The 112,943-nt window shown below is 70.8% G+C and carries 106 protein-coding genes (2 of these 106 running past the window's edge); 42 read left to right on the top strand and 64 right to left on the bottom strand.

The window, feature by feature from the left end; all coding sequences use genetic code 11:
- Positions 1–769, top strand: partial view of a mannitol dehydrogenase family protein gene (locus INP57_RS14100; RefSeq protein ID WP_200070643.1) — the 3' portion only. 701 nt of this gene lie to the left of the window's left edge; only the last 769 of its 1,470 coding nucleotides appear in the window; its start codon lies beyond the left edge, outside the window; its stop codon occupies positions 767–769.
- Entirely contained in the window at positions 766–1,683 is a 918-nt protein-coding gene (locus INP57_RS14095; protein WP_200070642.1) for a sugar kinase, read from the top strand. The genes INP57_RS14100 and INP57_RS14095 overlap by 4 nt, the downstream gene beginning before the upstream one ends.
- Before the next feature lie 108 nt (positions 1,684–1,791).
- Here the strand turns inward: INP57_RS14095 and INP57_RS14090 are convergent, their stop codons facing one another.
- From INP57_RS14090 to INP57_RS14080, 3 genes are all read right to left on the bottom strand, one after another.
- Entirely contained in the window at positions 1,792–1,968 is a 177-nt protein-coding gene (locus tag INP57_RS14090) for a DUF397 domain-containing protein (protein WP_233627523.1), read from the bottom strand.
- Between the two features lie 41 nt (positions 1,969–2,009).
- Entirely contained in the window at positions 2,010–2,864 is an 855-nt protein-coding gene (locus tag INP57_RS14085) for a helix-turn-helix domain-containing protein (RefSeq protein WP_200070640.1), read from the bottom strand.
- A gap of 164 nt (positions 2,865–3,028) precedes the next feature.
- A complete protein-coding gene (locus tag INP57_RS14080) occupies positions 3,029–3,364 on the bottom strand; it encodes a hypothetical protein (protein WP_200070639.1) in 336 nt (111 codons plus the stop codon).
- Between the two features lie 403 nt (positions 3,365–3,767).
- On the opposite strand from INP57_RS14080, the gene INP57_RS14075 reads away from it, so the two are divergent.
- Positions 3,768–4,031 carry an alpha-amylase inhibitor gene (locus INP57_RS14075; RefSeq protein WP_200070638.1) on the top strand — a complete coding sequence of 88 codons (264 nt, stop codon included), beginning with the start codon at positions 3,768–3,770 and terminating at the stop codon, positions 4,029–4,031.
- Positions 4,032–4,165: 134 nt separating this feature from the next.
- On the opposite strand, the gene INP57_RS14070 is transcribed toward INP57_RS14075, so the two are convergent.
- Genes INP57_RS14070 through INP57_RS14030 form a run of 9 tightly spaced genes read right to left on the bottom strand, consistent with a single transcriptional unit; the run spans position 4,166 to position 11,568 of the window.
- Positions 4,166–4,957, bottom strand: a complete 792-nt coding sequence (locus tag INP57_RS14070; RefSeq protein ID WP_200070637.1) for an IclR family transcriptional regulator — start codon at positions 4,955–4,957, stop codon at positions 4,166–4,168.
- A 42-nt stretch (positions 4,958–4,999) separates the two neighbouring features.
- Positions 5,000–5,383, bottom strand: coding sequence for a 4-carboxymuconolactone decarboxylase (pcaC, locus tag INP57_RS14065; RefSeq protein ID WP_200070636.1), 384 nt, complete (start codon positions 5,381–5,383; stop codon positions 5,000–5,002).
- Positions 5,380–6,141 carry a 3-oxoadipate enol-lactonase gene (gene pcaD / locus INP57_RS14060; RefSeq protein WP_233627522.1) on the bottom strand — a complete coding sequence of 254 codons (762 nt, stop codon included), beginning with the start codon at positions 6,139–6,141 and terminating at the stop codon, positions 5,380–5,382. The genes pcaC and pcaD overlap by 4 nt, the downstream gene beginning before the upstream one ends.
- Entirely contained in the window at positions 6,141–7,505 is a 1,365-nt protein-coding gene (gene pcaB / locus INP57_RS14055; protein WP_233627521.1) for a 3-carboxy-cis,cis-muconate cycloisomerase, read from the bottom strand. The genes pcaD and pcaB overlap by 1 nt, the downstream gene beginning before the upstream one ends.
- Complete coding sequence (gene pcaG / locus INP57_RS14050) at positions 7,477–8,055, bottom strand: protocatechuate 3,4-dioxygenase subunit alpha (protein WP_200070633.1); 579 nt, start codon at positions 8,053–8,055, stop codon at positions 7,477–7,479. Before pcaG ends, pcaB begins: the two co-directional genes overlap by 29 nt.
- Complete coding sequence (gene pcaH / locus INP57_RS14045) at positions 8,055–8,789, bottom strand: protocatechuate 3,4-dioxygenase subunit beta (RefSeq protein WP_200070632.1); 735 nt, start codon at positions 8,787–8,789, stop codon at positions 8,055–8,057. The genes pcaG and pcaH overlap by 1 nt, the downstream gene beginning before the upstream one ends.
- A 9-nt stretch (positions 8,790–8,798) precedes the next feature.
- Positions 8,799–9,980, bottom strand: a complete 1,182-nt coding sequence (locus tag INP57_RS14040; protein WP_200070631.1) for a thiolase family protein — start codon at positions 9,978–9,980, stop codon at positions 8,799–8,801.
- An 8-nt stretch (positions 9,981–9,988) separates the two neighbouring features.
- Complete coding sequence (locus INP57_RS14035) at positions 9,989–10,747, bottom strand: CoA-transferase subunit beta (protein ID WP_200070630.1); 759 nt, start codon at positions 10,745–10,747, stop codon at positions 9,989–9,991.
- Positions 10,744–11,568 carry a CoA transferase subunit A gene (locus INP57_RS14030; RefSeq protein WP_200070629.1) on the bottom strand — a complete coding sequence of 275 codons (825 nt, stop codon included), beginning with the start codon at positions 11,566–11,568 and terminating at the stop codon, positions 10,744–10,746. Before INP57_RS14030 ends, INP57_RS14035 begins: the two co-directional genes overlap by 4 nt.
- Positions 11,569–11,741: 173 nt before the next feature.
- Between INP57_RS14030 and INP57_RS14025 the strand changes: the two genes are divergently transcribed.
- Positions 11,742–12,917 carry a glycosyltransferase gene (locus tag INP57_RS14025; protein WP_200070628.1) on the top strand — a complete coding sequence of 392 codons (1,176 nt, stop codon included), beginning with the start codon at positions 11,742–11,744 and terminating at the stop codon, positions 12,915–12,917.
- A gap of 133 nt (positions 12,918–13,050) precedes the next feature.
- On the opposite strand, the gene INP57_RS14020 is transcribed toward INP57_RS14025, so the two are convergent.
- Positions 13,051–13,536 carry an NUDIX hydrolase gene (locus INP57_RS14020; RefSeq protein WP_200070627.1) on the bottom strand — a complete coding sequence of 162 codons (486 nt, stop codon included), beginning with the start codon at positions 13,534–13,536 and terminating at the stop codon, positions 13,051–13,053.
- 610 nt (positions 13,537–14,146) lie between these two features.
- Here INP57_RS14020 and sfnG point away from each other — a divergent pair.
- Positions 14,147–15,274 (top strand): dimethylsulfone monooxygenase SfnG, encoded by a 1,128-nt coding sequence (gene sfnG / locus INP57_RS14015; protein WP_200070626.1) that lies wholly within the window; start codon positions 14,147–14,149, stop codon positions 15,272–15,274.
- A 94-nt stretch (positions 15,275–15,368) separates the two neighbouring features.
- Positions 15,369–16,595: an acyl-CoA dehydrogenase family protein gene (locus tag INP57_RS14010; RefSeq protein ID WP_200070625.1), complete on the top strand. Its 1,227-nt coding sequence runs from the start codon at positions 15,369–15,371 to the stop codon at positions 16,593–16,595.
- A gap of 138 nt (positions 16,596–16,733) precedes the next feature.
- On the opposite strand, the gene INP57_RS14005 is transcribed toward INP57_RS14010, so the two are convergent.
- Positions 16,734–16,871, bottom strand: a complete 138-nt coding sequence (locus tag INP57_RS14005) for a hypothetical protein (protein WP_200070821.1) — start codon at positions 16,869–16,871, stop codon at positions 16,734–16,736.
- Positions 16,872–17,275: 404 nt separating this feature from the next.
- Here INP57_RS14005 and INP57_RS14000 point away from each other — a divergent pair, with 404 nt between their 5' ends.
- Both INP57_RS14000 and INP57_RS13995 read left to right on the top strand, forming a co-directional pair.
- Entirely contained in the window at positions 17,276–17,974 is a 699-nt protein-coding gene (locus INP57_RS14000; protein ID WP_200070624.1) for a response regulator, read from the top strand.
- 108 nt (positions 17,975–18,082) lie between these two features.
- The gene (locus tag INP57_RS13995; protein WP_200070623.1) at positions 18,083–18,379 is read left to right on the top strand and encodes a hypothetical protein; all 297 of its coding nucleotides are present in this window, start codon (positions 18,083–18,085) and stop codon (positions 18,377–18,379) included.
- A gap of 271 nt (positions 18,380–18,650) precedes the next feature.
- Here the strand turns inward: INP57_RS13995 and INP57_RS13990 are convergent, their stop codons facing one another.
- Both INP57_RS13990 and INP57_RS13985 read right to left on the bottom strand, forming a co-directional pair.
- Positions 18,651–20,408 carry a sensor histidine kinase gene (locus INP57_RS13990; protein WP_233627520.1) on the bottom strand — a complete coding sequence of 586 codons (1,758 nt, stop codon included), beginning with the start codon at positions 20,406–20,408 and terminating at the stop codon, positions 18,651–18,653.
- Between the two features lie 173 nt (positions 20,409–20,581).
- Positions 20,582–21,109, bottom strand: a complete 528-nt coding sequence (locus INP57_RS13985) for a MarR family winged helix-turn-helix transcriptional regulator (RefSeq protein WP_307850070.1) — start codon at positions 21,107–21,109, stop codon at positions 20,582–20,584.
- A 324-nt stretch (positions 21,110–21,433) separates the two neighbouring features.
- Between INP57_RS13985 and INP57_RS13980 the strand changes: the two genes are divergently transcribed.
- From INP57_RS13980 to INP57_RS13965, 4 genes are read left to right on the top strand one after another with little or no spacing between them, the layout of a single operon-like run.
- Positions 21,434–22,021, top strand: coding sequence for a non-oxidative hydroxyarylic acid decarboxylases subunit B (locus INP57_RS13980; protein ID WP_200070622.1), 588 nt, complete (start codon positions 21,434–21,436; stop codon positions 22,019–22,021).
- 59 nt (positions 22,022–22,080) lie between these two features.
- Entirely contained in the window at positions 22,081–23,496 is a 1,416-nt protein-coding gene (locus INP57_RS13975; RefSeq protein ID WP_200070621.1) for a non-oxidative hydroxyarylic acid decarboxylases subunit C, read from the top strand.
- A 17-nt stretch (positions 23,497–23,513) separates the two neighbouring features.
- Complete coding sequence (locus INP57_RS13970) at positions 23,514–23,741, top strand: non-oxidative hydroxyarylic acid decarboxylases subunit D (protein WP_200070620.1); 228 nt, start codon at positions 23,514–23,516, stop codon at positions 23,739–23,741.
- Positions 23,741–23,992 carry a hypothetical protein gene (locus tag INP57_RS13965; protein ID WP_233627519.1) on the top strand — a complete coding sequence of 84 codons (252 nt, stop codon included), beginning with the start codon at positions 23,741–23,743 and terminating at the stop codon, positions 23,990–23,992. Before INP57_RS13970 ends, INP57_RS13965 begins: the two co-directional genes overlap by 1 nt.
- Positions 23,993–24,029: 37 nt before the next feature.
- Here the strand turns inward: INP57_RS13965 and INP57_RS13960 are convergent, their stop codons facing one another.
- Positions 24,030–25,520 carry an MFS transporter gene (locus INP57_RS13960; RefSeq protein ID WP_200070619.1) on the bottom strand — a complete coding sequence of 497 codons (1,491 nt, stop codon included), beginning with the start codon at positions 25,518–25,520 and terminating at the stop codon, positions 24,030–24,032.
- 162 nt (positions 25,521–25,682) lie between these two features.
- Between INP57_RS13960 and INP57_RS13955 the strand changes: the two genes are divergently transcribed.
- The 9 genes from INP57_RS13955 to INP57_RS13915 all read left to right on the top strand — a co-directional run bounded on the left by INP57_RS13955 (position 25,683) and on the right by INP57_RS13915 (position 37,694).
- Entirely contained in the window at positions 25,683–28,652 is a 2,970-nt protein-coding gene (locus INP57_RS13955; protein WP_200070618.1) for an alpha-L-rhamnosidase, read from the top strand.
- 166 nt (positions 28,653–28,818) lie between these two features.
- Entirely contained in the window at positions 28,819–30,312 is a 1,494-nt protein-coding gene (gene cysC, locus INP57_RS13950) for an adenylyl-sulfate kinase (RefSeq protein WP_307850069.1), read from the top strand.
- Positions 30,297–31,337, top strand: a complete 1,041-nt coding sequence (locus tag INP57_RS13945) for a sulfite exporter TauE/SafE family protein (protein ID WP_307850068.1) — start codon at positions 30,297–30,299, stop codon at positions 31,335–31,337. The genes cysC and INP57_RS13945 overlap by 16 nt, the downstream gene beginning before the upstream one ends.
- Positions 31,249–31,980 carry a 3'(2'),5'-bisphosphate nucleotidase CysQ gene (locus INP57_RS13940; protein ID WP_233627586.1) on the top strand — a complete coding sequence of 244 codons (732 nt, stop codon included), beginning with the start codon at positions 31,249–31,251 and terminating at the stop codon, positions 31,978–31,980. The genes INP57_RS13945 and INP57_RS13940 overlap by 89 nt, the downstream gene beginning before the upstream one ends.
- Entirely contained in the window at positions 31,980–32,885 is a 906-nt protein-coding gene (cysD, locus tag INP57_RS13935) for a sulfate adenylyltransferase subunit CysD (RefSeq protein ID WP_200070615.1), read from the top strand. The genes INP57_RS13940 and cysD overlap by 1 nt, the downstream gene beginning before the upstream one ends.
- Positions 32,885–34,216, top strand: a complete 1,332-nt coding sequence (locus INP57_RS13930) for a sulfate adenylyltransferase subunit 1 (RefSeq protein ID WP_200070614.1) — start codon at positions 32,885–32,887, stop codon at positions 34,214–34,216. The genes cysD and INP57_RS13930 overlap by 1 nt, the downstream gene beginning before the upstream one ends.
- Positions 34,217–34,259: 43 nt before the next feature.
- The gene (locus tag INP57_RS13925) at positions 34,260–34,919 is read left to right on the top strand and encodes a sulfotransferase family protein (RefSeq protein WP_200070613.1); all 660 of its coding nucleotides are present in this window, start codon (positions 34,260–34,262) and stop codon (positions 34,917–34,919) included.
- Between the two features lie 13 nt (positions 34,920–34,932).
- Positions 34,933–36,441 (top strand): arylsulfotransferase family protein, encoded by a 1,509-nt coding sequence (locus tag INP57_RS13920; RefSeq protein ID WP_233627518.1) that lies wholly within the window; start codon positions 34,933–34,935, stop codon positions 36,439–36,441.
- A 164-nt stretch (positions 36,442–36,605) separates the two neighbouring features.
- Positions 36,606–37,694: a threonine synthase gene (locus tag INP57_RS13915; protein WP_200070612.1), complete on the top strand. Its 1,089-nt coding sequence runs from the start codon at positions 36,606–36,608 to the stop codon at positions 37,692–37,694.
- A 13-nt stretch (positions 37,695–37,707) separates the two neighbouring features.
- On the opposite strand, the gene INP57_RS13910 is transcribed toward INP57_RS13915, so the two are convergent.
- From INP57_RS13910 to INP57_RS13900, 3 genes are all read right to left on the bottom strand, one after another.
- A complete protein-coding gene (locus tag INP57_RS13910) occupies positions 37,708–38,700 on the bottom strand; it encodes an NAD-dependent epimerase/dehydratase family protein (RefSeq protein ID WP_200070611.1) in 993 nt (330 codons plus the stop codon).
- 72 nt (positions 38,701–38,772) lie between these two features.
- Positions 38,773–39,327: a GNAT family N-acetyltransferase gene (locus INP57_RS13905; protein WP_200070610.1), complete on the bottom strand. Its 555-nt coding sequence runs from the start codon at positions 39,325–39,327 to the stop codon at positions 38,773–38,775.
- Positions 39,324–40,703, bottom strand: a complete 1,380-nt coding sequence (locus tag INP57_RS13900) for an ATP-grasp domain-containing protein (RefSeq protein ID WP_200070609.1) — start codon at positions 40,701–40,703, stop codon at positions 39,324–39,326. The genes INP57_RS13905 and INP57_RS13900 overlap by 4 nt, the downstream gene beginning before the upstream one ends.
- Positions 40,704–40,932: 229 nt before the next feature.
- Here INP57_RS13900 and INP57_RS13895 point away from each other — a divergent pair, with 229 nt between their 5' ends.
- Positions 40,933–41,736: an ANTAR domain-containing protein gene (locus tag INP57_RS13895; protein ID WP_200070608.1), complete on the top strand. Its 804-nt coding sequence runs from the start codon at positions 40,933–40,935 to the stop codon at positions 41,734–41,736.
- Positions 41,737–41,768: 32 nt separating this feature from the next.
- On the opposite strand, the gene INP57_RS13890 is transcribed toward INP57_RS13895, so the two are convergent.
- Positions 41,769–42,197, bottom strand: a complete 429-nt coding sequence (locus INP57_RS13890) for a universal stress protein (protein WP_200070607.1) — start codon at positions 42,195–42,197, stop codon at positions 41,769–41,771.
- Between the two features lie 264 nt (positions 42,198–42,461).
- Here INP57_RS13890 and INP57_RS13885 point away from each other — a divergent pair, with 264 nt between their 5' ends.
- The 3 genes from INP57_RS13885 (at position 42,462) to INP57_RS13875 (ending at position 45,544) form a co-directional block, all read left to right on the top strand.
- Positions 42,462–43,631, top strand: coding sequence for a S8 family serine peptidase (locus INP57_RS13885; protein ID WP_200070606.1), 1,170 nt, complete (start codon positions 42,462–42,464; stop codon positions 43,629–43,631).
- Positions 43,632–43,828: 197 nt separating this feature from the next.
- Entirely contained in the window at positions 43,829–44,266 is a 438-nt protein-coding gene (locus INP57_RS29555) for a hypothetical protein (protein WP_233627517.1), read from the top strand.
- 273 nt (positions 44,267–44,539) lie between these two features.
- Positions 44,540–45,544 carry a Rieske (2Fe-2S) protein gene (locus tag INP57_RS13875; protein ID WP_200070605.1) on the top strand — a complete coding sequence of 335 codons (1,005 nt, stop codon included), beginning with the start codon at positions 44,540–44,542 and terminating at the stop codon, positions 45,542–45,544.
- A gap of 165 nt (positions 45,545–45,709) precedes the next feature.
- Here the strand turns inward: INP57_RS13875 and INP57_RS13870 are convergent, their stop codons facing one another.
- The 7 genes from INP57_RS13870 to INP57_RS13840 all read right to left on the bottom strand — a co-directional run bounded on the left by INP57_RS13870 (position 45,710) and on the right by INP57_RS13840 (position 53,322).
- The gene (locus tag INP57_RS13870) at positions 45,710–47,221 is read right to left on the bottom strand and encodes an FAD-dependent oxidoreductase (RefSeq protein ID WP_200070604.1); all 1,512 of its coding nucleotides are present in this window, start codon (positions 47,219–47,221) and stop codon (positions 45,710–45,712) included.
- Positions 47,214–47,942: a class I SAM-dependent methyltransferase gene (locus tag INP57_RS13865; RefSeq protein WP_200070603.1), complete on the bottom strand. Its 729-nt coding sequence runs from the start codon at positions 47,940–47,942 to the stop codon at positions 47,214–47,216. The genes INP57_RS13870 and INP57_RS13865 overlap by 8 nt, the downstream gene beginning before the upstream one ends.
- Positions 47,939–48,949, bottom strand: coding sequence for a phytoene/squalene synthase family protein (locus INP57_RS13860; RefSeq protein WP_200070602.1), 1,011 nt, complete (start codon positions 48,947–48,949; stop codon positions 47,939–47,941). The genes INP57_RS13865 and INP57_RS13860 overlap by 4 nt, the downstream gene beginning before the upstream one ends.
- A gap of 105 nt (positions 48,950–49,054) precedes the next feature.
- Positions 49,055–49,720 carry a fasciclin domain-containing protein gene (locus tag INP57_RS13855; protein WP_200070601.1) on the bottom strand — a complete coding sequence of 222 codons (666 nt, stop codon included), beginning with the start codon at positions 49,718–49,720 and terminating at the stop codon, positions 49,055–49,057.
- 209 nt (positions 49,721–49,929) lie between these two features.
- Complete coding sequence (locus INP57_RS13850) at positions 49,930–50,973, bottom strand: NAD-dependent epimerase/dehydratase family protein (protein WP_200070797.1); 1,044 nt, start codon at positions 50,971–50,973, stop codon at positions 49,930–49,932.
- A gap of 33 nt (positions 50,974–51,006) precedes the next feature.
- Entirely contained in the window at positions 51,007–52,626 is a 1,620-nt protein-coding gene (locus INP57_RS13845; RefSeq protein WP_200070600.1) for a molybdopterin-dependent oxidoreductase, read from the bottom strand.
- Between the two features lie 63 nt (positions 52,627–52,689).
- Entirely contained in the window at positions 52,690–53,322 is a 633-nt protein-coding gene (locus INP57_RS13840) for a hypothetical protein (protein WP_200070599.1), read from the bottom strand.
- Positions 53,323–53,661: 339 nt separating this feature from the next.
- Here INP57_RS13840 and INP57_RS13835 point away from each other — a divergent pair, with 339 nt between their 5' ends.
- Positions 53,662–54,126, top strand: a complete 465-nt coding sequence (locus INP57_RS13835; RefSeq protein ID WP_200070598.1) for a PPOX class F420-dependent oxidoreductase — start codon at positions 53,662–53,664, stop codon at positions 54,124–54,126.
- A gap of 748 nt (positions 54,127–54,874) precedes the next feature.
- Here INP57_RS13835 and INP57_RS13830 read toward each other — a convergent pair.
- From INP57_RS13830 to INP57_RS13810, 6 genes are all read right to left on the bottom strand, one after another.
- Positions 54,875–55,762, bottom strand: coding sequence for a hypothetical protein (locus INP57_RS13830; protein WP_200070597.1), 888 nt, complete (start codon positions 55,760–55,762; stop codon positions 54,875–54,877).
- Between the two features lie 317 nt (positions 55,763–56,079).
- On the bottom strand, positions 56,080–56,211 hold the full coding sequence (locus INP57_RS30025) for a hypothetical protein (protein WP_255520854.1): 132 nt from the start codon (positions 56,209–56,211) through the stop codon (positions 56,080–56,082).
- A gap of 348 nt (positions 56,212–56,559) precedes the next feature.
- Complete coding sequence (locus INP57_RS13825; RefSeq protein WP_200070596.1) at positions 56,560–59,112, bottom strand: ATP-dependent Clp protease ATP-binding subunit; 2,553 nt, start codon at positions 59,110–59,112, stop codon at positions 56,560–56,562.
- A gap of 116 nt (positions 59,113–59,228) precedes the next feature.
- Complete coding sequence (gene ligD / locus INP57_RS13820) at positions 59,229–60,137, bottom strand: non-homologous end-joining DNA ligase (RefSeq protein ID WP_200070595.1); 909 nt, start codon at positions 60,135–60,137, stop codon at positions 59,229–59,231.
- Between the two features lie 16 nt (positions 60,138–60,153).
- Positions 60,154–61,155 carry a non-homologous end joining protein Ku gene (ku, locus tag INP57_RS13815; RefSeq protein ID WP_200070594.1) on the bottom strand — a complete coding sequence of 334 codons (1,002 nt, stop codon included), beginning with the start codon at positions 61,153–61,155 and terminating at the stop codon, positions 60,154–60,156.
- Positions 61,156–61,341: 186 nt separating this feature from the next.
- Positions 61,342–62,145 (bottom strand): MEDS domain-containing protein, encoded by an 804-nt coding sequence (locus tag INP57_RS13810; protein WP_200070593.1) that lies wholly within the window; start codon positions 62,143–62,145, stop codon positions 61,342–61,344.
- A 71-nt stretch (positions 62,146–62,216) separates the two neighbouring features.
- On the opposite strand from INP57_RS13810, the gene INP57_RS13805 reads away from it, so the two are divergent.
- Entirely contained in the window at positions 62,217–62,963 is a 747-nt protein-coding gene (locus INP57_RS13805) for a GAF and ANTAR domain-containing protein (protein WP_200070592.1), read from the top strand.
- A 149-nt stretch (positions 62,964–63,112) separates the two neighbouring features.
- On the opposite strand, the gene selB is transcribed toward INP57_RS13805, so the two are convergent.
- From selB to INP57_RS13745, 12 genes are all read right to left on the bottom strand, one after another.
- Positions 63,113–64,882, bottom strand: coding sequence for a selenocysteine-specific translation elongation factor (selB, locus tag INP57_RS13800; protein ID WP_200070591.1), 1,770 nt, complete (start codon positions 64,880–64,882; stop codon positions 63,113–63,115).
- Positions 64,879–66,168 carry an L-seryl-tRNA(Sec) selenium transferase gene (gene selA, locus INP57_RS13795; RefSeq protein ID WP_200070590.1) on the bottom strand — a complete coding sequence of 430 codons (1,290 nt, stop codon included), beginning with the start codon at positions 66,166–66,168 and terminating at the stop codon, positions 64,879–64,881. The genes selB and selA overlap by 4 nt, the downstream gene beginning before the upstream one ends.
- An 83-nt stretch (positions 66,169–66,251) precedes the next feature.
- Complete coding sequence (locus INP57_RS13790; protein ID WP_200070589.1) at positions 66,252–66,911, bottom strand: hypothetical protein; 660 nt, start codon at positions 66,909–66,911, stop codon at positions 66,252–66,254.
- Positions 66,908–67,756, bottom strand: coding sequence for an ATP-binding cassette domain-containing protein (locus tag INP57_RS13785; protein WP_307850064.1), 849 nt, complete (start codon positions 67,754–67,756; stop codon positions 66,908–66,910). Before INP57_RS13785 ends, INP57_RS13790 begins: the two co-directional genes overlap by 4 nt.
- Positions 67,757–67,954: 198 nt before the next feature.
- The gene (locus tag INP57_RS13780) at positions 67,955–68,836 is read right to left on the bottom strand and encodes an SDR family NAD(P)-dependent oxidoreductase (protein ID WP_233627516.1); all 882 of its coding nucleotides are present in this window, start codon (positions 68,834–68,836) and stop codon (positions 67,955–67,957) included.
- A gap of 4 nt (positions 68,837–68,840) precedes the next feature.
- Positions 68,841–70,190, bottom strand: a complete 1,350-nt coding sequence (locus INP57_RS13775; RefSeq protein ID WP_233627515.1) for a cytochrome P450 — start codon at positions 70,188–70,190, stop codon at positions 68,841–68,843.
- Between the two features lie 85 nt (positions 70,191–70,275).
- Positions 70,276–71,223: a fumarylacetoacetate hydrolase family protein gene (locus INP57_RS13770; protein WP_200070587.1), complete on the bottom strand. Its 948-nt coding sequence runs from the start codon at positions 71,221–71,223 to the stop codon at positions 70,276–70,278.
- Between the two features lie 15 nt (positions 71,224–71,238).
- Positions 71,239–72,228 (bottom strand): amidohydrolase family protein, encoded by a 990-nt coding sequence (locus INP57_RS13765; protein WP_307850063.1) that lies wholly within the window; start codon positions 72,226–72,228, stop codon positions 71,239–71,241.
- Positions 72,225–73,355, bottom strand: coding sequence for an FAD-dependent monooxygenase (locus INP57_RS13760; RefSeq protein ID WP_200070586.1), 1,131 nt, complete (start codon positions 73,353–73,355; stop codon positions 72,225–72,227). The genes INP57_RS13765 and INP57_RS13760 overlap by 4 nt, the downstream gene beginning before the upstream one ends.
- 39 nt (positions 73,356–73,394) lie before the next feature.
- On the bottom strand, positions 73,395–74,348 hold the full coding sequence (locus tag INP57_RS13755) for a cyclase family protein (protein ID WP_200070585.1): 954 nt from the start codon (positions 74,346–74,348) through the stop codon (positions 73,395–73,397).
- Positions 74,345–75,334 carry a fumarylacetoacetate hydrolase family protein gene (locus INP57_RS13750; RefSeq protein WP_233627514.1) on the bottom strand — a complete coding sequence of 330 codons (990 nt, stop codon included), beginning with the start codon at positions 75,332–75,334 and terminating at the stop codon, positions 74,345–74,347. The genes INP57_RS13755 and INP57_RS13750 overlap by 4 nt, the downstream gene beginning before the upstream one ends.
- A gap of 5 nt (positions 75,335–75,339) precedes the next feature.
- Positions 75,340–76,323, bottom strand: a complete 984-nt coding sequence (locus tag INP57_RS13745) for a VOC family protein (RefSeq protein WP_200070583.1) — start codon at positions 76,321–76,323, stop codon at positions 75,340–75,342.
- A gap of 190 nt (positions 76,324–76,513) precedes the next feature.
- Here INP57_RS13745 and INP57_RS13740 point away from each other — a divergent pair, with 190 nt between their 5' ends.
- The 3 genes from INP57_RS13740 to INP57_RS13730 all read left to right on the top strand — a co-directional run bounded on the left by INP57_RS13740 (position 76,514) and on the right by INP57_RS13730 (position 79,689).
- Positions 76,514–77,443: a LysR family transcriptional regulator gene (locus INP57_RS13740; RefSeq protein WP_200070582.1), complete on the top strand. Its 930-nt coding sequence runs from the start codon at positions 76,514–76,516 to the stop codon at positions 77,441–77,443.
- A 132-nt stretch (positions 77,444–77,575) separates the two neighbouring features.
- On the top strand, positions 77,576–78,901 hold the full coding sequence (locus INP57_RS13735) for an MFS transporter (RefSeq protein ID WP_200070581.1): 1,326 nt from the start codon (positions 77,576–77,578) through the stop codon (positions 78,899–78,901).
- 38 nt (positions 78,902–78,939) lie between these two features.
- Positions 78,940–79,689 carry a sulfite exporter TauE/SafE family protein gene (locus INP57_RS13730; protein ID WP_200070580.1) on the top strand — a complete coding sequence of 250 codons (750 nt, stop codon included), beginning with the start codon at positions 78,940–78,942 and terminating at the stop codon, positions 79,687–79,689.
- A 39-nt stretch (positions 79,690–79,728) separates the two neighbouring features.
- Here INP57_RS13730 and INP57_RS13725 read toward each other — a convergent pair whose 3' ends face one another.
- Positions 79,729–80,832, bottom strand: a complete 1,104-nt coding sequence (locus INP57_RS13725; protein WP_200070579.1) for an LLM class flavin-dependent oxidoreductase — start codon at positions 80,830–80,832, stop codon at positions 79,729–79,731.
- A 561-nt stretch (positions 80,833–81,393) separates the two neighbouring features.
- On the opposite strand from INP57_RS13725, the gene INP57_RS13720 reads away from it, so the two are divergent.
- On the top strand, positions 81,394–82,641 hold the full coding sequence (locus INP57_RS13720) for a benzoate/H(+) symporter BenE family transporter (RefSeq protein WP_307850062.1): 1,248 nt from the start codon (positions 81,394–81,396) through the stop codon (positions 82,639–82,641).
- Positions 82,642–82,955: 314 nt separating this feature from the next.
- On the opposite strand, the gene INP57_RS13715 is transcribed toward INP57_RS13720, so the two are convergent.
- Together INP57_RS13715 and INP57_RS13710 are read right to left on the bottom strand one after the other, a co-directional pair.
- Positions 82,956–84,704 carry a glycoside hydrolase family 15 protein gene (locus tag INP57_RS13715; RefSeq protein ID WP_200070577.1) on the bottom strand — a complete coding sequence of 583 codons (1,749 nt, stop codon included), beginning with the start codon at positions 84,702–84,704 and terminating at the stop codon, positions 82,956–82,958.
- Positions 84,701–85,705, bottom strand: a complete 1,005-nt coding sequence (locus tag INP57_RS13710; RefSeq protein ID WP_200070576.1) for an SDR family oxidoreductase — start codon at positions 85,703–85,705, stop codon at positions 84,701–84,703. The genes INP57_RS13715 and INP57_RS13710 overlap by 4 nt, the downstream gene beginning before the upstream one ends.
- Positions 85,706–85,851: 146 nt before the next feature.
- Between INP57_RS13710 and INP57_RS13705 the strand changes: the two genes are divergently transcribed.
- On the top strand, positions 85,852–86,973 hold the full coding sequence (locus INP57_RS13705; protein WP_307850061.1) for an enolase C-terminal domain-like protein: 1,122 nt from the start codon (positions 85,852–85,854) through the stop codon (positions 86,971–86,973).
- A 183-nt stretch (positions 86,974–87,156) separates the two neighbouring features.
- On the top strand, positions 87,157–87,297 hold the full coding sequence (locus INP57_RS13700; RefSeq protein WP_200070574.1) for a hypothetical protein: 141 nt from the start codon (positions 87,157–87,159) through the stop codon (positions 87,295–87,297).
- A 41-nt stretch (positions 87,298–87,338) separates the two neighbouring features.
- Here INP57_RS13700 and INP57_RS13695 read toward each other — a convergent pair whose 3' ends face one another.
- A complete protein-coding gene (locus tag INP57_RS13695) occupies positions 87,339–88,268 on the bottom strand; it encodes a hypothetical protein (RefSeq protein WP_200070573.1) in 930 nt (309 codons plus the stop codon).
- 304 nt (positions 88,269–88,572) lie between these two features.
- Complete coding sequence (locus tag INP57_RS13690) at positions 88,573–89,823, bottom strand: CoA transferase (RefSeq protein ID WP_200070572.1); 1,251 nt, start codon at positions 89,821–89,823, stop codon at positions 88,573–88,575.
- 293 nt (positions 89,824–90,116) lie between these two features.
- Here INP57_RS13690 and INP57_RS13685 point away from each other — a divergent pair, with 293 nt between their 5' ends.
- The 5 genes from INP57_RS13685 to INP57_RS13665 all read left to right on the top strand — a co-directional run bounded on the left by INP57_RS13685 (position 90,117) and on the right by INP57_RS13665 (position 95,320).
- Complete coding sequence (locus INP57_RS13685) at positions 90,117–91,001, top strand: MaoC/PaaZ C-terminal domain-containing protein (protein ID WP_200070571.1); 885 nt, start codon at positions 90,117–90,119, stop codon at positions 90,999–91,001.
- Positions 90,998–91,801, top strand: coding sequence for an alpha/beta fold hydrolase (locus INP57_RS13680; protein WP_233627513.1), 804 nt, complete (start codon positions 90,998–91,000; stop codon positions 91,799–91,801). The genes INP57_RS13685 and INP57_RS13680 overlap by 4 nt, the downstream gene beginning before the upstream one ends.
- Positions 91,798–93,462: an AMP-binding protein gene (locus INP57_RS13675; protein ID WP_200070570.1), complete on the top strand. Its 1,665-nt coding sequence runs from the start codon at positions 91,798–91,800 to the stop codon at positions 93,460–93,462. The genes INP57_RS13680 and INP57_RS13675 overlap by 4 nt, the downstream gene beginning before the upstream one ends.
- Positions 93,455–94,675 carry an acetyl-CoA C-acetyltransferase gene (locus tag INP57_RS13670; protein WP_200070569.1) on the top strand — a complete coding sequence of 407 codons (1,221 nt, stop codon included), beginning with the start codon at positions 93,455–93,457 and terminating at the stop codon, positions 94,673–94,675. The genes INP57_RS13675 and INP57_RS13670 overlap by 8 nt, the downstream gene beginning before the upstream one ends.
- Before the next feature lie 228 nt (positions 94,676–94,903).
- On the top strand, positions 94,904–95,320 hold the full coding sequence (locus INP57_RS13665) for a hypothetical protein (RefSeq protein ID WP_200070568.1): 417 nt from the start codon (positions 94,904–94,906) through the stop codon (positions 95,318–95,320).
- 93 nt (positions 95,321–95,413) lie between these two features.
- Here INP57_RS13665 and INP57_RS13660 read toward each other — a convergent pair whose 3' ends face one another.
- The 7 genes from INP57_RS13660 to INP57_RS13630 form a co-directional block, all read right to left on the bottom strand.
- Positions 95,414–95,686, bottom strand: coding sequence for a hypothetical protein (locus tag INP57_RS13660; RefSeq protein ID WP_200070567.1), 273 nt, complete (start codon positions 95,684–95,686; stop codon positions 95,414–95,416).
- A gap of 162 nt (positions 95,687–95,848) precedes the next feature.
- Positions 95,849–96,037, bottom strand: coding sequence for a DUF397 domain-containing protein (locus INP57_RS13655; RefSeq protein ID WP_295147347.1), 189 nt, complete (start codon positions 96,035–96,037; stop codon positions 95,849–95,851).
- Between the two features lie 11 nt (positions 96,038–96,048).
- A complete protein-coding gene (locus INP57_RS13650; RefSeq protein ID WP_200070566.1) occupies positions 96,049–96,888 on the bottom strand; it encodes a helix-turn-helix domain-containing protein in 840 nt (279 codons plus the stop codon).
- An 877-nt stretch (positions 96,889–97,765) separates the two neighbouring features.
- Positions 97,766–99,106 carry an NtaA/DmoA family FMN-dependent monooxygenase gene (locus INP57_RS13645; RefSeq protein ID WP_200070565.1) on the bottom strand — a complete coding sequence of 447 codons (1,341 nt, stop codon included), beginning with the start codon at positions 99,104–99,106 and terminating at the stop codon, positions 97,766–97,768.
- Positions 99,106–100,308: an LLM class flavin-dependent oxidoreductase gene (locus INP57_RS13640; protein WP_200070564.1), complete on the bottom strand. Its 1,203-nt coding sequence runs from the start codon at positions 100,306–100,308 to the stop codon at positions 99,106–99,108. The genes INP57_RS13645 and INP57_RS13640 overlap by 1 nt, the downstream gene beginning before the upstream one ends.
- A gap of 241 nt (positions 100,309–100,549) precedes the next feature.
- Positions 100,550–101,044, bottom strand: coding sequence for an MSMEG_6728 family protein (locus tag INP57_RS13635; RefSeq protein ID WP_200070563.1), 495 nt, complete (start codon positions 101,042–101,044; stop codon positions 100,550–100,552).
- A gap of 9 nt (positions 101,045–101,053) precedes the next feature.
- Positions 101,054–102,241, bottom strand: a complete 1,188-nt coding sequence (locus INP57_RS13630; RefSeq protein WP_233627512.1) for a L,D-transpeptidase — start codon at positions 102,239–102,241, stop codon at positions 101,054–101,056.
- A gap of 307 nt (positions 102,242–102,548) precedes the next feature.
- Here INP57_RS13630 and INP57_RS13625 point away from each other — a divergent pair, with 307 nt between their 5' ends.
- The gene (locus tag INP57_RS13625; protein WP_200070562.1) at positions 102,549–103,241 is read left to right on the top strand and encodes a spermine/spermidine synthase domain-containing protein; all 693 of its coding nucleotides are present in this window, start codon (positions 102,549–102,551) and stop codon (positions 103,239–103,241) included.
- 194 nt (positions 103,242–103,435) lie between these two features.
- Here INP57_RS13625 and INP57_RS13620 read toward each other — a convergent pair whose 3' ends face one another.
- Positions 103,436–104,188, bottom strand: a complete 753-nt coding sequence (locus tag INP57_RS13620; RefSeq protein ID WP_200070561.1) for an HAD family acid phosphatase — start codon at positions 104,186–104,188, stop codon at positions 103,436–103,438.
- 136 nt (positions 104,189–104,324) lie between these two features.
- Between INP57_RS13620 and INP57_RS13615 the strand changes: the two genes are divergently transcribed.
- Positions 104,325–104,954 (top strand): Rv1733c family protein, encoded by a 630-nt coding sequence (locus INP57_RS13615; RefSeq protein ID WP_200070560.1) that lies wholly within the window; start codon positions 104,325–104,327, stop codon positions 104,952–104,954.
- 60 nt (positions 104,955–105,014) lie between these two features.
- Here the strand turns inward: INP57_RS13615 and INP57_RS30335 are convergent, their stop codons facing one another.
- Positions 105,015–105,269, bottom strand: a complete 255-nt coding sequence (locus INP57_RS30335) for a DUF3040 domain-containing protein (RefSeq protein WP_200070559.1) — start codon at positions 105,267–105,269, stop codon at positions 105,015–105,017.
- A 217-nt stretch (positions 105,270–105,486) separates the two neighbouring features.
- Here INP57_RS30335 and INP57_RS13605 point away from each other — a divergent pair, with 217 nt between their 5' ends.
- Positions 105,487–106,935 (top strand): bifunctional aminoglycoside phosphotransferase/ATP-binding protein, encoded by a 1,449-nt coding sequence (locus INP57_RS13605; protein WP_200070558.1) that lies wholly within the window; start codon positions 105,487–105,489, stop codon positions 106,933–106,935.
- A gap of 22 nt (positions 106,936–106,957) precedes the next feature.
- Here INP57_RS13605 and INP57_RS13600 read toward each other — a convergent pair whose 3' ends face one another.
- From INP57_RS13600 to INP57_RS13590, 3 genes are all read right to left on the bottom strand, one after another.
- The gene (locus tag INP57_RS13600; protein WP_200070557.1) at positions 106,958–107,779 is read right to left on the bottom strand and encodes a universal stress protein; all 822 of its coding nucleotides are present in this window, start codon (positions 107,777–107,779) and stop codon (positions 106,958–106,960) included.
- Between the two features lie 53 nt (positions 107,780–107,832).
- The gene (locus tag INP57_RS13595; protein ID WP_295142731.1) at positions 107,833–109,302 is read right to left on the bottom strand and encodes a sulfatase family protein; all 1,470 of its coding nucleotides are present in this window, start codon (positions 109,300–109,302) and stop codon (positions 107,833–107,835) included.
- A gap of 95 nt (positions 109,303–109,397) precedes the next feature.
- Entirely contained in the window at positions 109,398–110,609 is a 1,212-nt protein-coding gene (locus INP57_RS13590) for an ROK family transcriptional regulator (protein ID WP_200070556.1), read from the bottom strand.
- A 145-nt stretch (positions 110,610–110,754) separates the two neighbouring features.
- Here INP57_RS13590 and INP57_RS13585 point away from each other — a divergent pair, with 145 nt between their 5' ends.
- On the top strand, positions 110,755–112,128 hold the full coding sequence (locus INP57_RS13585; protein ID WP_200070555.1) for a sugar porter family MFS transporter: 1,374 nt from the start codon (positions 110,755–110,757) through the stop codon (positions 112,126–112,128).
- Positions 112,129–112,179: 51 nt separating this feature from the next.
- Here INP57_RS13585 and INP57_RS13580 read toward each other — a convergent pair whose 3' ends face one another.
- Positions 112,180–112,943: the 3' portion of a helix-turn-helix transcriptional regulator gene (locus INP57_RS13580; protein ID WP_200070554.1), read on the bottom strand. The gene runs 46 nt beyond the window's last position; 764 of the gene's 810 nt are visible here — the last part of the coding sequence; its start codon lies off the right edge, out of view — the gene reads right to left on this strand; it ends in the stop codon at positions 112,180–112,182.

Here is a 112,943-nt window from a genome sequence, read left to right as displayed (position 1 = left end):
GGCGCGGGTCGCCGCGGAACTGGGCGTGCGCGATCGGGCCGCGGTGGCGGCCGAACCGTACTCGCAATGGGTCAGCACCGACGAATTCCCGGGCGGGCGCCCGGATTGGGCGCGCTCCGGCGTCGTGTTCACCGCCGACACGGCTCCGTACGAGCAAGCCAAACTGCGGGTGCTCAACGGCAGCCACTCCGCGCTGGCCTACCTCGGCGGGCTCGCCGGGTACGAAACCATCGCCGAAGCCGTGCAGGACGAGGCGCTGGAGGGATTCGTGCGCAGCCTGCTCACCGAAGAGGTGCTGCCCACGGTGGACGCCCCGGAGATCGACCTGCACGCCTACGCCGACACCGTGCTGCGCCGATTCGCCAATCCCGCGCTGAAGCACCGAACCGCGCAGGTCGCCTCCGACGGCTCGCAAAAGCTCCCGGTCCGCCTGCTCGGCGCGATCCGGCAGAACATGGCCGCCGGTCGATCTCCACTGCGAACGGCGCTGGTGGTGGCAGCTTGGCTGCGCTATACCGCGCTGAGCGTGGACGATCGTGGTGCGGAGCTGGCGGTCTCCGACCCGCTGGCCGACCGGGTACGTGCCGCGGATGAGGCTGAGCTGTTGGCTCGCGCCGATCGGCTGTTGTCCGAACTCGACGCCGAGTTGGCAGCCGATTCCCGTTTCACCGCACTGCTGCGGGAGAATCTGCGCGGGCTCGGCGCCGCGGGGGCGCGTGCCTGGGCCGCTGAACAAGGAGTCGTGCGAGCAGGGGAGGGCCGGGCGTGATCCGGGTGCTGGCGATCGGGGAGTGCATGATCGAACTCACGCACCGGGATGCGGACACGCTGGCCGTGGGCTGCGCAGGAGACACGTTCAACACCGCGGCGTACCTGGCGCGTCTGACCACTCCGGACCAAGTGCAGGTGGATTACCTCACGCTGCTCGGCGACGACCACTACAGCGAGCGGATCCTGACCGCGATGCGCAGCGAAGGCATCGGCACCGAGCGGATCCGGCAGCTTCCCGGCGAACAGCCCGGGCTGTACCTGGTGCGCACCGACGAACACGGCGAGCGCAGCTTCACCTATTACCGATCCCTTTCAGCGGCCCGGAAGCTGTTCGAGACCGATGTGGACGGTGTGGACTTCGCCGACTACGACGTCGTGCACCTGTCCGCGATCACCCTGCAGATCCTCAGTCCGTCCGCCCGCGAACGTCTGCGGGAGGCGCTGGCGAAGTTCCGCACCTCCGGTGGCCGCGTCTCCTTCGACAGCAACTACCGCCCAGCGGGCTGGCCGGACGCCGCGGAAGCTGCCGAGCAGGTCCGCGAGCTGTGGCGGCTCACCTCGATCGCGTTGCCCACGTTCTCCGACGAGCAAGCCCTTTTCGCCGACCCGGACGCTGCCGCCACAGTGGACCGGCTGCGCGGTCTGGGCGTCGAGGACGCCGTGGTCAAGGACGGCGCCAACGGCTGCGTCCTGCTCGACGGCGACTGGACCCTTCGCCTGCCCGCCGAGCACGTCCCGAAGGTCGTCGACTCCACCGCCGCAGGCGACGCCTTCAACGCCGCCTACCTGGCAGCCCGCCTCACCGGCACCGCCCCGCCCGATTCCGCCCAGCACGCCCAGAAAATCGCCGCCACGGTCATCCGCCACCCGGGCGCCATCGTCGCCGACGAGGTACTGCCGAAGCGGGCGTGAGACTGTCCGTTGCGCGCCCGCCGCAACGCGGGCGGAGTGAACGTCCCGCTCGCCGACCCTTACCGGCCCAGCGGTCCGCTCACTCCGTCTGATCGTCGGCCGTGCGGGTCAGTGGTCGAAGCGGCCGTCGCGGATGCCGTGCAGGAATGTTGACCAGATCGTCGGGCTCATCAGCAGGACGGCGCCCTGCGGGTTCTTCGAGTCGCGTGCGGCGACAGCGCGGTCGGCCGAGGCGACCTCGACGCAGTGACGTACCTCGGAGCTGTAGCTGCTCTTGCGCCACATGAGTGCAGGTGACGTCGCGTCTCGTGATGCGTCGTGGTGGATCATGGCTGCCTTTCCAATCCGTTGGAAACACGCTTGATCAGGTTAGCCGACTCTTCCGGGGAAAGCGCTACCTTGCGCAGCATTTGGAGAGCTTCCCGCGCGTCCGCAAGGCATCGCGGGTCTTCCACGTACGAGGCGGAGCTGCGGCTCTCACTGAGCAGAAGGTCTTCGTGCTCCGGAAACTCGAAGTAGAGCAGTGGACCGGTTAGCCCAGCGTGTGCGCCCGCCTTCGTGGGGACCACGCGCAGGGTTATGTTGCTCCGATCCGCCAAGGCGCTCATCCGCTGATACTGGTGATACATCACCTCGGCGCTGCCGATATGCCGGTCCAGGACTGCTTGCTCGATGAGGAACTCGTACCGGCGGTCGGAATGCAGCAGCAACTGTCGTTCCACGCGTTGTGTTTGCAGTGCGTCAATATCGATCGCCGGTGAAGCCGGGGCCAATGCTGCGGTGATCGCCTCCACATAGTCGGGCGTTTGCAGCAACCCGGGGACGAGCATCGTCTCGTAGCTGCGCAGGACGACGGCTTCGCTTTCGAACGATTTCAAGTCATCCCAGACCCGCGAGGTCGGGACACTCCGGCTGGTCCACCAATTGGTCTCCGAACCGTCCCGAACGATGCTGAGAACTTCCTGCCGTTCCCGTGCCGGTATCCGGTAGAGGCCGAGGAGTGCGGCCACGTCGTCGGCCTTCAAGGCTCGGTGGCCGGATTCCATCCGGCTGACCTTGCTCATCGAGATGCCCAGTGCGCGCGAGACGTCCTTCTCGGTGAAGCCGCTGCGTTGCCGTAGCTCGCGCAGCCTGCTGCTGGCCCGCCTGGTGTGCACCGGAACCCCGTTGCGCGTTCCCATGTTGCCCCCTTCACTGATCTTCGCGGGCCAAGCTTCGCGGGTTGCCAACTGGGCAAACCACCGAGATCACCCGAAGGAAGCATCGGAGATTGTGGGAAGAAGCAGTGCTATCGCCGCGATTGCGCTGGTTTCAGCGTGTGGGCGAGGTCAGCGCGGCGCAGACATCACTGGTGCTGCGGTGCCAGTTGTGCAGTTCGGTGATGGTCGGGGACAGCTCGTAGTCGCGGTGGTGCGCGACTCCTGCTCAGCGAGTACCACAGGTCGGCGGCGGTGTGCGCCGTAGCCGCGTCGGTGAACTTCGGCAGCGCCAGCAGTTGCGCGGCGAGGATCGCCGCTCCGGACGGGATCGTGACCGCACCGAGGTCGATGTCCGCGGTGGCGTAGCGCAGCGGCATGTTCGCGAACGGCGTATTCCAGCACAGGTGTCCTGGCGAACGCCCGCCGAGGCGGACATCGAAGAGGTGCTCGACGACATCGTCATCGGTGTTGTCACGGGGCACCCGGATCGCGATGGCGTCAGATCCTTGTTCGAGCCGTGGTGCTGGATCACGAGCGGACGATCGCCCCCGGCCCGCTTCGCGATCGCGCGGACGGTCGCCTCTTCGAGCCCGTGCTCGTGTTGGTGGCCGACCGTCTTGTGTCCACAACGGACGAAAAGTCAATGACCGTTCTCGCAGGTGAGGTGCAGGTGGTCAATGTCCGGACGGGTGCAGTTGTCCCCGGACAATCCCCGGACATAGATCAAGGGCGGGAACCGTCGCCCGATCGCTATGTTCGTTCCTGCCGACCCGCTCCGGGCGGCTCTGGGGTTCCGGACCAACGGGGTCCGGACGAACATGTGGGGTGAAGATGCGACGCACTGCCGTCATCGGTCTCTTGACCGCGACGATTCTTTCAGGTGGGTTGACGCAAGGGGTGGCCAATGCGGCGCCCGCGCAGCCGGAAGCGAAGGGCCTGGCGCCGAGCTGCTTCCACACCAGCGCCAGCGGTGGGAACGCCACGGTGACGATCTACTACAACAACACCTGCTCGTCGCAGCAGCGCGTCAAGTTCGTGATCCAGCGCGCGGTGGACAGCAACTGCATCACCGTCAAGGCGGGCTACAAGGGCTCCTACAAGTCCGGCGCCGGCACGGCGCCCGAGCTCGACAAGGTGGAGTCCTGCTGATCCGCGCAATCGGATAGGCCGCGGCGCTTGGCAGGACGACATGCCCGCGAATAGCCGGATCGGCGCAAGCTGGTGCGGAGTGAACGGACCGGTCGCCCGATTCTCGGGACGGCGGTCCGTTCACTCCAGCACGGTCACGGCGTGCTCGCCGCCGAGCCCGGTGCCACGCGCAGGTCGGCTTCGATGTTCGCGGTGGTTTCCAGCAGCGGTGGCAGCAGGTTCTCCCGGGCTTCGGCTCCGGTGGTGCGGCTGGCGTGCGAGGAGATGTTCGCCGCTGCGATCACCCGGCCCGCGCGGTTGCGGACGGGGGCGGCGATGGACCGCAGGCCGGCTTCCAATTCCTGGTCCACCAGCGCGAAACCCCGTTCGCGGATGCGCGCGAGTTCCTGGCGCAGCTCGTCCGGGCTGCTCAGGGTGTGCGGGCCGAGCGGGTCCAGGCGCACCCGCGACAGGAACGGATCCAGCTCGTCAGCAGGCAGGTTCGCCAGCAGCACCCGGCCCATCGACGTCGCGTAGGCGGGGAACCGGGTGCCGATGTTGATCGAGACGGTCATGATCCGGCTGGTCGGCACGCGGGCGATGTAGACGATGTCGTCGCCGTCGAGCACCGACACCGAAGCCGACTCGTGCACCTGCGAGACGAGCCGCTCCAGGTGCGGCTGCGCGATCTCCGGCAGCGAAACGCTGGACAGGTAGGCGAAACCCAGCTCCAGCACCCGCGGGGTCAGCGTGAACACCCGCCCGTCGCTCCAGACGTAGCCGAGCTGCGCCAAGGTGTGCAGGAACCGCCGCGCCGCCGCCCGGGACAGGTCGGTGGCCCGGGCGACCTCGCTCAGCGTCATCTCCGGGCGGGACTCGTCGAAGGCGCGGATCACCGCCAGCCCCCGCGCCAAGGACTGCACGTACCCGCCGGTTTCCGATTCCATCGTTCTCCTCGCTCGCCCGGCCAGGTCGCCGGAGACCCCAATTCACTCGCCCTCGGCGTCCAGCACGTCCTTGGCCAGCGCGAACGCGCGGTTCGCCCGCGGCACGCCCGCGTAGATCGCGACGTGCATGAGCACCTCGCGGATCTCTTCCGGGGCTACGCCGTTGCGCCGGGCGGCGCGCACGTGCATCGCGAACTCCTCCTCGCAGCCGGTGGCGGCGAGGATGGCCAGGGTCAGGCAGCTGCGGGTCCGGCGGTCCACGCCGTCCCCGGTCCACACCTCGCCCCATGCGTAGCGCGTGATGAAGTCCTGGAATCCCTCGGTGAACTCGGACTTCTTCGCCTCCGCGCGGTCCACGTGGGAGTCGCCGAGCACCGCGCGGCGCACTTCCATGCCCTCGGCGTGGCGCTGTGCGTCCTCGCTCATCGGATGCTCCGCGTGAAGTGGTGCAGCAGCAGGCGGTTGACCGGCTCCGGCCGTTCGGCGTTGGCGAGGTGCGAGGCGGCCGAGAGGATTTCCACCTGCGCGCCGGGAATCTCGGCGCCGATGAGTTCGGCGTGCGGCGGGGGAGTGGCCGGATCGTCGCGCCCGGCGATCACCAGCGTCGGCGCGGTGATCTCGCCGAGCTTCGGCAGCAGGTCCATCTCCGCGATGGCCTCCGCGCATCCCGCGTAGCCCTCGTCGCTGCATTCGGTGACCATGTTGCCGAACTTCTCCGCGATCTCCGGCTTCGCCGCCGTCGCAGGGGTGAACCAGCGGCTCACCGAACCGTCCACAAGGGACTTGGTTCCGTGCTCGCGGGCCTGCGCAGCGCGTTCGCGCCACGCCGAGGCCGGGGTCAGCGATGCCGAAGTGCACAGCAGCGCCAGCCGCCCGATCCGGTCCGGGTGTCGTTCGGCCAGCCACATGCCGGTCATGCCGCCCAGCGACACCCCGGCGAAGTGCGCGCGCTCGATCCCGAGCGAATCCAGCAGTTCCAGCACGTCCCCGCCGAGGTCGGCCAGCCCGTACGGGCCGGGCGGAGCCGAGCTGCGGCCGTGGCCGCGCTGGTCGTAGCGCAACACGCGGAACCGCTCGGCCAGTGCGGGCTCCTGGTCGTCCCACAGGGACAGATCGGTGCCCAGCGAGTTCGACAGCACGACCACCTCGGCCCCTTCGGGCCCGGTGAGTTCGTAATGCGGCATCACGGCGAATTCCCTCCCGCCTCGTGCAGCGCCAGCGCACGATCGATGAACGCGCCCGCCGAACCCAGGTTGTCGCCGGGCTCGGTGGCGCGGATGATCTCCTGTTCGGACAGTACTTCGCGAACCCGCTCGTCGGCGATCAATTCCGCGCGCAGCGAAGTGCCCCGCTCGACGACCCGCTCGCACAACTCCTTGACGAGTTGCTGTGCCGCACCGCGGCCCATTGAGCCGAGCAGTGCCGAGGAAGCGGCCGCGGCCAGCACCAGACCGCCGGTGAGGTCCACATTGGACGCCATGCCCTCCGGGTGCACGCGGAGATTCGCCAGCAGCCGGTCGGTTCCCGCCGCCGCGGCCGCGACCAGGCGCAGCAGTTCGCTCAACGGCTCCCATTCGGACTGCCACGCACCGGCGGCGCGTTCGTGCGCCTGCGGCATCGCCGCCAGCAAGCTGCTCACCAGGCCGGGAACACGGTGCGCGGCGGCGCTGATCAGCACCGATCCCGCCGGGTTCTGCTTGTGCGGCATCGCGGAGGAGCCGCCGGAGCTGCCTTCGGTGAGCTCGCCGATTTCGGTCTGCGCGTGCAGTTCGACGTCCAGCGCGATCTTGCCGAGGCCGCCCGCGACGGTGCCGAGCGCGCCCGCGAGTTCGGCGATCCGGGTGCGGTCGGTGTGCCATGGCAGCACCGGCTCGGCCAGTTCCAGCTCCGCGGCGAGGTGGCCCAAGACCTCGACGCCGCGACCGCCCAGCGAGTCCAGCGTCCCGGCCGGACCACCGAGCTGCACCGCGAGCCGCGTGGTGAACACCCGCTCTAGCTGCTCGGTGGATTCGGACAGCGCGGTCAGCCACGCGGCGCAGCGACGCCCGAACGTCGTCGGCAACGCCTGCTGCAACAGCGAGCGCCCGATCATCACCGTGCCGCGGTGTTCGCCGGCCAACCGCGCGCAATGCCCGGCAGCGCTGCGCAAATCCGCGAGCACCCCGCGCAACGTGCGGCGTGCCACCAGCATCGCGGCGGTGTCCAGCACGTCCTGGCTGGTCGCACCATTGTGGACATACGGGCGCGCGTCCGCCGGGACCAGCTCGCCGAGGTCCGCCACCAGCCCGATCACCGGTGTTGCCGAGGAAACCGCGCGCTGCGCCAGCGATTCGAGGTCGAACTCCTCGGCGCGGCAGTGCCGGGCGATCTGCGCGGCCGCGGATTCCGGAACGAGCCCGGCGCGGGCTTGCGCGCGCGCCAGCGCGGCCTCGAAGTCCAGCATGGCCTGCACCCAAGCGCCGCGGCCGGTGCCCGCCGCGGCATCGGGGGTGCTGAACATCGGCGCGAACAAGCCGGGCTCAGAGGTCGAAGAAAACGGTCTCGTCATCGCCCTGCAGCCTGATGTCGAACCGCACGCTGCGCTCGTCGGCGACCGCGATCAGGGTGCCGCGCCGCTCGGCGTCCACTGCGGACAGCACCGGATCGGTGGCGTTGGCAGCCTGCTCATCGGGGAAGTAGATCCGGGTGACCACGCGGTTGAGCATTCCGCGCGCCAGCACCGTGACGTCCAGGTGCGGCGCCTCGGTGCGACCGTCCGGAGTGGGCAGCGGACCCGGTTTGACGGTGCGGAACCAGAACCCGCCCTGCGGATCGGTGCCGCAGCGCCCGAAATTCTCGAACGAGGCCGACCCGCCGCGCGGATCGTTGGGGTGCGAGAACCGGCCCTGCTCGTCGGCGCCCCAGAGCTCGATCACCGCGTCCGGCACCGGCGTGCCGTCGCCGTCGAGCACCGTGCCGCGCACGACGATCGATCCGGGCGTGCCCGCGGGCACGATCGCCGGGCCGTCGTCCCACATCATTCCGCCCGGCAGCGCGAAGAACGGCCCGACCGTCTGCGACGGCGTGGTGCCCAGTTCGTCCACTGTGGAGTCCGTCATCAGTCGTCGTCCTCCTCCTCGAACACGGTCGCTTCCGAGCCGCGCAGCACGATGTCGAACTTGTAGCTCAGCGCCCACTCCGGCACCGTCGTGTCCAGGTCGAAGGTGCTGATCATCCGCTCGCGGGCGGCCGGGTCGCGCACCGAGTTGAAGATCGGGTCCTGGTAGAACAGCGGATCCCCCGGGAAGTACATCTGGGTGATCAGCCGCTGCGTGAACGCCTGCCCGAACAATGAGAAGTGCAGGTGCGCGGGCCGCCACGCGTTGTCGTGGTTGCGCCACGGATACGCCCCGGGCTTGATGGTGACGAACCGGTAGCAGCCGTCCGCGTCGGTCATCGCGCGCCCGACACCGGTGAAGTTCGGGTCCAGCGGCGCGGGATGGCGGTCCCCGGCGTGGCGGTAGCGACCGGCCGCGTTCGCCTGCCACAGCTCCAGCAGCGTCTCCGGAACCGGTTTGCCGTCCGAGTCCAGCACCCGGCCGCTGACGATGATCCGCTCGCCCAGCGGTTCGCCCTCGTGCTGCACCGTCAGGTCGTGGTCGGTCTCGCCGACCCGGTCGTGCCCGAGCAGCGGGCCGGTGACCTCGGTGAGGTACTGCGGCAGCAGCTGCAACGGCCGCTTCGGGTGCCGCAGCGCCGAAGACCCGTATTCCGGGGTGTCCAGCGGCGGGTGCGAGTCGCCGTCCGGGCGGTACTTCGGCACCAGCAGGCCGGAGCTGTGTTGTGCGGTCATCGTCGACTCCTACGCTTCGAGTACCACTGCCAGGCCCTGCCCGACGCCGATGCAGATCGCCGCCAGGCCCCAGCCGCCGCCGTTGCGCCGCAGCTGATGCGCCAGGCTGCCGAGGATCCGCGCCCCGGACGCGCCCAGCGGGTGCCCGATCGCGATCGCCCCGCCCTGCACGTTGACGATCTCCGGATCCAGCTCCGGCCACTCTGCCAGGCAGGCCAGCGATTGCGCGGCGAAAGCCTCGTTGAGTTCCACCGCGGCCAGGTCGCTCCAGCCGATGCCGGCGCGGCGCAGCGCGGTGTTGGCCGCCTCGACCGGGCCGATGCCGAACACGTCCGGATCCACCCCTGCGACGCCGCGGGCGGCGATCCGCGCGAGCGGCTGCGCGCCGAGGTCACCTGCCACCGACTCGGAGCCGATCAGCAGCGCCGACGCGCCGTCGTTGAGCGGGGAGGAGTTGCCCGCGGTGACCGTGCCGTCCGCGCGGAACGCGGGCTTGAGACCGGCCAGCTTCTCGGTGGAGCTGTCCGGGCGGATGCCCTCGTCGCGGGTCAGCTCGGTGCCGGGCACGGCCGCCACCTCGTCGTCGAACAGACCCGCCTCCCAGGCCGCGGCCGCGCGCCGGTGGCTGCGCACCGCGAAGGCGTCCTGCTCGGCGCGGCTGATCTTGTAGCGGTCCGCCAGCAGCTCGGCGGAGGCACCGAGCGCGATGGTCCAGCGCTCGGGCATCTCCGGGTTGACCATCCGCCAGCCGAGCGTGGTGGAGTGCAGCGTCTCGTGGCCGTTCGGATAAACCTTCTCCGGCTTCTGCAACACCCACGGCGCCCGGCTCATCGACTCCACGCCACCGGCGATCACCAGGTCGTTGTCCCCGGTCTGCACCGCGCGGCTCGCGCCGATCGCGGCCTCCAGCCCGGAGCCGCACAGCCGGTTCACCGTCGATCCGGCCACGCTGGTGGGCAGCCCGGCCAGCAGTGCCGCCATCCGCGCGACGTTGCGGTTGTCCTCTCCGGCGCCGTTGGCGTCGCCGAACGCGACGTCCTCGATCCGTGCCGGGTCCAGCCCGGAAGTGCGCTCGACCAGCGTGCGCACCACGTGCGCGGCCAGGTCGTCCGGGCGCACCGCGGCCAGGCCCTTTCCGTAGCGGCCGATGGGGGTGCGCACCGCGTCGAGGACGTAAGCCCCGTTGCTCATGGAAGCTCTCAGTCCTTCCCGATCGTTGCTTTGAGTTCCCGCAGCACGCTGAGCTCCGTTTCGGTCGGCGGGTCCTGCACGCCCGGCTCGTCGACGACCTTGAGGTCCCAGCCGGTGGCTTCCTTGACCTGCCCGACCTCGACGCCGGGGCTCAGCGTGGTCAGGGTGAGCTCGCAGGTGTCCGGATCGGGCTGCATGACGCCCAGATCGGTGATCACCTTCACCGGGCCGCGGCCCTGCAACCCGAGCTTCTCCCGATCGCCCTTGCCGCGGCCGAACCCGACGGAGCTGACGAAGTCGACCTGCTCGACGAAGCTGCGGGTGCTCTGGCGCATCACGATGAGCACTTCCCGGCAGTTCGCCGCGATCTCCGGGGCACCGCCCGCGCCGGGCAGCCGCACCTTCGGACTCGCGTAGTCCCCGCCGATCACGGTGGAGTTGATGTTGCCGAACTTGTCCACCTGCGCGCCGCCGAGGAAGCCGAAGTCGATCCGGCCCGGCTGCAACCAGTAGTTGAAGATCTCCGGCACGCTGACCACCGAGTCCGCGGTGTCGGCGAGGATGCCGTCGCCGATCGACAGCGGCAGCTGGTCCGGCTTGGTCCCGAGCGTGCCGGACTCGTAGACCAGCACCAGGTCCGGGGCGTGCGTGCGGCGGGCGAGGTTGGCTGCGGTGCTGGGCAGGCCGATGCCCACGAAGCAGGCGGCGCCGTTGTGCAGCGTGCGCGCGGCGGCGACGCTCATCATCTCGTCGGCGGTGAACGTCATCGCGCGCTCCTCTCGGCGGTGGTCCGCACGTTCGCCTCGATCCAGGTCTCGAATTCCTCGCGGCTGCGGGAGATCGCGTCCCAGTTCTGGTAGTAGCCGTTGTCGCGCTCGTAGAAGCCCTGCGCGTAGGAGGGGCGCGCTCCGCCGGGCGCTTCGGCGACCGCGGTCACCGCCCACTTCGGCAGCACCACGCCGCCGGGGCGCGGGGTGAGCTCGTCGACGATCTCCTCGACGGTCACCAGGGAACGCTTCGAGGCGAGCACGGTCTCCTTCTGCACCCCGGTGATGCCCCACATCTGCACGTTGCCCGCCCGGTCGGCCTGCTGGGCGTGCACGATGCCGACGTCCGGGTTCAGCGCGGGCACCGCGGCCAGCGTCTCGCCGGTGAACGGGCACCGGATGGTCTTGATGTTCTCGGTCTGCTCGACCAGGTCGGTGCCGGTGTAGCCGCGCAGCACCGCGAACGGCAGCCCGGAGGCGCCCGCGGCGTAGCGGTTGGCCATGCCCGCGTGGCTGTGCTCCTCGATCTCCAGCGGTACCGGCCAGGAGTTCTGCACGGCATCGCGGAACCGGTGCAGCGAGCCGACACCGGGGTTGCCGCCCCAGGAGAACACCAGCTTGCGCGCGCACCCGGCGCCGATCAGCTGGTCGTAGACGATGTCCGGCGTCATCCGCACCAGCGTGAGGTCCTCGCGGCCCTGCCGGATGATCTCCTGCCCGGCCGCGACGGGGATGAGATGGGTGAAGCCCTCCATGGCGACCTCGTCGCCGTCGGCGACCAGCTCCGCGATGGCTTCGGACAGCGCCAGGATGCGTGCCACCCCGATCAGCTCCGATCGTGCGCATAGTGAACAGATGTGCTTAATACGAACATAGCGAGCGGCTGGATGGCCGGTCAAGAGATCCCGTTCGCCCACAAACGAACTGCATTGATTCCGAACCCTTCGCCGGAAACCGCGCGTGTGCGCGAGCGCGGGCGGCTAAGTTGAGCGGAATGCGCGTCCTGTTCACCGCGCTCGCCGCGTACGGGCATGTTCATCCGCTGCTGCCGCTGGCCGTCGCCGCCCGCGAGCAAGGCCACGAGGTCGCTTTCGCGACCGGCCGGGTCATGCACGATCCGCTGCGCGCCGCGGGTTTCGAACCGATCGACGCCGGAGCGTCGATCAGCGAAGCGGGTGCGGAGGCCGCCAGGGACCTGTTCGGCACCGAACTCGGCGAGCTGTCGCCGGAGCAGTTGCCCGCGGTCGGGGCCGCGGCGTTCGGCACGGTGCTGCCGTGGCGCTTCCTCGCAGACCTGGAACCGGTGCTCGCCCGGTTCGAGCCCGACCTGGTGGTGTTCGAGGCCGCCACCGGCGGAGCGGAACTCGCCGCCCGGCGCGCCGGGGTGCCCGCCGTCGCGCACGGCGTCGGCCCTGCGGTCGACAAGGGATTCGAGGAGCACCGCGAGCAGCTGGCGGCGGTCGCCGCCGAGGTGGGTCTTCCCGTCGGGAAAGCGGCCCCTTACCTCGACATCTATCCGCCATCGCTGCAGGACCCCGCGTTCCGGTCCCGGCCGGAGCGGATCGAAATGCGTCCTCGGGCGTTCGCCGAAGCAGGCGAGCTGCCCGAGCCGGTGCTGCGCCGGAACAGGGAGTTGGGCCGGAACAGGCAGCTGGGCCGGAACAGGCAGCTCGTGTACCTGACGTTCGGCACCGGGTTCGGCACCGCCGAGACGTTGCGCCGGGGGATCGACGCGCTGGCGCCGTTGGAAGCCGACGTGCTGGTCGCGGCCGGTCCGGCGGTGGACGTCGCGCAACTCGGGGATGTGCCGGGCAACGTGCTGGTCGAGCGATGGGTCCCGCAAGCGCGCCTAATGCCGCACATCGACCTGCTGGTGCACCACGGCGGCAGCGGCACGACGCTCGGCGCGTTGAGCACCGGTGTGCCGCAGCTCGTGCTGCCGCGCGGTGCCGACCAGTTCGTCAACGCCGCCGCGGTGCACGACTCGGGCGCCGGTGCGCGGCTGCTGCCCGACGAGGCCGATGCGTCCGCGATCGGGGCCGCGGCTCGCGGCCTGCTGGCGGACGACCGCACGCGGCAGGTCGCGGGCAGGATCTCGGCCGAGATCGCCGCGATGCCCGCACCGGAGGAACTCGCCGGGCGACTGCCGGAGCTGGCGCGGCTGTCGTGAGCGTCCTGGCGGGGAGCCTTTCCGGTCGATGAAGCCGGATCGGGGAGCGGCCTTCCGCGGCTGTGGCTACGCCGGTGGCCGGTCCCGCGCGGCAGTTCGAGCGGAACCGCTCCGCAGACGCTTCCGCAAGGCCCTAGAGATATCCGCTGGCGGGCAGGCCGTCCTGCGGCAGGCCCAGCACGGCGACCGCCGCGTTCGCCGCGGCCACGGCCTGCTGGTGCCCGGTTTCGCCCCAGTTGAGCAGGTCACCGGCTTTCGCCGGGTGCACCAGCAGCCGCAGGTAGGTCCGCCCGTTGTCCGGGTCCGGCTCCGGGGCGTGCACCCCGCTGATCCGCGCGGCCATGCGCACCTGCGCGTACGGGGAGACGCCGTCGTCCACGCACTGGTAGCCGAGGTAGTGCGGCTCGGTGATGTCCAGCGTGACCTCCTCGAAGGTCTCCCTGCGCAGCACCTCGACGTAGCCGCACTCGCCCGGTTCGGGTCGTCCGCCGGGCAGCGAGTGCTTGCCGCCGTCGACCCGGATGAGCACGCGGCCGTCGGGGGCGAACAGGAATCCGTAGACCTGCCGGACCGGCAGCTCGGCAGGCACGGCGCGGGTGTGCCAGGAGAACTTCGCCATCGCAAGATCCCTTCGTCGAGCCCCGGCGGCCGGGCCGCTGTCGAACCGATCAGGTTACCGCCGGTGCGCCCGGAAATCCCGCAGCAACGCGGCCGCGCGCGGGGCCCGGTGGGCGGCTCCAGCACCCGGCGGGCCGCACTGGGCCGATTGGTCCTTTGTGGATGGTCCGGGTGTCCGCAGCGTGGAACGCCGTTCGGCGCTGTTGACAGTCCTTCGGCGGCCCTGGTCGGATGAGCCCGTGTTCGCCGCGCAGCTGACGAAACGCCGCCACGTGGACCTCGTCCGCGTCGGCGCGCAGGGTTGTCGATTCTGATCTCCAGCGCCGCCGCTCGCGAACTTCCGGCCGTTTTCCGCGTCCTGTAGCAGGCAGGTCCGATTCCCCAGGCAGGCCGGTTGCCAGGCAGACCCGGTTCCCGGGTCGGTTCAGTTCCCAGACCGGCCCGGTTCCAGGTCGGCTCAGTTCCCAGGCAGGCGCAGTTCCGCTGTACCCGGCGACGGCCGCGCAGCGCGTCAATCGCGCGGCGGCCCGCCGGTCGATCCCTTTCTCGCACCGCGTTGCAGCGCGTCCGCGCGCCGCCGCCCGAGCACGACCGCACAACGGGAGACGACCGTGTCCGAAGACAAGCCCGCCGAACCGCTGAAGTTCGCCTACTGGGTGCCCAACGTCAGCGGCGGCCTGGTCACCAGCACCATCGAACAGCGCACCGAGTTCAGCTACGACTACAACAAGCGGCTCGCGGTGCTCGCCGAGCGCAGCGGGTTCGAGTACGCGCTCAGCCAGGTCCGCTACGCCTCCAGCTACAGCGCCGCCGAGCAGCACGATCCGGCGGCGTTCAGCCTCGGCCTGCTCACCGAGACCGAGCGGCTGAAGCTGATCGTGGCCGCGCACCCCGGGCTGTGGCACCCGGCGATCCTGGCGAAGTTCGGGATCACCGCAGACATCATCTCGCAGGGCCGGTTCGCGGTGAACATCGTCAGCGGCTGGTTCAAGGGCGAGTTCACCGGCCTCGGCGAGCCGTGGCTGGAGCACGACGAGCGCTACCGGCGCACCGAGGAGTTCATCCGCGTGCTGCGCGGATTGTGGACGCAGCCGAACTTCGAGCTGGCAGGCGACTTCTACCGGATCCGCGACTTCAGCCTGCGCCCGCAGCCGTACCAGGTGCCCGGGCGGCCGCACCCGGAGATCTTCCAGGGCGGCAACTCCACCGCCGCACGGCGGCTGGCCGGGCGCGTGTCGGACTGGTACTTCAGCAACGGCAAGGACTTCGACGGTTTCTCCGAGCAGGTCGCCGACGTCCGCGAGCACGCGGCGGCGAACCGGCACACCGTCCGATTCGGACTCAACGGCTTCCTGATCGCCCGCGAGACCGAGTCCGAGGCCAAGGCCGTGCTGCGGGAGATCGTGGACAAGGCGGACACCGAGGCCGTGGAGGGCTTCCGCAAGTCCGTGCAGCAGGCCGGTAACTCCACATCGGACGGAAAGGGCATGTGGGCGGACTCCGAGTTCGCCGATCTGGTGCAGTACAACGACGGTTTCCGCACCGGGCTGATCGGCACCCCGGAGCAGATCGCGCACCGGATCATCGAGTACAAGAAGCGCGGCGCGAACCTGATCCTGCTGGGTTTCCTGCACTACCTCGAAGACGTCGAGCACTTCGGCCAGCACGTGCTGCCCATCGTCCGCGAGCTGGAAGCCGAACTGGACCGCAAGGGCGATCCCGTCGGCGCCGCTGTCTGAGCCCTCGAACTCTTCGCACGCAGGTGGTCGCGCACCGGGCCAGCCGCAACGGCCGGTGCGCGGACACCTCCTGACCTGACTTGGAGACAACAGAATGAGCGTTACCGACGACACCGCGACGCGCTGGCAGCAGCGCCCGAGCACCGCGCAGGGCTGGATCGAGCGGGCGCAAGACGTCGCCGCGCTGTTGGCCACCGACGCGGTCGCCCGCGACCGGGCGGGCGAGACCCCGCACGCCGAGGTCCGGCTGCTCAAGGACGCCGGGCTGGTGACCCTGCTCGGCCCCGCCGAGCACGGCGGGGGCGGGCAGACCTGGTCCACCGCGTACAAGGTCACCCGCGAGGTCGCCAAGGGCGACGGATCCATCGGCCAGCTGCTCGGCTACCACTACCTGTGGGCCTGGGCCGTGCGGCTGGTCGGCACCGACGAGCAGATCGAGCAGGTCGAGCGGCTCTACACCGGCGAGGTCCTGTTCTTCGGCGGGGCGGTCAACCCCCGCGACGCCGACGTGGTGATCACCGACGACGGCGCGGAAATCGTGTTCAACGGCCGCAAGTCGTTCTCCACCGGCGGCAAGGTCTCCGACCTGACCGTCCTGGAAGGCGTGCTGGCGGGCACCGACAAGCACATCTTCGCGATCGTGCCCTCCGACCAGGACCGCATCGTGTTCGGCGACGACTGGGACAACCTGGGCCAGCGGCTCACCGAGTCCGGCAGCGTCGAGATCCGCGACGTGCGGGTGCCGTGGGAATCGGCGGCGGGCTACGTGGACAAGGAATTCCGGCCGCTGGTCTACAACACGCTGAACACGCCCACCATCCAGCTGGTGTTCGCGAACTTCTACCTGGGCATCGCGCAGGGCGCGCTGGACGTGGCGAGTTCTTACACCCGGGAGAAGACCCGCGCCTGGCCCTACGGCGGGGACAACAAGGAAAGCGCCACCGAGGAGTTCTACGTCCTCGACGCCTACGGCGACCTGCAGGCCAAGCTGTGGGCGGCGGAGGCGCTGATCGACCGGGCGGGCGGCGAGCTGGAGCAACTGCTGCACGCCGAGCGCGAGTCGGTGACCGCGCAGCAGCGCGGCTCGGCGGCCGTGCTGATCGCGGCGGCGAAGCAGCGGATCGTGGACACCGGCCTGGAGATCGCGACCAAGATCTACGAGGTCACCGGTGCGCGGGCCACCTCGAACAAGGCGGGCCTGGACATCTTCTGGCGCAATCTGCGCACGCACACGCTGCACGACCCGGTGGCCTACAAGCGGGTCGAAGTCGGCCGCTACGCGTTGCTCGGCGAAATCCCGGAACCCACCTGGTACACCTGAGCCCGATGCCGTGGCACCAGCGCCCGTCCGGCGATCCAGCCGGGCGGGCGCTCTCGCGCGGGCGCTGCCGTCGGGCGAGTCGATGCGGGAAAGATCCTGCGATAGCCCGTGCCGATGCGACCGGTCGCTCGATCGGCCTCAGCCGAACCACTTGGCGAAGAACCACGCCACCCGGCTGACCCGGCGCACCTTCGGCTCGAAACCGGCGATGCCGTTGACCTCCCAGTGCTGCCCGCACTCCGGGCACTGGTACGGCCCGAGCCGGGTGGTGTCCACCTCGCACGGGTGGCCCCTGCGTCCTCGCTGCATTCCGCCCCTTCCGCAGCTCGCGTCCGCGCCCCGTGTTCGAAGCCGCACGACCGATCACACCACGCCCGGCGACGCGGCGGAACCGATCACCTCGCCCGTCATCCGGCCGGGTGGGTGGGGACCTTTGGCCGTGTGACGCCGCGTATCCGATTTCTACCTTTGACTGCGAGGGGATCCGGCCGCGGTGGGCGGCCGGGCGAATAGATGGGACGAACCGTGATGCGGCGGAACATCGAAACCGGAGTGCGGATCAGCTGAGCGGCCGCGCGCGCATCCGGCTGTTGCTGTGGGCCGGGGGAGCTGCGCTTAGCCTGGGGAAGGCGAGATCTGGCGCGTCGCCCGCGGTCCGCGGGTGGAAGCGGGGCTGCGAGATGGACACAGGTGACGGCGTCCGGGAAGAGGGCGCACCGGACGGCGCCGCGCGCGGCACCCGGATCGCACTCGTGGACGATCACGAGGTGGTGCGCCGGGGCATCGCCGATCTGCTGGAGGACGAAACCGACTTCGAGATCGTCGCCGATGTCGGCTCGGTGCGCGAAGCCCTCGTGCGGTTGCCGCGGGCGAATCCGGACGTCGCCGTGCTGGACGTGCGGCTGCCGGACGGCAACGGCATCGAGCTGTGCCGCGAACTGCTGACGATCCTGCCCGGCGTGCGGTGCCTGGTGCTGACCTCCTTCTCCGACGACGAGGCGCTGCTGGACGCGATCATGGCGGGTGCCTCCGGCTACGTGCTCAAGCAGGTGCTCGGCTCCGACCTGCGCTCGGCCATCCGGCAGGTCGCCGCGGGCCGGTCGCTGCTGGACTCGCGCACCACCGCGGCCGTGCTGGAGCGGCAGCGGCGCAAGCAGGCCCAGGAGGACCCGCTGCACCGGCTGACCGAGCAGGAACGCGCGGTGCTGGAGCTGATCGGCGTCGGCATGACCAATCGGCAGATCGCCGAGCGGATGTTCCTCGCCGAGAAGACGGTGAAGAACTACGTCTCCCAGCTGCTGGCCAAGCTCGGGATGCAACGCCGCACCCAGGCAGCGGTGCTGGCCACCGAACTGCGCCAGGGCCACCACGACAAGTGATCAGGCGCCTCGAACGAGTTCGCATGCGTGCTTCGGCATGTGTTCGGCTGCCGGTGTTCCTAGGCTGAACGGGTCAAACCGGACCCCGTTAAGCGCTGAAGGAGATCGATGACCACCGCGCACCAGGAACACACCGATCACGCCCACCGGCACGGCGACGGTTGCGGGCACGTCGCGGTCCCGCACGGCGACCACGTGGATTACGTCCACGACGGGCACCTGCACACCGCGCACGACGGGCACTACGACGAGTGCGAGCCCAACGGTCACACCGTGCACGAACAGCACGCCCACCGGCACGGCGACGGTTGCGGGCACGTCGCGGTCCCGCACGGCGACCACGTCGACTACCTGCACGACGGCCACCGGCACGCCGCGCACGAGGACCACTACGACGAGCACTGAAGCAGGATCTGCATTGAGCTCGTTTTGCGTAGGTGGTCGCTTGGCGGAACCTCAGGCGCCTGCTCGCTGCGGGATCTCATCCTGACGTAGCTCCCTACGCGGCGTCTTTACAGGTCCGGGCCGCTGTCCTCGCGAGCAGACGCCTGAGAACTCGCGGCGGTGCCGGTTGCTTAGGTGGCGAAGGCGGCTGACGCCGCTTGGAAAGACGAAACATTCCAGCAAACACAAGTGGGACGAAGAACCCGGTCCTGACGAGCCCTGGCCCCCGCGGTCAGGGCTCGTTGCTGTTGAGCGGGGCGTGCCAGCACAGCCGGGTGCCGCCGGTGGCAGCGGCCTGCACCTCCAGGCCGCCCGAGCACTGGGTGGCGCGCTTGCGCAGGTTCGCCAGCCCGCTGCGGGCGGGGTTCTCGCCGATGCCGGTCCCGTTGTCGACGATCTCGATGGTCAGTTCCGCGCCGGTGTCGATGGAGACCGTGATCTCGGTGGCCTCGCCGTGCCGCAGCGCGTTGGTGACCGCCTCCCGCACGACCGCTTCGGCGTGCTCGAAGTAGGTGGCGGGCACCGCGGTGTCGACGGCCCCGGACATCCGCACCGATGGTGCGAAGCCGGCGCCGCTGCTGGCGTCGGCCACGGTGTCCAGCAGCCGCCTGCGCAGGCTCACCGGCTCGTCGGTTTCCGGCGCGGAATGCAGGTCGAAGATCGCGGTGCGGATCTCGCGCACGGTGTCGTCGAGCTGCTCCACCGACTGCTGCAACCGCCGCCGCACGTCGGCGTCGGTTGCGCGGCGCAGCGTGCCCTGCAGGCTCAGGCCGGTGGCGAACAGCCGCTGGATCACGTGGTCGTGCAGGTCGCGGGCGATGCGTTCGCGGTCGCCGAACACGTCCAGCTGGCGCTGCGCGCGGTTCTTCGCGGCCAGTTCCAGCGCGATCGCGGTCTGGTCGGCGAACGAGGCCAGCATCGGCACCTGCCCCGGCCCGAACGGCGGATTCCCCTTGCGCCGCAACGCGATCACGGCGCCCGCCCCGGCCTCGCCGGAGTGCAGCGGCACCGCCAGCGCCGGGCCGTAGCCGGGCAGCACGTGCTGCAAGCCGCTGACCGGGGAGGCCGACACGTCCGACTCCAGCACCGGGGTGTCCCCGGTGAGGCTGGCCAGCACCGGCCCGTCGGTGGTCACCGGGATGCCGACCTCGATGTCGGCCTCGCCCGCGACCGCCTCCACCCGCGCCAGTCCGGTCGCGGTTCCCTCCCGCGCCAGCACGATCAGCGCGCAGTCCGCGCGGGAGATCTCCATCGCGCGCTGCGCGATCAGCCGCAGGCCGTCGGCGGTGCTGACCCCGGAAAGCAGCTCCGTGGTGATCTCGCTCGACGCCTGCAGCCAGCGGTGCCGCAACCGGACCTGGTCGAACAGCTGCGCGTTCTCCACGCTCACCCCGGCGGCGGCGGCCAGCGCGCGCAGCACCACCTCGTCGTCCTGGCTGAACTCGCCGCCGTCGAGCTTCTCGGTCAGGTAGAGGTTGCCGAACACCTCGTCGCGCACCCGGATCGGGATGCCCAGGAAGCTGCGCATCGGCGGATGGTGCGCCGGAAATCCGATCGCGGACGGGTGTTCGGTGAGGTCGGCCAGCCGCAGCGGCCGCGGGTCGCGGGTGACCTGGCCGAGCATCCCGTGCCCCTTCGGCAGGCCGCCGATCGCCGTGGTGGTCCCGGCGTCCATGCCCGCGTGCACGAACTGGGTGAACTCGCCGCCGGGGCCGAGCACGCCGAGCGCGCCGTAGCGGGCCTGCACCAGCTCGGTGGCGGTGGTGACGATGCGGTGCAGGGTGCTGTCCAGCTCGAGTTCGGTGCCGATCGCCAGCACCGCGTCCAGCAGGTCCTGCATCCGGTCGCGGGTGCTGATCACCCGGGCCAGGCGTTCCTGCAACTCGCCGAGCAGCTCGTCGAGTCGCAGGTCGCCCAGCGTGGAGGCGACTCCCTGCAGCTGGGAGCTCACCGGGTCGGACGAGGAGGCATCGGGCATCGGCTGGTCCATCGCTCTCGGCGTGCGTTCCGGTGTGCCGCGCTCGGCGCGCGTCGTGACGGCCGGGGCCGTCGCCGGTGGCGCGTGGGCGCGGGGCCGCGCGTGTGCTGCGAGTGTGACCGACCGGACGCGCCGCGGCTACTCCATTCGCGCTGGTCCGGGGTGGTGCGCGCGGGCGTGTCGGATCAGCTCTCGGCGGGGGCCTCCGGGGGGCGTGCGCGCTCCGGCGACCCGGCGCTTTCCGGGGGTGCGCTGTTCTCGGTGGTTGCGGCGTTCTCGGGCGGTGCGGCGAGTTCGCCGCTCTCGTCGGCGGCCAGCTTGGCCAGCAGTTCGCGCAGCTGATCGGCCTCGGTCGCGGTGAGCCGCTGCAGCATCCCGCCGTTGATCTTCTCGGCGAGCCGGTGCGAGTCCGCGAGCACCCGCCTGCCGTCCGCGGTCAGGTGCAGCACGCGGCGCCGCCGGTCGTAGCTGTCCACGGTGCGCTCGATCAGCGCGCGCTGTTCGAGGCGGGCGAGCATGGCCGCGAGGGTGGCCTTGTCGATGGCCGCGCGGCGGCCCAGCGCGGTCTGCTCGATGCCGGGATGTTCGTCGATGGCGGTGAGTGCGGCGTACTGCGGTTTGGTGAGCTGGGGCAGCTCGGACTGCCAGCGCGCGCCGTGGTCCTGCAGGACCCGGCGCATGAGGTGGAAGACGACGTGCTCCAGGTGCTGCACTTGGCGCGCTCCTCCCGCTGAGGGTGTCTCGGAACGGTTGCGTAGTGGGTGGGGAACCTCGTTACGCCCGCCGGCGCCGTGTGCCGCCCCCCCGTCGTTGGCTCTGCCCGGTATTCGCTCGCCCCCGGCGGCCGCGGGCCCGGCTGATCGGTGGCCCGCCATTCTAGATCCCGGCCGCTGCGCGGTTGCGCACGCCGGTCCGGTTCGGGCGGTTCCGGGTACCCGGTGGCCTGGTGGCCGCGGGCAGTTCGCGCCACCAGGTGTTAGTATGTAGACGAACGTTCGCATACGAACTATTATTCTCGGTGGGCGGGAGGTCCGGCGTTGCGGCTGATCATCGGGATGACCGGGGCGACCGGGGCGCCGCTGGGCGTCCGGCTGCTGGAAGAACTGCACGAGCAGCCCGAGGTGGAAACGCACCTCGTGCTGAGCCGCTGGGCGCGCACCACGATCGAGCTGGAAACCGGTTACAGCGCCCGCGAGGTCGGCAAGCTCGCCGACGTGGTGCACGGCTCGGGTGATCAGGGCGCTTCGATCTCGTCCGGCTCCTTCCGGACCGACGGGATGGTCGTCGTGCCGTGCAGCATGAAGACCCTCGCGGGCATCCGCACCGGGTTCGCCGACGGCCTGGTGGGGCGGGCGGCCGACGTGGTGCTCAAGGAACGCCGCAAGCTCGTGGTCGTGCCGCGGGAGACGCCGCTCAGCGAGATCCACCTGGAGAACATGCTCGCGCTCTCGCGCATGGGCGCGGTGATGGTTCCGCCGATGCCCGCCTTCTACAACAACCCGTCGTCGGTCGGGGACGTGGTCGACCACGTGGTCGCCAGGGTGCTCGACCAGTTCGGCCTGCCCGCGCCCGCCGCCCGCCGGTGGAACGGGCTCGCCGAAGCGCGGCGGGACGACGAGCGCTGAGCCGGTACGTCCGGGAACGAGCCGCCGATGGGCATCCGGCGAGCGGTGAGGAGGAGATCTTGGCCTACGACGACCTGCGGTCCTATTTGGACGCATTGGAGAAGGAGGGGCAGCTGCTGCGGGTGCCGGAACGGGTCGAACCGGAACCGGACCTGGGCGCGGCCGCGAACGCCGCCGCACGGCTCGGCGAGAACGCGCCCGCGCTTTACTTCGACGACGTCAACGGGTTCGTCGACCCCCGGATCGTGCTCAACGCGCACGGTTCCTGGGCCAACCACGCCATCGCGATGGGCCTGCCGCCTTCCACGTCCACGCGGGAGCAGGTCGAGGAGTTCATCCGCCGCTGGGAAGACTTCCCGGTCGCCCCGCAGCGCCGCGACGATCCGCCGTTCGCGGCCAACACCAGCGACGACGTGGACCTGTTCGACGTGCTGCCGCTGTTCCGGCTCAACGACGGCGACGGCGGCTTCTACCTGGACAAGGCCGCGGTGGTCTCGCGCGACCCGGACGACCCGGACAACTTCGACAAGCAGAACGTCGGTACCTACCGGCTGGAGGTGAAAGGCCCGAACCGGCTCGGGATGCAGCCGGTGCCGATGCACGACATCGCGCTGCACCTGGGCAAAGCCGAGGAGAAGGGCGAGGACCTGCCGGTGGCCATCGCACTCGGCAACGACCCGCTGATCACGGTCGTGGCGGGCACCCCGCTCGGCTACGAGCAGTCCGAGTACGAGATGGCCGGTGCGCTGCGCGGCGCGCCCGCTCCGATCGCCACGGCCCCGCTGACCGGGTTCGACGTGCCGTGGGGCTGCGAAGTCCTGCTGGAAGGTGTCGTGGAGGGCCGCAAGCGGGAGATCGAGGGCCCGTTCGGCGAGTTCACCGGGCACTACTCCGGCGGCCGGAACATGACCGTGGTGCGCATCGACCGGATCTCCTACCGCAGCAAGCCGCTGTTCGAGTCGCTGTACTTGGGCAAGCCGTGGACCGAGATCGACTACCTGATCGGCCCGGCCACCTGCGTGCCGCTGTACCAGCAGCTGCGCGCGGACTTCCCCGAGGTGCAGGCGGTCAACGCGATGTACACGCACGGGCTGCTGGCGATCGTGTCCACCAAGAAGCGCTACGGCGGTTTCGCCCGCGCGGTCGGGTTGCGCACCATGACCACGCCGCACGGGCTCGGCTACACCAAGGTCGTGATCGTGGTCGACGAGGACGTGGACCCGTTCGACCTGCCGCAGGTGATGTGGGCGCTGTCGACGAAGGTCAACCCGGCCAGCGATCTGGTGAACCTGCCGAACATGTCGGTGCTGGAGCTGGACCCGGGTTCGCAGCCGCCGGGGATCAGCAACAAGCTCGTGATCGACGCGACCACCCCGGTCGCGCCCGACACGCGCGGGCACTACAGCCAGCCGGTGCGGGACCTGCCGGAGACCGAGCGGTGGATTTCCCGGCTGCGCACGTTGCAGGGCAAGTGAGACGAGAGGAGCCGACGATGTGTCCTCGTTGCGCCGCTGAAGGACTGCGGCGGCTGGCCGTGTCGCCGGTCGCCGGGGTGTGGGAGGTCTGGCAGTGCGAACGCTGCCTCTACACCTGGCGCAGCACCGAACCGGACCGCCGCACCAAGCGCGAGTCCTATCCCGACGCGTTCAAGATGACCCAGGCCGACATCGACGAGGCGCCGCAGGTTCCCGCGATCCCGCCGTTGCGCCGGACGAGCTGATGAACGCGCTGATGTGGGAGGCACGCGCGCCGGAGGGCAAGCGGGACGAACTGCTCGCCTGGGTGCGCGCGCACGGCGTGCCCGCGTTGCGCGCGAGCGGCGGGGAGGACCTCGCGGTGTACCGCTCGGCCGACCGGGTCGTGGTCATCGCGCACTTCGCGGGCGAGCCGGTGCGGCTGCCCGAGCCGCCGGAGGAGCTCAGCGCCCGCCCGCCGCACCAGTGGCCGTTCGAGAAGTGCTCGCCGCAGTGAGCGCGGTCGTTCCGAGCGAACGGACCGTTCGACCGATCTAGCGGGACGAACGGTCCGTTCGCTCCTCGATGGAGCCGTGTTGGGTGCAAGGGTCCTGACAGGCGTGGTTGAGGCCCGGGACCGCGACGGACTCGACGGGGCAGCGGCGGTCGATGGTGCACCAGGAAAGCACTCCGCCCAGCGCGCACACCGCCGCGGAGATCACCATCGCCCTGCCGAACCCGCTGCCCACCGTGGCACCGGGGCCGGTCATGCCCGCCACCAGCGGCAGCACCGCGACGGCGACCAGCCCGGCCAGCCGGGAGATCGCGTTGTTCACCCCGGAAGCCACCCCGGCCCGCGCCGGTTCCACCGCGGCCAGCACCGCCGAGGTCAGCGGTGCCACGGTCACCGCCAGGCCGAGCCCGAACACCAGCACTCCGGGCAGCACACCGGTCAGGTAGGACGATCCGGGCACCGCCAAGGTCATCAGCGCCAGCCCGGCCGCGCAGCCGAACGGGCCGATCGTCATCGGCAGCCGCGGGCCGGTTCGCTGGGCCAGCGCACCCATCCGGCCGGACAGCAGCAGCATGATCACGGTGATCGGCAGGGTGGCGATCCCGGCCTCCAGCGCCGAGTAGCCGAGGGTCTGCTGCAGTTGCAGCGACAGCAGGAACAGCGCGCCGCTCAACGCCGAGTACACCGTGAACGTGGTCAGGTTCGCACCGGTGAACTGGCGGTTCGCGAACAGCGCCGGCGGCATGATCGGCCCCTTCGTCCGCGACTCCACCAAGGGGAACGCCACCAGCCCGGCCACTCCGGCGGCGAGCGCCACGGCGGTCAGCACGTTCCAGCCGTGCACGGGCAGTTCGATCAGGGCGTAGATCGCCCCGGCCAGCCCGAGGGTGATGGCCGCGGCTCCGGCCAGGTCCGGCGCTCCGGTGACGCCGGTGCTGCGGGTTTCCGGCACGTGCCGGGCGGTGACCACCAGCGCCACCGCGGCGATCGGGAGGTTGATGAAGAACACCCAGCGCCAGGACACCGCGTCCACCAGCCAGCCGCCGACGAACGGGCCGAGCGCGGAGGAAACCCCGGTCAGCCCGGCCCAGGTGCCCACCGCCCGCCCCCGGTCGTCGGGCCGGATCGTCGAGTTGATCAGCGCGAGGCTGCCCGGCACCAGCAGCGCCCCGCCGACGCCCTGCACCAGCCGGGCGATGATCAGCACCGCGCCGTCCGGCGCGAGCCCGCATCCCAGCGAGGCGAGCGTGAACACCACCAGCCCGATCTGGAACACCAGCCGCCGCCCGTAGCGATCGCCCAGCGCCCCGCCGAGCAGCAGCAGCGCGCTGAGCGTGAGCAGGTAGGCGTCCAGCACCCATTGCAGCACCGCGAACCCGCCACCGGTGTCCCGGCCGATGGCGGGCAGCGCCACGTTGACCACCGAACCGTCCAGGAACGCGACCCCGGAGCCGAGGATGGTGGCCACGATGATCCAGCGGCCTGCCCGGCCGCCGAGCGCCACGGTCGGCGGGGCTGACGGAGCTTCCATGCTGGCCTCTTCCGCTGGGTACCTCGTTCGGGGTCCGGGCGACTCGCCGAGGATAAGCGTGCGCGCCGGGGCGCGGCACCTGTCCACTGTGGAGTGTTGACGGGGTGGGGTGCGCTGCGTACAAACAGCCTCGGCGTTGGCGATCGTGAGCGGGGGTGGCCGGTGACCGGACTCCGGGTCGCGGGGCCGCGGGTCGGTGAGCTGCAGGTCGGCGGGTTGGGGGCCGGCAGGCACGGTCCACTGCTCGGCGTGGACGATCCGGCTCCGGACCTGAGCTGGCGGCTGCTGGGCGACTCCGGCCACCAGAGCGCCTGCCGAGTCCAGGTGTTCGACGAACGCGGGGAACAGCTGTGGGACAGCGGGGTCGTCGAATCCGGCTGCGCCGGACTCGGCTACGGCGGCCCGCGGCTGCCCGCGCGCACCCGGGTCGAGTGGCGGGTCCGGGTGCGCGACCAGGACGACCGCTGGTCGCCTTGGAGCGAATGGGCCGGCTGGGAAACCGGCCTGCTGACGCGCGCGGACTGGGGCGGGGCGCGCTGGATCGCGCATCCGCGGCGCGGGCCGGGCGACCCGCTGCCGATCTTCGCGCGGGCTTTCCGGGTGAGCGGTCCGGTCCGGCGCGCGCGGCTGTACGTGTGCGGGCTCGGCGTGCAGGTCGTGACGCTCAACGGCCGCCCCGTCACCGACGAGGTGCTGGCCCCGGGGAACTCGAACTACCAGCGATCCGCCGAGTACCGGACCTACGACGTCACGGAGTCGGTGCGGTGCGGGCCGAACACGCTCGGCGTCCGGCTGGGCCACGGCACCGCGCACGTGCACCGGGACGGCACGAACTCCGGTCTGCGCGACGCGTATTCGTGGTGGACCAGTCACGACACCGCCTCGGGGGTGCTGAGCGCGGACGCCCGCGCAGGGGACGACTCGGTCCGGGCCACCGGCACCAGCGGCTACTTCGTGGGCGGTTCCGTGCACGTCGGCGAGGGCGAGCAGCTGGAGGACCGGTGGATCACCGCGCTCGGCGACGAGTCGATCACCTTCGCGCCGCCGCTGGAGCGGGCGCACCCCGCCGGCACGCCTGTCGCAGGGTCCGGCGACCCGGTGGCGGATGTCGACCCGAGCGCCGGTGCCGCGGTGCCGCCGCGAATGCTGGCGAGGCTGGAGCTCACCACCGCCGGCCGCGAGGAGGCGATCGTCAGCGGGCCGGAGTGGCGCACCGCGCTCGGCCCGGCGGTCACCGACAACTGGTTCTCGGGCACCGATCACGACGCCCGCCGGGAGCAGCCCGGCTGGGACGAGCCGGGCGCCGACCACTCCGCCGAAGCTGTGCGCCGCGACGGGAGCAGGACCGGCTGGATCGACGCGATGCCCGCGGCGCCGCCGAACCTGGCCACCGAGCTGGTGCGGCGCGCGGGCCCGCCGGTGCGCGTGGTCCGCGAGTGGGAGCCGGTGACGGTGCGCGAACCGGAGCCGGGGATCCAGGTGTTCGACCTCGGGCAGAACATCGCCGGGTGGCCGGAGTTGCGGCTGCCTCCGGTACCCGCGGGAACCGCGATCAGCCTGCGGCCGGGGGAGGCGCTGACCGAGGACGGCCGCGTGGACCAGACTTCGATCCGCGACGCCACCCGCGGCACCGACGTGCTGCACACCTACATCGCAGCGGGCTCACCGGAGGGGGAGCGGTGGCGGCCCGCGTTCCAGTACTTCGCGATGCGGTTCGTCGAAGTCGCCGCACCGGAAGGGATCCGGCCCGGACTGCGCGGACTGCAACTGCGTGCCGATGCGGCGCCTGCCGGAGCAGTGCGCACTTCGGACGGCCGGATCAACCGGCTGCACCGGATGGCGCACTTCTCGGTGGCGGCGAACCTGATGTCCGTGCTCACCGATTGCCCCGGCCGGGAGAAGCTGGCTTACGGCGCGGACTACACGCATCCGATCGGCGTGCTCTCGCGGCACTTCGACCTCTCCGCGTACCTGCGCACGATGCAGCGCCACCTCGTCGAAGGTCAGGCGGGGCGCGGTCCGCGGGCGGGCAACGTGGCGTTGAAGGCCCCGGTCTACGACTGGGGCTACACCGGGGATTTCGGCGACGAGGTCAACTGGGGCAACGCGATCGTGCTGGTGCCGTGGCTGCTGCACCGGCTCTACGGCGACACCCGGACGATGGCGCAGCACTACTCGGCCATGACGGCTTACCTGGATTACCTGAGCCGGCGCAAAGCGAACGGCCATCTGGTGACCGGGCCGCTCGGCGATTGGGTCGGAGCGGAAGACACCTCGGGTGAGCTTACCGGGACCTGGGGTTATTACCTGACTACCCGGCGGCTCGCCGACATGGCCGGAATCCTCGGCCGCACAACGGATTTCCGCGAGTTCTGCGCGCTCGCGGAGGCGATCGCGGGCGCGTTCCACGACCGCTTCTTCGACGCCGAGCTGGGTTGCTACACCGGCGACGGCGCCACCTCCGGCGCGACGCAGGCCGCGCAAGCGCTCCCGCTCGACGCGGGCATGGTGCCGGAAGCGGAACGCCCGCGGGTGCTGGATGCGCTGCTCGGCCGAATCCACCATCGGGACGGTCCGCGGCTGCTCGCCGGCCACATCGGACTCGGCCCGGTGGTGCGGGTGTTGCGCGACGCCGACCGCGACGACGTGCTGTGGGCGGCGCTGCGCCGGGACGAGGTGCCGGGTTATGGCGCGTTCCTGCGGGATCACCCGCAGAATCCCGGTGGGCTGACCACGATCCCGGAGCAGTGGGACATGGTGAACTCGCTGAACCACATGATCCTCACGCAGATCGACGAGTGGTTCCACACCGGGATCGCCGGGATACGCCAGGAACCCGGCTCGGTCGGCTTCCGGCGACTGCTGATCCGGCCGAAGCCCGTGGGCGATCTGCGGTGGGCCGAAGGCCACTACCGCGCGCCCGCGGGGCGCATCGAGACGCGATGGCGGCGCGACGGGACGGATTTCACGCTCACCGTGCGCATTCCGCCGAACGCATCGGCGCGGGTCCAGCTGCCGGGGCGAGTTTCCTGCAGGGGATCGCCAGGTGTCGCGGAGGAGAGCGCCGCCGGTGCGGTCTTCTCCGCGGGCCCGGGCACCCACACCTTCACGTCCGACCTGGAGCCGGAATGATCCGTACGGTACGCGTGCAATGCCGGAAATCACGCTCAGTGGCAACGAGATCCGCCGTGCAAGGTGGGAAAAACGAGATCTGGCGAGAAATGGACACCGGGGTTCTCCGCGGCGGCTGCGGTCGGTCACCGTATGGATCCAGTTCATCGGGCGGACAGAGGTGCGTGTGAGCGGAGCGGAATCCGAGTGTCCGGGGCCGGGTACGCGCGGCCGCGGTGCGGTCCGGCGCGCCACGTGGGTGCCCGGCGCCGCCGAACTGTCCGATGTGGAACTCCTGCTGGACGGTGCTTTCCCGGCGCTGAGCGGATTTCTCGATGCCGCCGACGTCGAGTCCGTGCGCACCCGGCAACGCCTGTGCGACGCGACCCCTTGGCCCGCCCCGATCACGTTGACCGTGCCTGCGGAAGTGGCCGCCGCGGACGAGATCGAACTGCAGGACTCCGAAGGCGCACCTGTCGCCGTGGTCAGCAACGTCGCGGCCTGGTCGGACGCCGACGGCAGCCATGCCGCCGGACCGGTACGCGCCGCCGCGGCGCCTACGGGCGCGCTGCGCAGAATGCGCCCGCCGGCCGCCAGTGTGCGGGAAAACCTGTCGCACGGCCCCGTTCTGGCGATGCTTCCGGAAAAACCCTTGCACCACAAGGAGATCGCGCAGCTGCGCGAGCTGGTCGCCGAGCACGGGGCGCACCTGCTGCTGCTGCCCCGGATGATCGGGCCGCGCCCGGAAGTCCTGGTGCAGGCAGTGCTGGCCGCACGCCCGGAACTGCCGCCGGACACGACGGTCGTGCCGGTGCCGCTGGCGCAGCGGCCCGATCCGAAGCGGGACGCGCTGCTGACCGCGCACGTCGCCGCCGCCTACGGAGCCACCCACCTGATCAGCGAGCATCCGCTGGAACAGCCGCCGATTCCGGGCTTGGAGCCGCCCGAGGTGGTGCGCGAGGACACCGGCCGCTGGCGCCCGGCCGCGCAGGTCGAGCCGAGCAGGCGGCTTCCCGGCCTCAGCGCTGAAGAACTGCGCGCACACCTGGACCGGGGCGACCCGCTGCCGAGCTGGTTCACCACGCCCGCCATCGCCGAGCAGCAGCAACGGCTGCATCCACCGCTGTCCCGGCGCGGCTTCACGGTGCTGTTCACCGGACTTTCCGGAGCGGGCAAGTCCACGATGGCGCGTGCATTGCGGGACGAGCTCACGCAGTACGACCACCGGGCCGTGACGCTGCTCGACGGGGACGTCGTGCGCCGCACGTTGTGCGCGGGACTGGGCTTTTCCGCTGAGGACCGCAGCCGCAACGTGCGCCGGATCGGGTTCGTGGCCTCCGAAGTCACCCGGCACGGCGGCGCCGCGATCTGCGCGCCGATCGCGCCGTACCGCGCCGACCGCGATGCGGTGCGCGACATGGTCGAGGAATCGGGCGGATTCGTGCTGGTGTACGTGGCGACGCCGTTGGGCGAGTGCGAGCGCCGCGACCGCAAGGGCCTCTACCGCAAGGCCCGCGCCGGGACGCTGCCCGAGTTCACCGGCGTCTCCGCGCCGTACGAGGTGCCCGCCGATGCGGACCTGGTGCTGGACACCTCCGGGCTGTCGCAGGACGAAGCCGTCGACGAGGTCGTCGCGCTGCTGCGGCGACGAGGCTGGGTGGGCCGGTGGAACCCGCATTAGCCGAGCTCGCCGCACCGAACCCGGGAGTGGCGGTCACCGGCCTGCTGACCGGGCTGCTGGTGGGACTGACCGGGATGGGCGGCGGCGCGTTGACGATGCCCCTGCTCACGCTGGTGTTCGGGGTGCCGCCGTTGGCAGCGGTGTCCTCCGACCTGGTCGCCAGCGCCGTCATGAAGCCGGTCGGGGCGCTGGTGCACCTGCGGCGGAAAACCGCGGACGCGCGGCTGGTCGGCTGGCTGTGCCTGGGCTCGCTGCCGTGCGCGGTGGTCGGATCGCTGTTCGCGGGTTCGCTCGGCGACGGTGCGGAATCGTCGTTGAAGACGTTGACCGGTGTGGCGGTACTGCTGGCCGCGATCATGCTGTTCGCCCGGATGCTGCTGGCGAAACGCAGACCCGCGGCAGGCCCCGCCTCGGTGCGGCCGTTGCCGACCGCGCTGCTCGGCGCCGTGGCCGGGCTCATCGTCGGCACCACCTCGGTCGGTTCCGGTTCCATCATCATCGTGTGCCTGCTGCTGACGAACCGCTCGCTGAGCTCGGCGCGGCTGGTCGGCACCGACCTGGTGCAGGCCGTGCCGCTGGTGCTGGTCGCCGCCTGCGGGCACCTGTTCACCGGCGAAGTCCACTTCGGAATCGTCGGTTCGCTGCTGGTGGGCTCGCTGCCCGGAGTGCTGGTCGGAGCGCTGATCTCGGCCCGCGTCCCGGACCGGCCGATCCGCGTGCTGCTCGGCGGAATGCTGGCGACCACCGCAGTCATGCTCCTGGGCGCGAACGCGATCATCGGCGCGTCGTTGGGCGTGCTGGTGGTGCTCGCGGCAGCGGTCTCCCCGGTCGCGCACCGGGTGTTCTCCCGTGCCCGCCCTGGCGCGCGGAACGAAGAGTTGACGTCGGACGAGGAGGTACCGGGTGAGCGCGGACGATCACGAACTCGCCGCACGACTGGCGCGGGAAGCCGGCGAGAGCCTGCTGGACCTGCGGGAGCGGACGGCGTCCACAACGGACCCGAAAGCCCTCGGCGCGGAGGGTGACCGCACGGCGCACGACCTGCTGGTCGCCGCGCTCGCGCAAGCCCGCCCGCAGGATCCGGTGCTGTCCGAGCACGGCGTTTCCGGGCCACCGCGGGAATCCGCCGACCGGGTCTGGATCATCGACCCGCTGGACGGGACCCGCGAGTTCTCCGAAGCCGGACGCACCGACTGGGCCGTGCACGTGGCACTGGCCGAGGATCATCAGATCACCGCGTCCGCGGTAGCGCTGCCCGCGCACGGCCGGGTTCTCGGCACCGGTGCGCCGCCGAAGCAGCCGAGCCACGGCATCGCCCACCCTCGGCTGGCGGTCAGCCGCAGCCGCCCGCCGGAATTCGTGCGCGAGCTCGCCGAATCGCTCGGCGCCGAGACCGTTCCGATGGGCTCCGCCGGCGCGAAGATCAGCGCGGTGGTGCTCGGCGAGGTCGACGCCTACGTGCACGCGGGCGGGCAGTACGAATGGGACAGCGCAGCGCCGGTCGGCGTGGCCCGGGCGGCCGGACTGCACACCAGTCGGGTGGACGGCTCGCCGCTGCACTACGACCTGCCGGACCCGTGGTTGCCGGATCTGCTGGTGTGCCGCCGGGAACTGGCCGCGGACCTGCTGGCCGCGCTGCCCGGGAACCTGACCGAGGGGAGTCGCTGATGCCGTCCGGACCGTCCCGATCGGACGTCCTGGAGTCCGAGGCGCTGCACCTGATCCGCGAAGTGGCCGCCGAATTCGACCGCCCCGCGCTGCTGTTCTCCGGCGGCAAGGACTCCGCGGTCCTGCTGCGCCTGGCGGAGAAGGCGTTCGCACCCGCTCCGATCCCGTTCCCGGTGCTGCACGTGGACACCGGGCACAACTTCGACGAAGTGCTCGACTTCCGGGATCGCCGCGTCGCCGAGCTGGGAGTGCGCTTGGTGGTGGCCGGCGTGCAGGACTCGATCGATGCGGGCCGGGTGGCCGAGCCGACGGGCCGCTGGCCCAGCCGCAACCGGGCGCAGACGGTGACGCTGCTGGACGCCGTCGCCGAGCACCGCTTCGACGCCCTGTTCGGCGGCGCGCGCCGCGACGAGGAACGCGCGCGGGCCAAGGAGCGGATGCTGTCCTTCCGGGACTCCTTCGGGCAGTGGGATCCGCGCAACCAGCGCCCCGAGCTGTGGAACGTCTACAACGGACTGATCCGGCCCGGCGAGAGCGTGCGCGCGTTCCCGCTGTCGAACTGGACCGAACGCGACGTGTGGACCTACGTGGAACGCGACGGTGTCGAGCTGCCGCCGCTGTACTTCGCGCACACCCGCAAGGTGTTCGAGCGCGACGGGATGTTGTTGGCGGACAATCCGTTCCTGCACCGCGACCCGGACGAGCCGCTGGTGGAGCGATCCGTGCGGTTCCGCACGGTCGGCGACATGACCTGCACCGGCGCGGTTGCATCGGAAGCGTCCACGGTGTCCGAAGTGCTCGCCGAGATCGCCGCGACCCGGGTCACCGAGCGCGGCCAGACCCGCGCCGACGACCGCACGAGCGCGGCCGCGATGGAGGACCGCAAGCGGGAGGGATACTTCTGATGAGCCCGAGTTCTCCGGCCGGACCGGCCGTTCCCGCGGACGCGTTACCCGGAACCGCTGCGGACGCGGACGGTTTCACCCCGGCCGACGGCCTGCTGCGGTTCGCCACCGCAGGCGCGGTCGACGACGGCAAGAGCACCCTGATCGGCCGGTTGCTGCACGACTCGAAGTCGCTGCTGGCCGACCAGGTCGAAGCGCTGGAGCAGGCCAGCGCGGAACGCGGCGACGACGTGCTGGACCTGGCGATGCTCACCGACGGCCTGCGCGCCGAGCGCGAGCAGGGAATCACCATCGACGTGGCGCACCGCTACTTCGAGACCGCCCGTCGCGCGTTCATCATCGCCGACACCCCGGGTCATGCCCAGTACACCCGGAACATGGTCACCGGGGCGTCCACTGCGGACCTGGCGATCGTGCTGGTCGACGCACGGCACGGCTTGACCGAGCAGAGTCGCAGGCACGCCGTGCTGGCCGGGCTGCTGCGGGTTCCGGAGGTCGTGCTCGCGGTGAACAAGATGGACCTGGTCGACTACGACGAGCAGGTTTTCCGCGACGTCGCGGCCGTATTCGCCGAGTTCGTCGGGCACGGGTGCACCGCGATACCGCTGTCGGCACTGCACGGCGACAACGTGGTGGAACGCTCGGCCGCCATGCCCTGGTATGACGGGCCGGCGCTGCTGGAGCACCTCGAGCAGGTCCGCATCGCGGACGACAACTCCACAATGGACTTCCGGATGCCGGTGCAGTGCGTCATCCGGGCGCCCGAGCGCGATTACCGCGGTTACGCCGGCCAGATCTCCGGCGGCTCGGTGGCAGCGGGCGATGAGGTGCTGCACCTGCCCTCCGGGATGCGATCCCGAGTGTCCTCGGTGGACACCGCGGATGGCGCGCTGGTCAGCGCGCAGGCTCCGCTGTCGATATCGCTGCGACTGGCCGACGACATCGACGTCGGTCGCGGGGATCTGCTGTGCGCCGCGGCGAACGCCCCGGAACCGGCGGACGAGCTGTCCGCGACGGTGTGCTGGATGACCGCGGCGGCACCGCTGCGGCCCGGCACGCGGCTGCTGTTCAAGCACACCACGCGCACCGTCAAAGCCGTCGTTACCGAGGTTCGGCACCGGCTGGACGTCACCACGCTGAGTCGGGAGCCGGCCGCCGAGCTCGGGCTCAACGACATCGGCGAGGTCGGACTGCGCCTGGCGCAGCCGATCTTCTGCGACCCCTACGAGCGCAACCGGCTCACCGGCGGCGGAGTGCTCATCGACGAGACGACGCACGCCACGGCGGGCGCCGTCCTGATCACCGAGGCGAACCCCGGTACGCGCAGTTGATCGGCGCGTGCTGCCGGGCAGCTACGACAAGGAGTTGAACGCAATGGTCAAGATCATCGGAGCCGGGTTCGGCCGCACCGGCACCGCATCGCTGAAGGCGGCGCTGGAACACCTCGGCTACGGCCCCTGCTACCACATGTTCGAGGTGATCGCGCAGCCCGAGCGGGCGCAGGACTGGGAGCTGGCGATGGACGGCCGGGTCTCCGATTGGCAGCAGGTGCTCGGCGGATTCGAGTCCACAGTGGACTGGCCGGGCTGTGCGTTCTACCGCGAACTGATGGATTTCTACCCGGACGCCAAGGTGTTGCTGACCGTGCGCGACCCGGAACGCTGGTACGACAGCACCTACGGCACGATCTACCAGTTCGTGCAGGACCCGCCCGGCGACGACGACTTCAGCGCCAAGCTGCGCCCGACCATCGAGCGGATGATCTGGAACGGCACGTTCGACGGCCGGTTCGAAGACCGCGCGCACGCCATCGACGTCTTCGAACGGCACAACGCCGAAGTGCAGCGCGTGGTGCCCGCCGACCGGCTGCTGGTCTACCGCGTCGGCGAGGGCTGGCAGCGGCTGTGCGACTTCCTCGACGTGCCGGTGCCGCAGGAGGAGTTCCCGCACGTCAACGATTCCGCCTCGATCCGCGACCTGGCCGCGCAGGTCAGCGCCGATGGCGAAGTGCCGTCCCCGTTCACCAGCGCTTGATCCGGAGATGTCCATGTCATCTGACTCCTTCTCGATCGGCCGCCGCGCGGTGCTGCGAATGCTGGCCGCGGCTCCCGCCGTGCCCGCGCTGATCGGCACCGCAGGCACCGCCGGCGCCGCCGCGTCCCCGGGCGCCCGCGCCGGGCAGGGCCTCATCACCCGCCCCGACCTGCAACCGCCGCTGGTGGAGATCAGCACTCCGGCCGCGAACACCGAGCCCGGGCACGTGCTGCTGACCCCGGCCGGAGCCAACGTGCTCAACGCCGAGGCGGCCGCACCGCGCGCGGCGACACAGCCCGGTGCGCTGATCATGGACGATCTCGGCCAACCGGTGTGGTTCAGCCCGCCCGCCGAGGGCGTGATCGCCAACCTCCAGGTGCAGCGCTACCAGGACCGGCCGGTGCTGACCTTCTGGGAGGGCGCGATCGAGGTGCCGCCCGGTTTCGGCAACGGGCAGTACGCCGTGCTGGACGAGAGCTACCGGCGGATCGCGACCGTGCGCGCGGCCAACGGCCTGCAAGGCGACATGCACGAGTTCGTGATCACTCCGCGCGGAACCGCGCTGCTGCTGATCTACTCCGAGGTGCGCGCGGACACCACGCCGGTCGGCGGGCAACCGAACTCGAAGGTGCTGGAAGGCGTCCTGCAGGAAATCGACATCGCTTCCGGGCAGCTGCTGCTCGAGTGGCGCAGCCTGCAACACGTCGGGCTGGACGAGTCGCTGCTGGCGGTGCCCAAGGACCCGGAGCAGTGGTTCGACTACATCCACCCCAACGCGATCTGCGAGGACGGTGACGCGCTGCTGGTCTCCGCGCGCTGCACGCACTCGGTGTTCCGGATCGACCGGGCCAGCGGCGAGGTGACGTGGCGGCTCGGCGGCAAGCGGAGCGACTTCGCCATGGGTCCGGACGCGGCGTTCGCCTGGCAGCACGACGCGCGCCGCCAGCCGGACGGGACGATCACCATCTTCGACAACGCCGAAGCCGCACCAGGTCGCGGCCGCTCCCGCGCGCTGTCGCTGGCCGTGGACGAGACCGCCCGCACCGCGAACGTGGTGCGCAGCAACGAAAGCCCGGAAGGGTTGCTGGCGCCGAACCAGGGCAACATGCAGGTGCTGGCCAACGGGCACGTCTTCGTCGGCTGGGGCGGAGAGCCGTACTTCACCGAGTTCGGCGCGGACGGCGAGGTGCTGTTCCACGGCAGGTTCACCGAGTCGATCACGTCCTACCGCGCGTTCCGCTCGGCGTGGGTGGGCAAGCCGCTGGACGCCCCGGCCGTTGCCGGGCTGCCGGGCAACGGCTCGACCAGCGTTTACGCGAGCTGGAACGGGGCGACCGAAGTGGTGACCTGGCGGGTGCTGGCCGGGCCGGACGAGGCGAACCTGGCTCCGGTGCAGGACGCGCCGAAGACCGGGTTCGAAACCCGGGTCGACATCGCGGGTGCGCAACCGTTCGTGTCCGTGGAGGCCCTCGACGCCGGGGGAGCCGTGCTCGGCGCCTCGCCGCCTGCCCGGGTGGGCTGAGAGCCGATCGCTTGGAGTGAAGGGACTTTTCCCGCCGAGGAGTCCCTTCACTCCGCGGAAACGGCGCGGCGAGCGGGCTCGTGCCGGCCGCGAGGCCCGGACGGTGTCCGCGACCGGTTCGGACAGTAGGCTTCCTCCGGATCCGACACCCGGAGGGGGAAGCGATGCAGCCTGCGATGAACGAGCACCTCACCGGGCTCCGATGCATCCAGTGTGGACGGTTGCATCCGGTCGCGGACCATCCGGCGGGCTGCGAGCACTGCCGGGATCAAGGCAGCGCGGCGAACCTGCGCTGCGAGTACGACGACGACCGGCCGCGGCTGTCGCTGACGGGCGCGCGCAGCCTCGGCGAAGGCGGCACGCCGCTGTTCCCGCTGCCCGCCGAGGTGGCCGGTCTCGACGTGTGGGTGAAGAACGAGGCGGCCAACCCGACCGGTTCGCACAAGGACCGGTTCAGCTGGGGCGCGGTCGGCCGCGCCGCCGCTGCCGGGTACGCGGGCATCGCCGCTGCTTCCTCCGGCAACGCCGCGTTGTCGCTGGCCGCTTACTCCGCGGCGTACGGCTTGGCGTGCGAGGTCGCCGTCACCACCGACATCCCCGATGTGCTCGCCGGGGCCGTCCGGGACACCGGTGCCACGCTGCACGTTTTCGACAGTGCCGAGCAGCGCTGGGACTTCCTGCGCGGCCGCACCGGTGATCCGGGCACGCTCGTGGTCACCAACTACACGCGCCCGGTAGCGGGCGGTTCACCGTTCGGGATCGACGCGATGCGGGCCATCGGTTGGGAGATCCGCTCCGGCCTGCAACGCCTGCCGGAACACGTGGTGATCCCCGTTTCCCGCGGCGACCTCGCCTACGGCGTGTGCCTCGGCTTGCAGCAGATGGCGCGCAGGCACGGAGAATCGTGCCCACGGGTTCATCTGGTCGAGCCGTTCCCGAGGCTCGCCGCGGTCCGCGCGGGAGCCGGCGTGCACGACAGCTTCACCGGCTCGGCCGCCGGAACCCCGTCGATCGGCGGGGATTCGACGACGGTGCAGGCGTTGCGAGTCCTCGACGACACCGGCGGATCGCCCGTGGTGCTCTCCTCCGAAGTGGAGGATGCCCGGATCCGCTTGGCACGCATGGGGATTCTCTGCGAAGGCACGTCCGCCACCGTGTTGCCCGCGGTGGAGGAGTTGCGCGGGCGCGGTGTCGCCGCACCCGGCGAGTCCATTGTGGTCGTACTGACGTCACATCCGTTCAACGGCCTCTGAACCCGAAGCGGGTTCACTCGGGCCCCGTCGTGTAGATCCCGTGCGGATACGGGTGGTACCCCTTGGTTCCGACAGCGCGGGCGACGGGACTGCGCACGTCCTCGTCGGCCTGCAGCAGATCCAGGACGTGGCGGAAGTCGTACCGCGGTCGCCAGCCGAGTTCCGCGCGGGCGCGGGAACTGTCGTAAACCCGGTCCAGCCCGGGGAACATCCGCCACCCGCGGCGGGCGTACTCGCCCGGCTGGTCCGGGAACAACCGGGACACCACAGCCTGCGCATCCGTGCGCAGCTGCGCGGAATCCTCCCGGCTGAACGGGGGAGTGGCGCTGATGATGTAGCGCCCGAAGCCGATGCGCGGAGCTTCGGCCAACGCGAGGCGGTGCGCGTCGACGACGTCCTGGAGGTCGACGCGGCGGTACAGGTACTCGTTGACCTTCGTGTTCATCCCCTCGTAGGCGGCCCGCACCTCGTCGCGGTCGTCGTCCTCCGGGAAGAACCGGGAAGTCCGCAGCACCACCACCGGCAGGCCGTGTTCGCGGTGCAGCAGCTCGGCCACGTTCTCGGCGGCGATCTTGGTGACGCCGTAGATGTTGCGCGGCACCGGCTCGACGTCCTCGGTGATCCACGCCGCCGGCTGATCCGGCTCGGGTGTCAACGCGCGGCCGAACGCGCTGGTGCTGCTGGTGAACACGAAGCTTTCCACCCCGGCGGCGGCGGATTCCTCCAGCAGCGCCAACGTGCCGGTGACGTTGGTGTCCACGAAGTCCTGCCGCTCGTGCGAGCTGACGTGCGGCTTGTGCAGCGTGGCCGCGTGCAGCACGCCCGTCACGCCCTGCAGGCACCGCCGCAGCAACGCCCGGTCGGTGATCGAGCCGGTGACCGTGGTGAACCGGGACTCCACCAGGTCGAGCCCGACCACGTCGCGTCCTTCGGCGCGGACGCTGCGCACCAATGCTTCCCCGAGGTGCCCGGCGCTGCCGGTCACCAGAATCCGTTCCGCACGCACCCCGCAGACGTTACGGACTCCGGGCGCGACCAGGAAACCGATTTCGGCGACTCAGCTTCGCCGCGGCTCAGCTCACACCAGCACGTCGGCCGCCTCCACCACGGGCAGGTCGTCCCGCGGCACGACCGGATTCTCGAACAGCGCTCCATTGTGGAACCCCGGAACCGTGCGCACGTACCGGCCCCGGATCCGGTCGTAGTAGTCCAGCAACTTCGCATTGGTGGCCCAGGCGGTGTAGCGGACGATCGTGACGCCCGTCCGCGCCGCGTGCGAAGCCGCCCAGCGCCCGAGGCAGGTGCCGATGCCGCGTCCCGCGTGCGAACGTTGCACCACCAGCTTGTGCAAGTAGCGAGCGGGAGTGCGCAGCTCCTCTTCGGTCCACAGCACCGGTGATCCGTGCGGGGTGCTGGTGACCGTGGCCACCGGCTCCCCATCCGGCTGCAGTGCCGCCATGAACGTGGACCCCTCGTGGATCCAGTCCACCATGCGCTGCCGGTCCGCCGGGCGGTTCCACTGGTCGGTGCCGTGCTCGGTCTGCAGCCAGTCGGCGGCCTCCTCCCGCCACCGCAGCAACAGGTCCATGTCGTCCACAGTGGCCGTACGCACGTGCAGCGTGGGCGGATTCATCCGGCGGCCTCCTCGGTTTCCTTGGCGGAGAGGGCGAACAGTTCGCGGAAAGCAGCGGTCAGCCGGGCACCGTGCTCGTTGAGCACCTTCCCGTCCGGACCCGTCGCCGCGCTGGCGGTGACCAGCATTCCCAGCGATGCGCCGGTCTCCAGCTCGGCACCGCGCGTGGGCAGGCCCACGGCCGCGCACTCACCTTCGGCGCACTCCAGCAGACCCGCACCGGCACGACGCCACACCAGCCGATCCCCGTCCAGCGCGTACACCCCGCTGCGCGGAGCGGTGGTCACCACGGCGGTGCGGCCGGTGTGCCGGACGGCGAGCTGCACGCCCGGCGCGGGAGCCGGGTCGTGCTCGCCGCTGGTGCGCCTGCCTTGCCGTTCCAGCGCGTGCCGGTTCAGCAGCGGGACGTGCCCTTGGGCTCGTTCGATCTCGCCCAGCAACCACGTCGAGCTCTGCGGCCGGGCGTTGAGCTCCAACACGGCCACCGAGTCGCCGCGCACGATCAGGTCGACCCCGAACACGCCGCGGTAGCCGCGTCCGGCCAACCCGGCTCCCACTCGTTCGACCGCTTCTCGCGCGCGTTCCATGGCGATCGCGGAAACGCGTTGCGGCGCTTGGAAATCGCAGCCGCAGTAGGCCCCGAACTCGAAGCCCGCCTCGGGCAGGCCGGCGAACTGCACCGAGGGCCTGGTCACGCCGACCGAGCCGTCCATGCCGACGAATCCGTGGAAGTTCAGCGCCGTGCCGTCGAGGAATTCGCTGATCAGCCAGTCGCCTGCCGCCGGTTCGCGCGCCCGTGCCGCGCGCAGCTCCGCATCGGTGCGCACCAAGTAGGTCCCCAGGCCGCCCGAGCCGACCGGGCGTTGTGCCACGAACGGCGAGCCCAGCCCGCGAACCAGCGCCGGGTGTGAGAGCGACTGCGCGGCGACGACCTCGCCGACCGGGACGGGCAGGCCGCGGTCGGCGAACCAGGCCCGCATCCGGGTCTTGTCGTTGAGGTCGGCGGGTGCCGTCCGCTCCGGTTCCCGGGCGACCAGCGATGCCCAATGTCGCGGCACCTCGGGCCTGGTCGCGGACAGCAGCGGCGGTTGGCCATGCGCGCGCACCCGCGCCGGCGGGGTCAGCGAAGCCTTCATCGCCTTGATCCCGCAACGCCGCACATCCCTGCGCGAACCCTGCTGATGTTCCAGCGAGCAGGTCCGCACGCCGAAGCGCTGCGCCCATTCGGGATCCGCGGACTCCGCGGAGGCCAACCAGGTCAGCGCACCCGCGCGCAGCAGCGGAAGCGCATTGACCGCGCGCGTGACGAAGTCGATCAGGCCTCGTTCGCGCAGCGCCCGGTCACCGTCCTCGGTCGATCCGATCGTCGGACGCACGGTTCCCTCGCAATCGGACTGGCGGACGCGCGGCGCTGAAGCTGCTCTTCATCGATACCGCAAGGCCATCGCCCGGGACAGAGCAACGCCGGATGATCACCTGGCTGTGGGCCGGGGTTCGTCGGATCCGGTGCAGCCGATCGTCTGGCGTTGCCGGACCGCCCTCGGTGGTGGTCCGAATAGCCGTTCGCGGCGCTGGGAAACCTCCTGCTGGCGAGAGGAGGCACCGATGGCAGCGCTGACCCCGGACTGGGAGACCGACCGCCGCCGCTTCGCCGAGCGCGTCGGAGCCGGCGCGGGACTCGCCGGCTCCGGCGCGCCGGGCGGGACCGGCGGACTCGCCGACCAGCGGGCGCAGATCTGGTCGCCGCTGGCGGGCCGGTTCGCCGACCTCGGCCGCGACGTGTTCGCCGAACGGACGTTGCGCGGTGTCGTCGATGCCGTCCTCGCGGTGGCGGTCCGGAGCGTTCCCGGTGCGGAGTTCGCCGCGCTGACCCTCACCCGGGCCGGCGAACCGCTGCACACCGCCGGCACCCGGAACGCCGCAGGCGGCCCGGACGAGCGGGCCGCGGCGTTGGACGACGTGCAGAGCGGCGCAGTCCAAGGGCCGTTCCACGATGTCAGCAGGCAATCCGGGCCCGGCGCGCTCGCCTGCCCGGACCTGACCGGCGAACCGGCGGAGTTCGCCGCTGCGGCGGCGCGGTGCGGTCTGCGCAGTCTCGGCGCCGCCGGTGTGTTCCCGGCGGGTGGCGGTGTTCGCGGTGCGTTGACGGCGTACTCGGCTAGTCCGGGGACGTTCGACGACTCCGCGGCCGACCGGCTGCTCGTGCTGGCCTGCTTCGTCGCGGCCGCGCTCGGCACCACCGATGCGGTCACCGCGGGCGAGCTGGCGCAGCGCAGCATCACCGAGCCGGTGCGCAGTTCCGTCGCCATCGAACGCGCCACCGCCGTGCTCGTCGAGCGGCGCGGCCTGAGCCCGCAGGACTGCTACGACGTGCTCCGGCGCGCCACGACCGAACTCGTCGGCAGGTGATCGGCGGCGCCCTTCACCGGGGCATCGGCGGATCACTGCCGGACGATGACCACCGGGCAGTTCGAGTGCACCGCGCACCGCTGGCTGGTCGAACCCAGCAACGCACCGTAGAAACTTCCGTGCCCGCGGCTGCCGACCACCAGCAGCCGGGCGTCGCCGGAGGCGTCGAGCAGCGCTTGCGCCGAGTGCCCGTGCACGACCTCGCGCTGGACCTGCACCGGACTGCCCGCGGCGACCTCGTCCACGGCCTCGTTCATGCTGCGTGCCGCGGTGTCCTGGAATTCATCGGGCGGCATCGGCCCGCCCTCCCAGCTGTAGAAGGCGGGGTACTCCCAGGCGACCACGGCGCGCACTTGGGAGTTGGTGAGTTCGGCCTGTTCCAGCGCCCAGCGCAATGCGGACCGGGAGGGTTCCGAACCGTCCACTCCGACCACGATGACGTTCTGCGTTGCGGTGTCCACGTCGCACCTCCGTAGCCTTCCGGCAGCGGATTCCAGTGTCGGCCGGAGCTTCGCCGGCTGGCAACGATGTTGCGGCGAGTCGTCGACGGTGCGTGCCCGACCATTCGTCCAGGGGTCACCCGGCTCAGCGGCGGGTTGAGATTTTCCAGTGATGCCAGGCGAATTCGCCGCACGTGATCGTTACTCGACCGGTGTCTTGCCGGTACGGGCGGGACGGGAGTTTGCTTGTGGGGCCATACGTCGCAGACCGCGTAGGGGGCAACGATGACCACAGCGCAGAACCCGACCACGGGCCGCTACCTCGTCCTGCTGCAGGACGATGCCACCGTGCTCGGCGCCCGCGAGCTCAACCGGGTCGCCGGGATCCGCGCCGCCAGCACCGCCGACGCCGCAGGCGCCGCGCCGGGGGAGCTGTTCAGCAGCGCGGGCGGCGTCGTGCTGCACGACCTCGGCGTGGCGCTGATCGACGCCGACCAGGACCAGGTGGCCACGCTGCGGAACTCGATGCAGCAGCGCGGTACCGCGCTGGCCGCGCTGGAGCCGGAGCGCCGGGTGTTCGCGATCGGCTCTCCGCAGCCACCGGACGACACCGAAACGACCTGGGGCCTGAAAGCGGTCGGCGCCGACAGCGCCGCGTCCACCGGCAGCGGTGTCCGGGTGGCGGTGCTCGACACCGGTTTCGACCAGCAACACCCGGATTTCGCCGGCCGCGACGTGGTGACCGCGTCCTTCGTGGAGGGCCAGGACGCGCACGACGGGCACGGCCACGGCACGCACGTGATCGGCACTTCGTGCGGCCCGCGGACGTTGCAGGCCGGGCCGGGCTACGGGATCGCCCCGGAAGCTTCGATCTACGCCGGGAAGGTGCTCAGCGACGAAGGTTCCGGCGGTGACGGCGGAATCCTGTCCGGGATCCAATGGGCCATCGCCAACAACTGCCCGGTGGTGTCCATGTCGCTCGGCGCGCCGACCCAGCCGGGCCAGCCGTTCTCGGACGCATTCGAGCGGGTCGCGCAGCGGGCCATGCAGCGCGGCACGCTGATCATCGCGGCTGCGGGCAACGAGAGCCAGCGCTCCGCCGGTGTCGTGGCGCCCGTGGGGCATCCGGCGAACTGCCCGTCGGTGATGGCCATCGGCGCCGTCGACGAGCAGGGCCAGATCGCCGACTTCTCGTCCGGCACGGTCGACGAGATCGGGCAGGTCGACTTGGCCGGCCCCGGCGTGGACGTGTACTCCAGCTGGCCCGGCCAGGAGCGCTACCGCAAGCTCAGCGGAACCAGCATGGCCACCCCGCACGTCGCCGGGGTCGCCGCGTTGTTCGCGCAGCAGTTCCCCGAACGCGCTTGGGGACTGTGGGCGCGGTTGACCCAGCGCGGTCGGCGGCTGGCGCTTCCCGCCACCGACGTGGGCACGGGGCTCGTGCACGCGCCCTGACCCGGAGTGCGGCGCGGGCGGACCGGACGGTTCCGGTCCGCCCGCGTTTTGCCGTCGTGGCAAGGGTGTTCAGGTGTGTCGTTCCCCCGAATCGGGTAGTCGGAAGGCGGCCGGTCAGGTGCGCTGAACCGGCGGAGCACCATCAGGTGACCGCGCTGACGAGTCTCGAGCGCGGCCGCTCGGGGGGTCGGCTACGGATGAACGCACACGACGCCGGGGAAGGCGATACCGGCAGGCAATCGGCCGCTCCCGGCCGGCCCGGTGAGCAACGTGCCCGGGAGGACGCCGCGGCGCTGGCACGCCGGGCGAACCGCGAGCTGACCATCGCCGCGGACAGCGCGGCGCAGGCCGCCGCGCCCACCGAGATCCCCGGCGCACGAGGAGAACCGCCCGCGGAATCCGAGATCACCTCCGCCCGCGACGCGCTGCTCGACATCGCCGGGAGGGGACACCGGCTGGCGCACCTGCTCGACAGCCTCGCCTACCGCTACGCGACTCCCGGCCGGGCACGGCCGCCGGACGCGCATGTCGCGCTGGACCAGGCGGCGGCCGCGGCCGAGGATCTCGGCAACTGCGCGAAAGCCGCCGCCCACGCGATCGAAGACGACGAACCGGAGGCCGGCCGCCGCGGCTGAGCGCGTGGCGTGCCGGTCACTGGCGCGCCGGCGCCCGACTCCGTCGCCCATTCCTCGCCGCAGCCGTGCTGCTCGGCGCTTCTCGAGGTGCTCGTACTGCCGCTCGTGCTTGCGGTTCCAGCCCTGCTGAGGCATGGCCTCTTCGCGCTTGCGGGGCGATGCTGGCCATTGATCCACCCGCGAGCTCGCAGCTGCACGCCGCTACGGAGATCGCGCGCACCCGCCCGCGCACCCCTACGCTCACTCGCGGCGAGCCGAGAGAAGGGGAACGACGTGGCTTTTCGCACTGGAACAGGCAACGGTTTGCCGCTGCGCCGCATCCGCGTCCCGCGATGGGCCGAGCAGCGCGGCACGTGGCGCGAGGCGCGGCCGGCGCTGATCGATGCTGCGCTCAAACGCGCCCAGTCCCGGCCATCGGGCAACTGGTTCGTGCTCGCCGGCAGCAGGGAGATCGGTTCCGCGCGCCCGTTCGGCCGGACCGTTGCGGGCGTGGAAATCGTGGCGTGGCGGGACGAAAGCGGCGCGCTGCACGCCGGTCCTGGCGCGTGTCCGCACATGGGCGCGCCGTTGAGCGAGGCGCGGGTGCACTGCGGGCGGCTGGTGTGCCGGTGGCACGGGCTCGAGCTGGGCGAGGACGCGGGCCGGTGGTGGCGCACGTTCCCCGCGCACGACGACGGAGTCCTGGCGTGGGTCCGGCTCGATGCGCAAGGCGGGGAGGAGCCGCTGCCCGAGCCGGTCGTGCCGCACCGTCCGCGGCCGCCGGAGAGCATCGACGCGGTGGCCACGGCGATCGGCGTGTGCGAACCGGAGGACGTCGTGGCCAATCGGCTCGATCCGTGGCACGGCTCGTGGTTCCACCCCTACTCGTTCGCGAACCTGACGGTGCTGCGGGCGCCGGAGGCCGATGCCTCCTCGGACGCCGACGACACGTTCGACGTGGCGGTCACGTTCAAGCTGGCCCGCGGTGTCGGAGTGCCGGTGCGCGCGAGCTTCAGCGCACCGGGGCCGCGCACCATCCTCATGCGCATCGACGAGGGCGAAGGCGTGGGCAGCGTGGTGGAGACGCATGCGACGCCGTTGGGCACGAATTCGCGGGGCGAGCCCACGACCGCGGTGATCGAGGCGGTCGTGGCGCACTCGCCGCGGCCCGGCTTCCGGATGGCACGGCCGGTGGCCGGGGCGGTGCGGCCGTTGATGCGGTGGGCGGCGCTGCGGCTGTGGCGCGACGACCTCGCTTACGCCGAGCGCAGGTACGCGCTGCGCAGGGCCGGTCGCTGAGCGGTTCCGCCGAGCCGTACGGCGCCAGCCAGCGCGATGTGAAGTTTGCAGCGGCTTTGCAAGTTCAGTGGTGAGTGAAATTTTTCCTCGGATAGCCGGCCGGCCGAGATGCCGCACAACGGATCGCGGCGGACGAGAAGCGGGGTGGCTCGCGTTCGCGGCGGCTCAGGCGATTCGGGCCGCGGTGCGCAGTAGGGCGCTCCGGCCGCTGCCCGGGACGGTCCACACGTCGTGCCCGCGCACGCCCCAGTTCCCCAGCAGCCGGTTCGCCGCCACCACACCGCTGGTTGCGGCTCGTTCCATCAGCGCCACCGGCATATCGATGCGCACGTGGTCGCCGGCGACGACCAGGCCGGGCTCGGGCGTGCTGATCGCGGCTCGTTGCGCGAACCCGCCCGGCGGGAACAGCGGGCAGTCCGAACGCAGCTCGTGGCGCTCGTCGAGCACCTGCGCGCGCTCGGTCTCGGGATAGGCGCGGTGCAGCTCGGCGAGCACCCGCGGCCGCAGCTGTTCGACGGTCGACTCGCCCGGCAGCGCGTAGCAGTGCAGTTCGACGACCGAGCCGCCGCTGCTGCGGGCCCAATCCGCGGCGCCGCGCTCGTAGCGCTCCAGCACGCTGATGTTGTCCACCGGTCCGAAGCCGCTGGTGCCGAGGAAGGCGTGCCGGTCCCGGCGCACCGGCCGGTCCAGCCAGAACCGCGACACCAGGAACGGGGGAGCGGTCCGCCGTTGCGCGATGCTCTCGCGCCAGTCGGCGTTCCCGAGCCCGGTGGACCGCTGCACGATTCCTTGCAGCCCGCGAAGGTCCGCCGCGAGCACCACGGCGTCGGCCGGAATCCGCTCGCCACCGCCGAGGTGCACGACGTACTCGCGCGGCCCGTCGTGCGTTACCCCCTGCACGCTGCTGCCGAGGTGCACGCGCCCGCCGAGCCCCTCCACGTGTTCGCCCAGCGGGTTCCACAGGGCCGGGAAGGAGTCGGCGACGTCGAACAGCAAGCCCTCGCTGGAGCCGAGGAAGTACAGGTGGAACATGACCGCGAGCTCGGCGGCCGACAGCTCGGCGGGCGGTGCGAAGAAGCTGCGCGAGAACACCTCGAACGCCAAGTGCTGGGCCGCTTCGGGAAAACCGATGCGCTGCAAGTACGTCGCGGCGTCGAGTTCGTCGAGCCGCTCGTAGGTCTGCGGCACGCGCACGTCGGCCAGCGACAGCGCCGTCCGGATCGACATCCGCGGCACGTCGCGCCACCGGAACGTGGGGCTGCGGGCGACGAAGCCGAGCGCGTTCCACGGCGGGGTGCGCGGCAATCCGGCGAAGGTGTCGAGCCTGCCGTGCCGGTCCAGCAGCGGATACTCGGGCAGCTCGACCAGCCCGTCCAGCGCCGGATCGACGCGGCGCAGCAGGCCGCGGAGGTTGTAGTACTGCCGGAAGAAGGCGTGGAAGCCGCGGTTCATCGGCACCTGCGTGCCGTCGGCGAGCGTGGTCGTCCAGCCGGCGACGCGCCCGCCCAGCTGGTCCTCGCGTTCGAGCAGGTCCACTTCGACACCGCGCTCGGCCAGGCAGGTGGCGGCGGCGAGCCCGGCGATGCCACCGCCGGCCACGACCGCGCGCGGGCGCGGATCGCTCGCGCGGGCGGCGCCGGGCCGGGCCGGACGGCGCACGGCGAGCCGGTCACGCATCGGCGGACTCCGGGCGCACGCCGAGGAAGGTGTGGGTGATCGTGCGCTGCCAGCCGCTCATGGGCTCGACGCGCACCGCGGCGAAACCGGTCTTGCGCATTCTGTTCAGCAATCGCTCGGGGTGGTCGAATTCGAGCACGCTGCGCCACAGGTGCCGGTACAGCTCGGTCTCACCGGTGCTCAGCCGCGCCAGCGGCATGATCACAGCCCGGCACACGGCGTGCCAGAGCAGCCGGTCGGCGAGGCGCAGCGGCAGCGAGTAGTCGTGCACGGCCAGCGGTGCGCCCGGCCGCAACAGGTCGTGCAGCAGCCGCAGGCCCGCGCTCGGGTCCGGCAGGTTGCGCAGCAGGTAGGCGGCGAGGATGCCGTCGAACGGGCCGTGCACTCCGGCCTCGCTCAGCGACCGCACGTCGGCGTGCACGAACCGCACGGACTGCGGCCACGCCTTGCCGCGGGCCTCGGCGAGCATCCGCTGCGAGCCGTCCACCGCGACGATCGAGGCGTGCGGCGCGGCGTCCAGCAGCGCGCGGGTGGACGCCCCGGTGCCGCAACCGACGTCGAGCAGCCGCAGACCCCGCCCGCCGCCGCGCAGCGCCAGTCGCCGCGCGGACAGCGCGAGGTGGCGGTGGTAGCCGGGGTTCGCGGCGACCAGGCGGTCGTAGTCGCGGCCGCCCTGGTCGAACAGGGCCGGGATCGCCCTGTTCCGGTCCTGCGGGCTCATCCGGAACTCCCATGCAGCACGTGGCCGAGGTGGCGCCGCGCGCGGGCCGCCACGGCAGAACTCAGCGCGGGCAGCGCGACGCCGAGCCGCCTGCCGGTGGACACCGCGAGCCGGTCACCGAAGATCTCATACCCGGATTCGACGATCCGGTCCAGGATCTCGCCGTAGAGCGTGTGCGCCGTGGCCACGCACGGGCGGGAGATCGGGTCGAGCATGGCGATACCGGGCTCGGCGTCGCGGTAGATCGCGCGGGTCCGCGAGATCTGGTCGGCCAGCGCGCGCCGCACCGCGCGATCCGGCCTGCCGCGCCGCTGGCACCACAGCAGCCGGTCCCGGTCGACGCCGAACGCGGCGAGTTCGTCGGCGGGCAGGTAGACCCGGCCGCGGTCCAGGTCCTCGCCGATGTCGCGCAGGAAGTTGGTCAGCTGGAAGGCGAATCCGAGCGCGGCCGCGTGCGGCGCGGCCTGCTCCCGCGGGGTGACCGTGCCCAGCACCGGCAGCACCTGCAGCCCGATCACACCGGCCGAGCCGTGCACGTACTCGTCCAGCGCGGCGCGCGTCGGGTAGTCGCTGATCCGCAGATCCATCCGCATCGAGCGCAGGAAATCGGTGAACAGCGCGCGATCCAGCCGGTACCGGCCTGCGGTGTGGCCGAGCGCGGCCAGCACCGGGTGCTCGACGCGGTGCCCGGCCAGTGCGCTGCGCAGGTCGTGCTCCAACCTGCCGAGCTCGGCCGCGCGGCTGGTTCCCGCTGGGTCGTCGAGGACGTCCACGATGTCGTCGACCCAGCGCGCGAAGCCGTACAGCGCGTGCACCGCGGGTCTGCGCGCCGGTGGCAGCAGGCTGGTGGCGAGGAAGTAGGTGCGGCCGTGCTCGGCGTTCAACGCCCGGCACGCTGCGTGCGCAGCGCGCAACGCCGGGTCCTGGATACCCGCGGCGTCGAGTTCGCGCCGCGCCGCGGGCGAGGGATCCTCGCCGCGGTGCCGGAATCCGCCCGCAACGTCCACATAGGAGATCGAAGCACATGCGGGGCGGGCGGCGCTCGGCAACGCCGCCCGCCCGTGGGCCGGGACACGCCCGGAGCGCTCGGCCGGGCGTGCCGCGGCGACGGCTCACATCTGCGGCATCAGGACCTTGTCCACGACGAACACCGTGGCGTTGGCGGTGGGCACGTTGCCGCACAGCACCGACGCGCCGTTGACCTTCAAGTTCTCGCCGGAGCCTTCCACCTTCAGCTGCCCGCCCTGCGCGGTCGGCAGCGTCCCGGCCCCGGCGAGTCCTTCGGCGTCCATCCGCTGCGGCACCACGTGGTAGGTCAGCACATCGGTCAGCTGCTGCTTCTGCGCCGGATCGGTCAGCATCGCTTCCAGCTGATCCTGCGGGATCGCCTCGAACGCCGGGTCGGCCGGGGCGAACACGGTGTACTGCGCGTCCGGCTTGTTCAGCGTGTCCACCAGCCCGGCGGCCTGCACCGCGGCGGTGAGCTTGGTCAGCAGCGGGTTGTTGCTCGCCGCGGTGCCGACCGGGTCGTCGACCATGCCCTGCACCGAGCCCGGGTCGTTCGGGTCGGTGGGCACCTGGGAGCAGCCCGGTCCGAACACGTCCTCGGCGGTGGTAACGCCGTTCGCGGCCGGTTGCGCAGCGGGCTGACCGGCCGGGGGCTGCCCGGGCGCGGCCGATTCGGCGCTGTCCTGCGCGGGTTGTCCGCAGGCGGAGAGCGCGAGTGCGAGCACTGCGGCGGAACCGGTGAGCGCGGCGGCTTGACGACGAATCCTCATGGACGTGTCCTCCTGGGGATGGAGGGGTTCGCTGGGTGCGAATCCCCGGACTCATCAGGTGTTCGGTGCATCCGGGATTTCGGATTGGTCCCATGAAGACTTTTCTGCCGGATTTCTTCGGCCGCAGGTGTTCCGAGCCGGCCGGAATCCCGTCGGCGCATGGAAAAGCGGGCGGGACCGATCGGCCCGCCCGCTCGTTCCGACCGTGCTCACGCCCGCAGACCGGCGGTGCCGAACTCCTTCATGCCTTGGGAAAAGCCCACGGTGGCGCGGAAATCGAGCTCTTCGGCGGCCTTGGAAGGGTCGGCCACGATGTGCCGGACGTCGCCGAGCCGGTAGCGCCCGGTCAGCACCGGCTCCGGCCCGCCCGCGGCCTCGGCCAGCGCGCGAGCCATGTCCCCGATGGTGTGCGGCTGCCCGGAGCACACGTTGTACGCGGCGAAGCCGGGCTGATCGCGGTGCATCGCGGCGACGTTCGCCGCGGCGATGTCGTGCACGTGCACGAAATCGCGCCGCTGGCCGCCGTCTTCGAAGATCTGCGGAGCCTCCCCGCGCGCCAGCGCGGACCGGAACAGCGACGCGACCCCCGCATAGGGCGTGTTGCGCGGCATCCGCGGCCCGTAGACGTTGTGGTAGCGCAGGCTCACCGCAGTGCCGCCGGTGTTGCGGGCCCACACCGCGGCGAGGTGTTCCTGGGTGAGTTTCGTCGTCGCGTAGGTGTTGCGCGGATCGATCGGCGCATCCTCCGGAACCGTGCCGGGTTCCAGAAGTCCGCCGCAGTCCGGGCAGCGCGGCTCGAAGATCCCGGCTTCGAGGTCTTCGGCGGCGCGCGGTCCGGGCCGGACCAGGTCGTGGCTCGGACACCGGTAGCGGCCTTCGCCGTAGACCACCATCGAACCGGCCAGCACCAGCTTCCCGATGCCCTCATCGGCCATTGTGGACAGAAGTTGCGCGGTGCCGAGGTCGTTGTGCGCCACGTATCCCGGCATGTCGCCGATTCCGGTTTCCAGCCCGACCATCGCGGCCTGGTGGCAGACCACGTCGACGCCGTCCAGCGCGCGCCGCAGCACCTGCTCGTCGCGCACGTCCCCGACGTGCAGCTCGTGCTCGCCGAGGTAGTCCGGTGCCGCGCCCGATCCGTGCGCCGCGGGAAGCAGCGCGTCCAGCAGCCGGACCCGGTGCCCGCGTTCGGCGAGCAGGTCGGCGATGTGCGAGCCGATGAAGCCCGCGCCTCCGGTGACCAGGACGTGCAAGCTCATGACCTCCGTGCTCGTTGGGAAAACGCTTCAGTTGGCGGTGCAGAACACCGAATGCCACCCGGTGGCACCGTCCGGCAGCACCGATGCCCGTCGCGGGGTCTGCACCTGCCCGTTGCGGTCGGTGGCGCGGCATTCCACGGTATGCCCGCCGGGAGCCAGGTCCACGTCGGCGCGCCACATCCGCCAGGTCTGGTCGTTGACCTCTGTGGACAGTTGGGCCGGCTGCCACGGGCCGCCGTCGACGCGGACCTCGACCGCGTCGATGCCGATGGTCTGCGCCCAAGCGATTCCGGCGACCGCGTTGCGGCCGGCGGGCACCTTGGCGAAACCGCTCGGCCGGTCGATGCGGGACTGCAACTTGATCGGCCCGCGCTGCCCCCAGCCGCGCTCGATCCAGTAAGCCGGTTTGGCGAAGGTGGTCAGCTCCAGGTCGGTGAGCCACTTCGTGGCCGAGACGTAGCCGTACAAGCCCGGCGTGACCATGCGCACCGGGTAGCCGTGCTGCGCGGGCAGCGGTTCGCCGTTCATGCCGAACGCCAGCAGCGCGCCGCGTTCGGCCTCCAGCAGCGCGTCGGTCGGGGTGCCCGCGGTGAAGCCGTCGGCGCTGGTGCTGAACACCTGCTCGGCACCGGGCCGGACCCCGGCGGCCAGCAGCACGTCGCGGATCGGTACGCCGGTGAACTCGGCGGTGGAGATGTAGGGGCCGCCGACCTCGTTGGAAACGCAGGTCATCGTGATCGTGCGGGTCACCCGCGGGAACCGCGCCAGGTCGGCGAAACCGAGGTCGAGCTCGCGGTCCACCATGCCGTGCACCCGCAGCCGCCAGGAGTCCAGGTCGACGCTCGGCACGCTCAGCGCGGTGTCGACCCGGTAGAAGTCCCGGTTCGGCGTGATGAACGTCGGTGTTCCGTCGGCCCGGAAGTCCGCTCCGGCCGGTACGGGTTGCGCAGGTGGCGCGTTCAGCGCCCTGCCGACCGCCTGTTGCGCGGCCGGTGAACCGCCGCTGCGCCCGCCGGTGGTCAGCGAGCCGAGTCCGCCCGCGACACCCGCACCGGCGGCCACCGCGACCGACGACACCAGGAATCGCCGCCTGCCGGGTCCGCGCTCGCCGCCGGATTCCGTTTCGCGGTCGGATCCGGGCTCGTCGCCGGATCGCGCGCCGCCGGAGGCATCGCGCTCCGCGTCGGCGTCTGCCGCCGCACCGTGCAGCCAGCGGAACACCCACACGCCCGCCGCGGTCGCCACCACCGGTGCCAGCACGCCCAGCACCCCCACATCGGGCCGGGCGAGCACCGCGGCGATCCCGACGATGCCGAACGCTGCGACCAAGACCGAGCCCGGGCGCGGGCCGCGGCGCGACACCAGACCGGCGAGCACCGCGAACACCAGCAGCACGACACCCATCCCGGCCAGCAGCGCGGTCTTGTCCGACTCGCCGAACGCGCGGATGGCGAATTGCTTCACCGGCTCCGGAGTCAGGTCGATGGCGGTGTTGCCGACCGCCAGCAGCGGCGCGGAACGCGGCTCGACCAGCGCGGCCACGAGCTGTCCCGAGCCGATCGCGGCTGCGGCCGCGAGCACTCCGCACAGCGCGGCGACGGTTGCGGGCAGGGGACGGGGAAGTCGTTCCGGTCTCACATCTTCCATTCGTAGTCGCGGCCGCGATGGATTGCCCCCGATATTCGGATCCCGGACGCACCGGGCGAGGAGTCACGGCAGCTGCGCTTCCCGGAGCGCCTCGTCCAGGCTGTCCATCAGCACCACACCCAGCGTGTTCGCCATCGAACCGGTGCCCAGCTCCGAGCGCAGCTTCGCCGCCAGCAGGCGCACCCGGCGCGGATCCGGCCGGGGCGCGCGGGTTGCTTCCCACAGGCCGTTCGCGACGCGCTGCACCGCTTCGGCTTCGCCGTAGCGGGCGTGCACGGTTGGCAGCGCCAACAACGCGACCCGGGCGACTCGCGCGATGCCCTCCAGCGACTCCCGCGGCACGGTCGTGGGCTCGGCCGGGGAGCGCGGCGGCACGACCTCGGGCGGTTCGGCGACCGCGACCGGCGCGGCACCGTCCCAGGAGGCGACGTCGCCGCCGTGGTCGCTGACGCAGATCAACCCGGAACCGGTGAGCCCGGCCCGCAGCGGCAGCCCTTCGGCGCTTTCCCGCCCGGTGGCGACCAGCTCGCGGGTCTGCAGCAACCGCACCACCTCGACCAGTTCCGCGCGCTGCGGCGGGGGGATCACCGACCCGGCGTGCGCGCTCGCGAGGAAACCGGCGACCTCGGGGCGGAAGTCGTCCTCGTCGTAGAGGTAGTTCAGGAACGCGCGCGCGATCGTGTCCGTCCTCGGCAACGTCGCCTCCCCGGTCCGCCCGATGCGGTGTTGCGAGCCGGCGCGCCCGGCGTGCTGCGGCGCGTGGCCGGCTTCCCCAGATCCGTGCGGGCCGCTCCGCTGCCCCTCAGCTCGGCCCGCTGCGCAGCCTACGGGCCGCCGCGGTCAGATCGCAGAGTCTTTCGTCACTCACATGACCGTGCGGTACAGGTGATTTTTCCTGCTGATCGAAGCGATCAAGGAACTTTGTTTCGTCAGTTGATCGTCGAATTGCGGGCGGCCGGCGGGCGCAGCGTTCGGGTAAGTTCCGCACCGGGCCGCCACTCGGCGGCAGGCACAGCCCCGACGGGAAGGAACACCGTGGCCACCATCGCCACCAATACCCGGGTCGACCGCGCGGAACTGCTCGAATTCCTGCGTCCCAGGCACCGCGCCGTGCTGGTCACCGAGCGCACCGGCGGCAGGCCGCAGCTCTCGCCGGTGACCTGCGGAGTGGATCCGCAGGGCCGCATCGCGATCTCCACCTACCCGGAGCGGGCGAAGACCCGCAACGCCAAGCGCTCCGAGCAGGTTTCGGTGTGCGTGCTCTCCGACGAGTTCAACGGGGCCTGGGTGCAGGTCGACGGCCGCGCCGAGGTGATCGATCCGCCGGAGAGCGTGGAACCGCTGGTCGAGTACTTCCGCAGCATCTCCGGCGAACACCCCGACTGGGACGAATACCGGGAAGCGATGCGCAAGCAGGGCAAATCGCTGATCCGCGTCACCATCGACGACTGGGGCCCGATCGCCACCGGCGGCTTCCCGTCCCGCCTGGCCGAGGACTGAGCCGCCCGTCAGGCACCCGGCCCTTGCTGAGCGCTGAAGCCTGCGTCTCCGAACGGATCGGTTTGGTTCAGATTGCAACCAATCCGTATCCCGTGGCGCGCGTGGAAGCGGCACAGACCTTCACTGCTCCCGATACACCTACCGGAAATACTTTACCAAGACCATAACCAGCAAGACGATCAGTCCGACAACGGCGAGCGCGACACCCCCCAGTAGAACGACCTCCATAGGGTTCAAACCAAAACTCATAGCAATCTCTCCAGTATGAAACATTTGAATATCATACGATCACTTCGCCAAAAAGCGCCACAGGTGCCCAGCGGTCAGCAGATTTTATCAAGTACACGCAGTGTATATATTCGCGGGACAGGCTTCAAATGATTTCATCACTGCAGACGACTGCGCCACCCGATGGTTCACCAGGATCGATGCTCTGGCGAGGCGAGACTCCAAAACGAGTTCGCCTCGCCAGAGTCTTACTCAAAGCTCAAACCTGACCCCGATACATGTCAACGACACTGCGGAAGGCAGTGTGGGTCGCACGCAAATCCCGTGATTCCACAGGAGCACATATAATCACCAACACCGCACGCGCAATCACAAGTAGGACTCAACCAGCCACAGCAACCGAGGCAGGAGCAGTTCGAGCACTTAGTATTCGCATCATCGCGCGCACCTTGACATGCAGAACTTTTGCTCGCCCCGTAGCTCGACCCGCGACTATTAAGCGAGGGGCGACACTGGCAATTTACCTTATCAGATACCTCCTGCTTGCTCGGCGGTGATTTGATGGCGCATCCAGCATTGCCAAATCCGCTTGCACCGACGCAGCCAAAGTTAGATCATCACGGTTCCGCTGTACGATCTCAGTGGATTCAGATGCAATCCCGTCGTCAGAAACAACTCCATCAGCTGTGAAAATGAAGTGGGTGCTGCGCCCAGAATAATCTTCGATGTCAAACGCGCGCTCAGCCTTGTCCATGGCAACCTTTAAGACGGTGCTGCCGTTTCGAACCAGCTCAAACGAGTCGCGCGCAGCAGATACCTCACTGATAATCTTTCCCGACCTGTCAGGAGTCGAGTGAGTAAACTGGACACTCTTAATGTTCCCGGTCGTGTGAGAGCCGCCCCCAGCCTCATCTACCGACTGGAGGTCGCTAATAGCCCTGACGCCCTCCCGACGAGCATGTTGCGGCAAGTCTTCGATCGACTTGACCGCGATGGTTTCCCTGGCAGCTGCAGGCCTCGTACCCGATAAGGACAAGCCAGTAGCGCCAGCTAAGGTTCCACCCACTTTCTTGAGGAACTTCTTTGACGCAGAGTCCGAGTCAGATATCTGTACAATTTGAGTCCGCGCCATCAAACGCGCGATTTGATATGAGCTACGCGGTCCGAGAACGTAGAGGAGTCGAATGCGCATCAACAGCCCAGTGAAGGCTCTAGGTTGACCATCTTCTACCTCTAGCACCGTAGGTTCCCACGGCCAATTCGGCGTTGCCTTATCGAGCAGCTGTTGAATCTTTGAATCATACAGGCTTTGTGCAACCAGTCGACCGCCACTATGGTTCTCTACATCGCGAGCAAGCCCACTGCATACGGAACAGGTTGAATCAAAAAGCAGGTAGCGTTGAACCACGAGAGCCTTTCTTCTCCGCGGGTGCAAAAACTGAAAGCGCCACTAGAACCCTACTTCCGGGAAGATCGAGCCCGCCGGGTCAGTCGCACCCTTACGCTGATCTGTGCTTTTCCGCGCGGATCATAGGGAGTCTTACCCTTCGAACATCGGAAAACTCTCAAAGTTGGCCCGGAAGCACCAAATTCGCGCATCGTTACTAAGCCAAATAGAGCAGTATTTATGCTCTCAACGGCGCCGATGCGGAGCGACCAAAGCCGAGAACGCGCGTGGCTTCAGAGTGATCGGCAGCTCGGCCAACTCCTTCTTCTCGGCGCTGCTCAGCCGGGCTGGTTCTCGTGCTCATCTGCGTCGGCCCGGGCCATCCAGTTCCGCAGGCAGGACTCGCTGATCCGCAGGCTCTGGGCCACCTCGGCGACCGGTTTCTCGCAGGCGGGCCAACTCGACAGCACGCTGCCGCAACTCTGGCGGATGAGGTGCAGGCATGAGGGCGGGGCCCGGGCTCAGGGGCCATGCTCAGGCGTCACCAACCTCATGACCTCATGCACGAGCTGGTCGCCCGGGCGGTCGTTGGCTGGCCCACGACAGCGGAAAAAGGACGACGCCCAGGGCTTGCTGGGGGTTCAAGCCCTGGGCGTCCTTCGCCGCACGAGGGGGAGGTGCGGCGGCATGCTCAGAATAACCAACGAGATCCGCTGCGTCACCGTCCGGTCCGGTGAGCGGTCAAGTCCTTTTTTGCATGACTGCGCCCCGTGCCGGACCGGCACGGGGCGCAGTGCGCAGTGGGATGCGCAGCGGGATCAGGACGTTCCGGCGCCCGCCTCCAGCGCCGGGCGGACCGCGAAGGTCAACTGGTCACCGGAGGTGTCCACCTCGACCCGCTGGCCCTCGGCCAGCTGGCCCTCCAGCAGCAGCTCGGAGATCGAGTCGTCGACCTCGCGCTGGATGGTGCGCCGCAGCGGCCGGGCACCGTAGTCCGGCTGGTGGCCGTGCTCGGTGATCCAGTCCACCGCCGCGTTGCTGAAGTCCACCTCGATGTCCTGGGTGTGCAGGCGTTCCCTGGTGTCCTCCAGCAGCAGCTCGGTGATCCGGTGCAGCTGGTCGCTCTCCAGGCGGCGGAACACCACGACCTCGTCGATCCGGTTGAGGAACTCCGGCCGGAAGGAGTCCCGCAGCCGGCTCATCAGCCGTTCGCGGGCGGGTTCCTCGGCCTGCTCCTCGCCCCGGCTGGAGAAGCCGAGCACGCCGGAGCGGTTCGAGATGATGTCCGAGCCCAGGTTGCTCGTCATGATCATCACCGTGTTGGTGAAGTCCACCGTGCGGCCCTGGCCGTCGGTCAGCCGCCCGTCCTCCAGCACTTGCAGCAGCGTGTTGAACACGTCGGCGTGCGCCTTCTCGATCTCGTCGAGCAGCACCACCGAGTAAGGCCGCCGCCGCACCGTCTCGGTCAGCTGCCCGGCCTCGCCGTAGCCGACGTAGCCGGGCGGGGCGCCGACCATCCGGCTGGCGGTGTGCGCCTCCTGGAACTCGCTCATGTCCAGCCGGACCATCCGGTCCTGGTCGCCGAACAGCGATTCCGCCAGCGCCCGCGCCAGCTCGGTCTTGCCGACGCCGGTCGGGCCGAGGAACAGGAACGTGCCGACCGGGCGATTCGGGTCGCCCATGCCGGTGCGGGAGCGCCGCACCGCGCGGGCGATGGCGTGCACCGCCTCGTCCTGGCCGACCACCCGCTGGTGCAGCTGGTCCTCCAGCTTCATCAGGCGGGACTTCTCCTCCTCGGTGAGCTGGGTCGCCGGGATGCCGGTCGCCCGCGAGACCACCTCGGCGATGTCGTCGCGGCCGACCACCGGGATGCCGTTGGGCCCGCCTTCGCGTTGCTCGGCGATCTGGCGCTGCACCTCGGCGATCTCGTCGCGCAGCGACGAAGCGCGCTCGTAGTCCTCGTCCGAGACGGCCTGGGCCTTGTCCCGGTTCAGCGCGTCCGCGCGGCTCTCCAGCTCCCGCAGGTCGGTGCCCGGGGTGCCGGTGCGCAGCCGCTTGCGCGCGCCCGCCTGGTCGATCAGGTCGATCGCCTTGTCCGGCAGGTAGCGGTCGGTGATGTAGCGGTCCGCCAGTTGCGCGGCCGCGTTGATCGCGTCATCGCTGAAGCGGACCTGGTGGTGCGCCTCGTAGCGGTCCCGCAGGCCGCACAGGATGCGCTCGGTGTCGGCCACGCTGGGCTCGTCCACGGTGATCGGCTGGAAGCGGCGTTCCAGCGCCGCGTCCTTCTCGATGTTCTTGCGGTATTCGTCCAGTGTGGTCGCGCCGACCACGTGCAGCTCGCCGCGGGCCAGCTTCGGCTTGAGCATGTTGCCCGCGTCGACCGCGCCTTCCGAGCCGCCCGCGCCGACCACGGTGTGCAGCTCGTCGATGAAGATGATCAGCTCTTCGCGGTGCTTGCTGATCTCCTCGAGCAGCTTGTTCATCCGCTCCTCGAAGTCACCGCGGTAGCGGGTGCCCGCGACGACGCCGGACAGGTCCAGCTGCACCACGCGCTTGTCCTTGAGCGCGTCCGGCACCGTGCCGTCGATGATGCGCTGTCCGAGGCCTTCGACCACCGAGGTCTTGCCGACCCCGGCCTCGCCGATGAGCACCGGATTGTTCTTGGTGCGCCGGGACAGCACCTCGACGGTCTGCTCGATCTCGTCGTCGCGCCCGATCACCGGGTCCAGCCCGCCGTCGCGGGCGCGGGCGGTGAGGTCCTGGCCGTACTGGTCCAGCGTGGGCGTCTTGGCCGCCTCGCCGGACTCCGCGGTCCGGGTGCCGCCTCCGCCGGTGGTGCCCGCCGGTCCGGCCTGCAACGACTCCAGCGTCACGTGGAAGGCCGACAGCAGACGCCCGGCGTGCGAGTCGGGATTGGCCGCCAGCGCCAGCAGCAGGTGGTCCGGGCCGATGTAGGACGAGCCGACGGCGCGGGCGATCTGGTGCGAATCCAGCAGGGCCCGCTTCGCCGCCGGGGTCAGCGCGGGCGGCTGCTCGGTGGCGGTGCCCTCCGGCAGCTCCTGCTCGATGCGTTGGGCCAGCGTGGCCGGGTCCGTCCCGGCGCGCTCGAGCATGCCGCGCGCGGTCTCGGAGCGGGTCGCCGCCCACAGCAGGTGGTGCGAGTCCAGATCGCGCCCGCCGTGCTCGGCGGTCAGCCGGGCCGCCTCGGCGACCATCTCCTGCGCGTGCCTGCTCATCAGGCGCGTGATGTCGACCCGCTGCGGCTGCTGCGGCTGCTGTGGACCTTCCCCGCCCCCGCCCATGAAGCGGGCCAGGAAATCGTCGAACGGGCTGGAACCGAAACCGCCACCGGGTCCGAAGAAGCCGGTCATGTCCACCTCTCTCGTTCGCGCACTCCTCGTAGTCCGTGTTTCCCGCGGGTGTCATCCGTCCAAACACGCCCCCCGCGGCCGGAAATTCCTGATCGCTGTGGTCGTGCGCACACCGCTCACAACGGGTGCGGGTTCTCGTGCAGGTCGGCCAGCAGGTCGCCGTCGCGGTCCAGGCGGTGCAGCACCTGATCGCTGGTGAACCTGAGATCCTCCGGTTCGCGGCACGCCCGCACCTCGTCCCAGGTGACCGGAGTGGACACCGTCGGCTGCGAACGGGCGCGCAGCGAGTACGGCGCCACCGTGGTCTTGGCCGGGTTGTTCTGGCTCCAATCCAGGAAAACCTTGCCTGCGCGCGCCGAGCGATTCATCTTCGCGAGCAGTTCGCCCGGGTGCTCGGCTTCCAGGCGCAAGGCGATTTCCTTGGCGTAGGCCGAAGTCCGCTCCGCGCGGGTGGTGCGCACCGGGCAGTACAGCTGCAATCCCTTGGAGCCGCTGGTCTTCGGATAGGCGCGCAGGCCCTCGGCGGTCAGGATCTCCCGCAGCAGCTCCGCGGCCCGGCAGCATTCGACGATCGTGGCGGGATCGCCCGGGTCGAGGTCGAACACCAGCAGATCCGGGCAGTTCCGGGAATCCTCCGGCCCGACCGTCCACTGTGGTACGTGCAGTTCCAGCGCTGCCAGGTTCGCCGTCCACACCAGCGTGGGCAGCTCGCCGATCAGGACGTGGTGGTTCACCGCGCGGCCGCGGCCTTGCGCGCCGCTGACCAGCCGGGCGGTCGGCACCCAGTCCGGGGCGTGCCGGGAGACGTCCTTCTCGTAGAAGGATCCGCCGTCCACCCCGTTCGGGAACCGGATCAGCGTGGCGGCCCGGTCCCGCAGGTGCGGAAGCATCGCCGGGCCCGCCTGCCGGTAGTAGTCGATCACGTCGCGCTTGCGGAAATCCGCGGCCGGGTACAGCACTTTGTCCAGGTTGGACAGTTCCAGTCGTTGGTCCTGCACCTGCACGGTCACCCGCTGCGCGGTCATGGCGTCCGCCCGGGCATCAGGAGGCGCGGCGCGGCGCGTTCTCCGCGTCGCGCACCGCGGACTCCAGGTCGGCGCGGTTCATCTTCGAGCGCCCGCGCACGCCGAGTTCCTTCGCGCGGCTGTCCAGTTCGCCCTTGCTGAGCTCGCCGAGCTCGTCCCGCTCCGCCCGCTTGCCGCGCCCCCGGCTGCGCTTTTTGCGCGTCTGATCGACGCTGCGCCCTTTGTGCGTCTGATCGACGCTGCGCCCTTGGCGCGCCTCATCGACGCTGCGCCGCAGCGCCTCGGTGAGGTCGGTGACGTTGGTCGCCTGCGGCGGCGCCTCGCCGGGCTCGGGTTCGATGCCGCGGGCCTTCTCCTCGACCAGCTCCTCCACCCGGGCGGTGTAGGTGTCCTCGTAGTCCTCCGGCTGCCAGTCGCCGGTCATCGACTCGATCACCGACTCGGCCATCTGCAGTTCCTTGTCCGAAGGCGCGGACTCGATCTCGCCGACTATGTCGCCGGGATCGCGGATCTCGTCGGCGAAGTACAGCGTGTTCAACGCCAGCGCGGTCTCGTCGGCGCGGACCGCGCTGAGGTACTCCTTGCCGCGCAGCACGAACGTGGCGATCCCGACCTGGTTGGTCTGCTCCATCGCGCGGCGCAGCAGGTCGTAGGGCCGCTGGTTCTCCTTGGCGTTCGGCGCGAGCCAATAGGTCCGCTGGAAGTACACCGGGTCGATCTCGTCGAGGTCGACGAACGAGGTGATGTCGATCGTGCGGGAGCGGCCGGGGGCGATCTCGTCGAGCTCCTTCGGCTCCACCGTCACCAGCTTCCCGTCCACCTCGCGGCCCTTGACGATGTCGCCGTAGTCGACCTCCTCGCCGGTGCGCTCGTTGACACGCTTGTAGCGCACCCGGTCCGAGGTGCCGCGTTCGTACTGGTGGAACGAGATGCCGTGGTCCTCGGTGGCGGCGTAGAGGCCGACCGGGATGGTCACCAGCCCGAAGTTGATCGAGCCGGTCCAGATCTTGCGCGCCATGACCTGCCTCCTTCACCGCCGGCCCAACACGACCAGGCGCCGCCGCCCCGCAGATCGCACGACACCGGGGCGGGACGACGGCACCCCAGGTTTCCCCGCGGAACGGGTAATCACACACCACGTCGGTGACACCGGAGCGGGAGCGTCCGGCATGCCGGACGCCTTCGCGGTCTATCGCGGTCTGGGTCAGGAGGTCTCGGATGTGGTGCTGAGGTGGGTGAGCCGGAGTTCGTGGATCAGCCGAGTAGTCGCCGGCGGGATGGCACGGAGCTCGATGACGCGTTCGTGTTCGCGGGCCAGGCGGTCGAGTTCGAGCAGCTGGTCGGGCGCGAGGTCGGCGGCGGTGCCCAGGGTGTGGATGAACAGCTCGGCGCACCGATGATCGATGTCCCCGGACAGGGCGAGGCTGCCGTCGGGTTGGGCGTAGAGCCGGAAGGAACCGTCCGTATTGGACAGTGGATGCAGGCAGGCCAGCTCGGCCACCGCGGCATGGCCGAGTTCGGTGCGGTTGTAGCCGCACAGGGCGGTGACCGGCAGGCTGGCCATGACCTGATCAATGAGGTGCTCGAACTGCACGAAGGCCGCGCGTTGATGAGGGGTGGCGGCCATGGCGGTGGCGTCGACGACGGCGCGGAAACCGGTGTAGCCGTCCGCGAGGGCCTGTTTGGTGGCCCCGACGCGCGCGGTCACCGCTGCGTGCGGGTCCACGGTCGTGCTGCCGGGTTGCAGGGCGTAGAACTCGTCGACGGGGGTCACGACGAGAGCGCCGTCGTCGAGCAACCGAGCGAGGCGATCGGTCTCGGCGAGTTCGGCCTGCAGCGCCTCCCGGCTGCCGGTGCCGACGTATTCGAGCCATTGCCCGGCGGCCGCCCCGTCGGAAAGGTATTCCACCGCGCGGGTGCGGAACTCGGACCGGCCGGTGTAGGCCCAGCACAGGTGCCCGTAAGGGACGTGGCCCGACGCCGTGGGGACCGTGCCGTGAGTGCGCATCAGTGCCATATTAATGGGTCGCCGGCCTCGGTGAATGCGTTGCGCCTGCCGGAGGCTGTCAGCATGGGACCATGACAGGCAATCGCGTCGGCCCCGTTTATGCGCGACTGGCCGACGCAGCGCGTCGCGGCCACGAGCCGCTGTCGAACGGGGTGCTGTGCCGGATGGCCTGCCCGGACTTGGACGTGGACGGGGCCAGCGTGACGGTGATGGCGCACGCACGACCCGACGACCGGGCGGCATCTCCTGGAGTGCTGCAGGAACCGGTGGCGACCAGCGACCGAACCAGCACGCGACTGGAGGAATTGCACCTCACGGTCGGCGAAGGGCCCAGTACCGAGGCGTTCGCCTCCGCGTGCCCAGTTCTGGTGCCGGATCTGGCCGATGCCACGGGTCGCTGGCCGGGGTTCGTGCCGGCCGCGCTGGCACAGAACGTGGGCTCGGTCTTCGCGTTTCCGTTGCAGACCGCCTCAATGCTGGCGGGAGTGCTGACCGTGCACCGGTTCCGCTCGCAGAGTTTGACCCCGCAGGCGCTGACTGAGGCGCACGCCTTCGCCGAGGTGGCCGTCGAGTTGCTGCACAGCGACCCGGCCGAACCGCTGACCTCGGAAACCCGCCCGCCTGCGGGCCCGGCCGCGGAGCGCGACCAGGTGCACCAAGCCGTCGGCATGCTGGCGGTGCGACTGGGGGTGGGCCTGCAAGAGGCGTCCCTGCGGTTGCGGGCCCACGCGCTGACTCACGAGTTGTCGCTGTCCGAGCTGGCCCGGCAAGTTCTGACCGGTCAAGCGACTGTTCCTGCCGACTCCGGGGGCTCGTGAGGCCGCCGTGCAGCAACGCACCCCTACGCGGTGCGCGAACGTGACACCCACGAGCGCGGTCGATGACGTGGCCTACGTCCTCCCGCAGATCGACCGCACCAAGCACACACACCGGCAAAGTCCCAGACCCGCACCTTGGAGCGGTCCGTTCACTCGGAGGCGCGGAGGCGGTGCGTGCCGTCGGGCAGGTGTTCGGTGTGGTTTCGGGCGGCTAGGTGTTCCAGCAGCGGGACCGCGACTCGCCGGGATGTGCCCAGCGCTTTGCGGGCTTGGCTGAGCGTGAAAGGTGCGGGCAGCTCGGCGAGCAGGTCCAAGGCTCGGCGGTCGGCGCCGGGCAGCAGCACCAGCCCCGGCGCGAGCCGCAGCAGCTCACCGGCGCGCACGGCCGCGCCGAGCTGCTTGCCGCCGAGGCCGAGTTCGGCCAGCTCATCGGCGGTGGGTGCGTCGAACGGCGCTTCGCCGAGCTTGCGCCGCAACCGATCCAGCGCCGCGGCGACCTCGGGCGGCCATTGCGCCGCGCCGAGCCGCAGCCGCCCGGAGCCGGTGGTGATCGCCCGCGCCGTCTCGGTCCGCAACACCGTCTCCAGCAGCGCGGCGGCGGGCAGGCCGAGTTCGCGGCGCGCGGCTTCGGCGGGCATCCCGTCGGCCAGCGGCTCCTCCTGCCGGTGCCGATCGAGCAGATCCACCAGCCGCGCGGCGAGTTCGTCGCGATGCGCGGGATCGAGCAGCCAGCCACCGCCTTCCGCGGCATCGTCCGGCACGACCGCGCCCATCGCGCCGAGTTCGTCCCGGCGCACCAGCCGCCGACGGCGCAACTCCGCCGAGCCGTCCGCGCGTCCGCTCATCTCCGCGAGTGTCCGAGCCCGTTCGCGAGCCGCCCCGCGGCGGCGCAGCTGCGGCGGACGCACGTCCAGCACGATCACTCCGGCGCTGATCCGGTGCGAACCCGGATCGCGCAGCAGCGCGACATCGCCGATCCGCAACGGCAGTTCGGAACGCAGCGACAGGCGAGCGGTGTCCGCGCCCAGCGGCCGCACCCGAGCAGGCACCGCGGCCGAGCCGATGTGCAGCGTGAGATGCCGCGGAAGGTCTTCCGCAGTCGCATCGCCCAGCCGCACGTCGAGCACGCCGGTGCTCAACCACCGGCTCGGAGTCAGCAGGGCGTTGCCGCGCCGCACTTCCTCCAACGGCACGCCGCGCAGGTTCACCGCCACCCGCGCGACCGCGGACACTTCGCCGCGGTCGGTGCCGAGCGCCTGCAATCCCCGCACCGACACCTGCCGCCCGCCCGGATGCAGCAGCAACTTGTCGCCGGTGCGCAATGTGCCGGCCGCGAGCGTTCCGGTCACCACCGTGCCCGCGCCCTTGATCGTGAAGGCGCGGTCCGCCCACAGCCGCACGTCCGCTCCGGCATCGGGCTGCGGCAAACCGTCCGCCAACGCCACCAGCGCCTGCTCCAGCTCGCCGAGCCCCGCGCCGGTGCGCCCGCTGACGTGCACCACGGGCAACTTGCCCAGGCGCGAGTCGGCGAGCCGTTGCTGCGCCTGCTCGGTCGCCTCGGCCGGATCCGCCAGATCGCAGCGGGTCACCGCGAGCAGCCCGTGCCGCACGCCCAGCGCGTGCAGCGCGTCGAGGTGTTCGGTGGACTGCTGCTGCCAGCCCTCATCGGCGGCGACCACGAACAGCACCGCCGGAACCGGCCCGATCCCGGCGAGCATGTTCGGCACGAACCGCTCGTGCCCGGGCACGTCCACGAACGCCAACGTGCGCCCGGCGAGTTCGGTCCAGGCGAAACCGAGATCGATCGTCATGCCCCGGCTGCGTTCCTGCGACCAGCGGTCCGGCTCCATCCCGGTCAGCAGCCGGATCAGCGTCGACTTGCCGTGATCCACATGTCCGGCCGTTGCGATGACCCTCATCCGGCCACCGCCGCGACCGCTTCGAGCAGCACCGCGTCGTCGGTGGGGTCGATGGCGCGCAGGTCCAGCAGGCACTCGCCGTGCTCCAGCCTGCCCAGGACCGGGGCGCGGCCGGTGCGCAGCGCCTTGGCGAAGTGCTCCGGCAGTGCCACGGCCGCGCTGGGCAACTCGACCCCGGGGGCGCCGCCACCGCCGACGGTCGCCGAGCTGGGCCGCGCGGTGGCGGGCACGTCGCGTTCCCGCAGCTCGGCGGCGAGGCGTTCGGCCCGGCGCAGCAGCTCGGCGGAGTCGCGTTCCAGCGAGCGCGCGGTCGGCGTGCGCGGCCCGCGCACGGTGGCTTCCAGCGCGGCCAGCGTCAGCTTGTCCACCCGCAGCGCCCGCGCCAGCGGGTGCCCGCGCAGCCGCCGCACCAGCTCCGCGGAACCCAGGACCAGTCCGGCCTGCGGTCCGCCGAGCAGCTTGTCCCCGCTCGCGGTCACCACATCCGCGCCACCGGCCAGGGTGGTCTGCGCGTCCGGCTCGTCCGGCAGCACCGGATGCGGCCGCAGCAGCCCGGAACCGATGTCGGCGACCACCGGCACCGGCAGCTGCGCCAGCGCCGGCACCGGCACGCTGGAGGTGAACCCGGTGACCTGGAAGTTCGACGGGTGGATCTTGAGCACGAATCCGGTGTCCGGGCCGATCGCGGCTTCGTAGTCGCGCAGCCGGACCCGGTTGGTGGTGCCGACCTCGCGTAGCCGCGCCCCGGTCGAGGTCAGCAGCTCCGGGATCCGGAAACCGTCGCCGATCTCGACCATCTCGCCGCGGGCGAGCACGATCTCGCGCCCGGCCGCGAGCGCGGTGGCCACCAGCGCCAGCGCGGCCGCGCCGTTGTTGACCACGTGCGCGGCTCCGGCCGCAGGCACCGCCTCGGTCAGCGCCGAGGTCGTGGACCGGCCGCGCGGCCCGCGCCGACCGCTGTCGAGATCCAGCTCGACGTCGCTGGTGCCCGCCGCAGCGCCGACCGCTTCGAGCGCGGCCTCCGACAGCGCGGCGCGGCCGAGGTTGGTGTGCAGCAGAACTCCGGTGGCGTTGCGAACCCGGCGCAGGCCGGTCGCGGCCGCCGGCAGCGCGGCCAGCGTCGCGTCGAGCACCGCATCCGGTTCGATCTCGCCGAGCCGGGCGCGTTCCTGCGCGTCGTGGACGATCGTCTTGACCGGCTCGTGCCCGAGCCGGTCGACCGCGTCCGCGACCTGCGGGTCGTTCAGGATGCGGTCGGTGGCTGGAATCCGGCGCCGCGCGTCCATGCGCGGAACCTTAGTGGTCGCGCGGGGTGCTCGTGGTCCATGGGCAGCGAGGGGCGATGGCTGGCGGGTTGATCGGCGCGGACTCAGTCCCGCCGGGTCGCCACGAGGTGCGCGACAACCGTGCCGCCGATCAGCAGGAGCAGTGCGACACCGGCGTAGGCCGCGGTACCCGCCAGCGCATCGAGCGCGTCGGACGTGTTCGCCAGCAGCCGGATGGTCGGGTTGACCGGAGGCAACCCCGTGCCGAGCGCGAAGATCGCCACCAGCGCCAGCGCGGCGAGCACCGAATGCCCGGCGCGGGGCAGGACGAGCCGGGAACTGACCAGCCCGGCCGCGATACCCGTGCTGGCCGCGGTGAACTGGGCGAGGAACCCCGCGGCGAGCTCTGCGGCCCCGATGGGATGCGCGGCGAACAGCGGTGCCGACACCAGCAGCACCCCGGAGACGAGCAGGCAACCGGCGAGTGCCACCAGCACGGTCGCGATCAGAACCCGGCGGAAACCGCCCGCGTTGACCGCGGTGATCTCGCGGCGGACCGGGTCCTCGGCGGCCACCAGCACGAGGGTGAACCAGGTCGAGCAGGCGAACAGCACTCCGGCGACGGCACCGTAGGTGCCCACGACCGGACTGGTCCCGGTTCCGGCGATGAACATGATCGCGACGCCTGCGAAGAGCATCAGCGGCGGCAGGAACCGCTGCGAGTGCAGCACGACGGCGGTGATGTAGCGGACCAGCGCGATCATCGCGTACTCCGATCGCCTTGGTCGGCCGGAGCTGCGGTGACCAGCGACCAGCCGTCGTGCAGCGCCGATAGCACGACCCGGTCGGCGTGCGACGCGCTCACGTGCACCACGATGCGGTCGGAGTCGGCTTGTACGTCCAGCACGCCATCGCGGGCTTCCCACTCCGCGCTGCGCACGAGACCGCTCGGGGCGCGCAGCACCAGCCGGGTCGGGGCCGGAGCCTCCTGCCCAGCATCCCTGTCGAGGGCGACGCGACCGCCGGTCACCTGGTAGACGATGTCGGCGTTGGTCCGCACGACCGACTCGCGGTGGTCGGTGAACACGACCGCTCCGCCCGAATCGGCGATCTCCCGCATGATCCCGGCCAGTTCGGCCTGCGCGGAGGCGTCCAGACCGGACCACGGCTCGTCCAGCACCAGCAACCGGGGCGGTACCAGCAGCGCCTGGGCGAGTGCGACCTTGCGTGCGTTGCCCTTCGACAACGTGCTCAGCGAGCGGTCCGCACCGCCGGTCAGAGCCAGCCGGGTCAGCAGCTCGTCGGTGCGGCTGCCAGCGGATTTCCCGCGCAGTCCGCGGATGCGGCCCATGCGCGTGAGGTAGCCGCGGGCGGACATGCGGTCGTCGGCCGGGAAGCGTTCCGGGACGTACCCGATCTCGCCGGGGCGCCCCAGCACCCGCCCGCTGCTGGGCCGGCTCGCTCCGGCCACGATGCGCAGCAGTGTCGACTTGCCGGAGCCGTTGGCGCCGCGGAACGCGACGAGCTCACCGGGCGGTAGGTCGGCATCGACACCGGAGAGCACCCATGGTCCTCGCCGGTATCGTTTGCCCACCGCGCGCAGCTGCACGTCGCTCCTTCGATGTCGGGCCGGATCGGTTTTACCGTACAACGGAGGTCGGCGATTCGGACCGCGCGGGAAACCGGCCGGACAGCGGCGTGGCCGGGACCGCACCGAGCTTCGCCGCGCAGAATCTCGCCAGGCGGTCGGCGAGTCGTCCGCTCGTTGCAATGTCAGTCCACTGCGGACAGCACGTTGGAAAACCGCTCACGTGCCCTTCCTCAGTCGTTCCGGTAGCCGGGCTCGGAGTCCGTCGAGGATGTTCAAGTACTGCGTCGGCGCGATCCGCACGAGCGCGTCCAACGCGTAGGCGTCCGGGCCGACCAGGATGCGCGCCTTGCCGCGTTCGACGCCGTGGTGGATGATCCGCGCGGCTTTGTCCGGTGAAGTCATCGTCAGCGACTCGAACTGGTCGGCGAGCTGGTCGTGCGTCCGGCCCATGCCGAGCGGATCCCGATGGATTCGCCCGTTGCGGGCGATGTTCGTGGTGATTCCTCCCGGGTGGACGGTCACCGCTCGCACGCCGGTGCCGCGCAGCTCGTGGCGCAGCGACTCGGTGAAGCCCCGGACGGCGAATTTTGCTGCGCAGTAGGCACTTTGATGCGGCATGCCGAGCAGCCCGAACACGCTGGAGGTGTTCACCACGACTCCTTCGTCCTGTTCGGACAGAAGTGGCAGGAACGCTCGGGTTCCGTTGACCACGCCGTGGAAGTTGATGCCGTGCAGCCACTCTTCGTCTTCGGGTAACGCATCCCGCACGGTCGAACTCAGCGCGACACCGGCGTTGTTGAACACCGCCGCCAGCGGCGCCGAAATCCAACCCCGTACTTCCTCGGCGAACCTCCGCTGGTCGGCTGCGTGTCGCACGTCGAGCACGCGGGTGAGCACCGGAGCGCGCAGCGACTCAGCGGTGGCTTTCAGGCCGTCTTCGTCCACATCGGCGATGGCCACCGGCGAGCCGGTCCGGGACAACCGCTGGGCGAGGCTGCGGCCGATTCCGGACGCGGCGCCCGTGATCACCACCGGCCGTCCGGAGATCTTGCGGGAGCTGTGCGGCATCAGCACTCCTGCCCGTTCGGTTCTGCGCATGTCGTCACAGTATTGCGCAGGTTTCGCCACTGGAGGTTCGCCGCCGCACCACCGCGCGGCCGCCCTTCGCGGGCGCGTGCGCGATTCCGCGGGAACGCCAGCGCTCGCCGGGCTTCGTGGTCGGCAGCAAGGTGAAATCGCGCAGCATCGTGCGCAGCACCACGTCCATCTCCATGGTCGCGAACGCCGCACCGATGCAACGCCGATTACCGCCACCGAACGGAATCCATTGGTAGGTATCGGGTTTCGCGCCCAGGAACCGGTGCGGATCGAACGTGTCCGGCTCCGGGAACAGCTCCGGGTCCCGGTGCACCAGGTCGACGCTGGTGAACACGATAGACCCCGCCGGCAGCCACCAGCGCCCCAGCTGCAGGCCGTCTGCCTTGATCTTGCGCTCGGTGAGCACGACCACCGGCCGGGTGCGCTGCACCTCGGTGATCGCGGCGGCGCGCAGTGCGCTGCCGCCGGAATCGGTTTCCTCGGTGAGTGCGCGCAGCACCGCCGGATGCCTGCGCAGCCGCTCCACCGCCCACGCCAGCGTGTTCGCGGTCGTCTCGTGACCTGCCGAGAGCAGCGTGAGCAGCTGGTCGGCGATCTCGCCGCGGTCCATCCGGGAACCGCCGTCGTAACGGCTTTGCAGCAGCAGCGCCAGCACGTCATCGCGTCCGTCCACATCGGAGTCCTGCTCCGCGCGATCGATCATCGCGGCGATGATCCGGTCGTATTCGGCCCGCAACCGCCGGAACCGCTGCCACGGTTTCCACAGTCCGACACCGTTGTCCGGCACCGGGAGCACGGCCAGCTTCGAGCCGAGCGTCACCAGCTGCGGCAGCAGCTCGCGCAGGCGGGCGGACTCGGCGGCACGCGCGCCGAACACCGTGCGCAGGATGATGTTGAGCGTGAGGCGCCGCATCGAGGGCAGCGTCGCGAACCGCCGATCCTGCGGCCACGAGGCGAATTCGGCGCTCGCCTCCTGCTCGACGATCTGCTCGTAGCGGGCGAGCCGGCGGCCGTGGAACGGCGGAACGAGCAGCTTGCGCTGCTTGCGGTGCTGTGCACCGGTGATCGCGAACAGCGATCCGGAACCCAGCACCCGGCCCAGGTTCACATCGAGGTTGTCGGCGATCTCCGGGCTGGTCCGGTACAGCTGCTTGACCTCGGATGGATCGCTGATGACCAGCGCCTTGCCGTAAAGCGCCAGTTGGATGGTGAACGTGTCCCCGTACCGGGCGCGCAGCCGCGGCAGACCGAGCCGCGGCGAGAGCACGGCGCGCGCGGTTTGCAGCGAGCGGGGAATCGATGGGCCTGGTGGCAGCGGCGAAGTCGCGTTCGACATCGGGGTCGCGTTGGACATCGGGCACCTCGCGGTCGCGGGACGCAAGCGTGCTGGCGACGTTACGCGGAGTCATCAGCCGCGGGCAAGGAGTCGCTGCGTGCACTCAGCGGCGCGCGCGGGAGCGTTTCCGCGCCCGGGGCAACGGTTTCACCGGCACGCCTGGAACGACCGTGTTGGAAACGCTGCCGATCCCTTCGGCGGTGAGCGTGACCTCGTCGCCGGGACGCAACGGCGGAGGTTCTCCGCGCCCGTGCCGCCCCCAGAGCTCGGCGAGGCAGCCGCCGTTTCCGCAGGTGCCCGAGCCGAGCAAGTCGCCGGGCAGGACCCGGGTTCCGCGGGAGGCGTAGCCGAGCATCTCCTCGAACGTCCAGCTCATGTTGGAAAGCAGGTCCGAGCCGACCACCTCGCCGTTGAGCTCCGCGGTGAGTCGCAGGCGGAGGAAGCCCTCGTCGTCGCGGTGCGGTTCCAGTTCGTCCGCGGTGACCAGGTACGGACCGAGGGTGCTCGCCGAGTCCTTCCCCTTGCACGGGCCGAGCCCGACTTTCATCTCGGCGGATTGCAGGTCCCGAGCCGAGAAGTCGTTGAAGATGGTGTAGCCGAGGATGTGCTCGCGGGCCTGCTCCGCCGTCAGGTCGGTGCCGGTGCGGCCCACGACAGCGGCCACTTCGAGCTCGAAGTCGAAGGCTGCGCAGCCCGGCGGGACGGGGACTTCGTCGTGCGCGCCGAGCACCGAATGCGGGTTGGTGAAGTAGAACGTGGGGGCGGCGTACCAGGCTTCGGGCACTCCGCCGCTGCCGTCGACGCTGCGGCGGACACCTTCGACGTGTTCCTCGAAAGTGACGAAATCCCGGATGCTGCGCGGCTCCAGCGGCGGAAGCAGCCGCACTTCGGTGACGTGCGGACCCGGCGACGCCTCCCGCGGGGCCGTGCCGAGGTCGGCTCCGGCACGCACCAGCTCGGTCAACGACTCCCGCAGCGGGTGCAGCGTCCCGTCTTCGCCGACGATGCCGGAAGATTGTCGGCCGTTGTGTCCATACGTGGCGAAACGCATCCGTTGATCCTCCTATTAGGACGAGAATCCCAGCAGAGCCGCGGCGTTTTCTCCTCCGACAGCGCGGAATTCCTGTTCCGGCAGTTCCGCGGCTCGCAGCGCGCCCACCGGATCGGAAGTGCCCATGTCGAACGGGAAGTCGGAGCCGAGCACCACGCGATCCGCTCCGGCTGCGCGCACCAGCTCGCGCAGCACGTGCGGATCGTGCACCAGCGAGTCGAACCAGAGCCTGCGCAGATAGCTGCTGGGCGGGTGCTCGCACCCGGCGGCATCGGGACGAGTGCGCCACGCGTGGTCCGAGCGGCCGAGGTGCGTCGGCAGGTATCCGCCGCCGTGCGCGGCGATGATCCGCAGACCGGGATGCCGGTCCAGCACACCGGAGAAGATCAGGTGGGACAGCGCGACCGCGTTCTCGACCGGCTGCCCGACCGTGTTGGACAGGTACCAGCGGTTCAGCCGCTCGTCGAGCGTGCAGCCGAACGGGTGCACGAACACCACTGCGTCGGTTTCTTGGGCGCGCGCCCAGAACGGCTCGTACGCCGGATCGGACAGCTCGCGTCCGGGGGCGTGACTGGAGATCTGCACACCCAGCAATCCGGCTTCCATCGCGTGCGAGAGGACCGCCGACGCCGAATCGGGGTGTTGCAGCGGGACGAGCCCGAGTCCGCGGAGCCTGTCGGGCGCGGCGGCGCAGTGCTCGGCGGTGAGTTCGTTGGCCAGCCGATGCGCCCGTTGCGCGAGTTCCGCCTCCGCCCAGTAGTGGTAGTGCGACGGCGACGGGCTCACCAGTTGAACATCCACTCCGGACTGGTCCATTGCGGACAATCGACGTGATGGTTCGGTCAGCAGCGGAATGCGTGCCCGCACCATCGGCCCGTTCACGGCGAGCGCTTCGGGTCCGTTGCGGCGGGCGTCGAGTTCTCGGGCGACGTCGAGTCCCGGCTGCCCGGCCACCGCCTCCTCCACGCGCGGCAGCAGCACGTGCGCGTGCACGTCGATGATCACGGTGCCTCCTGGAGGGCGGACATCGCGGGTTCCATGATCTCCGGGATGGCCGCGCCGTCCGCACCGGCCAGCAATTTCTTGGTGATCTGCACGGAAGCTTCGACCACCGGGCGCACCCGCCGCGACCGGCGCTGCTGATATTCGGCCAACAACGGCTCGTCCCAGGCGTTTCGCGTGGTGAGCAGTTCGGCCAGCACGGAAGCGTCCTCAAGGGACATCGCCGCGCCCTGGGCCAGCGTGGGCGGGCAGCAGTGGGCCGCGTCCCCGGCCAGCACGACCCGGCCGCGGTGCCAGGGACCGGCGATCAGCATGTGGTCGAACCGGGTGCGATTGACCTGCGCCGAGTCCGCGAGCGCCGCGCGGATACCCCGCCACGGCCCGCCGTAGCCCTCCGCGAGCGAGCGCATTTCCGCAGCGTACGAACTCCGCGGGAGGTTCGTGCCATCCCGGGTGCGCTCGACCAGGTAGGCGTACATGCTGCGTTGCCCGGTCGGGCAGTACCCGGCGATGCAGCATCGCCCGCCGTAGACGATCTCGGTTCGAGTCACCTCCGGTGGACGTGGCACGGCCGCCCGCCAGATGTCCATTCCGGTCGGTGCGGGCCGATCCGGTATGCCGATCAGTTCCCGGGTGCGCGAGTGCAGTCCGTCCGCGCCGACGACCAAGTCGTAGTGGCCGCCGGTGCCGTCGGAGAAGGCGGCTTCGACCTGATCCGGGTGCTGCTGCAGCGACGTGATCGTGGTCGCCAGCCGCACTTCGACGCCCGCGCCGCGCACCCGGTCGATGAGCAGCCGTTGCAGCTGCGCGCGATCCGTGCCCAGCGTCGCGGGCAGCTCCGGCCCGCCGGTGCGCAGATCGTCGCCGACGTGCAGCAGCGAGCCGTCCGGTGCCCGGATGCCGAGCGAGTCGAACGGATAGCCCTGGGTGCGCAACTCGTCCCAGACTCCGACCTCGCGCAGCACCCGCAACGCGTTGCCCTGCAACGTGATCCCCGAACCGGCGGTCGCGTCCCAGTCCTGCTTGGACTCGACGAGGTCGACGGCCACACCCGCGCGGCGCAGCAGCACCGCCAAGGCGTTGCCCGTGGTACCGCCGCCGACGACGAGGACGGCTCGACTGGTGGACATGCTGACTCCTTCCACGACTCCTGCCGTGGGAACGGCGGACTACTTGACGGCGATCGGGTTCACCGGAGAACCGACCGCACCGGTGATCGGCAGGGGAGCCGCGGTGAGCCAGAACTCATGCACGCCGTCCGCGGCGCAGTCGGCGGCGAGCGCCTCCAGGTCCCACATCTCGCCGATCAGCAGGCCGATGTTCGGGATGGCGACCTGGTGCAACGGTTGGAAAGCGTGCTCGAACTCGTTGGGGCGGACCTCGAACCCCCACGTATCGGTGGCGATCGCGGCGATTTCGCTGCGGTGCAGCCAATCGGCGGTGGTGAACGACAATCCTGGTGCCGGCCCGCCCGCGTAGTCGTGCCAACCGTCCCGCTTGGCGCGGGCCAGCTGCCCGGTGCGGACCAGCACGATGTCGCCGCGGTCGAGCACCACGCCGTGCGATTCGGCGGTGTCGGTCAGCTGCCGCTCGGTGATGGCGAAGCCGTCCGGGAGTTCGCCGTCACCGATGACTCGGCCGACGTCGAGCAGCACGCCGCGCCCGGCGACGTGCGGGGCCATGTGCTGCACGCCGGTTACCAGGTCGCCATCGGAAGTGACGGTTTCCGCGGCGTCGCGGCCGTTCCACGCCTTGCCGCGATCGAAGATGTGGCCCAGCCCGTCCCATTGCGTGGAGCACTGCAGCGGCATGGAGATCACGTCGTCGGCGCCGCCGATTCCGTGCGGGAATCCCTGCTTGCCCATCGCGGCGTCGGTTCCGGTGTCCAGCATGGTGTGCACCGGGTTCGTGCGGCGGCGCCAGCCCTTCTGCGGACCGTCCATGTCGAACGGCAGCGACAGCGACAGGCTCACGCCGCGGCGGACCAGTTGCGCAGCCCCGCGACGGTTCGCCGCGTCCAGGAAGTTCAGCGTGCCCAGCCGGTCGTCGGGGCCCCACCGCCCCCAGTTGCGGCAGCGGCGGGCGGCTTCGGCCACTTCGGACTCGGGATCGTGCCGGTTCACCGCTGCTCCTCCGCGACGCAGCGGGTTCGTTGCGCGCCCAGCCCGCTGATGGTGGATTCCATGACATCGCCGCTGCGCAGCAACCGTCCCCAATGCATCCCGTTCCCGGCGGGCGAGCCGGTCAGCACCAGGTCTCCGGGCAGCAACCGCGCGGTCTGCGAGACGTAGGAGATCACCCGCGTCAGATCGAACAGCATGTCCGATGTGGACTCGTCCTGTTTGATCTCTCCGTTGAGCCGCAACGTGAGCCGCAGGTCCGACCGGTCGTCGACGAATTCCGCGGGCACCAGGTAGGGGCCGATCGGGGTGAACCCGGGAGCGTTCTTGGCGCGCAGCCAGTCCGTGCCGATCGCAGGCATGTCGCTGCGGAACACGCTCGCCCGGTCGGTGAGGTCGTTGGCGATCGTGTACCCGGCCACGTGCGCGAGGCTCTGGGCGGGCGTGATCCGGTACGCGGGCTCGCCGATCACCGCGGCCAGTTCCAGCTCCCAGTCCGGTTTCGCGCACCACGACGGCAGAACCACGTCGTCGTACGGACCGGTGATCGCGCCGGGCAGGCCGATGAACACGTAAGGCACGCCATCGGCCGCACGCCGGTCCATCACGTCGGCGATCTCCGCGCGGGCCTGTTCCGGCGGGCGCGGATCGTCGGGGGAGCGGTGCGCGAGCTCCAGATCGATGACGTGCCGGCGGTAGTTGGCCCCGGTTTGGAAGATCTGCCGCGGCTGCACCGGCGCGTGCACCCGCAGATCTCCGATCGCGCGCCAGTCCCGCGCATCGTCGTGCGCGAGTTCGCGCAGTTCCGGCAGCACGCGCCGCCAGTTCTGCAACAGGACCTGCACCGAATGCGGGCCCGGGTCGAGGGCCCCGCGCAGGTCCAGGACCCGGTCATCGACGACGAGGCCGGGGAACGGTTCCCGCTGCTGATCGGAAAAGGTGCCCAGGGCGAACGGTGCTGGGAGCGGCATCGAGTCCTCGCTGCGCATCGGGTTCAGGCGAACTGGTTGGTGCGCTTCAACTCGTCGATGTTGATCGCCGCGGGCGGGAAGGACTCCATCATGGACTCCGGCATCCCCAGATTGCGGTAGAAGCTGACCGAACCGAGGTCCGGAGTCCAGGTGGCCGGCTCCCAGTCCGGTAGGAAGTTGCGGTATCCGCCGGAATTGAGCTCGATGCGCAACCCGCCGGGCTCGCGCACGTAGAGATAGGTGATCTCGCCGATGCCGTGCACGCCCGGACCGAACTCGATGAGCGTGTCGTCGCCCAGGAACACGTCGGCGGCGCGCAGCACGTCGTAGCGCTGATCGACCCAGAACGCGACGTGGTTGATCCGCCCGGCAACGCCCGAGAAATCCGGCACCAGGCCGAGGTCGTGTCCACTGTGGTTGGTGGTCAGCGTGGAGAACACCGTCATGTCCGAACCGAGTTCCGGAACCACCCGCGCGGTGTGCCGGTGCCCGAGGTGGCTCTTGTAGAACTCCACGTCGCGGTCGATCCCGTCGGTGCCGATCGTGACGTGGTCGATGTAGCGCACCGCGGCGCCGCGCGGCCGGTACTTCTGCGGGCGGTCGGGCATGTCCGTGCGCAGCTGCGGCGGAGCCTGGTAGCGCTCGGCCTCCCAGAACACCTCCTGCAGGTGACCGCCGGGTGCGCGGAACCGGAACGTGCGGCCCTGCCCCGCGAGGTCGTCGAACCACTCACCCCGGATCCCGGAGGACTCGACTCGCTCGGCGATGGTGGCGACGTCATCGGGCCCTTGGGTGCGCCACCCGGCGCGGCCCATCCCGGGCTGGTCGCCTTCGGTGACCTGAACGCTGTGGTGCAGCCATTCGCCCCAGCCGCGCAGGTAGACGGAACGACCGTCGCGCGTGGTCTCCTCCAGCCCGAGGGCGTCGGTGAACCACCGCACCGTGTCGTCCGGGCGCGGGCTGAACACTTCGACGTGCGCCAGCTGCGACAGCAGAACTTCGGTCATCTTTCCTCCTTGCTCGGTCGTTCGGGCGCGCGCTCGCGGTCGCCGCGGGAACGCCGTCGATCCGGCCTGGCGCGCGAAGAACCCGGCGCGCCCTCTACTCTCACGGGCCGAGCGGGCATCGACAAAATCGATTTCCCATATGGTCAGCATTCGTGCCATGAATCGGCATTCGTGAGGTGAACACCGGCCCGTGAACCTGAACGCACTCGACCTCAACCTCGTGCCCGTGCTGCGGGCGCTGCTGGAGGAACGCAACGTCACCCGCGCCGGGCGGCGCGTCGGGCTCAGCCAGCCCGCGACCAGCGCGGCGCTGAGCAGGCTGCGCCGCCACTTCGACGACGAGCTGCTGTCCCGCGCGGGAAACGGCTACCGGCTCACCCCGCTGGGAACGACCCTGCTGGACCGGGTGTCCTCGGCGCACGACGTGCTGGAGCGGTTGTTCGACACGCACAACCGCTTCGACCCCGCCGCTGCCGACACCGAGTTCACCTTCACGACCTCGGACTACGCGCTGGCCGTGATCGGTGAGCCGCTCTCCCGCACCATCCACGCCGAAGCCCCCGGCGTGCGCTTGCGGTTCCACCAGATCACCGTGCCCGCGGTGGACGACATCGCGGCGACGCTGGCAGGCACCGACGGCCTGTTCATGCCGCACGGTTTCCTGGCGGACTACCCGGCCGTGGAACTCTACGAGGACCGCTGGCTGTGCATGGTCGCCGCGGACAACGCGACCGTCGGCGAACGGCTCAGCCAGGACGACCTCGCCCGCCTGCCGTGGGTGGTGCTGCACCACCGGCCCACCGATTACGCCCCCGCGTTGCGGCAGCTGACGATGCTGGGTGTCGAACCCCGGATCGAGGTGGTCGTGGAGAACTTCCAGTCGATGCCGTTCCTGGTGGCGGGCACCGGCCGGATCGCGCTGATCCAGCAGCGCCTCGCGCGCAAGATCGCACCGGCCGCCGGGGTGCGATTGCTGGAATGCCCGTTCGCCGCGGTGCCGATCAAGGAAGCGATGTGGTGGCACCCCACGCACCGCCAGGACGCGCGGCACCGATGGTTGCGGGAGGTCGTCGCGCGGGTGGGCGCGCAGGTGAACGCGAAGGGTTCCGCGGACGAATAGGCGCCCGCCGATTCAACGCGGGTATGCATCGTTGCCGAATCGGGTTTGGACGGGGATCCGCGAGCACTTCTACGGTCATGATCCACGGATTCCCGCGAGGGCACCGATTCTTGGCGTGTCGAGGAGTGACCGATGCAGTTCCCCTCCCAGCAGCAGGATCCCGCGCTGGCCACGGCGATCGGCAAGGTTTTCCGCCGGGTCGTGCCGCTGTTCGTGCTGATGCTGATCTGCAACCAGCTCAACCGCTCGAACATCGGCTACGCCGAGACCTACCTGGAGGTCGACGTCGGGATCGGCGCCACGGCCTACGGTTTCGGCGCCGGGTTGTTCTTCATCGCCTACGCGCTGTTCGAGCTGCCCAGCAACGTGCTGATGGAGCGCTTCGGCGCCAAGGTCTGGCTGACCCGGATCATGGTCAGCTGGGGGCTGGTCTCGGCCGCGACGGCGTTCGTGTCCAGCCCGACGATGTTCTACGTGCTGCGGTTCCTGCTCGGCGCGGCCGAAGCGGGCTTCTTCCCCGCGGTGATCTTCTACTTCACCCGCTGGCTGCCGGATTCGCACCGCGGCCGGGCGACGGCGCTGTTCGTCGCGGGCTCGTCCATCGCCGCGGCGATCTCCGGGCCGCTGTCCGGTCCGCTGCTGTCGTTGGACGGTGTCGCCGGGGCGCACGGCTGGCAGTGGTTGTTCGGGGCGGAAGGCGCGCTGTCGGTCGTGGTCGGCATCGGCGCGTTCTTCTTCCTGGACTCGAAGATCGCCGATGCGCGCTGGTTGTCGGACTCGGAGAAATCCGCGCTGACGAACGCGATTTCCGCGGAGGACGCGGCCAAGTCCACAGTGGATAGCGGAACCGGATCGCGGTGGCGGCTGCTGCTGCAGCCGAAACTGCTGCTGTTCTGCTGGATCTACTTCGCCATCCAGCTTTCCATCTACGCCAACACCTTCTGGCTGCCGTCGATCGTGCGCCGCATCGACGGCACCGACGACATCACCGTCGGACTGCTGTCCTCGCTGCCGTGGATCTGCGCGGTCATCGCGATGTACCTGGCGGGCCGGGCCGGTGATCGCGCGGGCGACCGCAGGCCGCTGCTGGTGATCGCGCTGCTGACCGCCGGGGTCGGAACCTGGCTGGCGGCGGTGGTCTCGCCGTGGCCCGCGCTGGTCTTCCTGTGCCTGGCCGCGATGGGCTTCAAAAGCGCCAGTCCGCTGTTCTGGTCCATCCCGCAGCGCAGCCTGAGCCCGCGGATCGTCGCACCGGCCATCGCGGTGATCAACTCGCTGGGGAACCTGGGCGGGTTCGTCGCCCCGTTCGGCTTCGGCTTCATCAAGGACCAGACCGGCACGGTGACCTACGGGCTCCACGCCCTGGCGGTGGCGTCGTTGCTGGCCGCGGTTTCGGTGCTGCTGCTGCGGCAGCGCAGCGCCACCGGCGAGGCCGAGAAGCTCGCATCGGGTAGCTGACCGGCCGAAAGCGCCACCCGGAACATAGGCTCGCGGCCATGACGTGGTGGCATGGCGTGCTGATCGCCTTCGCGGGCTTGTGGGCGGGCACGATCAACACGGTGGTCGGCTCGGGGACGCTGGTGACGTTCCCGGTGCTCGTCGCGCTCGGGCATCCGCCGGTCACCGCGACGACGTCCAACGCGATCGGGCTGATCCCCGGTGCCGTCACCGGCGCGTACGGATACCGGCACGAGCTGGTCGGGCAGCGCCGCAGACTGGTCCGGTACGCCGTGGCGTCGCTGTTCGGCGCCATCGCGGGCACGGCGCTGCTGCTTTCCCTGCCGCAGGACGCCTTCGAGACGGTGGTACCGGCGCTGGTCGGTCTTTCGGTCCTGCTCGTCGCGATCCAGCCGCTGCTGGCCAAACATCTTCGCGCAGGCACCGGCACGCGCCGCGCAGGCCCGCTGCTGTATGTGTGGATCTTCCTGGTCGGGACCTACGGCGGCTACTTCACCGCGGCTCAGGGAATCATGCTCATCGGCGTCATGGGGTTGCTGGTCGAGGACTCGCTGCAGCGGCTCAACGGCATCAAGAACGCGCTGACCGCGGTGGTCAACATCGTGGCGGGCGCGGTCTACGCCTTCGTCGCGCCGATCAGCTGGCCGGTGGTCGGCTTGCTCGCGGTCAGCTCCACGCTCGGCGGGCTGATCGGCGCGAGGATCGGCCGCAGGCTCCCGCCTGCCGTGCTGCGCTGGACGGTCGTGGTGATCGGCGTCGTGGCGGTCGGGTGGTTGCTGGTGCGGTGAGCCGGGCAACGCGGATCGTCCGGTGCCCGGCCCGGTCCGTCACCGAACCTGCTCCGGTGCGGACTCCGCCTTCGCCCGCGCGACCCGGTCGGCGTGCGACGGCGGGTCGGAGGGCACGTGCGCGGGCCGCTTGGACTCCATTTCCTTGCGCAGCACCGGAACCACGTCCTCGGCGAGGTGGTCGATCTGCTCCAGCACGGTCTTGAGCGGCAGTCCGGCGTGGTCCATCAGGAACAGCTGGCGCTGGTAGTCGCCGACTTCCTCGCGCATGGCCGCGTAGCGCTCGATGACCTGCTGGGGGCTGCCCACGGTCAGCGGGGTGGCGGTGGTGAAGTCCTCCATGGTCGGCCCGTGGCCGTACACCGGCGCGTTGTCGAAGTACGGGCGGAACTCGTTCCAGGCGTCCTGCGAGTTCTTGCGCATGAACGCCTGCCCGCCGAGCCCGACGATCGCCTGATCCGCGGCGCCGTGCCCGTAGTGCTCGAAGCGCTGCCGGTAGTGCTGGACCATCTGCTTGGTGTGGTGCATGGGCCAGAAGATGTTGTTGTGGAAGAACCCGTCGCCGTAGTACGCGGCCTGCTCGGCGATCTCCGGGCTGCGGATGGAGCCGTGCCAGACGAACGGCGGCACGCCGTCCAGCGGGCGCGGGGTGGCGGTGAAGCCTTGCAGCGGGGTGCGGAACTTGCCTTGCCAGTCGACGACCTCTTCCTCCCACAGCCGCCGCAGCAGCGCGTAGTGCTCCAGCGCCAGCGACATGCCTTGCCGGATGTCGTAGCCGAACCACGGGTAGACCGGGCCGGTGTTGCCGCGCCCCATCATCAGGTCCATCCGGCCATCGGTGATGACCTGCAGCATCGCGTAGTCCTCGGCGATCTTGACCGGATCGTTCGTGGTGATCAGCGTCGTCGAGGTGGACAGCACGAGGTTGTCGGTGGTGCCCGCCAGGTAGCCGAGCAGGGTGGTCGGGGAGGAGGCCACGAACGGCGGGTTGTGGTGCTCGCCGGTCGCGAACACGTCCAGCCCGGCCTGGTCGGCGTGCTGGGCGATCTTGAGCATCGAGCGGACCCGCTCGGTGTCGTCCGGGGTCCGGCCCGTGGTCGGGTCGGTGGTGACATCGCTGACCGTGAAGATGCCGAACTGCATCGCGCGCCTCCGTTCGCTCCGGTGCGGGCACCGCCGCCGCCCGCGCCCTGCCGTTACGTCTCCTGGAAGAGTCTTCCATGGAAGATTATTCCCGGGGCTCGCGGGCCCCGGCTCGCAGGCCGTGATGCCGGGCGGAGTGGCGGCTCGATGCGCGAACGCGGCGCGGCCTCGTCGGCTCGCCCCGGCCCCCGGTGCCGCTACACGTGAAAGGTAGTTGGCCGGGGCGGGTCGCCGAATGTCCCGCGCGGCCGGAATCGGCGTGATCCGGGACTTTTTCGGTGCAGCAGCGCGTGCGCAGTCCTCTTCGAGGAGTGATCCGGGTTACACGGTCCTGGATCCGGAGAATCGCGCTCGGTAGAAAGACCGACCGGCAACGGGAAAAACCACGCTCCAGCACCGCTACGACCGGTGCCGGTACCGGACAACGGCGGCGTGCGGCCGACGCGCGCTACTCAGAGAGACCACCCTGAACAGCTCGTTCAGCGGTGGTCTCGCGCGTTCGGGGTGAATTGAGATGGGACGCGTATGAGAACCGATTCGCGGAATATGAAAAGCGGCATCGTGGAACGGCCGCCGCGGCCGCCGCCGAACGCGCGCGAATTCCTCGGGGACGCGAAACCCCGCTACGCCATCAACGGGTTCGTCGGGCTGGTCTTCTCCGCCACCGGCCCGACCGCGGTGATCCTCGCGGTCGGGCAGCAGGGCGGGCTGACCCAGGCTCAGCTGGCGTCCTGGGTGTTCGGCGTGTTCTTCCTGAACGGCAGCCTCACGGTGCTGGCCAGCTGGGTGTACCGGCAGCCGCTGTCGTTCTTCTGGACGATCCCCGGCACGGTGCTGGTCGGGCCGGCGCTGACCCACCTGAAGTGGCCGGAGGTGGTGTGCGCGTTCCTGGCCACCGGCGTGCTGATCCTGCTGCTGGGCTTGACCGGCTGGGTCAAGCGGGTGATGGCGGCGATCCCGATGCCGATCGTGATGGGCATGGTGGCCGGGGTGTTCCTGAGCTTCGGCCTGGACCTGGTGCACGCGCTGGCCCGCGACGCCGTGATCGCGCTCCCGATGCTGGCCGCGTTCCTGGTGCTGGCGTGCAGCAGCGTGCTGAACCGGTACGTCCCACCGGTGCTCGGTGCGCTGATCGCCGGTGTGCTCGCGGTGCTGGCCGTCGGCCGGTTCGGTGTGCTGCCCGGACAGCAGGTGCTCGCGGCACCGGTGCTGCAGGCTCCGCAGTGGTCCTGGCAGGCGATCCTGGAACTCGTCGTGCCGCTGACGATCACCGTGCTGGTGGTGCAGAACGGGCAGGGCGTGGCCGTGCTGCGCTCCGCCGGGCACACCGCCCCGGTCAACACCAGCACCCTCGCGTGCGGTGCTTGGTCGATGCTGTCGGCCGCGGTCGGGGCCGCGCCGACCTGCCTGACCGGCCCGACCAACGCGCTGCTGGTCGCCTCCGGTGAGCGCGCGCGGCACTACGTCGCAGGCGTGACCTGCGGCCTGCTCGCGATGATCTTCGGGTTGTTCGCCCCGCTGTTCACCCGGACCATGCTCGGGATGCCGTCCTCGTTCATCGCCGTGCTGGGCGGGCTGGCGATGCTGCGGGTACTGCAGAACTCGTTCGTCACCGCGTTCAACGGCCGGTTCAGTTTCGGCGCGCTGGTGACGTTCATCGTCACCGTCTCCGACCTGCAGTTGCTCAACATCGGTGCGGCGTTCTGGGGGCTGGTGGCCGGTCTCGCGGTGTCCTGGCTGCTCGAACGGCCCGACTTCGGGCGGGAGGAAGCGCGCGACGTGCCGGAAGCCGAACCGGCGGCGGCCTGACGCGGACGCCCCGACAGGCGCTGAGCCCACCGTGCGCTGCGCGCTGTGACGACTGAGACGGAAGCTGCGCGATATGGCGCGCTGGACTCTGCCGGCCGCTGTTGATGTTCTGACCAGGCACGATGTGCCGGATTGTGACGAAAACAACAGGGCTCGACAGCCCATGGAATCGGCTGATTGTGCACACACTGTAGGTAGTGCTGCGTTGCTGGACCGCAGTGCAAGCGGGTGCCGGCTCGGTCACCGTCGGGGGGTTCCCGGGCCGGCACCCGCCCCTCTCCCGGCCGGGCCTGCAGGCCCGGCGGTCCGAGCGATCACTCCTGCAGGACCCCCACCGCGCATTCGAGCATCAGGGCGTGCACGAACGCCTGCGGCAGGTTGCCGCGCAGTTGCCGCTGGCGCACGTCGTACTCCTCGGAGAACAGCCCGGGCGGCCCGCACGCCGCACGGTTGCGTTCGAAGCGGCGCAGCGCCCAAGCGCGGTGCCCTTGCCGCCGCTCGGCCAGGGCCAGCACGAACCCGCACATCAGGAACGCGCCCTCGTCGGTGCCCAACGGGTCGGGAGACTGCGGGAACCGGTACACGTAGCCGTCCCGGGCCAACGTCGCGCGCACCGCATCGACCGTGTCGCCGGTGCGCGGATCGTCGGCGGGAAGGGCGCCGCGGATGAGCGGCAGCAGCAGTGCCGCGTCCGGTTCGCTCAGATCCGCGCTGCGCTGCCAATGACCGCGGCGGTGCAGGCAGCGCCGCGCGGTCTCGGCCATGATCGCGTCGGCCAGTTCGAGCATGTCCCGCGAATCCCGGGCGCTGGGCGCGGCCCGGCACGCACCGCGCAAACCGGCCACGCAGGCCAGCCGCGAGTGCGTCCACCAGCGTTCGTCGAGTTCCCACACGCCCGCTTCCGGTTCGCGCCAGTGCTTTCCGATCGCGTCCGTGGCCACCCGCACGGCGCGGCGCCCGTCGGCGTCCAGGCGCTCGTGCTGCTCGGCGGCCGCGAGCAGTTGCAGCACCTCGCCGTAGGAGTCGAGCTGGAACTGCCGGGTGGCGCGGTTGCCGCTGACCACGGTTTGCCCGCCCGGATATCCCGGCAGGTCCAGGCGCCGCTCGTCCGGGACCGGGCCGCCGTCGATGGTGTAGGCGGGGCGCAGTGCGTCGGCGTCTTCGAGCACGCGCGCGGTGAGGAACGCCGTGGCGTCATCGAGCACGGGCGCACCGCCTGCGGCCGCTGCGGCGATGCCCGCGTAGCACTGGTCGCGGACCCAGGAGAAGCGGTAGTCGTAGTTGCGTCCTTCTTCGGCCCGTTCCGGCAGGGACGTGGTGGCGGCGGCGACCATCCCGCCGCCGGGAGCGGTCAGCCCGCGCAGCACGGCGTAGGCGTGGGTCGCGTCCGGAACTCCGGCCGCCTCGGCGAGATCCGGGACGCTGTCCCGCCAGGCCGTTTCGGTCGTGCGCCAGGCCGCGACGGGGTCCGGCGGGGAGCCGGGCGATCCGCGGCACAGCTCCAGCACGATGTCCCGGTGCTCTCCGGCGGGGACTTCGAGTTCGCAGCGCAGCACGCCGTACCGGTCCGGGACAGCTTCGGCGGCTCCGCTCCAGCGCAGCGCCAGGTCTCCGCTGCGCCCGGACCACCGGCCGCTGGCGTCCTGCGACAGCTCGCGCATGGCGTGTTCGCCGAAGCCGGCCCGCACATCGAGCTCGACGCGCACCCGCGCGGTACGAGCGGCCGCCTCGATCCGCCGCAGCAACACGACTCGTTCGGGATTCCCCGGGTACGCCAACGCTTCCCGGCATTCGACCACTGTCGACGTGGTCATCCACCGGTTCCGCCAGATCAACGTCCGGGGCTCGTACGAACCGCCCCACACGCAGGGTTCGACCGGGTTGATCGCGTAGACCCCGGCGCCGCCGAGCAATGCCGAGAAAACCGCGCTGTCGTGCCACTTCGGTGCGCACATCCAGGCGATGTCGCCGCGCGGCCCGCACAACGCACCGCGGTACCCGTCCGCCAGCACAGAGTACTCCCGCAGGACGTGCGGGGGAAAGCGGTGCCAGTCGGCGCTCAACGCCGGGACCTCGCCAACACGGCACCGGCACCGGCCAGCACGGCACCACCGAGCGCCAAGAGCGCCTGGTTGCGCGCGACCCACCACTGTGGACTTCGGGAGTGCGCAGTTCCGTCGAACGCGCCGTGTGCGCCGAAATCCCGTCCCTCGGCGTCTGCCGGCTCGAAGAGGTTGTCGGCTCTTGCGGAATCGTCCACATCGGAGTTCTGCTGGGACGAGAAACCGGTGCGCGCCAGGTAGCGGTCCAGCAGGCCGGGCGCCACCGAGTTGGCGAGCAGGGTACCGACGGTGCTACCGCCCACCCAGTACTCCCGGCGCCGTGGCCGGTCGGCCGCGCGCAGCACCGCGTCGGCGGCCAGTTCGGGCTGGTAGATCGGCGGCACCGGCTGCGGGTGGTGCGGCAGTTTGGACCGCGCCCACGAGAACTGGGGCGTGTTCAAGCCGGGAAGCTGCACCATGGTCACCTGCACGCCGCTGCGTTCGTGCAGCAGCTCGCAGCGCAGCGACTCGTGGAAGCCCTGGATCGCATGCTTGGCTCCACAGTAGACGGTTTGCAGCGGGACGCCGCGATATGCCAGCGCCGAACCGACCTGGACCACGACACCGCGGTCCCGCGGCCGCATCCGGCGCAGTGCGGCCATGGTGCCGTGCACGAAGCCGAGGTAGGTGACCTGCGTGGCGCGGGCGTACTCTTCCGGGCTCAGCTCGTCGAAAGTGCCGAAGACCGTGCTGAACGCGGCGTTGATCCACACGTCGATCGGACCGAGGTTCGCCTCGGCCTCGCCGGCGGCCCGGTCGAGCTGGTCGTGCTCGGCCACGTCGACCGGCCGCGGCAACGCGGTCCCGCCCAGTTCGCGCACTTCGTCGGCAGCGGCCGCGAGCCCGCCCGCTCCGCGCGCGAACAACGCGATCCGGGCTCCCCGCCGCGCGTAGGCGCGGGCCACGGCCCGTCCCACGCCGGCGCTGGCACCGGTCACCACGACGACTTCGCTCGCTGGCATGGTCCTCCTTCTCGCCGACGCAGGACCTCGCCACAGCGGACTACCCGCAGCACGGCGGAAAAACTCCTTCGGCCGCAGCGGAGACGTTTTCCTGCGCGGGCAAGCGGGGTAAAGCCGGACGGTCGGAAGCCGATATGGAGGCCGTCGTGGCGCCGAGTGTCGATCGCGTGGACGTGCACGCCTTCCGGATTCCCACCGACGGGCCGGACGGGCAGGAATCGGACGGGACGCTCGTGTGGAGCTCCACGACGGTCGTGCTGGTGCAAGCGCACGGCGGCGGGCGCTCCGGCATCGGCTACACCTACGGAGACGTGTCCGTCGCGACCTTCATCCGATCCCAGCTCGCCGACGTCGTGCTCGGGCAGGACGCGCTGTCCCCGGCCGCGGCCTGGGAACGGATGAACGCGGCGATCCGCAACGCCGGCCGAAGCGGCGCCGGTGCGATGGCGGTGGCCGCCGTCGACATCGCGCTGTGGGATCTCAAAGCGCGGCTGCTCGACGCACCGCTTTTCCTGGTGTTGCCCGCTTTTCACGACGAGATCCCCGTCTACGGCAGCGGCGGGTTCACCAACTACTCCACCGAGCGGCTGGTCGACCAGCTCACCGGGTGGGTCGAGCAGGGCATCGGCAGCGTCAAGCTGAAAACATCCCGCGATCCCGAGCGAGACCCGCAGCGGCTTTCGGCCGTGCGCGACGCGCTGGGCGAAGACGTGGGTTTGTTCGCTGACGCGAATGGCGCGCTGAGCCGCAAGCAGGCGGTGCACTGGGCGCACCGGTTCCGCGCGGAGTGGGGCGTGGCGTGGTTCGAGGAACCGGTGAGTTCCGCCGACCGCGAAGGACTGCGGTTGGTGCGCGACCTCGGGCCTCCGGGGATGGATGTCGCCGCGGGCGAATACGGGTTCGTTCTGGGAGATTTCGCCGATCTGCTCGATGCGGGGGCCGTCGACTGCCTGCAGGCGGACGTCACGCGCTGCGGCGGAATCACCGGGCTGCTGGAAGTCGCGGGCGCGGCCGCGAGCCACCACGTCGACATCTCCGCGCACTGCGCCCCGGCGGTATCGGCGCACGCTTTCTGCGCCGTGCGGCGGATGCGGCACCTGGAGTACTTCCACGACCACACCCGCATCGAGGCACTACTGTTCGACGGCATGCTCGACCCGTCCGGTGGTGCGCTGTGCCCGGATCGCAGCCGCAGCGGGCTCGGGTTGCAGGTTCGATGGGCCGATGCGGACAGGTACCGCACCGGCGGCACCGCAGCGTCCCGCTGATCGTCCCGCGAAGCACGGAAACCGCTGCCGCACCGGGAGAAAACCGATGACGAGCGTGGCGATTGCAGTACGTACGGGGCGCTCGCACGCTGAAGCGGAACCGCCGCAGACGACGAAAGTCCGATCACCATGGCCCGGACCGCGATTTCATCCGCTGCTGGGCTCACCGCCAGTCACGAGCTGATGACGAACGCGGACGGCGGAATTCGTTGCGACAGTCCGCAGGAGATCGGCAACGCCTGGGACGAGGTGCTCGCCGCCGACCGCCTGGTGGTGCGGGAGTCGTGTGGACAAGGATGTTCCACCGGCGGAGGACGCCAGTGACTACCGTCCACAACGGACTCTCGACGCGCGGCGGAAGGCGCTCACTCGTACAGCACGTAGTCCGGTGCGGGCTGAAGCCCCAGCACTTCCGGGGGCGTCATGAGCGGCCCGCTGCGGGTGTCCTCCTGGAAGAACAGCTTGATCCCGGTGGCGACGTGCGGCGGTTTCGTCGTCACCAGCTTGTCCCACGCCTGCTTCTTCAGCTCCGGCGAGCCGATCCCGTCCATCGACTTGACCAGCGCGAGCTCCGGGTGCGGCGCCAAATCCTGCTCGTCGCGCACCACCGATGGCGACAACTGGTGGTAGATCAGCGGTTTCTGCGGCAGCGAGTGCTCCCGCGCGATCGCGGCGACGTGGTCGGCCACCGCGTTGAGCTCGCCGCCGGTGGTCGTGCCGAACACGTCACCGGGCGTTTCGTCCGGGCCGACCGCCCACTCCGGGTCGAGCGCGAGACCCACGTCCGGTTCGGCGAGCCAGCGGTCGTAGTGCCGCACCTCGTCGAGGAAATCCGCGCGACCGGGCTGGATTCCCAGCAGCAGCACCGCGCCGTGCCTGCGGGCCGCGGCGAGGTGCTCGTCGATGGTGGAGTCCGAGGACCGCGCGCGGTACTGCCCGTCCTGGCCGGGGCTGGACGTGGCGCGGGTGGCGATCAGCTCGAAGACCGGCAGCGGCCGCTTGTTCTGCGTGTAATCCTGCGCCTGCCGGTCGATCTGCTGACCGGCCGCGTCCAGATCGCCGTGCAGTGGCCCGAGCGCGGCGCTGCCCGGCGCTCCGGAGAAGCCGACCATCCGGTGCTCGGGCAGCACGGTGCGGCCGCCTCCGGGTAGTTCCGGCTCCGGTGGCGGTGGCCGCAGCGCCGGTGCGGGCGGTGGTTCGGCGGGCGGTGCAGGGGGTGTTGCGCCGCACGCGGCCAGCGGTGCGGTGAGCGCGAGCACCCATGAAGCGGCCACGTTGCGCGCGTGCGCGGTCACTCTCGGATCACATTCCTTCCCGGGTCGGCGGGCTCGCTGATCGACGAGCCGCCAGGGGAGCTTCCACGAGCCGTGGGGATGCTAAACCCGCCCGGGGCAAGCCTTTTCAGCGCGTGCTCGGGCGAAGCCGGACCGGAAAGTCCGAAATGGACTTCGAGTGCGGTTCAGGTCGCGTCGTCGCGGGGCAAGTCGGAGGATTCGCAGGCTGCCAGTGCTCGGCGGGGAGTCGGCCATCCCTCCGGCGCAGTCCGGCGGCTCCCGATACGCACCGTGCGCAATGGAGCACCGTGCGAATGCCGGGAGTTCAGAGGTCGTCGGCTTGCTGGACGGCGGATTCGGTGCGCAGCGCGGCGATCCGTTCGGCGGACATGCCCAGCTCGTCGGCGAGCACCTGGGCGGTGTGCTGGCCGAGAATCGGTGCGGCCTCCGCCGATTCGTACGCTCCGCCGAACCGCATGGGAGAGCCCGGCGCCAAGTGCGGCCCGATTCCGGGCTGGTCCAGCGTCGACATCAGCGGATTCGCGCCGCCGGGGCTGCGCAGCGCGTCCACGGTCGCGGCGAAGCTGCGATAAGGCGCCCACAGCAACGAAGTCCCGGCCAGCGCCGCACGTGCCTGCTCGCTCGTCCGCGAGTCGAACCAGCGCTGGAACAACCCCGCCAGGGCTTCGCGGTACTCGTACCGCTCGGCCTCGGCGGAGAAATCCGCGCCCAGCGCACCTTCCAGCGCGGACACCGCTTCGGACATGCCGGTCAGCGACACCAGGTCCCGCCAATGCCGTCCGGTGAGCGCCACCACCATGAACCGGCCGCCGTCCGAACAGCGGAAGTCCCTGCCGAACGTGCCGTAGATGTGGTTGCCGATCGGTTCCCGCGAGGTGCCGTTGAGCTCCGCTTCGCCCAGGAACCCGAGGTTGCCCGCCATCGCCAGCGCGATGTCCGCGAGCGCGAGCCGCACTCCGGTGCCCTGCCCGGTGCGTTCGCGCTCGCGAGCCGCCGAACTCACCGCGAGGGCGGCGTAGAGCCCGCAGCTGATGTCCCAGGCGGGTAGCACGTGGTTCACCGGCCGGTCGCCATCGCCGGTGGCGAGCGGGAATCCGGACTCGGCGTTGACCGTGTAGTCCACTGCGGACGATCCGTCGCTGCGGCCTTCGATCAGCACGTGGATCAGGTCCGGGCACACCTCGGACAGCCTCTCGTGCGAGAGCCAGTCGCGGCCCGCCGAGTTCGTGAGCACGACTCCGCTGCCCGCGGGGAACGCGGCGACGAGGTCGCGCACCACCTGCCTGCCCGCGTCCGAGCGCAGGTCGGCGACCACGGAGCGCTTGCCCTTGTTCAGCCCGGCCCAGTAGATGCTCGTGCCGGTATCGGCCAGCGGCCAGCGGTGCCGGTCGGCGGCCCCGCCGCGCGGATCGACCCGGATCACGTCCGCGCCCAGCTGCGCCAGCGTCATCCCGCCCAGCGGCGCGGCGACGAACGACGAGATCTCGACGACGCGCAGACCGGACAGCGGGCCGGTGGCAGGCGGCACGGCGGACCTCCAGGTTGGTGCGGCCATTGCGCGACCGTTTGCGCTGGTCGGGCAGCGTCCGCAGATCGGTGCTGCGGAACGGGAACGGCGTTGCGACAGGCGGCGATCAGCGTTCGTCGAGTTCGTCCGAATGGTATTTGGCCGTACAATACGTCGGCGGATCGGCGGAGGGAACCCCCGAGCCGCCACCTGGTGCTCGTGAGTCCATAGTGGACTGAGCGTGCTGCGCGATGTCGCCGCACCAGCGGACTTTGACGCCGAGGGCGTTGCAGTGGTTCGGTGAAAGCGTTCGCCGGTGTGCGGCGGACGGGGAGGCGTTCATGACATCCGAACCGGTGCGCACCGCCGCGTCCTCCGGTGCCGATCGGTCGCACGGGAGCGTCGGGGCCTACGAGGATTTCACCGTCGGCCGCCGCTTCGAAGCAGGTCCGCGCGAGGTCACCGAGCACGACCTGACCGCCTTCGCCGCCATCAGCGGTGATCAGCACCCCCTGCACCACGACGCCGAATTCGCCGCGCGCACGCGCTTCGGGAAACCGGTGCTGCACGGCCCGTTCGGCATCGCGGTGTTCTTCGGCATGTTCCACGATCTCGGCCTGGTCCCGGACTCCGAGGTCGCGCTGCTGGACACGAACTGGCGCTACCTGCGCCCGATCTTCCCCGGTGACGCGCTGCGCATGACGATGACGATCATCCGCTGCCACCGCACCGGAGATGGTTCGCGAGGCGTGGTCGACCGGCACGTGCGGCTGCTCAACCAGGACGACGAGACGGTGCAGGAAGGGACCACCGCGTTCCTGGTCCCGGCCCGCGGCACCGGCCCCGACCCGGCGGGTCGCAGGTTCGGCACGGTGGCTTGGGCCGAAGCGCTCACCGAACGGCTCGACGAACGGTTCGCCTCCGCGGTCGCCACCTGGGACGGCGCGATCGGGCTGCGCAGCGGCGACGACGAGGTGCAGCTGCGGATCTACCGGGGCCGGGTGCTGGAAGCCGCGACGCGCACTCCGCACGGGCCCGCGTTCACCCTCGCGGCATCGCCGCTGGTGTGGACCGAGCTGGTCACCGCGCAGCGCAACGACTTCATGCAGCGCGCCATGAACGGTGATTTCCAGGTCTCCGGCAACGCCTACGAGTACCTGCGGTTGACCAAGGCGCTGCAGCTGATCGCCGAGGCGGCCCGCGGGGCCGGTCAGGAGCAGCGATGATCGAGGCCCGCTACGTCGAGGCGGCAGGCACCCTCGCGTTCACCGAGCTGGCCGGTTCCGGCCCGGTCGTGCTGTGCCTGCACACCGCTGGGCAGAGCGGTGTGCAGTGGCGGCGCACCACGGCCGCGCTGGCCGCTGCGGGCTACCGCGTAGTCGTCCCCGACCTGCCGGGTCACGGCAGGTCGGAGCCCGCCGCGAACGGGCCGGTCCGCGACCTCGCCGAGTACGCCCGGTTCTGCCTGGACCTGCTGGACCGGCTCGGGCTGGCCGATCCGCTGGTGGTCGGCTGCTCGATCGGCGGCAAGATCGCGTTGCAGATCGCGGCGCTGTCCGGTGACGTGCGCGGCGTGGTCGCGATGGCCGCCGAAGCCGGGCGCGGGCGGGTGAAGGTCTCGGGCCTGGAACGCGAGCTGGAGGACATCGCCGCACCGAGCCGCACCGACCGCACCCATCTCGGCACGCTGGCCGTGGTCGGTTCCGGAGTCGATCCGGCACGTGCCGAGCTGATCGCCACCATGCACCGGCGCGAGGACCCGGCGGTGTCGAACTCGGACCTCATCGGCTGGGGCACGCACGACGTGCGCGCCGAACTGGGCTCGATCCGCTGCCCCGTGCACCTCGTGGCGGGCGAGGACGACCTCTGGATCAAGCCCGACGCGGTCCGCGCGGCCGCGGGCGAGCTGCCGGACGGCCGATTCACGCTGCTGCCCGGCGTCGGCCACTACCCGATGGAGGAGCTGCCGGACTTCGCGCGGACCTTGACCGGCTGGCTCGCCGAGCTCGCGGAGGTGCGGGCATGAGCACCTTGCGCCGCCTGCTCAACGACCTCGTCGAGGCCGACCCGGACGCGCCGATCGCGCTGGACCGCGTCGAGGACGGATTCCGTGCGGTCTCCCGCGCGCAGCTGCACGCGCGGGCGCGCGCGGTGCAGGCTCGGCTGGCCGCGGCCGGGGTCGGTCCGGGTGACTGCGTGGCGGTGTGGCTGCCGAACTGGTCGGACGCGTTGAGCTGGCAATTCGGCGCCGCCGCGCGCGGTGCGCACGTCATCGGCCTCAACACCCGCTACAACGTCGAGGAAGTCGGCCACGTGCTGAACCGGGCGCGGCCCCGCGTCGTGGCCGTCGCCGCCGGGTTCCACGGGCTCGACCTGATCGGCGTGCTCGGCGAAGCGGTGCGGACCGCGCAGGTCCCGGCACCGTTCGTCGTCCCGGTCAGCGGTCCCGGGAAGTCCGAGCCGGATGCGGGCGCGTTCGATCTCGGCGGGGGAGCGGCGGTGGTCGCCCCGCTCGCGCAGCCTGCCGAGCGCGACGGCACGGGCCTGGCCGAAGGCGACGGTGCGGTCCTGGCCGAGCGCGACGGTCAGGAATCGGCGGACCGCGACGGCTCGGACCTGGCGGTCGCGTTCACCACCTCCGGATCCACCGGGCTGCCGAAACTCGCCGCGCACCGCGAAGATGCCGTGGTGGCGCACGCCCGCGCCGACGCTGCGGCGCTCGGGCTCGGCGAAGGCGACGTGGCCGCTTGCGTGCTCCCGCTGTCCGGGGTTTTCGGTTTCTGCGCCGCGCTGGCCGCGGTCGCGGGCGGAGCGGCGTGCCTGCTGGAACCGGTCTTCGACCCGGCCGCGACCGTCGCCGCGATGGCCGAGCAGCGCGCGACCCACCTGGTCGGCGGCGACGACATGGCCGGGCGGCTGCTGGACGCGTGGCGCGAGCGGCCGGTGGAGTTGCCCGCGTTGCGCTGGCTCGGGTTGGCCGATTTCCTCGGCCGCAGCGCGGAAGTCGCCGCCTGGGCCGCCGAATTCGGGGCGAGCACCACCGGCGTCTACGGCTCGTCCGAGGTGTTCGCGCTTGCGCTGCTGTGGCCGGAGTCGACTCCCGTGCCGCGCCGGTGGTCCGGCGGCGGACTGCCGGTCTCGCCGCAGATCCGGGTGCGCACCGCCGACCCGCACGACGACCGGCCGGTGGCCGACGGTGAGCAGGGCGAGCTCCAGTTCGCCGGGCCGACCGTCGTGGACGCCTACCTCGGCGGGGGCGACGCCGGGGCGCGCACCGCGGACGGCTGGTTCCGCACCGGCGACCTCGCGGTTCGCAGCGAAGACGGCGGCATCGAATACGTCTGCCGGATGGGTGACGTGCTGCGGTTGAGCGGTTTCCTCGTCGCGCCCGCCGAGATCGAGCACCGGCTGGCCGCGCACGAAGCGGTCAGCACCGCCAAGGTCGTAGGCGCGCGGACCGGGAACGGCGTGCGGGCCGTCGCCTTCGTCGTGCTCACCGAGCCCGCCGCGGCCACTCCGGCCGAGCTGCGGGAATGGTGCTCGGCGACGCTGGCGAAGTTCAAGGTGCCCGCCCGGGTGCACATCATCGACGAGATGCCCACGACCTCGGGCACCAACGGGGCCAAGATCCGCGCCGCCCAGCTGCGCGAGTGGGCCGAGAACTACCAGGAGGACGCTGATGGCTGATGTCGTGATCTGCGAACCGCTGCGCACCCCGGTCGGCGGCTTCGGCGGGTCGCTGGCGGAGGTCCCGCCGCACACCCTCGCCGCCACCACGATCCGGGCGCTGCTGGAACGCACCGGGCTGCCCGCGGACTCGATCGACGACGTCCTGCTGGGCCACTGCTACCCGACGATGGACGCTCCGGCGATCGGCCGGGTCGCCGCGTTGGACGCCGGGTTGCCGGTGACGGTGCCGGGCGCGCAGGTGGACCGGCGCTGCGGATCCGGGCTGCAGGCGGTGCTCAACGCCGCGATGCAGGTGGGCAGCGGCGCGTCCGAACTGGTGCTGGCCGGCGGTGCCGAATCGATGTCGAACGCGCCGCACTACTCCACCTCGATGCGCCGCCCGCAGAAGGGCGGGCCGGGTGTGATGCTGCACGACTCGCTGGCCAAGGGCCGGGTCACCGCGGGCGGCGAGAACCACCCGGTGCCGGGCGGGATGCTGGAGACGGCCGAGAACCTGCGCCGCGACTACTCCATCGCACGCGAGGAGCAGGACGAACTCGCCGCCCGCTCGCACCGGCGCGCCGCCGCGGCGTGGGAGGCGGGCCGATTCGCCGACGAGGTCGTGCCGGTCACCGTTCCCGGCCGCAAGCAGGACACCGTCGTCGAGCGGGACGAGCACATCCGCCCGGACTCGACGCCGGAGGTCTTGGCGAAGCTGCGCCCGGTCATGGGCAAGCAGGACTCGGCGGCCACCGTCACCGCGGGCAACGCGTCCGGGCAGAACGACGGTGCGGCGATCTGCGTGGTGACCACGCCGCAGAGGGCCGCGCAGCTGGGGCTGCGGCCGCTGGCGAAGCTGGTCTCGTGGGGGATCGGCGGGGTACCGCCGGCGACGATGGGCATCGGGCCGGTGCCCGCGGTCGCCAACGCGCTGGACCGGGCCGGGGTGGCGCTGTCCGAGGTCGACCTGATCGAGCTGAACGAGGCGTTCGCCGCGCAGGTGCTCGCGTGCCTGCGGGAGTGGCGGCTCACCGACGCGGACCTGGATCGGGTCAACGTCAACGGTTCCGGGGTCTCTCTCGGGCATCCGGTGGGAGCCACCGGCGGGCGGATCCTGGCGACGCTGCTGCGCGAGATGCAGCGCCGCGAGGTCCGCTACGGCCTGGAGACGATGTGCATCGGCGGCGGCCAAGGACTTGCGGCCCTGTTCGAGCGGGTCGGTGAAGCGTAGCGCCTCCGGAAAACCTCGCAACAGCGGCGAAAGCGCAACTTCCGTCCACTGAGTACGGACGCTCGCGCGTCTCTCGCGGCAGCCCGCGCTCGTATGTTTTCCCCCGTCACAACAGGAACATTCGGCAAGAACCGGGCGCGCGGGCGGGTTTACCGTGAACCGGCCAGCTACGCGAAACCAGCGGGCGGGCCGCCCGCCCGCCCGCGGATCGCCACGGGGGTTCGCGCCATGTCCAAGCCGCACAACGGAAAAGCCGGCACCGTTCGCAGAACGCTGGGCGTGCTGCTCGGCGTGCTCGCGCTGACGGCCACCATCAGCTCCGGCGCTGCCGCGGCCACTCCACCGGACCCGCACCACTCCGACGCACCGCCGAGGCTGGTGCCGGTCCGGATGGTCGACTACGCGCTGCTGCAACCGGAATTCCTCCCGCCGGGCCGCTACACGTTCCGCGCCTACAACGCGGGGATCGCGCCGCATTCCCTGCAGATCTACGGACCCGGCGTGCTCAACGCCCGCACCCCGACGGTGCAGTCCGGCCGCTTCGCCGACCTGACCGTGACCCTGCAGCGCGGCACCTACGACTTCTGGTGCCCGATCGGCAACCACCGCCAGGTCGGGATGCAGCTCTACGTCAAGGTGGGATGAGCTCGCCCGGCGTCTTAGCGGGCGTCCGAGTACCAGCTCGTCAATGCTGGACGAGATCCCGCAAGTCTGTTCATCGCCGGAAGTTACTTCGTGTCAACGCCTTTCGTTGCGGCGGGCGAGCCAGTGGCGGGCTCGGGTGGTGAGTTCGTTCTGCTCCAGCCAGCAGGCGGGGGCGGGGAAGGTGGCGAGCACGTCGGCTGCGGTTTCCCGGCCGTTGTGGCGGCCGGTCAGTACGGTGATGCAACCGTCGCCGCGGCCCCAGCGGAACGTCAGATCAGTCGCGGGGTCGTGGTGCCAGATGCACGGCAGGCCGTACGCCCGCGGTGTCGTCGGAGTTCCCATCGCGGGTGTGTTCCGACCGGCCATGCTCGCCTCCTCGCGGGAGGCGGGCCGGTTCGTACTGCCGGATCGGCCCGCCTTGCAGTCTGATCGCGAGACAGTAGCACGTGAGTGATGTGCCGCTAGCTTGCACATAAAGGATCCCCGGCGCTCGACGCGCCGGGGATTCCGGATGGGCTCGAACTGCGGTCAGTCCCGGAAGCGGTCGTCCTTCACCGCGTTCGTGAAGGCGATGAACTGGCGGCCGCTCAGCGCGAGGATCGGCGAGTCGTCACCGAGCTTGGAATCACGGATCGCCGCACCCTGTGGCGCGGGCGAGGTCTCCACGCACTGCTCGGACGGGGCGCTGCGCGAAGATTTCTTCCATGTGTAGGTCACAGTCGTCTCCTTCAGGCATCGGTCTCGTACCGCGACCGGAGTGTAGCCAGATATGAACGACTTTCAGCTGCGCCCAAGGCAGCCTGCTGGAACTGCCCGAAGAGCCGATTCAGCTCACCCGTCTGTTCGGAGCCGTCCACGATGTGACCCGCCAGCGGTGAATCGACGAACGCGACGTCGCCGTGCTGCGGGAACCGGAGCACCGAGAAGCCGCATTGCAGCGTCGTATGGTCGGCTGCGTTCAGCGGCAACAGATGGATGCGGATGTTCTCCCGCTTCGACATGGCGATCAAGTGATCGACCTGTTCGGCCATGACCCGTTCGCTGCCCATGGTGCGGAGGAACGCTTCCTCTGCGATCACCACGTGCAGGACGAGCGGGTCGTCCTCGTCGAGCCGTTCCTGCCGTCGCGCGCGGGCATCGACGTGGTTCTCGACGACCAGCGGACTCAACGGCGTCCGGGCCGTTCGGTGTAGTGCGCGGGAGTATTCGCGGGTTTGCAGCAGTCCCGGGATCATGGTGATCTCGAAGTTGAAGGCCTCGACCGCGTCCGCCTCGAAGCCGACGTACGGCTCGAACGTCGACGGCAGCTTGTGCAGCGTCCACCAGCCGCTCTTGTTGCTGTCCGCGCGCATCTGCTCGACGTGCAGTCGTTCTTCGTCGTCCACGCCGTAGGCGTCGAGCAGCTGCTCCAGCTTCTCCTTGCTGGGCCGGGACCGCGCCATTTCCCAGTGGCCGATCGCACTGCGATGAATGCCCAGATGCTTGGCCACCTGCTGCTGATCGACGCCGGCCTTCTCCCGGAACTCGCGGAGGAGGCGCGCAAGCCTCAACTGTCGAGCGTTCGCCATGTCCGGCCCTACCTCTTCCATCCGTTCGAGTGATCGCGCAATCCGACCTGCGGCTAGTAGCGTGCTAGCAATCGCAATCCAGCGATGGTCAGTGTAGATCACTACGGAACGTACCGAGAAAGAGCTGTGCGTGAGCAACCGGGTCACTGTCGCGTTCGGAAGAAGCGCGGAGCAGCAGGTCGACGCCGACACCGCAAGTGTCCTGTGTGGACAGTGCACGCGTGGGTCGATCGGTGTTGCGGAACGGCGGTGCGCAACGTGTGCGAGGGCGAAGAAATCATGCTCCATGGCGAGGATTTCGCACGGCCCGGTGCCGCCGCACCCGTCGAGCCGCGCGCTTGGGCCACCGGACCGCGAGACGCGGAATGGCATTGTGTCGTCCGGTGTGCTTTCGGATCCCTGCGATGCCTCTGCGGCCACTACGTGCGCGGTCCCGTTCATCTGCGGCGTACCGAGCCCGCGGCGGGCGAACTGGGCCGCTCGCTGTGCGCGGCGGCCGAAGCCGAGCTAGCGCGCGAAAACCCGGGCGACCCGCGGCCCGGCCGAACGCGGACGCCCTGAACGGCGGTGCCCTGAACGGGACGCCCGGAACGGTGGCGCCCGGAACGTCAGCGCCCTGAACATCAGCGCGCTGCCGCGGCCGAATTCACGTCGACGCGAAGCCCCACCTCGACTCCGCCTCACCCCCGGAGGCGGTGACCCGCGCGGCGGTATCCCCGACCCCGCGCGGACCGACCGGCCGGTGCCTGCACTCCGATCCCTCCCCCAAGGGCACCGGCCGGTCACCCCTAGCCGGAACCCGCGCGGACTCAAGGAGTGAACGGACCGTTGGTCCCAATAGATTGGGCGAAAGTTCCGTTCACTCCAAGCGAACCGCTCACTCCACCCGACCGGGGGCTCCGGCGCCCAGGTTCTCCCGCAGCGTCGTGCCGGTGTATTCGGTGCGGAACACACCGCGCTCCTGCAGCAGCGGGACCACGCGGTCCACGACCTCGTCCAGCCCGGACGGGCTGACGTGCGAGCCGAGGATGAAACCGTCCACCGCGTCGGCCTGCACGTAGCGGTCGATCTCGGTGGCGACGTGATCGGGCGTGCCGACGAACACCGCGCGGTCGAAGACCTTCGTGACGACCTCCCGCAGGGACAATCCTTCGGCCTTGCCGAGCGCGCGCCAAGACTCGGCGGTGGCCTGCGGATCCTGCGACAGCGGTGCGCGGCCGCGAATCCACTTGGGAGCTTCCGGCGTCGGATCCACATCCGGCACCGGGCCGTCCGGGTCGAACTCGGACAGGTCCCGGTTCCAGATCGTCTCGGCCAGCACGATCGCGGTGAACGGGTCGACCTGGCGGCTGCGCACATCGGCGTGCCGGTCGCGGGCCTCGGCTGCGGTGTCGCCGAGGATGACGCCCGCCGATGGCAGGATCTTGACCTGCGAAGGCTCCCGGCCCGCCTTGGCGACCCGAGCCTTGACGTCGGCGTAGAACTCGCGCGCCTGGTCGAACTCCTGGTACCGCGAGAAGATCGCATCCGAGTGCCGGGCGGCGAAATCCCGCCCGGCGGGCGACTCCCCGGCCTGCAAGATGACCGGATGACCCTGCGGCGGGCGGGGAGTGGAGAACCGCCCGGCGATGTCGAACTGCTCGCCGCGGAACTCGAAGTCGCCCACGTGCTCGTCGCGCAGGAACCGCCCCGCGTCCCGATCGGCGACGACGGCCTCCGAACCCCACGAGTCCCACAGCCTGCGCACCGCTTCGAGCGTTTCCCCGGCCCGCTCGTAGCGCTGCGAGCGGTGCAGGAACCCGCCGCGCCGGAAGTTCTCCCCGGTGTCGGCGTCGAAGCTGGTCACCACGTTCCACGCGGCCCGGCCGCCGGAGAGCAGGTCCAGCGTGGCGAACTTGCGCGCCAGCTCGTAGGGCTCGTTGAACGTCGAGTTGATGGTGCCCGCGAGTCCGATGTGCTCGGTGATCGCGGCCAGCGAGGACAGCACCGTGAACGTGTCCGGCCGTCCCACCACGTCCTGGTCGAAGACCTGTCCGCCGCGGGTGCGCAACCGCAGCCCCTCGGCCAGGAACAGCAGGTCCAGCTTGCCGCGCTCGGCCGTTTCGGCCCAGTGCGCGTAGGACTCGAAGTCGATGTGGCTGCCGGAAGCCGGATCGCTCCACACCGTGTCGTGGTTGACGCCCGGGAAGTACGCGCCCAGGATGATCTGCTTGCTCATCACGCCACCTCCACGGCGTAGCGGCTGGACTGCCGGGGCAGGCCGAAGCGTTCGCGCAGGTTCTTCGCGCCGTAGCCGGTGCGGAAGCTCCCGCGCCGGTGCAGCTCCGGCACCAGCCGGTCGACGATCGCGTCCAGGTCGATCGGCAGCACCGCGGGGCGCAGGCGGAAACCTTCGATGCCCGCGATTCGCCATTCCTCCAGCAGATCCGCCAGTTGCGGAGCATCGCCGGAGAACACCGCGGCGTCCGAGCGCAACGGCTCACCGGCGAGTTCGTCGAGCCGCGCCAGCCGCCGCCGCGCGGCCGGGGCGTCGGCGTCGAGCGCGACCACCACGTCCGCCAGCACCCGCAGCGGTTCCCCGTCGCGGCCGACCTTTCGCTCCGCCGCGCGCACTTCGGACAGGATTCCCGCGATGTCGGCGGTTTCCTGCGGAGTCACGAACACGACGTCGGCCGAGCGCGCGGCGAACTCGTAGGCGAGTTCGCGGTGCGCGAGCGCGACCACCAGCGGCTGGCCCTGCGGCGGCCGCGGCACGATCCCCGGCCCGCGCACCGAGAAGAACCGGCCGGTGAAGTCGATGTGGTGCAGCTTTTCCCGGTCCAGAAAGCGGTTCGTGGCCGCGTCGCGGATCTCCGCGTCGTCCTCCCAGCTGTCCCAGAGCCGCCGCACCACCTCGACCGCGTCGGCGGCCTCGGCGAACAGGTCCGCAATGGCCTCCTGCACCGCGGGCGAATCGAGCGCCTCGCGGCGGATCGGCGGCAGGCTGCGCCGCCCGAAGTGCGCGGCCTCGTCGGCGCGGGCCGAGGTCTGCACCCGCCAGCCGCCGCGGCCGAGGCTGTCGTGATCGAGCGTGGCGATCGCCGAGGCCACGTGGAACGGCTCGGTGTGCGTGCTCGTCACCGTCGGAACCAGCCCGATCCGCGAGGTCAGCGGCGCGAGGAACGAAGCGATCAGTTGCGCGTCGAGCCTGCCGCGGACCCGGTCGGTGCGCCGGTCACCGGGCTCGAGGTGGTCCTCGGACTGCAAGCCGAGACCGTCCTCGACGGTGACGAAATCGAGCAGCCCGCGCTCCGCGGTGCGGGCCAGCGCGGCCCAATAGGGCGCGGTGAACAGCTTTTCCGGCGTGGCGCTCGGATCGCGCCAAGCCGCCGGGTGCCAGCCCGCGCCGTCCAGCGCGACGGCGAGGTGTGTGCCGGGCATGGGAATTCCTCTCCTGCTTGCGGGAACGTGGCGGTGGCGGGAGTGCCCGGACACCGCGCGCTGATCACCCGCAGCAGGTCGACGTGGCGCCGCCGGACGGCGCGGAAACCCGCGGCCGCGCGCATCGCAGCCTCCCTCCCGGGAAAACGCCATCGTGCCAAGGAAATCGCCAGGTCGGATCACGGTAGGCCGTGCGGCGGGCGCGGTGCCAAGCTTCCCAACCGACGAGACGGCGCCCGAATCACCGAGATACGCGCTGCTCCTCGGGCCGTTCCGGGCGGTCCGATGACGGCCACAGGTAAGGCAGCTCGGGATCGGCGTCGGAGAAGTACCGGCCGTAGTGCTCGGGATCTTTGCGCAGCAGCGCGGATCGATGACTGCGATGCAGCTCGGCCCGGCCGAGCCACGGCGGCAGCTCACCGGCCTCGGCGAGTTCGGCCTGCGTGCGCACCGCATCGCGGCCCGTGGCGACCGCGAAGTCCGCGCGCAGGCTCGGCTCGCAGGTGTCACCGCGGCCACCGGCCTGCCACACCCCGCACACCACGAGCCCGTAGCAGGTCAGCGCTTCTTCGTAGCCGCACCACATCAGCACCGCCGGGTGCCGTCGCCAGCCGTAGCCGGAGACGGTCAAGGCGCGCAGCACCTGCAACGCCTCCACCCGCTGCTTGCCGAGCCTGCGCCGGTCGAGCACCCGCGCGCTCGCCGCGAAGTCCGAGTAAGGCAGGAAAGTCTGCACGGCTGCGCGCTACTTCAGCGCGCTGCCCTGCTGCCACTGCTGCCAGTCCATCGACCAGTCGCCGTAGCGGTCCCACACCGGCAGCTCCGGCCCGCCGGAATTGGTCACCTCGACCACGTCGCCGTACCCGAAGTTGCGGAAGAACCATCGGGCGTTCTCGCCGTTGAGGTTGATACAGCCGTGCGAGACGTTCGAGCTGCCCTGGCTGCCCACGCTCGCCGGGTTCTCGTGCACGAACTCGCCGCTGTTGGAGACCCGCACCGACCAGCGCTCGCGCATCCGGTAATAGTCCGGATCGCTCTTGTCGCACACCCCGTAGGTGCACGAGTCCATGATCATGCTTTCGCGCTTCTCCGAGACGACGTGCGTGCCCGCGTGCGTCGGCGAGGACTTCTTGCCCATCGAGATCGGCATCGTGTTGATCAGCGCGCCGTTGCGGAAGATCTGCATCTGGTTGGACTTCCCGTCCGCCCTGGCGATCATCGCGTCGTGCACCCGGTAGGTGTGCGCGGTGTCCGAGCCGCCGAGCACGCCGCCGCCCAGATCCGCGCCGTAGACGTTGGCGCTGGCGTGGATCGTGGTTCCCGGCTTCCAGAACTCCTTCGGGCGGTAGTGCACGTTCTCGTCGTCGATCCAGTGCCAGGCTCCCGGCTGGACCGGATCGCTGTGCACCTCCAGCGTCCGTTCGATCGCTGCCTTGTCCTGCACCGGCTTGGTGAACTGGAAGACGATCGGCTGGCCGACGCCGATGCCGTCGTCTCCCACGGCGTCCGGCGACGGGATCAGGTTGGCCTCGAACTTCTCGGCCGGCTCGACGGTGCCGACCGCGCCGCGCTGCTCGGCCGGTTTGCCGTCGGCGCCGCGCGCGTGCGCGAGCACGTCGTAGTGCGCGGCGTAACCGAGCGGTTCGGTGCTGCGCCAGGTCTTCCCGTCCGGGCTGAGTTCGCCGCGCACGGCGCTGCCCTTTTCGGTGTTGGTCACGGTGACGTCGGTGAGCGTGCCGTGGGCGACCCGGACCGTGATCGGAGTCCGCGGGCTGATGGCGGTGGCGTTCGCCGGTTCGATCGTGAGCGCAGGCGCGGGAACCCGCTTCGGCGGTGCGGTGGCACTGCAACCTGCGAGGACCAGCACGCCGATCAGCGCCGCGAGCAGCGGCATGAATCGGGCACGGCGGCGAGGCGACGCGGGAATCGGCATGAGATCCCTCCGACTGGCGCACTGCGATCATTCGATCGGTCGATCAAAGAAATCCGGAAGCGATACTAATCGCGATGTGTGGAGGTTCGCGCAGTGTCGGAACACCGATCGGGGGAACCGGTGATCCCAGTTCGGGAAGCGGGAGGTGCGAAAAGTGATCAGATTCTCCGACCGTTCTGATCGCCCGCAAGATCGCGGTGCGGAATTCGCGGGTGATCATCGAGCCCGTGCGGCGGTAACCTGGCGGTGAACGCGCTGCGGCGCGCACCCGAACCGAAGGTGGACCGAACCCGCACGAGGTGACCGGATGACCGACGACGAGCCCGACGATCGACCGCAGGTGCTCGAACGCAGCCGCACCGGCCTCGGCGAGCTCGTGCTGCGCCGCTGCGGCGCCGAACTGGAACTGATCAGCGGCGGCATGTTCCTGATGGACACCCGCGACGGCCGCTCGGAACGGGCGATGGTCGAGCGGGTGCTCGCGGTCGCGCCGCCCGGGGCGCGCTTGGTCATCGGCGGTCTCGGCTTCGGGTTCTCGTTGGCGGCGGCGGTGGCCTCACCGGTTCCCGCCGAGATCATCGTGGTGGAGATCCACCGCCAGGTCATCGAATGGAACCGCACCTACCTGCCGGAACGCACCGAGCGCAACACCGCCGATCCCCGCGTCCGGATCGTGCACGGCGACATCGCGGCATGGCTCGACCGCGACGACGGGCCGCTGGACGCGGTCTGCCTGGACACCGACAACGGGCCGGAATGGCTCACCACGCCCGAGAACGGCGCGCTCTACGGCCGATCCCGGCTCGCGCGGCTCGGCGAACGCCTCGGCGATCCGGGTGCCGTCGCGTTCTGGAGCGCGAACCGGTCGGCCGCGTTCGAGGCGGCGCTGCGCAACGCCTTCCGGGAGGTCGCGGTGCACGAAACCCCGGTCGCGCGGGGTGAACCGGACGTCGTCTACCTGGCCCGGCACCCCGCGCACCAGGAGTTGTTGAGGAATTGATCTGGGTAGCTGGTCGGGTGGCGGAACCTCAGACGTCTGCTGGCTCCGGGATCTCCTCCTGACGTAGGTCCCCACGCGGCGTCGGAGCTTTCCTCGCCAGAAGACGTCTGAGAACCCGCCGGTGGTCCGGCTAAGTCCTGGGAGACCGCAAGCGGCTGCCGCCGCTTATCCGACAGAACCTGATCCGCGCCCGCTCAGGGCAGGTAGTACATCGGGTTCGGCAGCTTCACCGGTTTGTCGGCGTGCCCGCCCTGCAGGTCGCTGTGCTGGTCGCCGATGTTGAGCACGATGTGCGCGCCCTGCGATTCCAGGTGCGCGCGGGTGCCCGACTTGTACTCCACGGTGCTGCAGTCCAGCCCGCACGGCAGGTAGTCCGGGGCGTGCGTCTCCGGTTTGAAGAACGCCCCGGCCGGGCTCGGGAACCCTTCCCCGGCGAGGTTGCGCAGCGAAGCGTCCTGGAGGCTCTCCCCGCGGCCGGTGATGAAGTAGACCCGCACGCCGTGCCCCGCGGCCCACTGCGCCAGTTCGCGGGTGTGCCCGATCGGCTCGAACACGCCCTTCTCGATGGCTTCGCGCTGCGCGGCCTCGTCGAAACCGAAGTCCCGCCCGGCCTCCCAGCCGTAGGTCACCTCCGAGGTGTCGTCCACGTCCAGCACGATCGCCGGGTTCGGCACGCCTTCGGCGAGGCGGCGCTGCAGGTACGCCCGCGCGCCGGTCACCTCCCGGTCGGTGTCGACGTCCCAGGCGCTGCCGGGGGAGGCGTGGTGCTCGCCCGCGGCGTCCTCGCGGTCGCCGTAGTACTCCTGCACGGCCTGCTTCGCCTGCCCGAGGTTGTCCGGCTCCGGCGCGGCGGTCCGCTGCGCGCCCAGGGCGCCCGCCCCGCCTGCCAGCGTCGCGCCGAGCGCGGCGGCGGTGGCGAGCTTGACGATCCCGACCCGAGACGACATGTGCACTCCCCAAGATCGCGGTGTTCCGACCGCCGGAACCTAGCCCTTCCGCGCGCCCGCGGCCAAGGTCGTGCCCTGCGCTCGGGAACAACTGCTCTTTGTCCCGAGCGCGGCGGGCGGTGATCCTTGGGCCGAGATGGTGAACATGGTGGCGACCGGGCCGATTACCGAGCAGTTGCGGTGGATCGCGCGGGCGTTGAGCCGGGAGCCGAACCCGCTGCGCCGGCGCGGCGACCGCTGCGCGGCCGCGCTGATGGCCGGGCTCATGGTGCTCGCGCTGGCAGTGCTGCCGGTCGCCGCCGCCATCGGCCACGGAACGCACCAGCGGCTGCTCGCCGACGCCGCCGAGCAGGCCGCGACCCGGCGGGAGGTCACCGCGCAGCTGCTCGAACCGCCGCGGATGCGGGTGCTCGCCCGCCACCCGCAGGTGCGCGACATCCGGTTCGAGGCGATGGCGGGCTGGCAGGACCCGGGCGGCGGCACCCGGACCGCGCTGATCGACGTCGACTCGCCCCGTGCGGCCGGCGACTCCGTGACGGTGTGGATCGACGAGACGGCCCGGCCCGTACAACCGCCGTTGAGCACCGACCGGGCGCTGGCCTCGGCGATCAGCGTCGCGGTGCTGCTCGCCGGGGGTGGTGTGGTGCTGTGCGGGGCGGCGCTGCTGGCGGTGCGGGCCCTCACCGACGCCCGCGCCCGCCGCGCTTGGGAGCGGGAGTGGGAAGTGGTCGGACCGCGGTGGCGCGGACCGACGAGCAAGGGGTGAGCCGGGCGCGCCGGTGCAGCCCCGCTGCCGACACCGCCGGGAAAAAGGCTCGGAGAAGGCTCAATCGGAGTGGATCGGCCAACTCCGGAAGGCGAACAGCATGGCGGCAAGCACCGAGCACAACGCGAACCCGACCGCGTCCGCGACCAGCACGGCGGCGACCGCGAGCACGCTCGTGAACAGGGCGGCCGCGATGCGCAGCCGCTGCGCCCCGCGGACCGGTGGTGTTCCGGAGAACTGCCGGAACCACTCCGGATCATCGAGGGCGAGCCGGTTCTCGATCTCGGCGAGCTCCCGCCGTTCGTGGCTGTGCACTGGTCCCTCCCTCCTCCGGATGCCGGTTCCATCCTGCCTGCCGCGCGGATCCCGTGGTGAGAGGCCAAAGCCCCACCGCGCATGTGATCCCCAGGGTGCGGGTATCCGTTCGTGGTCGGCAAGGTCCGTTGGAGGTGTCATGGCGGCATATCCACCCGAACCGCCCCGGTCGCCGCAGCCGCCGGGTCCGCGCCGCGCGGCCGGGACCTGAGCGGGCATGGCGGAGCTGGCCGAGAGTCACACCGCCGTGGTCGTGTTCTGCGGCGACCGCGCCTACAAGGTCAAGAAGCCGGTCGACTTCGGGTTCCTGGACTTCCGCTCGGTGCGGGAGCGGGAGCGCGCCTGCCGCCGCGAAGTGGAGCTGAACCGGCGGCTCGCTCCGGACGTCTACCTGGACCTGCTGCGGATCAGCGGCGAGGACGGGCGAACCTGCGACTGGATGGTCGTGATGCGCCGGATGCCCGCGGGCAGCAGCTTGTCCTCGCTGGTCGCAGCCGGTGCCGAGGTGCGGCCCGGGCTCACCCGGCTGGCCAGGGCGCTGGCGTCGTTCCACAGCAGCGCCGATACCGGGCCGCGGATCTCCGCGGCCGGCGGCAAGGATGCGCTGCGGCGGCGCTGGGTGGACAACCTCGACGGCGCGCGCCGGTTCGCCGGTGACGTGCTGGACGCCGAGCAGCTGGAGCTCATCGAACGGCTCGCGTTGCGCTACGTGGACGGCCGCGCGGAGCTGTTCGCGGACCGAGCGCGCCGCGGTGCCGTCGTGGACGGTCACGGCGACCTGCAGGCCGACGACGTGTACTTGCTCGACGACGGGCCGCGGATCCTGGACTGCCTGGAGTTCGACGACGAGCTGCGGCACGTCGACGGGCTCGACGACGCGGCGTTCCTGGCGATGGACCTGGAACGGCTCGGGGCCGCCGGGCTCGGCGAGTTCTTCCTGGCCCGCTACGGCGAGTACGCAGGCGGGGCGTTCCCCGACTCGCTGGCACGGCACTACGTCGCGTACCGGGCGTTCGTGCGGGCGAAGGTCGCGTGCCTGCGCCACGAGCAGGGCGTGGCGGATCAGGCCGAGCTGGCGGCGCGGCTAGCGGGCATCGCGCAACGGCATCTGCTGGCCGCGCGGTCGCGGCTGGTGCTGGTCGGCGGGCCGCCGGGGACCGGCAAGTCGACGCTGGCGCGCGGGCTCGGCGACCGGCTCGGCGCCTCGCTGCTGCGCACCGACGAGATTCGGGCCGAGCTCGCTGGAGAGCCCGCGGACGGCTACGGCACCGGCCGCTACGAGCCTTCGCAGGTCCACGAGACGTACCGGCGGATGGCGCACCGGGCGAAGCTCCTGCTGCAACGCGGCGAACTGGTGCTGCTGGACGCGAGCTGGAGCAGCGCACGCGAGCGCGAGCACGCGCGGGAGGTCGCCCGCGAGACGTTCGCCGACATCGTCGAGATCCGCTGCGCTGCGCCCGCGGACCTCGCGCGGCAGCGGATCGACGCGCGCCGGGACGACCCGTCGGAAGCCACCGGGGCGGTCGCCGACGAGATGCGCAGCCGGTTCGCACACTGGCCGGAAGCGGTCGAGGTGGACACCTCCGGTGCCGCGGGCGGTGCAGTCGCCGCGGCTCGCCGGTACGTCGAGTCACCGCCCGCGCAGCCTGCGCCCGTCAACGACTGACGCCCCGAACCGCACCCGCCCGCTACTGCGCGACTTCCTGCGGCACCACCGCGACCGGGCAGGGCGAGTGGTGCAACGTGCCCAGCGCGGTCGATCCGAGCCGCGTGACCGCCGAACTCCGCTCGCGCCGCCCGACGACCACCATCCGGCCGTGCTGGGCCTGCTCGCACAACGCCTCCACGGGGTGCTGGTCGGTGGTGACCCGCCGAACCGGCACGTCCGGATAGCGCCCGGCGCAGTCGTCGAGCAGTTCGGCGACCCGGGATTCGGCTTGCTCCTGGACCTCTTGCCGGCGCTCGTCGAGCGCGATGCCCGGTAGCAGGTAGGCGTCCGGGATCGCCTGCACCGCGAGGACTTCCGTCGCGTGCCGCTGGGCCGCGGCGAAGGCGAACTCCACGGCAGGCGCGCTGGACCTGAACGGACCGATGCCGACCACCACGGCTCCGGAGACCACTTGTCCGCGGACCACGACCACCGGGCAGCGGGCCTGCGTGGCCACCGCCGCGCTCACCGAACCGAGCAGCACGTCCCGGATGGCGCCGTGCCCGCGCGAGCCCACGACCACCGTCGAAGCCGTGGCCGACCGCTCCAGCAGCTCGTCGGCCGGGTCGCGCGGCACCGCCTCGTTCCCGACGTGCAGGCCCGGCTGGTCGGCCCGGCAGCGACCGGCCAGCTCGCGCACCAGCCGCTCGGCATCCCGCTGGTGCCCGGCCGCGCGGTAGGCCAGCACCAGCTGCATCGACGCGGGCTGGCGGGCTGCGTCGTCGGCCGCCCACATCGCGGCGCGGGCGGACGCTTCGGAACCGTCGACGCCCGCGACCACGGTCCGTTCGGCCATCACCATCGGCGCCTCCTCCCCGCCGCCCGCTTACCCGGCCCGGCGGAAGGTCACGCCCGTCAGAACGAACTCAGCGTGGGGTCGTGGTCCAGCTCGCCGACCGGGTACATGCTGGTCATCCAGTGGTAGAAGTTGTCGCCGCGCTCGCGCAGCAGCACGTAGAGGCGGTGCAGCATCGCGTCCCGCACCGAGCGCAGCTCCGGTTGCTCGTAGCGGTTGTGCAGCTCGTCCGGATCGGTGCGCAGGTCGTAGAGCTCGTTGCGGGATTCCGGGTTGACCACCAGCTTGTAGCGCTCGTCCCGCAGCATCCGCTGCGGGTACGGGAAGTGGTGGCCGTGGTACTCGGCCACCAGCTCCTGCCGCCACGCCACGTCCTCGCCGCGCACCAGCGGCAGCAGGCTGCGGCCGTCGACCGCGGGCGCGGGATCCTCGCCGGCGAGGTCGAGGATGGTGGCGGTGAGATCGGTGAGCCCGGCGAACTCGTCGCGCACCTGCCCGGCAGGCTCGCCGGGGACCCGCAGCAGCCCCGGAATGCGGTAGATGTCGTCGTACATCGCCGGGCCCTTGTCGTGCAGCCGGTGCGAGCCGGTGAACTCGCCGTGGTCGGCGGTGAAGAAGATCGAGGTCTCCTCGGCGAGGCCCAGCTCGTCCAGCGCCCGCCGGATCCGCCCGATCTGCTCGTCGATGAGCGTCACGTAGCCCCAGTACACGGCGATGAGCTTGCGGCTGACCTCGGCGGGCATCGTGTCGAACGCCCAGTGGTCGCTGTAGTTGCGCTGCACCGGCGGCTTGCCCTCGAAGGTCTCCTGCACCGATGCGGGCAGTTCGATCTCGTCCGGGTCGAACATGTCGTAGTAGGAGTCCGGCAGCAGGTACGGCAGGTGCGGGCCGAAGAAGTGCGTGGCCAGGAAGAACGGTGTGCCGTCGTGGGACTCCGCGGCTGCGAACCGCTGCAGCATCTCGATCGTCCGGGTCGCCAGGTAGTGCTCGAACGTCGCCTCCACCGGCTGGTCCAGCCGCGCGGCCAGCAGGTTGCCGGGGTTGCCGTTGGGCGCGGTGCCGCGCACCTCGTCGCGGATCGAGTAGGGCGGGAGCCCGTGCTCGTCCAAATAGGACAGGTAGTCCGGGTGGTCCACGGGGTTGTGCCAGCCTTGCAGGTCCGGCCCCTGGAAACCGTAGTCCGCCGCCGAGCGCTGCACCCCGCCGTGCCACTTGCCCAGCAGCCCCAGGTTGTAGCCGCGCTCGGCGAGCCGTTCGGCGAAGGTGAACTGGCCGGGGGAGAGGTCCTCCAGGTAGCCCACGTTGCGCTCGTAGTTGGCCAGCAGCTTGTGCCGGAACGGCGCGTAGCCGGTCAGCAGGCTCGCGCGGGCGGGCGTGCAGATCGCGGTCGGGGTGAAGAAGTTGCCGAACCGGGTGCCGTCGGCTGCCAGCGCGTCCAGGTTCGGGGTGTGCGCCCGCGGGTTGCCGTAGCAGCCCAAGGTGTCGGTGCGGTGCTGGTCGGTCATCAAGAACAGCATGTTGCGCGGCACGCCGGCTCCTCGCGGTCGTTGGTTCCTTGCCGGACGATCGGTTCCTGTCCGGACGATCGTTGGTCCGCAGTGGACGGTCGATGGGTCCGCAATGGTCACTGCGCTCCGGCGGCCGCATCGGGGTCGCCGTCGGCGTCCGCGGGCACCGGGTAGCGCGCCAGCAGCGGGGATTCGCGCAGTGCCAACGCCAGCCCGCCCAGCGCGCCGCCCCAAGGCGCGACGGTCGACGTGCTGATGTCGATCCGGCGCAGCGCCCGCATGCCGCGACCGGCGAGGGCGTCCCGCAACGGGCGCTGAAAAGCCTCACCGAGATCGGTGAGTTCGCCGCCCAGCACGATGCGCCCCGGGTTCACCGCCGTGCACATCGCGGCGAGCGCATTGCCCGCGTGCGCACCTGCCGCGCGCACCGCCTCCTGCTCCGCCGCGCGCCCCCGTTCGAGCGCGTCGCGCAGCACCGCCCAATTCCGGTGCCCGGTCGTGCGCAGCAGCGCGGGAACCGAGGCGTGCAGCTCCAGGCAGCCGTGCCCGCCGCACCAGCAGGCCGCCCCGCCGGGATCTACGCACAGGTGCCCGACCTCGGCGGCCACGCCACCGACTCCGCGCACCAGTTGCCCGCCGATGATCAGGCCGCCCCCGACGCCGTGCGAGAAGTGCACGTAGAGCAGATCCCCGCCCGCGCCGGAGCGGGTAGCTTCGGCCAGCGCGGTGAGCCGGGAGTTGTTGTCCGCGTCGACCCGCACCCCGAACGCCCGCGCGAGCCGGTCGGCGACTCGCGCGCGTCCGGCCCGGACGCTTTCCGCGAGTCCGCTCGCGGGGGCGGAAACGGCCTCACCCGGGCCGGTGGAGCCCACGCCGATGCCGGTCAGCGCATCCAGCGTGATGCCGTGCCGAGCCGCCAGGTCCCGCAGCGAGCGTTCGGCCAGCGCCAGCCGCGCGCCCGCGCTGCGCGCCGCACCGTAGGGAAGTTCCTCCCGAGCCTGCACCTGGTGCGCGGCGTCGGCGATCACCATGCGCAGCCGGTGGCGTCCGAGTTCCACTCCGGCGTACTGCCCGGCGGACGGGTTCAGCGTCAGCAGCGCGGTCGGGCGGCCGCGCCGGTTCTGCGGTCGCCCTTCCTCCTGCACGACGGTACCGCGCCGCAGGAGTCCACTGAGGATGGTCGACAGCGTGGTGCGGGAAAGTCCGCTGTGCTCGGCGATCTCCGCCCGGCTCAGTCGCCCGTGCCTGCGCAGGCAGTCCAGCACCCGCTCCGCGTTGCTCTGGCGCAACCGGTGCAGCGCGGTGGGCGGGGTGGCGGCATCGCTCATGGCAGCGCAGCTTACTCCGGCGGCGCGAATTACGACAACGGCTCGTCATTAATGCGCACTGGTTCTGACGGAGCATTGACGGAATTCGGGGCCGCTGCGAAGCTGCCTCGCAACCCACCCGCCTGCCCGGAGCGGAGATGACGGAATGTCGGCCTCCCCAAGCACTTCCGCGAGTTCGTCCGGCGCCGCGGCGCGCTCGGTGTTCTTCTTCGGCGCCTTCGGCGGCATCCTCGCCGGGTACGACCAGGGCATCGCAGCGGGCGCGCTGCTGTTCATCAAGCGGGAGATGAATCTGTCGCCCTGGCTGCAAGGGCTGGTGGTCAGCTCGCTGATGCTGGGCGCCATCGCGGGCAGCATCGTCGCGGGCAGCTTGGCCGAGCGCTGGGGGCGGCGCGGCGTGCTGCAGGTGGCGGCGGTGGTCTTCGGCGTCGCCGCGCTCGGCATGGCCTTCGCGCCGAACGTCGGTGTCCTGGTCGGCGCGCGCGTGCTGGGCGGACTGGCGGTGGGAATCGCCTCGGTCGTGGTACCGACGTACCTCTCGGAACTGGCGCCGACGCGCAACCGCGGCGGCATCGCCACGCTGAACCAGCTGATGATCGCGATCGGCATCTTCGCGGCGTACCTGGCGAGCTTCCTGCTCTCGCCGTGGGCGGCCTGGCGCTGGATGGTCGGCATCGCCCTGCTGCCCTCGGCGCTGCTGCTCTACGGCGTCTGGCGCTCACCGGAAACGCCGCGCTGGCTGGTCTCGCGCGGCCGCATCGACGAGGCACGCAGGGTGCTGGCCCGCCAGCTCGACCCGGCCGAGGCCGACGAGGTCGTCGCCGACGTGCAGCGCGCGGTCGAATCCGGCAAGAGCGAACAACGCGCGGGACGGTGGCGCGAGCTGTTCGCACCCGCGATGCGCAAGCCGCTGCTGATCGCGGTCGGGCTCGCGCTGTTGCAGCAGCTCATCGGGATCAACACGATCGTCTACTACGCGCCGACGATCCTGCACGCGGCCGGTTTCGGCGACAGCGCCTCGCTGCTCAACAGCGTCGGGCTCGGCGCACTGTCCATTGTGACCACACTGGTGACGGTGCGGGTGGTGGACCGGTTCGGGCGACGCCGCCTGCTGCTGGCCGGCGGCGCGGTGATGCTGCTGAGCATGGCGGTGCTGGCGGTGCTGTTCGGCTTCGCGCTGCTGGAAAGCCTCGCCGGATCGGTCGGTGCGCTGCTGTGCCTGGCGGTGTTCAAGGTCGCGTACTCGCTGAGCTGGGGCCCGTTGATGTGGGTGCTGCTGCCCGAGCAGTTCCCGCTGCGAGTGCGCTCGGTCGGCGTCGGCGCGGGTTCGTTCGTGAACTGGTCCGCGAACCTCGCGGTCTCGCAGCTGTTCCCGGTGCTGCTGGTGTTCGGCGCCGGCGCGGTGTTCGGGATCTTCGCCGGGTTCGCGGCAGTGGCAATCGTGTTCACGGTCTTGTGCGTGCGGGAGACGACGAACCGCAGCCTCGAGGAGCTCGAACTGTCCGGAACCGGCCGGTGAGGCGGTTTCGCGGAGCGGCTGGTCGCCGCTCGCGAACCACCCCAGGGCGGTTCACGCAGCTCGCGATGCCAGACCGCGCAGCCGCCGCGCCGAACGCGAACCGGGATCGGCCGTGATCAGCACGACTTCCTGATCGTCTTCGGGAACGAGCAGCACGTCGCAGTTCAACCGCAGCTCACCCGCCACCGGGTGGTCGACGATCTTGGTCCGGTGCCCGGGAGCATGCACCGGGCGGGTCTCCCAGATGCGCCGGAACTCCTCGCTTCCCGCGTCGAGCTCGGCCAGCAGTGCGGCGAGGGACGGGTCGTGCGGGTAGCGGTCCGCCGCCCGGCGCAGCCGGGCGACCACGATGTCGCCGAACTCCGCTGAGCCGGAACTCTCGTGCAGCCGTCCGCCGCCGAGGAAGCGGCGCCGGGCCAGGTTCGCCGCATCGCCGGGATCTCCGCCGAGCAGTTCCCGCGCCAGCGGGTTCCAGCTGACGACCCCGTAACCGGCGTCGGTGACGATCGCGGCGGTCTCCGGCAGCCGCCGCAGCAGCTGCGCCACGTGCGGACGGACCTGCCGCGCGACGCTGCTGCCGGGCGGCGCGCTCATATCGGCGAGCCGGAACAAGTGGCTGCGTTCGGCCTGCGTCAGCCGCAGCGAATGCGCCAGCGCATCGAGCACGCGCGCCGACGGGCGGGAGCCGCGCGCCTGCTCCAGCCGGACGTAGTGGTCGACCGAGATGTGCGCGAGCTCGGCGACCTCTTCGCGCCGCAGCCCGGGTGTCCGCCGGTCCGCGACCGCGGGCAGACCGAACTCCTGCGGGCGCAGCC

The sequence above is a fragment of the Saccharopolyspora galaxeae genome, assembly GCF_016526145.1.
In the GTDB taxonomy this organism is placed as follows: Bacteria; Actinomycetota; Actinomycetes; order Mycobacteriales; family Pseudonocardiaceae; genus Saccharopolyspora_C; species Saccharopolyspora_C galaxeae.
Note: the sequence above shows the minus strand (reverse complement) of the source record. Positions and strands in the feature narration are given on the sequence as shown.

Bases quoted from the DNA above. Each gene is read 5' to 3' on its own strand.
- INP57_RS14090 (WP_233627523.1), bottom strand. From the start codon at position 1,968: ATGTGGCGCAAGAGCAGCTACAGCTCCGAGGTACGTCACTGCGTCGAG.
- INP57_RS14085 (WP_200070640.1), bottom strand. From the start codon at position 2,864: ATGGGAACGCGCAACGGGGTTCCGGTGCACACCAGGCGGGCCAGCAGC.
- INP57_RS14070 (WP_200070637.1), bottom strand. From the start codon at position 4,957: ATGGAATCGGAAACCGGCGGGTACGTGCAGTCCTTGGCGCGGGGGCTG.
- pcaC (WP_200070636.1), bottom strand. From the start codon at position 5,383: ATGAGCGAGGACGCACAGCGCCACGCCGAGGGCATGGAAGTGCGCCGC.
- pcaD (WP_233627522.1), bottom strand. From the start codon at position 6,141: ATGCCGCATTACGAACTCACCGGGCCCGAAGGGGCCGAGGTGGTCGTG.
- pcaB (WP_233627521.1), bottom strand. From the start codon at position 7,505: ATGACGAGACCGTTTTCTTCGACCTCTGAGCCCGGCTTGTTCGCGCCG.
- pcaG (WP_200070633.1), bottom strand. From the start codon at position 8,055: ATGACGGACTCCACAGTGGACGAACTGGGCACCACGCCGTCGCAGACG.
- pcaH (WP_200070632.1), bottom strand. From the start codon at position 8,789: ATGACCGCACAACACAGCTCCGGCCTGCTGGTGCCGAAGTACCGCCCG.
- INP57_RS14040 (WP_200070631.1), bottom strand. From the start codon at position 9,980: ATGAGCAACGGGGCTTACGTCCTCGACGCGGTGCGCACCCCCATCGGC.
- INP57_RS14035 (WP_200070630.1), bottom strand. From the start codon at position 10,747: ATGACGTTCACCGCCGACGAGATGATGAGCGTCGCCGCCGCGCGCACG.
- INP57_RS14025 (WP_200070628.1), top strand. From the start codon at position 11,742: ATGCGCGTCCTGTTCACCGCGCTCGCCGCGTACGGGCATGTTCATCCG.
- INP57_RS14020 (WP_200070627.1), bottom strand. From the start codon at position 13,536: ATGGCGAAGTTCTCCTGGCACACCCGCGCCGTGCCTGCCGAGCTGCCG.
- INP57_RS14010 (WP_200070625.1), top strand. From the start codon at position 15,369: ATGAGCGTTACCGACGACACCGCGACGCGCTGGCAGCAGCGCCCGAGC.
- INP57_RS14000 (WP_200070624.1), top strand. From the start codon at position 17,276: ATGGACACAGGTGACGGCGTCCGGGAAGAGGGCGCACCGGACGGCGCC.
- INP57_RS13995 (WP_200070623.1), top strand. From the start codon at position 18,083: ATGACCACCGCGCACCAGGAACACACCGATCACGCCCACCGGCACGGC.
- INP57_RS13990 (WP_233627520.1), bottom strand. From the start codon at position 20,408: ATGGACCAGCCGATGCCCGATGCCTCCTCGTCCGACCCGGTGAGCTCC.
- INP57_RS13970 (WP_200070620.1), top strand. From the start codon at position 23,514: ATGTGTCCTCGTTGCGCCGCTGAAGGACTGCGGCGGCTGGCCGTGTCG.
- INP57_RS13965 (WP_233627519.1), top strand. From the start codon at position 23,741: ATGAACGCGCTGATGTGGGAGGCACGCGCGCCGGAGGGCAAGCGGGAC.
- INP57_RS13960 (WP_200070619.1), bottom strand. From the start codon at position 25,520: ATGGAAGCTCCGTCAGCCCCGCCGACCGTGGCGCTCGGCGGCCGGGCA.
- cysD (WP_200070615.1), top strand. From the start codon at position 31,980: ATGCCGTCCGGACCGTCCCGATCGGACGTCCTGGAGTCCGAGGCGCTG.
- INP57_RS13930 (WP_200070614.1), top strand. From the start codon at position 32,885: ATGAGCCCGAGTTCTCCGGCCGGACCGGCCGTTCCCGCGGACGCGTTA.
- INP57_RS13925 (WP_200070613.1), top strand. From the start codon at position 34,260: ATGGTCAAGATCATCGGAGCCGGGTTCGGCCGCACCGGCACCGCATCG.
- INP57_RS13920 (WP_233627518.1), top strand. From the start codon at position 34,933: ATGTCATCTGACTCCTTCTCGATCGGCCGCCGCGCGGTGCTGCGAATG.
- INP57_RS13915 (WP_200070612.1), top strand. From the start codon at position 36,606: ATGCAGCCTGCGATGAACGAGCACCTCACCGGGCTCCGATGCATCCAG.
- INP57_RS13905 (WP_200070610.1), bottom strand. From the start codon at position 39,327: ATGAATCCGCCCACGCTGCACGTGCGTACGGCCACTGTGGACGACATG.
- INP57_RS13895 (WP_200070608.1), top strand. From the start codon at position 40,933: ATGGCAGCGCTGACCCCGGACTGGGAGACCGACCGCCGCCGCTTCGCC.
- INP57_RS13885 (WP_200070606.1), top strand. From the start codon at position 42,462: ATGACCACAGCGCAGAACCCGACCACGGGCCGCTACCTCGTCCTGCTG.
- INP57_RS29555 (WP_233627517.1), top strand. From the start codon at position 43,829: ATGAACGCACACGACGCCGGGGAAGGCGATACCGGCAGGCAATCGGCC.
- INP57_RS13870 (WP_200070604.1), bottom strand. From the start codon at position 47,221: ATGCGTGACCGGCTCGCCGTGCGCCGTCCGGCCCGGCCCGGCGCCGCC.
- INP57_RS13865 (WP_200070603.1), bottom strand. From the start codon at position 47,942: ATGAGCCCGCAGGACCGGAACAGGGCGATCCCGGCCCTGTTCGACCAG.
- INP57_RS13855 (WP_200070601.1), bottom strand. From the start codon at position 49,720: ATGAGGATTCGTCGTCAAGCCGCCGCGCTCACCGGTTCCGCCGCAGTG.
- INP57_RS13845 (WP_200070600.1), bottom strand. From the start codon at position 52,626: ATGGAAGATGTGAGACCGGAACGACTTCCCCGTCCCCTGCCCGCAACC.
- INP57_RS13825 (WP_200070596.1), bottom strand. From the start codon at position 59,112: ATGACCGGCTTCTTCGGACCCGGTGGCGGTTTCGGTTCCAGCCCGTTC.
- ligD (WP_200070595.1), bottom strand. From the start codon at position 60,137: ATGACCGCGCAGCGGGTGACCGTGCAGGTGCAGGACCAACGACTGGAA.
- ku (WP_200070594.1), bottom strand. From the start codon at position 61,155: ATGGCGCGCAAGATCTGGACCGGCTCGATCAACTTCGGGCTGGTGACC.
- INP57_RS13810 (WP_200070593.1), bottom strand. From the start codon at position 62,145: ATGCGCACTCACGGCACGGTCCCCACGGCGTCGGGCCACGTCCCTTAC.
- INP57_RS13805 (WP_200070592.1), top strand. From the start codon at position 62,217: ATGACAGGCAATCGCGTCGGCCCCGTTTATGCGCGACTGGCCGACGCA.
- selB (WP_200070591.1), bottom strand. From the start codon at position 64,882: ATGAGGGTCATCGCAACGGCCGGACATGTGGATCACGGCAAGTCGACG.
- selA (WP_200070590.1), bottom strand. From the start codon at position 66,168: ATGGACGCGCGGCGCCGGATTCCAGCCACCGACCGCATCCTGAACGAC.
- INP57_RS13790 (WP_200070589.1), bottom strand. From the start codon at position 66,911: ATGATCGCGCTGGTCCGCTACATCACCGCCGTCGTGCTGCACTCGCAG.
- INP57_RS13780 (WP_233627516.1), bottom strand. From the start codon at position 68,836: ATGCGCAGAACCGAACGGGCAGGAGTGCTGATGCCGCACAGCTCCCGC.
- INP57_RS13775 (WP_233627515.1), bottom strand. From the start codon at position 70,190: ATGTCCAACGCGACCCCGATGTCGAACGCGACTTCGCCGCTGCCACCA.
- INP57_RS13770 (WP_200070587.1), bottom strand. From the start codon at position 71,223: ATGCGTTTCGCCACGTATGGACACAACGGCCGACAATCTTCCGGCATC.
- INP57_RS13760 (WP_200070586.1), bottom strand. From the start codon at position 73,355: ATGTCCACCAGTCGAGCCGTCCTCGTCGTCGGCGGCGGTACCACGGGC.
- INP57_RS13750 (WP_233627514.1), bottom strand. From the start codon at position 75,334: ATGCGCAGCGAGGACTCGATGCCGCTCCCAGCACCGTTCGCCCTGGGC.
- INP57_RS13745 (WP_200070583.1), bottom strand. From the start codon at position 76,323: ATGACCGAAGTTCTGCTGTCGCAGCTGGCGCACGTCGAAGTGTTCAGC.
- INP57_RS13735 (WP_200070581.1), top strand. From the start codon at position 77,576: ATGCAGTTCCCCTCCCAGCAGCAGGATCCCGCGCTGGCCACGGCGATC.
- INP57_RS13730 (WP_200070580.1), top strand. From the start codon at position 78,940: ATGACGTGGTGGCATGGCGTGCTGATCGCCTTCGCGGGCTTGTGGGCG.
- INP57_RS13725 (WP_200070579.1), bottom strand. From the start codon at position 80,832: ATGCAGTTCGGCATCTTCACGGTCAGCGATGTCACCACCGACCCGACC.
- INP57_RS13710 (WP_200070576.1), bottom strand. From the start codon at position 85,705: ATGCCAGCGAGCGAAGTCGTCGTGGTGACCGGTGCCAGCGCCGGCGTG.
- INP57_RS13700 (WP_200070574.1), top strand. From the start codon at position 87,157: ATGACGAACGCGGACGGCGGAATTCGTTGCGACAGTCCGCAGGAGATC.
- INP57_RS13690 (WP_200070572.1), bottom strand. From the start codon at position 89,823: ATGGCCGCACCAACCTGGAGGTCCGCCGTGCCGCCTGCCACCGGCCCG.
- INP57_RS13685 (WP_200070571.1), top strand. From the start codon at position 90,117: ATGACATCCGAACCGGTGCGCACCGCCGCGTCCTCCGGTGCCGATCGG.
- INP57_RS13680 (WP_233627513.1), top strand. From the start codon at position 90,998: ATGATCGAGGCCCGCTACGTCGAGGCGGCAGGCACCCTCGCGTTCACC.
- INP57_RS13675 (WP_200070570.1), top strand. From the start codon at position 91,798: ATGAGCACCTTGCGCCGCCTGCTCAACGACCTCGTCGAGGCCGACCCG.
- INP57_RS13670 (WP_200070569.1), top strand. From the start codon at position 93,455: ATGGCTGATGTCGTGATCTGCGAACCGCTGCGCACCCCGGTCGGCGGC.
- INP57_RS13665 (WP_200070568.1), top strand. From the start codon at position 94,904: ATGTCCAAGCCGCACAACGGAAAAGCCGGCACCGTTCGCAGAACGCTG.
- INP57_RS13660 (WP_200070567.1), bottom strand. From the start codon at position 95,686: ATGGCCGGTCGGAACACACCCGCGATGGGAACTCCGACGACACCGCGG.
- INP57_RS13650 (WP_200070566.1), bottom strand. From the start codon at position 96,888: ATGGCGAACGCTCGACAGTTGAGGCTTGCGCGCCTCCTCCGCGAGTTC.
- INP57_RS13645 (WP_200070565.1), bottom strand. From the start codon at position 99,106: ATGAGCAAGCAGATCATCCTGGGCGCGTACTTCCCGGGCGTCAACCAC.
- INP57_RS13640 (WP_200070564.1), bottom strand. From the start codon at position 100,308: ATGCCCGGCACACACCTCGCCGTCGCGCTGGACGGCGCGGGCTGGCAC.
- INP57_RS13630 (WP_233627512.1), bottom strand. From the start codon at position 102,241: ATGCCGATTCCCGCGTCGCCTCGCCGCCGTGCCCGATTCATGCCGCTG.
- INP57_RS13625 (WP_200070562.1), top strand. From the start codon at position 102,549: ATGACCGACGACGAGCCCGACGATCGACCGCAGGTGCTCGAACGCAGC.
- INP57_RS13620 (WP_200070561.1), bottom strand. From the start codon at position 104,188: ATGTCGTCTCGGGTCGGGATCGTCAAGCTCGCCACCGCCGCCGCGCTC.
- INP57_RS13615 (WP_200070560.1), top strand. From the start codon at position 104,325: ATGGTGAACATGGTGGCGACCGGGCCGATTACCGAGCAGTTGCGGTGG.
- INP57_RS13605 (WP_200070558.1), top strand. From the start codon at position 105,487: ATGGCGGAGCTGGCCGAGAGTCACACCGCCGTGGTCGTGTTCTGCGGC.
- INP57_RS13600 (WP_200070557.1), bottom strand. From the start codon at position 107,779: ATGGTGATGGCCGAACGGACCGTGGTCGCGGGCGTCGACGGTTCCGAA.
- INP57_RS13590 (WP_200070556.1), bottom strand. From the start codon at position 110,609: ATGAGCGATGCCGCCACCCCGCCCACCGCGCTGCACCGGTTGCGCCAG.
- INP57_RS13585 (WP_200070555.1), top strand. From the start codon at position 110,755: ATGTCGGCCTCCCCAAGCACTTCCGCGAGTTCGTCCGGCGCCGCGGCG.